The following is a 115,343-nucleotide window of genomic DNA, read 5'->3' as shown; positions in this document are numbered from 1 at the left end:
AACTGCAGGAACCTTTTCTGATTGTCCCTGACCACATCGCTCATGCGCTGTCCGGGGTTCGGCAGTTGCAGCTCGTTCCAGCTCTCGAAGGCGTGATCGCTGCGAAACACATTCATGCCCAGGTGCCGGAGATTGTTTTCCGCCGAGTGGCTGATGCACACGTATTCGTCCGGCAGCCCCAGCATGTGGCCAAACTCATGGCAGATGGTTATCTGTGCCGGGCAGGCCTTCGCGGGGGACGGCGCATCGGTGTCCAGCATGATTTGCCGAACATGTTGGGCGGGGGTCGTGCAGGTCGGATCGGCGGAGGCAATGCTTATTTTTATGTAGCGCTCCGCTGAGCCCATCGGGCCGAACAGGTGACGGATGTTGCGTCGGGCTATTTCCGTTTCCTGGGGGGCAAGCTCGCTGAACAGGTATTCCAGCAGGCTCCCGGTTCTGTTGATGGGGGCTTTGATCTCAACGAGGATCTTGAACCTCTTGTAGTCGGTGCCGGCGATGACCCTTCTGAATTCGGTGGCGAACTCGCGCAGCAGCTTTTTGCCGGCGCGCTCGTCCTGGTCAGCGCCGATGCCGGTGTGGTCGCTCGGGTGATGGGCCGATGAGGAGGAGGCGACCGGGAGGGCGGGCGAGGCTGTGCTGTAGTTCGGAAAGGGAATCTTGTAGCCGGCCACCAGGTTGCCGATGATCTGCTCGCGCTTGAAGCCTGAACCGCTGGGGCCGGACACATCGCTGGTGAACATGGCCCGATGATAGGACGTGCCGGGTGTGCTGCCGGTCTCCAGCACCGTCGCCTGGTTGGAGATGTGTTCGTTCGCATCGATGATCTCGACTTCGTAGTGCGAGCTTTGCAGGTCGGACGCCTCGAGAGCGAATTCGATCTTGATCGGCGGGCCGCTGAAGCGCTTGTGCACGATTTCGAACCGGTTGTTCCAGGTCAGCGGTATGGCTTTCTTGGCCGCTGCGGTGAACTCGCTGAGCACGCCTTTCTTGTGGGCGCTTGGCGCGGCGTCAGTGGTCGACTGAACCTTTCTGAGCAGCTTGCCGGTCAAGGACAGGTGGGTGTTCTGCTCCTCCTCGCTCAAGACCTTGTAGTAGCGGTCATCGTAGGTGGGATGAATCTTCACCGTGATGGAGATGAGGTGCCTTGCCGCGCTGTAGTGAATATCAAAGTTTCCCAGGTTCGTTGAGGGACGGTGAAAGTCTTTGTGCGCATCTCGGGTCACCACGCTGTTCAGATCGCCAGGGTCCTGGTCCACCAGGCTTTGATAGATGCTGTCGGAGTGGCAAACCGGGCAGGTCAGCGTCTGGTGATTGAACTCCGTTTCACAGCTTGCGCATTTGTAACGCATCTGGCTTTCTCCTTGTCCTGGTCAGCAGATCCACTGCAAAACGTGATTCGGCGCTCATTCCAGCGCCCATTCCGCCAACTTCCCCGTCACCTGCGTCATCAACACATTCTCGACATCCCGCGCACCCGCCGCGCTGCATTTGGCGAGCACCGCCTTGACGATTCCGGCATCAAATTCGAACGGTTTGCCGGTCGCGGCCTTATAGCGTCCGCGCAGTTTCTCAAGCTTGGCCAGCACGATCCCTTCCAGCGTCGCTTCGTCCAGCGGCCGGTAGGCGACCACCGTCATGCGCGCCAGGAACGCTGGGCGGAAGGCTTGCAGCAGCACCTTGTGCAGCGCTTCGTTGAAGGCTTCGGAGCCGATCTGCGCGGCGGGCGTGTCGAGCAGCAGCTCTGCGCCGACGTTGCTGGTGGCGAGCATCACGGTGTTCTTGAAGTCCACCACCAGCCCGGTGCCGTCTTCCATCAGGCCCTTGTCGAACACGTTGTAGAACGCCTCCAGCACGTCCGGATGGGCCTTCTCGATCTCATCCAGCAGCACCACCGAATACGGCTTGCGCCGCACGGCCTCGGTGAGCACGCCGCCGCTGCCGTAGCCGACGTAGCCGGGCGGGGCGCCCTTGAGCTGGCTGACGGTGTGGGCTTCCTGGTATTCGGAGAGGTTGATGCTGATCAGGTTGCGCTCGCCGCCGTACAGGGCGTCGGCCAGCGCGTAGGCGGTTTCGGTCTTGCCGACGCCGGTGGGGCCCACCAGCAGGAACACGCCCACCGGTTTCTGCGGATCGGTCAGGCCGGCGCGGTAGGCCTGCAGACGCTGGGCGATGGTGCCGAGCGCGGTGCTCTGGCCCATCACCCGCTGGCCCATGCGCTGACCGAGGGTGCGCACGGCATGGGCCTCGTCGGCGAGCATCTTGCCGACGGGGATGCCGGTCCAGCCGGCGATGACGGCGGCGACGGTCTTGCCGTCGACCTGTTCGGGCACCAGCGGATCGTCCTGGCGGATCGCGTCGAGCCCGGCCTCCAGGCGCAGCAGTTCGGCGGCCAGGTGATCGATGCGGCTGTCGGTGGCTTCGTCGGGCCTGTCGCTGTCGGCGCGTTCGCTCAGGTCGAGCAGTTCGCGGCGGGTGTCGAGCAGTTCGCGCACGGCCACGCGCTCTTCGCTCCAGCGGGTCTCCAGTTCGCGGATCGCCTGGACGTTGGCGGTCGATTCGCTCTCAAGCCCGGTGATGCGTTCGCGGTGGTCCAGGCCCGTGGCTTGCTCGCGGCGCAGGCGTTCGAGCTCTTCCTTGAGGCTTTGCTGACGGTGACGCAGGCTTTCCAGCGGCGGCGGCACGTCGTGCTGGCCGAGGGCGACCCGGGCGCACGCGGTGTCGAGCACGCTGATGGCCTTGTCGGGCAACTGGCGGCCGGAAATGTAGCGGTGCGACAGTTTCACCGCCTCATGGATCGCCGCGTCGAGCACCTGCACGCCGTGGTGCTGCTCCAGTTTGGCGGCCACGCCCCGGAGCATCTCCACGGCGGTGGTTTCGTCCGGCTCCTCCACTTGCACCAACTGGAAGCGGCGGGCGAGGGCCGGATCCTTCTCGAAGTATTTCTTGTATTCCATCCAGGTGGTGGCGGCGAGGGTGCGCAGTTCGCCCCGGGCCAGCGCCGGCTTCAGCAGGTTGGCGGCGTCGCTGCCGCCTTCGGAGCCACCGGCGCCGATCAGGGTGTGGGCTTCGTCGATGAACAGGATGATCGGCTTGTCGGCGCTGCGCACCGCGTCGATCACGCCTTTGAGCCGTTGTTCGAACTCGCCCTTGACCCCGGCCCCGGCCTGCAGCAGGCCGAGGTCGAGCACCCGCAGGCTGACCTCCTGCAAGGACGGCGGCACATCGCCGGCGGCGATGCGCAGGGCCAGGCCTTCGACCACGGCGGTCTTGCCCACGCCCGGCGCGCCCACCAGGATCGGGTTGTTCTGCCGGCGCCGCAGGAGGATGTCGATGCACTGGCGGATCTCGCCGTCGCGGCCGACGATCGGGTCGATGCGTCCGGCGTGGGCGTCGGCGGTCAGGTCCTGGGTGTACAGGTCCAGCACCGAATCCTGCCGGGGAACCGGGCCTGCGTTCGGGACGGTGCGCGGGCCGACGTGCTCGCGGGAGTTCTCTGTCCATTCCAGCAGGTTCGCCCGCAGTGCTTCCTTGGGGATGCGCAGCAAGGACGAGGCGCTGTTGAGCAGCAGGCTGCGGCGTTCGTCGCGGTCGATCAGCGCCAGCAGCAGGAGGCCTGAGCGGATGCTGTCGAGCCCCAGCACGCTGGCCTGCACCACGGCGTCCTCCAGCAGGCCTAGGGTGTGGTTCGACAGGGCCGGGGTGCGGGTGCTGCCGGACTTGAACAGGTCCAGCGCCTTGTTGATTTCCGCCGTCAGGGCGTCGCGCTCCAGGCCGAAGCGCGGCAGCAGGAACGCCAGGTCGCCGCCCTCGATGTCGAGCAGCTCCAGCAGCAGGTGTTCGATCTCGACGAAGTGGTGGCCCCGTTGCAGGCAGCGTTGGGCGGCCCGTTCGAGGGCGCGGCGGTTGTCGGGGTTGAGGCGCCCGATCAGGCTGGCCAGTTCCATCTCAGGTGATCTCCAACTGGCGAAGACGGGTTTCGATCCGCTGCACCGCCAGGCTGGCCTGACGTTGCAGGCCGCCGTTCCAGCTCAGCAGGGCTGGGGCCTGGCGCCCGAGCTTCAGCGGGCCGGCGCCGCGAATCAGCAGCACCAGGGTGACGTCCAGGTCCGGGCCGAAGTACAGCGCCGCGAGGCTGGCCAGCGCCGGGTGCGCTTCGCCGTCCGGCAGGAAGCGCGCGGCCGCAGCCTGAGGCAACGGGCCGAGGGTCAGGCGGATGCCGGCGTGCTCGTCCCACACGCGGGTGCCGGCCACGGCGCTGCGGCCGAGCTGCAGATTGCGTCCGCCGGCCTTCATGACGCTGCGGCTGGCGGGCGGGATCTCGCGCCAGGCGCCTTCATAGGCGTTGAGCTCCACGGGCACTTCGAACTGCTCCCGCACAATGGCGGCGAACCCGGCCAGGGAGCGGCGGCCGTCGGCGTACAGGGCCGTGCAGGCTAGCACCGCGCAGTCGGGTACGGCCTGACGCTCCTGCAAGGACTTGGGCAGCAGCCCGGTCAACGCCCGCAACTGCGCCTGCACCGGCGAGGCACCGGGCGTGGTGAAACCGAGGGCGATCCGGTGCTTGCGCATCACCTTGTACAGCAGGCTCAGCAAGCGGTGCTGGAACAGGTCGAGGAACTCGGCGGGCGCGTGGTCCTTGGCCCGGGCCCGTTGCTGCAGCCACTCCTGATAGGCATAGGGCAGGGGGCCGTCGGGGCCGCCGAGGCCGAACACCGGCGTCTCCAACGTCAGCGGCTGGCCCGGCTCTTCGCGCAGGCGCTCGATCTGGCTGGTGGGGAAGATCGGGGTCAGCGGCCCGCGCAGCTTCACGGCTTCGGCCTGGGGCGCGGTGCCGCTGCCCAGGGACTCGGCCTGGGGCTGCTCACGCTCCAGCAGCAACAGCGCCTGCAGCCATTCGAACGCCTGCGGATCGCGGCGCAGGCGCTGGCCCAGGCTCAGAGCGACAGGGGCATGCCGGCTTGGGGTTGCCATGCCTTGACCTCCCTGTCGGCCTGCATCAGCACCGTGCGCACGAAACGGTTGGCGGTCGCGTAGAGCGAGAAGAACTGCGCCAGCACGGCGGAAAACAGCACGGCGCTGCTGCCGACGAAATGGTGCGGGTCGAGCTGCAGTTGCACCTCAAGGCCATTGCGCCAGCCGCGCCAGGCATCGGCGCCGACATGGCCGATCACCCGCTCGCAGGCCAGGTGCGCCAGGCCTTCGATCTGGCGCAGCGCGCTGGCTTCGTCGCGCAGGTTGTGCAGATGGAGAATTTCCTTGAGCGCATCGAGCGCCTGCGGGCCTTCGACCAGCGACAGGTGATTGAGGGTCAGCTGCGACACCAGGCGCCAGCGCGACGCGCCGTCCAGGCGTGGCAGGCTCTGCGGGCTCGGCGGGTTGCGCAGGCGCGCCCAGGCCACCGGTCCCGGCCGCTCGAAACCCAGCGGCGTGCCGGCCGGCAGGCTCTGGGCCAGATGACGGTTGGTGCACAGCAGCTCCGCCGTGAGGCTGTAGTCGGGCAGGTCGGTCGACGGTTCGAAACGGGTGTCGACCACGCTCACCAACAGGTCGCTGCCGAGCCGGTTGGGCGTCATGCCGCTGACCCGCCGCGCATGCCAGTAACGCTGCTGGTCGCCGCCGCTGTGCTGGCTGCCGTAGTAGGCCGGCACCCGCTGCACGCCGGCGGCGGAGCTGGCGCGCATGGCGCGGATGCTGTGGATCTCCACGCTGTTTTCCCGGTGGCTGTCGGCGATCAGGCGGTATTCGCTGCGGGTGCCGTCCGGGCGCAGCGGCTCGGACGTGCGCGGGAACAGGTTGATCACCGGCGCGCAGCCCAGGGCGATGTCGCTGGCCTGCAACGACAGACGACTGGCCGGGGCCCGGTCGAACACGATGTACAGGTACAGGGTCTGGCTGTCGCTGGCGGCGCCGGCCAGCGGCAGGTCGAAGAAGTGGAATTTGTCCGGGAACGCGAAGTATTCGGCGAGCAGGCGCATGCCCGGATGCACGCCGTCCTCGTCCGGCAGCAGGGCCTCGTCATCGGCGAAACCGACCACCTGCGGCAACCCCTTGAACGCCTCGGGCACGCTGCCCGGCGGGCCGGCCAGCACCTGCACGGCATGGGCGCCGAGCAGGTCGCACAGGCAGGCGTTGATCACCGGCGAGGCGGTCAGGTGAATGCGCAGCGTCTCGATGCCCAGCTCGCGCCACTGGCTTTCGCCCAGGCATTGCAGGCTCAGGCGCAGGGCAGAGCGGGCGCTGGCGACGCCGGTCAGGGCCTGCGCTTCGTCGCTGCCCAGCAGCAACGCTTCGCTGACCTTCAGCGGCCATAGGCGCACTGCCGCGCTGGTGCGAAAGTGGATGCTGTCGCCCTTGTCGGTGGTGACGAACAGCGGCGTGTCCCGGGGCAGCGGGTAGCCGCCGTCGAGCTTGCCTTTGCTCGGGTCGGGTTCGAACTGCACGATGGCGCAGGACGGCATCGGCCGCATGGCCAGCGGGTACAGCTGCTCCAGCAGGGCATCGCTGAACTCGGCGTAGTCGTCGTCCAGCCGCCGTTGCAGGCGGGCGGCGAGCAGGGCGAAACCTTCCAGCAGCCGTTCCACATGCGGGTCGGGGCATTCGCCCGGCGACAGTTCGAGGCGCCGCGCGACCTTGGGATAACGCTCGGCGAACTGACTGCCGGCATGGCGCAGCCAGGTCAGTTCCCGTTGGTAGTAGTCGAGCAGTTGCGGGTCAATCGAGTCGCTCATGGCGCACCTCCAGCCCTTCGTCGCCGGGCTCGATGACGAACGCCACCGGCCAGTGCCGCTGGCCGCTGCGCAGTTCGCCGAGCAGGCGGATGCTCAGCCGCTGGGGATGTTCGGGCAGGGGATTGACCTGAACCTCGCCCAGGCGCAGGCGCGGTTCGAACCGGTCGATGGCTTCGCGGATGTCCCGCGAAAGGCGCCGGCGGTCATCGCTGCGCTGCTGTTGCAGGGCGCTCCAGTCGGCGATGCCGTAGTCGATGACGCTGGGCGGGCGGGTCAGGGTCTTGGGGCCCCGGCGAGTGTTGAACAGGCGCGACAGCTCGGTGTGCACCGAGTCGAGCAGCGCCTGGCGGTCGAACACCGGCGCGCCGTCGTGCTCGCCGGAGGCGAGCCGTTCGAACAGCGGCGCCAGGATGCCGGTGTCTGCCATGGCCGGGGCGTCCGCTTAACTGACCAGCTTGTTCGCGGCCATGTCCCAGGTCGAAGCGGCGGTGCCTTCCTTGGTGCCGTCGTCCTTCTGTGCGGTGAGCTCCCACTTGATCTTGGTGAAGTTCAGGGACAGGGTCTCGACCGGCTTGCCGCCCGTGCCGCCGCTGACGCTGACGTTGGAGATCACCACGTTGGTCAGGGTGTAGATGATGAAGGGCAGCAACTGGCCGCTGCCTTCGGCGGCGTTGCGGCCGATGGTGATCTTGGCTTCCGGGATCGGCTTGCCGGCGCAGCAGTATTCGTTGAGGGACGGGGTGGAGGTGTCGACGAACTTGGTCAGGGTGAACTCGCCGACGTGGGGCTTGCCGCTGGTGCGTTCCGAGTTGCTGACGTCGTTGGTCACTTGCATGGCCACGTTGTGGCTGTAGGACATGACTTCGATCTTGTCCGCGTAGCCCTCGAGCAGGCTGTCGCCTTTGATGTCGCCGCCGAGGTCGAGAATGATTGCATCCATCGCTTGGAACTCCTGAAGGTTGTCGCGCTAGGCAAACGGGAGAGGCCCGCCGGCGGTGCCGGCGGGCGAGGGCCGGTCAGGCCGCCACCGGCGGCGGCAAGGTCGCGACCAGGCGGATCGACGCGGTCAGTTCCTCAAGCTGGAAGTGCGGCCGCAGGAACACTGTGGCCCGATAGGCGCCGGGCTTGCCGGCGACTTCGGTGACGTCCACCCGCGCTTCGCGCAACGGGTACTGCGCCTTGATCTCCTGGGGCGCGTTGTCGTTGATCAGCACGTAGTCGGCGATCCAGTTGTTGAGGTAGCTCTGCACGTTGTCGCGGGTCATGAAGCTGCCGACCTTGTCGCGCATGATCACCTTCAGGTAATGGGCGAACCGCGACGCGGCGAGCACGTACGGCAGCATCGCCGAGATCCGCGCGTTGGCGTTGGCCTCGTTGGTGTTGTAGACCTTGGACTTGTTGGTGGTCTGGCCGCCGAAGAACACCGCGATGTCGCTGTTCTTCTTGTGGCACAGGGCGATGAAGCCGAGGTCGTTCAGCTCTTTTTCGCGGCGGTCGGTGATGGCCACCTCGGTCGGGCACTTGAGCGACAGGTCGCCGGAGCTGGTGCGGAAGGTGTGCGCCGGCAGGCCTTCGACCGCGCCGCCGCCCTCGGCCCCGCGGATCGCCGCGCACCAGCCGTACTTGGCGAAGGCCTCGGTGATGCGCTGCGACAGCGCCCAGGCGGCGTTGCCCCACAGGTACTTGCTGTGGTCGGTGCCGTTGACGTCCTCGACGTAGTTGATGCCTTCCACCGGCGAGGTGTCCGGCCCGTAGGGCAGACGCAGCAGGAAGTGCGGCAGCACCAGCGACACGTAGCGTGAGTCTTCGCTTTCGCGGAACGAGCGCCACTTGATCAGTTCCTGGCTCTCGAAGACTTTCGACAGGTCACGCGGCACCGCCAGTTCGGTGAAGCTGTTCATGTCGAACAGCCGTGGGCTGGCGGCGGCGATGAACGGGGCGTGGGCAGCGGCGGCGACGTTGGAGAGTTTCTCCAGCAGGCCGATGTCCTGCGGATGCCGGCCGAAGGTGTAGTCGCCCACCAGCAGGCTGAAGGGGTGGCCGCCGAAGGTGCCGTATTCCTCTTCGTAGATTTTCTTGAACAGGGCGCTCTGGTCGAACTCGACGGCTTTCTCCAGATCGTTCTGCAGCTCTTTCTGGGTGACGTTGAGCAGGCGCAGCTTCAGCCGGGTGCTGGTCTCGGTGTTCTGCACCAGCATGTGCAGGCCGCGCCAGGACGCTTCGAGCTTCTGCAGATCCGGGTGGTGCAGCACTTCGTTGAGCTGGGCGCTGATCAGCTCGTCGATCTGGCTGATGCGGTCGTTGATCATGGCCACGGTGTCCTTGTCGATGGCCATGCCTTCGTCAAGCACCTGGGTGGCGAACTCCGCGAGCATGTCGCGGGCGTAGTCCTGCTGGCTGTCGTCGTGGGCCATGCGGCCCTCGGCGATGATCTTGTCCAGCAGGGACAAGGTCTGGGTCGTGCCTTCACTGGCTTCGTTCTGGGCGGCGGCGGGCATGGTGGATTCTCCCTGGATTCAAGTGGACGGTCAGGCTTGCGGTTCGGCCGGCGCTTCGGCGTCAGCGGCCGGGACAGCGGTGTCCGGGCGAGCCGACTTGATCTCCTGCAAGCCTTCGGTGTTGGCGATGACATCGCGCAGCAGCTTGTCCAGGTCGTCGTTGCCGTCGAGCTTGGTCAACAGGTCGCGCAGGCGCTGACGGGCTTCGAACAGGCGGCGCAGCGGGGTGACTTGCTCCACCACCTTGACCGGGTCGAAATCGTCGATGTGCTTGAAGTTCAGTTCGATGTTGAGCTTGCTCTCGTCGCCGGTCAGCGTGTTGTTGACCTGGATCGTGGCGCGGGGAGCGATGGAGGCGAGCACTTCGTTGAAGTTGTCGCGGTCGATTTCGGTGAAGCGCCGTTCGGTCAGTTTCGGCAACGGCTCCAGGGGCTTGCCGGACAGGTCGGCGAGGATCCCGACCACCAGCGGCAATTCCTTTTTCTCGATGGCGTTGCCGATTTCGACGTCGTAGGTGATTTGCACTCGGGGCGGGCGAACCCGGTCGAGCTTGTGCTGGGTGCTTTCTGCCATGTCGGCGGACTCCGATGCGATGGGCGGGCGCAATGCATCGGGGAGGCCCGTTCATCGCTTTCCCTTGCTGGACCACAGGTTAGAAAGGGAGGCAGATGACCTGTCGTTCCTTTGACAAACCTTCCACATTCGGCCGTAGGAACCGAACTACCCAAGACGCTAGAACAGGACTATAAAAATGCAAGCGAAAAACTTTTTTGGACTGTTCTGCGAAAAGGAAAATTCATTTTGCGTGCACGACTTTTTCTAACGTTCGGTTTTGCGCTGCTCGCCGGCTGTTCGTTCTTCGGGCCGAAAGTGGATCTCGACAGCCTGACCCTCGACGTCGCGCCCAAGGCCAACGACGACACCCCCATCGCCGTGGATTTCATCGCGGTCAACGATCCGGACCTGCTCAAGCAACTGTCGGGCATCAGCGCCAGCCAGTGGTTCGCCGAGCGCGAGCAGTACCAGCGCGACTACCGTCAGCTGATGAGCGTGTGGGGACTGGAGCTGGTGCCGGGGCAATTCATCGACCGCCAACCCTTCCCGTTGGGGGGCAAGCGGGCGGCTGGACTTTTGGTCTTCGCCAGCTATAACACACCCGGAGCGCACCGCTTGCGGCTGGACGACCGGAGTGACGCCTGGCTCAAGTTCGACAGCCGCGAGATGAGCCTGGTCAGCAGGGAAAACTGAAAGCGCACCGTCCGCCGCCGGCCTGCGGCGCAGTCGAAGGGAATCACATGAGTCTGCTACCTGACGCGGTTTGCTGGCATGAAGGCATGCAGTTGCTGCCGCAGCATTTTCAGTTGCAGGGGTTGCGGGCCGAGGCGCTCGGCGCGCATTTGGCCCAGGCCTGCAACCCGTGGTTCTGGGGCGTGGCGCGCCTGGAGTTCGACCCCTCGGCGATGAGCGCCGGGGTGGTGCGCATACTGGCGCTGCAAGGGACGATGCCCGACGGCCTGCCGGTGGATGTGCAGGCCGGCGTCGGCCCGGCGCTGGAGCTGGACGTGAGCGCGGCGGTGGACGAGACCGACGACGCCACCGTCACCGTGTACCTGGCCGTCAGCCCGTTGTGGCGCGCCGGTCAGCTGTTGCCGCTCAAGGGGCGTCTGCAATCGGTGGTGGGCGAGGCGCTGCCGGACCTCACCAGCGGCGAGTTCCCCGAATCGATCACCGTATGGCGACCCAATCCGCGCCTGTGCACGCAACTGAACAAGGCCGATTCGATCTGCCTGCCGCTGCTGAAGATCCGCAAGGAGGGCGGCGGCTTCCTGCCGTTGCCGTACACGCCGCCGACGCCTTTGCTGCTGCCGGACTCGCCGCTGGGCCGCCGGGTGGCCGGGCTGTGCGCGCGGGCGCGGGAGAAGTGCCTGTTCCTCGGCGGTCGCCTGCGCCAGGCGCAGCAGGCCGGCAACCAGGACGATGCGCTGGAGATCCGCCGCCAGTTGACGGCCTTGTGGGCGCGCCTGCCGGAAGTCGAAGGCCTGCTCAACACGCGCATCGCCCATCCGCAGGCGCTGTATGTGCAGTTGCTGGGCCTGGCCGGCGCATGGGCGGCGCTGGATCCGCTGGCCGGCGTGCCGGCGTTCGCACCCTTGGACTTCCTTGAGCTGCAGCGCGGTTACGGGCAGGTGCTCGACTGGCTGGAGACCACCCTCGAACTGATCCGCGCCGGTTACCGCAGCATCGCCTTCGAACGGGGCGAGCACAGCTTTTCCATCCAGTTGCCTGAGGACCGGCCCGGCCAGCGCCTGGTCATCGGCCTGCGCATGCCCAACGGCGCCAGCGAACAGGCCGCCGGCGACTGGCTGCGGGGCGCGATCATCGCGTCGGCGCCGCACATCGCGCTGCTCAGCCGCCAGCGCATGAGCGGCCTGACGCACCAGGCCATGAGCCGCAGCGAGCAGGTGGCCTACAGCGTCGGCGACGACACCCGCCTGTTTGTGGTGAACGCCGAAGGCACCTGGTTCGACGCCCAACTGCCGCTGATGATCGCCGCCCCGGCGGCCAAGCTGACCAGCAGCCCCTGGCAGGTGGTGCTGTTTGTCCCGCAGACCGGTGAAAGTGCCTGATCACACAAGGAGCCGCTCATGTCGCAGGGGAATGCCGCAAGCCTGGGGTTGCAAGACGCGCCGCTGAGCAGCGCGTTCCGCCAGGCCTGGCAGCAGTGGTCGCAGGACTGGAGCCAGTTGCCCAAGGACGGCGAGGACGAACAGGCGTTGGTCGACACCGTGGTCGAGCTCTCGACCCAGGCCTCGCAGCGCCTGTGGCGCACCGCGTTTGCCCGGGTCGGCGACGCGGCCACCGAGCAGGTGCGGGCGCTGGTGTACGCGTTCGTCGCGCTGGTGGACGAAACCCTGTTGTTCACGCCCTGGCCGGGGCAGGCCGCCTGGCAGGACAAGCCCCTGGAGTCGCGCCTGTACGCCAGCCGCCAGGCCGGCGAGCAGGTGCCGGCGGCCATCGCGACACTGCTTGAAGAACAGCAACCCACCGCCCGCGACCTGGCCAACGTCTACCTGCAATGCCTGATCCTCGGCTTCCATGGTCGCCTGCGCGGCGAGCAGAGCCAGGCGCAACGGGAGAAGTGGCGCCTGGCGCTGTTCACCTTCGCCTGGCAGGACGACGCGGACTGGGCCGACGTCAGCCAACGGCTGGTGCAGCCCTCGCAGGCGGCGCCGCTGAACCTGCCGGTGCGCACTGCGCTGCCGGACGGCTTCCGGCTGGCCTTGGGCATTGCGGCGATGGTGCTGCTGCTCGCCGGTCTGGGGCACATGCTGTGGCGCGACATCGGCCAGGAACTGGAACCGGTGCTGCAGATGACAGAACTTGCGCCCGCGCCGGAGCAAGGCTCATGAGCACGCTGGCGATCGTGGCGTGGGTGGTCGGCATCGTCCTGCTGCTGGTGCTGCTGGCCGTCGCGGTGTGGTGGCTGCGCACCCAGAGCGGCGCGGCGATCCGCAGCTTCTACGGTGCGGTGCGGCACATGGAGCAGGAGCAGGGCAGCCGCGACCGCTATCAGTTGCCGTGGCTGCTGATGCTCGGCGACGAAGTCCAAGGCACGCAACTGGTGACCGAGTGGCGCCTGCAACCCACCGACAAACCGGCCTGGTTCGGCCGCTGGTGGTCCGACCCTGAAGGCGCGGTGCTGGTGGTGCCCCAGGCGCTGTTCTTGCCCGAAGACGGCATGCACCTGCAACGCGGCGGCTGGTGGCGGCTGCTGGGGCTGATCCTGCGCCTGCGCAGCAAACGTCCGCTGGACGGCGTGATCTGGACCGTGCCCGCCGCGCGCCTGGGCAACCTGGAGCAGGCGACCGGCCTCGGCCTGGCGGCCCGGCGACGCTTCATCGACCTGCTGCAGCGCTTCGGCCTGAGCTTGCCGGTGTACGTGGTGGTCACTGGGCTGGAGGAATTGCCGGGGTTCCAGGAGCTGATCAGCGCGTTGCCGGACGAGGCCCGCGAACGCACCTTGGGCTGGTCGTCGCCCTATGCCAGGGACGCAGTCTGGCAGGGGCAATGGAGCGACCAGGCGCTGGACCGCCTGCACCGGGCGGTGGCCGAAGCGGTGATCGAGATCGGCACGTTGTCCGGGCATCTGAGCGCCGACCTGTACGCCTTGCCGGAGCGTCTGGAAAGCCTGCGCCGCGGCTTGCAGAACGTGCTGGAGCCGGTGTTCCAGGGCAACGCCCAGGGTGAAGCACCGTGCTTTCGCGGGCTTTACCTGAGCGCCAACCAACCGGCGGAGGATGCGCAGGACGGGTTCTCGGCCGATGACAGCGGCTTGCAGCAAAGCGCCTTCGTGCGCCAGTTGTGGCGCCAGCGCATCGTCGGCGAGCGTGGCGTGGCCCAAGGCGTGCCGCGCCTGTTGCGCCTGCGCCAGCGCTGGCAACGGCTGACGGCCGGGGTGGCGGTGGTGGTCGCGGGGGTCTGGGCGGTGGCGATGCTGCTGGTCTGGCATGCCTCGGTCAAGGACGCCCATGAGCTGGCGCGGCTGCTGCAAGTCGCCCAGAAAGGCTATGTGGCGGTCACCGACGATGCGCACCGGGTCGAGCCGACCCGGCGCAACGTGCAGAGCCTGTGGCGGGTGATGGAGCGCTCGCCGCGCTGGGATTTCGCGTCGCTGGTGTTCCCGACGTCGTGGTTCTCGTCGCTCGACGCCACGCTTGAACAGCAACTGCGCCTGTCGGCCCGGCGGCACCTGCTCGAACCGCTGCATGATCTGCTGAACGCCGAGCTGACCAAGCTCAAGGGCATCCGCAGCACCGACCGGCGGGCCAGTGTCGAAAGCGAGGATCCTGCGCAGTGGCAGAACTACCAGAAGGCCACCGACCTGGTGGACCGCGCCGTGCGCCTGGAGCAGCAGAACCAGTGGTTCGGCCAGGCCCTGAACAATCCCCGGGCGCCGCTGGAGGATCTGGTGCAGTTGAGCAACAACGCCCTGTCGCTGAACCTCAACGCCGGCACGCTGCCCCACGCCGCGTTCTTCAACCGGGTGCTGCTGGCCGACGAGGACGGCAATCTGCAGGCGCTGGACCTGAGCGTCGACCGGCCGCTGATCGTGGGCAATTTCACCGGGCTGATGGAACGTTGGCTGGATCAGTATTTCCTGGCCGACAATTTCGTCAGCAAGGCCGGCTACCTCAAGCTGCACCTGGAACAACTGGAGGTCGGCAGCGGCAACAGCCTCGGCGAGCTGGAGGATCTGCGCGCGCTGGTCGACGACTTGCAGGTGGCGATCGCCCTGACCAACTCGACCTGGGGGCGCGGCAAGGGCCAGGACCTGGTGCCGGGCTACCGCGAAATGCTCGACAAGGTGCACAAGAGCGCGTTGCTGGGGCCGGCGGTGGAGCAGCAACTGGAGGCCCAGGCGGCCAAGCTGCAGCAGAGCTTTCGCGACCAGTGGATCGCCCAGGTCGGCTCCCGGGGCAATCTGCTGGTACAGCAGGGCAGCGGGCAACTGACGCTGCAAGAGCATGTGGTCAAGCTGGACAATGCCGTGCAGTCGCTGTTCAAGCGCGACTTCGTGTCGGTCGCCCTGCGCGCCAGCCAGGACAACATCGACCTGCGCGGCCAGACCGTGGACGGCGACGACCTCGACACTTCGTTGAGCTATTTCGCCAGCTACAAGAGTTACATCGCCGAAGAATTGCCCAGGATCCCGTCGGCCTACCGTGGCGCACTGCTGCAGGCAGCCGAAAGCGCAGCGGCCCAAGCGATGTGGCTGAGCCTCAAAGACCACAATGACCAGACCCAACCCTACGCGGTGTTCAACGTGCGGGCGGAGCAGGCGATGGAACTGCAGAAGGCGTTCGTCGAGGTGCACCGCACGGACCTGGCGGCGCGCCTGCAAAGCGCGTTGAACCGCCGGGCGATGGCGCAGATCGTCAGCGGCCTGGACGAGATCGTCGCCCAGCCGCTGTTCGGCGGACGGGCCGAAATCAGCCTGTGGGACGGCTCGAAGAACCTCGGCCTGCAACTCTACGGCGCCAGCGACGTGCAGGACCTGAAGCTCAGCCTCAAGCAGCAGTTCAATACCATGCTCGGCATCACCGAGCGGCGCACCTCGGCGTTGCAGTGGCTCAAGACCCAGCAGGCCAACCTGTCGGCGCTGGACTACGAGCGGGTGACCCAGTTCAGCGCACTCAACGACGAGCTGCTCAAGTACAAGGACGCCAACCCCGCCAGCTCGCCCGCGCAGATCGAACAGCTGGTCAGCCGTGACTTCATCGAGATGGACACCGGCTCTTGCGTGCAGGTGCTGCAGACCGCCAACGTCGCCGGCGGGCGCGGCACCCTGGCGATGCGGGCCGTGGAGCTGCAGCAGTCGGCCATGCAGCGTTGCCAGTTCCTGCAACAGCAACAGGCTGCCGCCGCGTGGAACGAACTGGCCAACTACTTCAATCAATACCTGGCCGACCGCTTCCCGTTCGCCAACGGCGTGCAGGCGCAGGATGCCGACCCGGCCCGGGTGCAGCACCTGCTGGAGCTGATCGACAAGCGCCTGCCGGTGGCGCTGGCGGGCCTGGCCACGAGCCAGGCACCGGAGCGCTTGGCGGCAGAGGATTTCCTCAACCGCCTGAAGCAGGCCGGCACCTGGCTGACGCCGCTGTTCGTGCGGGACAAGAGCGGCATCCTCGGCCTGGAGCTGGATGTGCGCTGGCGCACCGACCGCGAGGAAGAGAGGGGCGCCGATCAGGTGATCGCCTGGGGCCTGCTGGCCGGCAGCCAACAGATCAATTACCCCGGCGCCGAGCAGCCGAACCTGCGCTGGAGGGTGGGCCAGCCGGTGCGCCTGACCTTGCGCTGGGCGCGCAACGGCAACGAACGGCCGGTCAACGATCCGCTGCAGCCCAACCTGGTGGTGCGCGACCTTGAGGCGGGCTGGGAGTACGGCGGGCCGTGGTCGCTGCTGCGCCTGATGCGCGCGCATTTCTCCGTGCAGCGCCAGCCGAGCATGGACTACACCGACTTTCCGCTGAGCCTGCGCCTGCCGGTCACGGCGCAGAACGACAGCGTCACCACCGGCTTCACCCGGATGTTCGTGCGCCTGTCGCTGATGAGCCAGGGCTCGAAGCTGCCGATGTCCATCACGCCGCCGCCGACCCGGGCGCCGCGTTCGCCGTTTCAGATGACCGGCACCACCACCGCCGCCATCGACACCCAGAAGGAGGGGCTGTGAGCCTGCCATCCGCCGCGTTGCCTGACCTCATTGAACAGCTGCTGGCGCCGATCAGCGAAGACGCGCCGTGCGGCGTGGACCTGCGCTACGAACGCGAGTTCGACCAACTGCGCGACCTGCGCCGCGAAGACGACGCCAGCCTGCCGACCGGTGTATGGGAATCGACGCTCAAGCGGGCGGACTGGCCGAAGGTGGAAGCGATCACCACCCACCTGCTGCTGGAACGCAGCAAGGACTTGATGCTCAGCGCCTGGCTCGGCGAAGCGTGGCTCCATTTGCAGGGGCTGGACGGTCTGCCCGGGAGCCTGGCGCTGGTCGCGGGGCTGTGCGAGCGCTATCCCGATCAGGTGCACCCACAGGCCGAAGACGGCGACCAGTCCTGGCGGGTGACGCCGCTGGAATGGCTGGTGCGCCGCTACAGTGAAATCCTGCTGACCCGGGTGCCGCTGTTCGGCGCCCACAACCGTGATTTCGAGGGCTACAGCCTGAGTGCCTGGCGCCGTCTGCAGGTGCAGCAGGTGCAGGTCAACGACAGCAAGAACGCCAAGGCCCTGGCGGAAACCGCCCGCAGCGAACAGAAGACCCTCAGCGATCAGGTGCGCGCTACGCCCATGGCGTTCTGGCTGCGCCAGCAGGGCAACCTGCTGCTGGGGTTGCAGCACCTGCAAAGGCTCGACGCCTGGAGCGACACCTATCTGGGGGATCAGGGGCCGGGGCTCAAGCCCTTGCAGGAGACCCTCCAAGCGCTGCTGACGCTGGTCAAGGAGTTCATCGCCATGCACCCGCAACAACCCGCGCCGCCACCGGTTCAGGAACCGGTCGCCGAGGTCCCGTCCGCCGATGAGGCGGCTGCCGATGCGGTGAACGACGCGCCGTCGATCCAGGCGGCCCGCGAGCCGGCCAGCCGCGAGGAAGCCTACCGGCAACTGCTGCTGATCGCCGAATACCTGGCCCGCACCGAACCCCACAGCCCGGTGCCGTACCTGATCCGGCGCGCGGTGGAGTGGGGCAACAAGCCGTTGAGCGAGCTGTTGGGCGAACTGATTTCCGCCGACGCCGAGGCGCGGCGGATGTGGACGTTGCTCGGCGTGCTTTAGTGCACGCGCTGGTCGTTGAGGCGAGGGGGCAGGTCGAGGGGCGTCAGCACCGGTTGCCCGGAGAAGAACGCCACCAGGTTTTTCCCCACCAGCTCGACAGTGCCTTGGGTGGCCTCCGGTGACAGCCCGGCGACGTGCGGGGTCAGGATCACGTTGCTCAGGCCCTTCAGGGCATCCGGCACTTGCGGTTCGTGGTCGAACACATCCAGCGCGGCCCCGGCGATCCGCCGCTGCTCCAACGCGGCGATCAGATCGGCGGTGGCGATCACGCTGGCGCGGGCGATGTTGACGATGAAACCCTTGGGCCCCAGGGCGTCGAGCACCGGGCGGGTCACCAGGTGCTGGGTGCCGATGCCGCCGGGGGTGGCGACCACCAGGAAGTCCGAGGCCCGGGCCAGCTCCGTCGGGGTCGAGCAGAACGCGTAGGGCACGTCGTTGCGCACCTGGCGGCTGTGGTAGCTGATCTCCATGTCGAAACCGTTGCCGGCGCGTTTGGCGATGGCCATGCCCACCGCGCCCAGGCCGAGGATGCCCAGCCGTTTGCCGGCCAGGGACGGGCGCATGATCTTGGGCCACTCGCCCCGGCGCACGGCGGCGTCGCAGCGCGGAATGTCCCGCACCAGCGCCAGCAGCATGGCCATCGCGTGGTCGGCCACCGAAGAGGCGTTGACCCCGGCGCCGTTGGTCACGGTGAGGCCCCGGTCGCTGGCGGCCTGCAGGTCCACCTTTTCGTAGCCGGCGCCGATCACGCAGATGATCTTCAGCGCCGGCAACGCGGCGATCTCGTCGGCGAAGAGGCCCAGCGGGCCGCGGGTCAGCACGGCATCGATCCGCGGGCCGTGGGTGGCGATGGCCTGGGCGCGTTCGGCGGGGGTGGGGGCGAGGATCAGGTGAAAGCCCTGTCGTTCGAGGATCGGCAGGTAGTCATTGATGGTTTCAACCAGTACCAGAACGGTGGCGGGCATTGCTCGGCTCCTGTGATCGTCGTCGTGTCGGTCGCGAAAGTCGTGCCAGAGTGCGGATTGCGCAGCGGTTTGGCAACCGCAGACCCTGGGCTCGCACCAGCCAGTGTAGGAGCTGGTGCGGGGGCCCGGAGGGCGCTTGGTCAGGCGGTCGCGCCGCCGTGGGCGGGCACGGTTTCAGCTCACGTACTGGGCGATGCCGTGGCCGAACGACCAGTTCTCCTTTTTCACCTCCACCAGGTTGATGAACACGTCTTCCTGGCGCACCGCCAACTGGTTGTGCAGGTGATGGGCGATCGTCTGGTACAGCTGCTGCTTCTGCTCGACGCTGCGGCCTTCGCTGACCGTCAGCTGGATGAACACCATGCCGTCGCTGCGCGGAATGCCCAGGTACTGCGGGTCATAGATGAAATGCGGCCCGTCGTGTTCGGCCAGGATCTGGAAGTTGTCGTGCTCCGGCACGTTGAACGTGCTGCGCAGGGCGGCGTAGATCACCTCGCCGATGCGTTTGGCGAAAGTGGGGTCGGGGTTTTTCCTGATGTCGACGCGGACAAGGGGCATGGGGCGGCTCCAAGGGCGGAAGGCTGGGGAACACGGTCGGAATCTCGCCATTGGGTATAGCCGATAAACACCGGTCGGTGAGCTGCCCTGAGCGCCACTTCCGCCAGGCTTGCAGCGCTTGGGCTTGTCGGAAAACGACATTTTTGGTGTCTGTAAGCGACAGCTATTTTGCCGAAAACGACATACCTGGAATCTGATCCGTACAACCATTCCTCAGCTAAGTCTTTGCTTCTGCTCATTTATCCCGGAGAATCGCGACCCTGTTTCGGTTGCGACGTTTCTGTCGGTTTTTTCCGGCGCGTTTTGACCGAGTGGCAAGTGACCGGAATGCGGAGATCCGACCGGATGAATGATCAGGCCAATAGCGTCAACGAGCGCTTTGAATCGGCGGCACCAGCTGAACTGTCGAGCTGGAACCGTCAAGACACCACCTGGATGCTGGGACTGTTCGGGACGGCCATCGGCGCCGGTACCCTGTTCCTGCCGATCAACGCGGGGCTGGGCGGCTTCTGGCCGCTGCTGATCCTGGCGCTGCTGGCGTTCCCGATGACGTTCTACGCACACCGGGGCCTGACTCGCTTTGTGCTGTCCGGCCGCGAAGGCGCCGACATCACCGAGGTGGTCGAGCAGCACTTCGGCATCAAGGCCGGCGCCCTGATCACCTTGCTGTACTTCTTCGCCATCTTCCCGATCCTGCTGATCTACAGCGTCGGCCTGACCAACACGGTCGCCAGTTTCCTTGAGCACCAATTGCACATCACGCCGCCGCCGCGCGCGGTGCTGTCGTTCGCGCTGATCCTCGGCCTGCTGGCGGTGGTGCGCTGCGGCGAGCAGGTGATCGTCAAGGCCATGAGCCTGATGGTGTACCCGTTCATCGTCGCCCTGGCGTTCCTGGCGGTGTACCTGATCCCGCACTGGACCGGCGGCATCCTCACCACCGCCTCGCACGTGCCGGCGCCTTCGGCGTTCCTGCATACGCTGTGGCTGGCGATTCCGGTGATGGTGTTCTCGTTCAACCACTCGCCGATCATCTCGGCGTTCGCGGTGGACCAGAAGCGCCGTTATGGCGTCCACGCCGATGAGCGCAGCTCGCAGATCCTGTCCCGCGCCCACGCCCTGATGGTGCTGATGGTGCTGTTCTTCGTGTTCAGCTGCGTGCTGACCCTGTCGCCGGAGCAACTGGCCGAGGCCAAGGCGCAGAACCTGTCGATCCTGTCGTACCTGGCCAACCACTTCAGCAACCCGACCATCGCGTTCGCGGCGCCGCTGATCGCGTTCGTGGCCATCTCCAAGTCGTTCCTGGGCCACTACATCGGCGCCAGCGAAGGCCTCAAGGGCCTGATCGTCAAGAGCGGCAAGCGTCCGGGCGCCAAGGCCCTGGACCGCATCGTCGCGGCGTTCATGCTGGTGGTGTGCTGGATCGTGGCCACGCTCAACCCGAGCATCCTGGGCATGATCGAAACCATCGGCGGCCCGGTGATCGCAGCGATCCTGTTCCTGATGCCGATGTACGCCATCCGCAAGGTGCCGGCGATGGCCCGCTACCGCGGTCAGGCGTCCAACGTGTTCGTCACGGCCGTCGGCCTGGTGGCGATTTCCGCGTTGATCTATTCGCTGGCGGCATAACCGCGCAGGGCCTCGCGCCCCGGCAGATACACAGCTACAGTGGCCGCTGCGCACGATGTGCGCAGCGGCTTTTTTTTCGCCTGGAGACAGAGGATTGTCGAGCGTTCCCCCTTCCGTCGCACCTGCCAACCGCTGGCAAGACCTGTTGGCCGGGCTATCGATCGCCGGCCTGCTGCTGCCCGAAGCCGTGGCCTATTCGACCATCGCCGCGTTGGCGCCCCAGGCTGGGGTGATCGCGCTGTTCGCCGGCCTGCTGTGCTACGGACTGCTGGGCTCCAGCCGTTTCGCCATCGTCTCGGCGACCTCGTCGTCGGCGGCGGTGCTGGCGGCGGCCACGGCGACCCTGGCCAACGGCGACCCGCAATTGCGTTCGACCCTGGCGGTGGGGCTGGTGCTGGTCACCGGCGCGCTGTTTCTGCTGGCCGGGGCGTTCCGTTTCGGCAGCGTCACGTCCTTCATCGCCAAGCCGGTGCTGCGCGGGTTTGCCTTCGGACTGGCGCTGACCATCATTCTCAAGCAAGTGGCGAGCGTGGTCGGCGTGCACCTGACGGACGCCAACCTGGTGCGTTTCGCCCCGCAATTGCTGGAGCAGTTGCCGCAATGGAACTGGCCGTCCGCCGCTGTCGGCGCCGCGGCGCTGGTGCTGCTCGGGGTGCTTTCGCGCCATCCCCGGGTGCCCGGCGGTCTGCTGGTGGTGGTGATCGGCATTGCGGCCGGGCAATGGCTGAACCTGTCGGATCACGGCGTGAAGCTGATCGGCGCCATCGATCTGGGCCTGGAGGTGCCCAACCTGCCGGCGCTGCCGTTCGCCGACTGGCTGCGCCTGGGGGAGGTGGCGTTCGCCATGGTGATGATCCTGTACGCCGAATCCTACGGTTCGATCAGTGCGTATGCGCTCAAGCACGGCGACCGCGTGACCTCCAACCGCGACTTGCTGGCCTTGGGCGCCGGCAACTTGCTGTCCGGCCTGTTCCATGGCATGCCGGTGGGGGCCGGCTATTCGGCGACCTCGGCCAACGAAGCCGCCGGCGCCACGTCACGCTGGGCAGGCGGCATCGCGGCGCTGACGGTGCTGATCATCGTGCTGACCGTGCTGCCGTGGATTGCGCTGACGCCGGAGCCGGTGCTGGCGGCCATCGTCATGCACGCGCTGGGCAGGGGCTTGAGCCTGCAGCCGCTGGGGCGCTATTTCATCTGGCGGCGCGACCGGGTGCTGGTGGTCTGCGCGGTGACGTCCGTGCTGGTGCTGGGGGTGCTGGACGGCTTGCTGGTGTCGGTGGCCATCAGTGTGCTGCTGATGCTCAAGCAGCTGTCGGCGGCGGACATCCAGGTGCTCGGGCGGATCGACGGCGGCCATGACTTTGTCGACCTTCAGCGCCATCCGACGGCGGCCACCGAGCCGGGCGTGCTGATCGTGCGGCCCGGCGAGGCGCTGTTCTTCGCCAATGTCGAACGGATCCTGGGCGGCGCGTTGCGGCTGGTCCGCCACTCGCAGGTGCCCGTGCACACGGTGATCCTCAGCCTTGAGGAGTCTCCTGACCTGGACGGCACCAGCCTTGAGGCGATGCAGGAGTTCTTCGTGCGGGTGCATCAGGCGGGCAAGCGGCTGATTCTGGCCCGGCTCAAGCACGAGGCGCTGGCGGCGCTGGATGCGTTGCCGCAGACCCAGGCCAATGGCGTGATCCTGAGCGGGTTGAGCGTGGACGGCGCGGTGCAGAAGGCGCGCGATCTGGCGCCCTGAGCGATGATTCCCTGTGGGGGCGAGCCTGCTCGCGATGACGGGGTGCCTGCCTGAGAGATGCTGGATATGCCGACGCCATCGCCGGCAAGCCGGCTCCCACAGTTTGCTCTGGCGTACACGGAATCGGCGAACGCCTTCGATCCTGTGGGAGCGAGCCTGCTCGCGATGGCGGTGTGTCTGGCTGAGAGGATGCTGGATGTGCCGGCCCCATCGCCAGCAGGCTGGCTCCCACAGTTTCTTTGGCGCTCACGGAGGAACCTGTGGGAGCCGGCTTGCCGGCGATGGCGATGGGTCAGGCGCTGGCGATGTCGGCTGTGCCGGTGCATCGTCAGCAGGCTGGCTCCTGTACGGGGGATTGAAGGCATAAAAAACGCCGCCCGTCTCGCGACGGGCGGCGTTCTTCATTGCCTTGCAGCGTTAGGCTTGAACGACCGGAATTTTGGCGTTCGCAGCAGCCTCACGGAACTCGGCGATCTGGTCGAAGGACAGGTAGCGGTAAACGTCGGCCGCCATGCTGTCGATCTTGCCGGCGTATTCCATGTACTCCTCGACGGTCGGCAGGCGACCCAGGATCGAAGCCACGGACGCCAGCTCAGCCGAAGCCAGGTAGACGTTCGCGCCGTCGCCCAGACGGTTCGGGAAGTTACGGGTCGACGTCGACACCACGGTGCTGTTCGGCTCAACGCGTGCCTGGTTACCCATGCACAGCGAGCAGCCTGGCATTTCCATGCGGGCGCCGGCCTTGCCGTAGATGCCGTAGTAGCCTTCTTCGGTCAGTTGGTGAGCGTCCATCTTGGTCGGCGGCGACAGCCACAGACGGGTCGGCAGCTGGCCCTTGACCTGATCCAGCAGCTTGCCGGCGGCGCGGAAGTGACCGATGTTGGTCATGCACGAACCGATGAACACCTCGTTGATCTTCTCGCCGGCAACGCTGGAGAGCAGACGGGCGTCGTCCGGGTCGTTCGGCGCGCAGAGCACAGGCTCCTTGATGTCGGCCAGGTCGATCTCGATGACTTCGGCGTATTCCGCGTCCTTGTCGGCTTCCATCAGCTCAGGGTTGGCCAGCCAGGCTTCCATCGCCTGGGCACGGCGTTCCATGGTGCGGGCATCGCCGTAGCCTTCGCCGATCATCCAGCGCAGCAGGGTGATGTTGGACTGCAGGTACTCGGCGATGGCCTTTTCCGGCAGCTTGATGGTGCAGCCGGCGGCGGAACGCTCGGCGGAGGCGTCGGACAGTTCGAACGCTTGCTCGACGGTCAGCTCGTCCAGGCCTTCGATCTCCAGGATGCGGCCGGAGAAGGCGTTCTTCTTGCCTTTCTTCTCGACGGTCAGCAGGCCTTTCTGGATCGCGTAGTAAGGGATGGCATGAACCAGGTCACGCAGGGTGATGCCAGGCTGCAGCTTGCCCTTGAAGCGAACCAGGATCGACTCAGGCATGTCCAGCGGCATGACGCCGGTGGCGGCGGCGAACGCGACCAGACCGGAACCGGCCGGGAACGAGATGCCCATCGGGAAGCGGGTGTGCGAGTCACCGCCGGTGCCCACGGTGTCCGGCAGCAGCATGCGGTTCAGCCACGAGTGGATGATGCCGTCGCCCGGACGCAGCGAAACGCCGCCACGGGTCATGATGAAGTCAGGCAGGGTGTGGTGGGTGGTCACGTCGATCGGCTTCGGATACGCCGCGGTGTGGCAGAAGGACTGCATCACCAGGTCGGCGGAGAAGCCCAGGCACGCCAGGTCCTTCAGTTCGTCACGGGTCATGGGACCTGTGGTGTCCTGGGAACCGACGGTGGTCATCTTCGGTTCGCAGTAGGTGCCGGGACGCACGCCTTTGCCTTTCGGCAGGCCGCAGGCCTTGCCGACCATCTTCTGCGCCAGGGTGTAGCCCTTGCCGGTGTCGACAGGCGCTTCAGGCAGCTTGAACAGGTCGGTCGGGCCCAGGCCCAGCTCGGCGCGCGCCTTCTCGGTCAGGCCACGGCCGACGATCAGCGGGATACGGCCGCCGGCGCGGACTTCGTCCAGCAGCACCGGGGTCTTCAGTTCGAAGGTGGTGATGACGTCGTCGGTGCCGTGCTTGCACACTTTGCCGGCGTGCGGGTAGACGTCGATCACGTCGCCCATGTTCAGGTTCGACACGTCGAACTCGATCGGCAGGGCGCCGGCGTCTTCCATGGTGTTGTAGAAGATCGGAGCGATCTTGGAGCCGAAGCAGAAGCCGCCGGCGCGCTTGTTCGGCACGTAAGGGATGTCGTCGCCGAAGAACCACAGCACCGAGTTGGTGGCGGATTTACGGGAGGAACCGGTGCCGACCACGTCGCCGACGTAGGCGACCGGGAAGCCCTTGGCCTTGACTTCTTCGATCTGCTTGAGCGGGCCGATGGCGCCTTGCTGCTCAGGCACGATGCCGTCACGGGCCATTTTCAGCATGGCCAGGGCGTGCAGCGGGATGTCAGGGCGCGACCAGGCGTCCGGGGCAGGGGACAGGTCGTCGGTGTTGGTTTCGCCCGGGACCTTGAAGACGGTCAGGCTGTACTTGTCGGCGATGGCAGGCTTGTTGGTGAACCACTCGCCGGCGGCCCAGGATTCCAGCACGGCCTTGGCGTGGGCATTGCCCGCCTTGGCTTTTTCGGCCACGTCGTGGAAGGCGTCGAACATCAGCAGGGTGTGCTTGAGCTGTTCAGCGGCGACGGCAGCCAGTTCGGCGTCGTCCAGCAGTTCAACCATGGTGGCGATGTTGTAGCCGCCCTGCATGGTGCCCAGCAGCTCGACGGCGCGTTTCTTGTCGATCAGCGGGGATTTGGCTTCGCCCTTGGCGACGGCGGACAGGAAACCGGCCTTGACGTAGGCGGCTTCGTCCACTCCTGGCGGAACGCGGTTGGTGATCAGGTCAACGAGGAAGGCTTCTTCGCCAGCCGGGGGATTCTTCAGCAGCTCGACCAGGCCTGCAGTTTGTTCGGCGTTGAGCGGCTGGGGAACGATACCCAGTGCTGCACGCTCTTCGATATGTTTGCGGTAGGCTTCAAGCACAGTTATTACCCTCATCAGTGGTCCCAAATGGGTGTCCGGGACGCTCATCCCGAAATGGACGTATTCATGCGCTGCGTGGCGTTGTGAGCCGCTTAGCCAGAATTACCGACCATTCCTTACAGAAGCTGCTTTCAAAGTTTTACGCCTGCAGAACGGGAGCTGATGAGGGTTGGCGTCGGGCTTTTCCCCGCTGGAAAAACCGTTCGCCAACACCGCTCTGAAGGAACGACTGTGCTCGTGACGCTTTGAAAACAGCTTCTTGACGGACATTGGCGCCTAAAAAGGCTGGCTGATTCTACGGCAAAAAAAAATTAAAGGTAAGTCGGCCGGCATTGGACTTTGGTGGCGGGTCGGACGGCCCGTCCCAGGGCCCGCCGGCCGCTTGACCCTGCGAACGGAGGGGTGATCAACGGCGGACAAAGGGCTACCATACCGGCCTGTTCCGCGTTGCCGTGTTTTGCCCCCTTATGCCCAATCAGACCATCAAGACCCCCTGCGTCGGCCTTTGCTCCACCGTTTACGGTGACCTGGTGTGCCGCGGCTGCAAGCGTTTCCACCATGAGGTGATCCACTGGAACGGCTACGGCGAGGAGCAGAAGACCGCGGTGTGGCTGCGTCTTGAGCAGTTGCTGTCACAAGTGATGGCGAGCAAGGTCGAGGTGTTCGACCGGGCGCTGCTGCGCCAGCAGCTGGAGCAGCGCAAGATCCGCTTCGTGCCGCACCAGTCGGAATATTGCTGGGCCTACCAGCTGATCGCCCGGGGCGCGCGGGTGATCGTCAACCTGGAGGCGTACGGGATGGTGCTGATGCCGGAATTTCGCGACTGGAACCTGCCGGAGTTGCGCGACGCCATCGACCGGGAGTTCTTCCTGCTGTCGGAGGCGCACTACCAGCGGTACATCGCCCCCGGGTTCCTCAAGGATGCCTTGGGCGACTGAAGGCATCGCCAGCAGGCTGGCTCCCACAGAGATGGCGGGTGCCTGTCATTTCGGCGGTCACCACCGCAGCCCCCACAGGGTTTTGTGGTGTACCTACATCCTGCAAACACCCGGGATACCTGTGGGAGCTGGCTTGCCAGCGATGAGGCCGGCCCGGGCGCCGCAAGCCTCAGTGCTTGACCGCCAGCTCCACCAGATGATCCTCGACCTCCTGCGGCTTGAGCACCAGCACGTCGCTTTCCAGCGCATCGAGCACCACTTCGGCGGTGTTGCCGATCAGTGCGCCGGACAGCCCGGTGCGGGCCACGGTGCCGATCACGGTCACCGCCGCCTGCAGTTTGTGGGCCATGAACGGGATCAGCACGTCGGCCGGCCCTTCCTCGATGTGCAGGTGCGTTTCATCGATGTCGAACTCGGCCTGGAACGCCCGGCACTGCTCGCGGTAGCGCGCCTCGATGGTTTCCTTGAGCTGGAAGGTCGGGTCGGCCGCCGACAGCATCGGCGACGGATGGGCGCTGATCACGTGCAGGTGCCCCTTGGCCAGGCTGGCGATGTCGTAGCCGTGGTCGATGATGGTGGTGTGCAGGTGGCGGTGTTCGCCGTCGGCGTTGCCCACGTCGACGGCGGCCAGGATCACCTTGTCCTTCCAGGAACCGGCGGTCTTCACCAGCAGCACCGGGGTCGGGCAGTGACGCAGCAGTTTCCAGTCCGCCGGGGTCAGCAGGGCCTTTTTCAGCGAACTGTCGGGAAAGTGCTGCTTGATCACCAGCCCGCAGCCTTCGGCCTGCTGCACGTCGATGATGGTTTCGTGCAGGCTTTCGTTCCACGCCTGTTCGGTGGTGACGCTGTAGCCGTCCGCCAGCAGCGCGGCCTTGAGCACGCTGAGCATGCCGGCGTGGTCGTGCTTCTTGTCGCACACCAGCAGGTGGAGGTGGGCCTGGGTCACGCCGGCGATCAGCTTGGCGCGCTTGAGCGCCAGGCTTTCCGAGTGTTCGGGTTCGATGACCACCAGAATGCTGCGAATGGCTTGCATGAGCGGAGTCTCCAGCAATGAAAAGGCACGGCGTTGCACAACTATAGTTGCTGCGCCCGCGCCTGCGGCTTGATGCATATCAATGGCGGCCGCTGGTGGTCTGCGGACAGGCCGGTATAATCGCGCCCTTCGCTTGATACCCATTGCCCGTGAGCCCCATGAACCTTCCCGAAATCCACGAATTCCTTGGCTGCCGCACCCCGGACGCCTGGGTCCAGGCCGCGCTGGCCGATCAGGAGACGCTGCTGATCGACCACAAGAACTGCGAGTTCAAGGCCGCCAGCACCGCGTTGAGCCTGATCGCCAAGTACCATTCCCACGTCGATCTGATCAACATGATGTCGCGTCTGGCCCGGGAAGAGCTGGTGCACCACGAACAGGTGATGCGCATCATGAAGCGGCGCAAGGTCGAACTGCGCCAACTGCATGCCGGGCGCTACGCCTCGGGCCTGCGCAAGGTGGTGCGCAGCCACGAGCCGGTGAAGCTGGTCGACACCCTGGTGGTCGGCGCCTTCATCGAGGCGCGCAGCTGCGAGCGGTTCGAGGCGCTGGTGCCGCACCTGGACGAAGAGCTGGGCAAATTCTATTTCGGCCTGCTCAAGAGCGAGGCGCGGCACTTTCAGGGTTACCTGAAACTGGCCTACCAGTACGGCGACGCCAAGGACATCGCCCTGGTGATCGAGAAGGTGCGGGCCGTCGAGCAGGACCTGATCGAATCGCCGGACGTGGAGTTCCGCTTCCACAGCGGCGTGCCGAGCGCCGCGTGACGGTACTTGTAAAAAACTCTTAAGACGATGAAACATCACAGGAAACCGGCCCTTGCGGCCGGTTTTTGCTGCCCACGGTAACCGCCCGGACACCGATTGCCGCCATAATGTCGCCCACTTCACAGAGGTCGGCAGACAGTCGTTATGGATAACCTGGGTTTTGGCAAAGTCCTGCTGGTGGAAGACGATGAGCGCCTGGCCACACTGATCGCGCATTTTCTGCGACAGCACGGCTACGAGGTGCGCACGGTGCACCGCGGCGATCTGGCGGTGGCCGCGTTCGTCGAATTCAGGCCCAAGGTGGTGGTGCTCGACCTGATGCTGCCGGGGCAGAGCGGCCTGCACGTGTGCCGTGAGATCCGCAGCGTGTCGGACACGCCGATCGTCATCCTCACCGCCAAGGAAGACGACCTCGACCATATCCTGGGCCTGGAGTCCGGCGCCGACGATTACGTGATCAAACCGATCAAGCCGCCGGTGCTGCTGGCCCGCCTGCGGGCGCTGCAGCGGCGTCAGGTGCCGGACGCCGGCGTGTGCAACGCGCTGACGTTCGGCCACCTGGCCATCGACCGCAGCCGTCGCGAGGTGCGTCTGGGGGACGAGGCGGTCGAGCTCACCACCATGGAATTCGAGCTGCTGTGGCTGCTGGCCAGCGCCGCCGGCAAGATCCTGTCCCGCGACGAGATCCTCAACCGCATGCGCGGCATCGCGTTCGACGGCCTCAACCGCAGCGTCGACGTCTACATCAGCAAACTGCGCGGCAAGCTCAACGACAACCCCCGCGAGCCGGTGTGCATCAAGACCGTGTGGGGCAAGGGTTATCTGTTCAATCCGTTCGCGTGGGAGTTGTAGATGCTGCGGCTATTCCTCGGGCTATTCGTGGTGATGACCATCGGGCTGGTGCTGGCGCTGCAGACGGTGGAGCACACCTTCGATGCGCTGCTCGACTACCAGATGCAGGACTACAACCGCGAAGCCGTCCGCGGCCAGGCCTGGACCCTGGGCGAACAGTTGCGCGGGCTGGACGGCCCGGGCCGCGAGGCGCTGCTGCAATCCATCCGTCCGCACTACGGCCTGGAGCTGACGCTGGTCGAGGCCGGCGAGCTGGGCCTGACCGACAAGGAACAGGCCGAACTGGCCCAGGGCCTGCTGGTCATCCGCGACAAATACATGCGCTACATCGCGTCCATCGACGGCGGCACGCAGTTGCTCAGCATCCGCTTGCCCGGCGAGCCGAGCCTGATGCCGTTCTACATCGTCGGCGCCTACCTGATGGTGGCGGTGATGATCGGCATCGTCCTGTTCTTCTGGGTGCGCCCGCACTGGCGTGACCTGGAGAAGCTGCGCCTGGCGGCGGTGCGTTTCGGCGACAACGACCTGTCGGCGCGGATCCAGCTGTCGAAGCGTTCGAACATCCGCGACCTGGCCGGGCACTTCAACCTGATGGCCGCGCGGATCGAAACCTTGATCGCCAACCAGCGCGAACTGACCAATGCGGTGTCCCACGAGCTGCGCACGCCGATCGCGCGGCTGTCGTTCGAGCTCGACCAGCTCAAGCAGCAGCCTGAGGCGGGGCAGCGTCGAGAACTGATCGCCGACATGTACGCCGACCTGGGCGAACTGGAGGAGATGGTGTCCGAACTGCTCACCTACGCCAGCCTTGAGCGCGGCGCGACGGTGATCACCCGGGAGAACATTCAGGCCTTCAACTGGCTGGAGAGTGTGGTCGGCAGCGTGGCGCTGGAGGCCGAGGCGGCCGGGGTGCAACTGGTGATCCGCGATTGCGGGGTCGACGAAGTGCGGATCGAGCCGCGGTTCATGGCGCGGGCGGTGATCAACCTGCTGCGCAACGCCATTCGGTACGCCGAGTGGCGGGTGGAGGTGTCGCTGTCGCGCAGCGGCGATCAGTACGAGGTGCAGGTCAACGACGACGGACCGGGCGTGCCGCTGGCGGGCCGGGAAAAGATCTTCGAACCGTTCTCGCGCCTGGACGCCAGCCGCGACCGCCGCACCGGCGGCTTCGGCCTCGGCCTGGCGCTGGTGCGGCGGGTGTCGCAGTCCCATGGCGGGCAGGTCGAGGTCGGGGATTCGGCGTGGGGCGGGGCGTCGTTCCGCATGACCTGGGCGCACCAGGACTGACCGGCGCCGCCGTTCCCTGTGGGAGCCAGCCTGCTGGCGATGGCGGTGGGTCAGGCAACACAGATATCAGCAGTGCTGGCCTCATCGCTGGCAAGCCAGCTCCCACAGGAATTGCGGGTGGATGCGGAACCTGTGGGAGCCAGCCTGCTGGCGATGGCGGTGGGTCAGCCACTGCAGATGTCGGCAGCGCCGGCCTCATCGCTTGCAGGCAAGCTCCTACAGGTTTTTGCGGTGGGGCGCAGAATCTACGGCCGCTGCTGAGTCCTGTGGGAGCCGGCTTGCCGGCGATGAACGATGACGCGGTCTAGCGGGTCGGCACCCGCCACAGGTACCAGGCCGCCACGGTGCGGTGCGGGCTCCAGGCGGAGCCGATCTCGATCATCTGCTTGCGGGTCGGCTGCGCCTCCAGGCCCTTGAGCCGCCGGTAGCCTTCGCGCACGCCGAAATCGTCCGCCGGCAGAATGTCGGGCCGTTCCAGGCTGTAGATCAGCAGCATTTCGACCGTCCAGCGCCCGACCCCGCGCAGGCTGACCAGGCGTTCGATCAGCGCCTCGTCGTCCATCGCCAGCGCCGTGGCGTAGTCCGGCACCACGCCGTCGAGCGTGGCCTGGGCGATGCCCTGGATCGTCGCGATCTTGCCCGCCGAAAACCCGCAACTGCGCAGCCGGTCGAAATCGGTCGCGAGGATCTGCTCCGGGCGGGGAAACGCCTGATCCGCAAACAACCCCACCAATCGCCCGACGATCGCATCCCCGGCCTTGGCGTGCAGTTGCTGATAGGCGATCGCCCGCACCAGCGACTCGTAAGGGTCGCGGGCCGGGTGGGGCTGATGCAGGCAGGGGCCGACGGCGGCGATGTGGCGCTTCCAGTCTGCGTCTAGGCCGGCCAGGAAGGCGGTGGCGGGTTGATAGGCGTCAGGCATGGTCTATTTCCGTCGGCCTTTGGCTTGGCCACGGGCTAACGCCTTCTCGCGGCGGGTGTCGAGCGTTCTCATGGAAATCCTTGGCGGTGTGGCGGCCCGATCAGAAGGCCAATGGCTGCGTGAGTTGCACGGCGGCGTTTTCCAGCCTGAGCAGGAACGCCTTGCGCGGCTGTCCTCCACCATAGCCGGTCAGCGAGCCGTCCGCGCCGATCACCCGATGGCAGGGCACCACGATCGACAGCCGATTGTGCCCGTTGGCCAGGCCCACCGCACGGCTGGCGCCCGGCTTGCCCAGGCGGGCGGCGATGGCGCCGTAGGTGCTCGTGTGCCCGTAGGGGATCTGCAGCAGTTCGGCCCACACCTGACGGGCGAACTCGCTGCCGGGCAGGTGCAGCGCCACCGTGAACTCGTGGAGCTGCCCGGCGAAATACTGTGCCAGTTGCGCTTCGATCCGCCGCAGATGGTCGTTGTGCCCCGGTGCGACCACATAGCCGAAGCGGTTCTGCAGGTCTTCGACCTCCCGGGTCAGCGCCGGCCGGTCGAGGAACTCCAGCAGCACCAGCCCACGGCGCTCGGCCATGGCGATCATCGGCCCCAGCGGTGTGGTCAGGCGGGTGAACAGCAGCGGCTCGCTGGCCGCCGCACGCCCCGGCGTGATGTGGAACGATTTCTGGAACGCATCGCGAAAGCCGCTCAGGGATTCGTAGCCGGAATCGAACGCGGCATGGTCGATGGACGTCCCTTGGCGGATGCCGCCCAGGGCCATGCCGAGCCGGCGGGTGCGCAGCCAGGCGTGGAAGGTCATGCCGAAATGCTGCTTGAACCAGCGCCGCAGCTTCAGCGGCTCAATGCCCTCGGCGAGCAGTTGCGCATCGCTCCAGCGCAGCTCCGGGTCGGCGTCCACGGCCTTGAGCAACCGCTGCACCCAGTCCGGGGCGATGGCGGCGGCGTCCAGCGGTTTGCAGCGCAGGCAGGCGCGGTAACCGGCGGACAGGCAATCGTCGGCGTGGGCGAAGAACTCGACGTTCTCCGGTTTTGGCTTGCGCGCCGTGCAGCTGGGGCGGCAGAAGATCCCGGTGGTTTTCACGGCCGTGAAGAACACGCCTTCATAGGCGGTGTCGCGTTCGAGCATGGCGCGAACCATTTCGGCGTGGGGCGGCAGGACAGCGGTCTGTATATTCATGGGCCGAGGATAAATCCGCTTTTGCGATGGCTCCACCGAAAAATCGACAGTGAATTTTTTCCCGGTTGCACTAGAGTGGGCGGGTCGTTTCAGCCCAAGGATTGAATGCATGACGCCTTTTACGATTCAACGCATCGACCACATCGTGCTGCGGGTGGCGGATCTTCAGCGCAGCATCGAGTTCTACGACCGGGTCTTCGGCGCCGAGCTGGTCAAGCGCAACGAGAAGCTGGGCCTGGTGCACTTGCGCGCCGGCACCTCGATGATCGACCTGGTCGACCTCAACGGCGAGATCGGCCGCAAGGGCGGTGCCGCCGCCGGCGCCGAGCGGCGCAACGTCGACCATTTCTGCCTGCGCATCGAGCCGTTCGATGAGCAGGCGATCACCGAGCACCTGCAATCGGCCGGCCTCACGGTGGAGAAGGCCGCGACGCGCTTCGGCGCCGAGGGCAACGGCCTGTCGCTGTACTGCTTTGACCCGGACGGCAACCAGGTCGAACTCAAGGGGCCGTCGCAGGCCGAGTGAAGGGAGGGCGACCTCCGCTGTCGCCCCGGCCGGTTCAGCGGGCCAGTTCCTTGAGCAGCAGGTCCGCCACCGCGCCGCCCGACGCCGGGTTCTGGCCGGTGATCACGCGCCGGTCGGCCACCGCGTAGGCGGCCCACGGCTGGTCGGCCTTGACGTAGCGGGCGCCGCGCTTGACCAGTTCGTCTTCGGTGAGGAAGGGCACGTACTGGTCCAGTTCGGCCAGGCGCTCTTCCTCGTTGGAGAACCCGGTCACCTGCTTGTCCTTGACCAGCGCCTGGCCGTCGGACCGCGTGATGTTCAAAAGGCCCACCGCACCGTGGCAGACCGACGACACGTAGCCGCCGTTCTCATAGATTGCGGCGCTGAGCTTCTGCAGGTCGGGGTTGTCGGGGAAGTCCCAGATCACCCCGTGGCCGCCGGCGTAGTAGATCGCCACGTAGTCCGCGGCATTGACCTGGCTGGCCGGCAGGGTGGCGCCGAGCCGGTTCATGAAGGCCTTGTCGTGATACCACGCCCAGTCCACCGGCTCGGCCATGGCCAGGCTGTGGGGATCGATCGGGGTGTAGCCGCCCTGAGGGCTGGTGTAGTCCACGGTGTAGCCCGCCGCCTCGACCTTCTTGACGAAATGCACCGCTTCGCCCAGCCACAGGCCGGTGGCGCGGTTCAGGTTGGGGTACTTCTCGACGCTGGTCAGCACAACCAGAATTTTCCTGGACATCGCAAGACTCCTCTTGTGAATGAGCGACGGTCGTCGCACTGCCGGTGAAGTCTAGAAGCCGTCGGCGGGCGGCCCAATACACAAAATCCCAAATGGCTTGCCCAATCCTCCAGGCACACGGCGCCGGGCTCGCCCGCCGCGCGTTCGCTGGCCTACCATGGGACTTTCGTGGATATCGACGGGTGGCAAGGCACATGACGGACGGGGCGAACGTACGCCAGCTATTGATCGACCGGTTGCGCAGCCTGGCGGCCAACGACGGTTTCACCGCCGCGCCGCTGGACGGCATCACCTACATGCGCGCCGACACTTCGCAGCCCAAGGCACCGGTGCTGCAGGAGCCGAGCTTCGTCCTGCTGGCCCAAGGGATGAAGCGCGGTTACCTGGGCGCAGAGACCTACACCTACCACGCCGGCCAGTGCCTGGTGGTGACGGTGCCCATGCCGTTCGACTGCGACACGCAGGTGGGCCCCGACGGTGCGATGCTGGCGGTGGCGGTGCGGATCGACAGCAGCCTGGTCAGCGAATTGCTGCTGACCATGGACGCGCCGCCTCAGGCGTCGGCGAATCCGGGCGAGCGGGGGATGATGATCACCGACATGACGCCCGGCCTGCTGGATGCCTTGAATCGCTTGCTGGCGGCGCTGGCGTCGCCGATGGACACCCGGGTGCTCGGCGCTGCTCTGCTGCGCGAGTTGCACTACCAGATGCTGCTCGGCCCGGCCGGCGAATGCCTGCGCTCGCTGGTGTCCCGGCAGGGCCGGTTGGGGCGGGTGCGGCGGTCGATCGACAGCCTGTACCGCGACCCCGCCGCGCCGTTCTCCGTGGCGGCGCTGGCGGCAGAGGCCGGCATGAGCCAGTCGGGCTATCACCAGGCCTTTCGCGAGGTGACGGGCCACGCGCCCATGCAGTACCTCAAGAATCTGCGCCTGCACCGGGCCCGTCAGTTGATCGTGCAGCAAGGGTTCGGCAGCGCCCAGGCCGCCTACGAGGTGGGTTACGCCAGCGCGACGCAGTTCAGCCGGGAGTTCAAGCGGCTGTTCGGCTGCCCGCCGTCCGCCATCGCTCGGCAACCGTCCGAAGCTGCCGAGTGAGCCCTCAGGCGCGTTTGGCCATCAGCAGCACCGAAGCCGCCGCCGACAGCAGCCCCGCGCAGCAGCGGTTGAAGATCCTTTTGCCGCGCGGTTCGGCGAACCAGCGCCGCATGTGCAGGCCCATGTAGGCGTAGGCGCTGATGGCGATCCATTCCAGCGCCAGGAACAGCAGGCCCAGCACCATGAATTGCGGGGTGATCGCCCGGGCCGGATCGACGAACTGCGGCAGGAACGCGGTGAAGATCAGGATCGCCTTGGGGTTGCCCGCCGCCACCAGGAATTCCTGGCGGGCCAGGGCCAGGATCCCGCTGGGCGCCGCGTCGGCGCTGCTGTGTGCCGTCGGTTCGGCCCGCCACAATTGCCACGCCAGGTACAACAGGTAGCCGGCGCCGAGGATCTTGATCCCGTAGAACAGCAGCTCGGACGTCTGCAGCACCACCGCCAGGCCCGCCGCCGCGAGGGCGATCATCCCGGCGAACGCCAGCAGCCGGCCGATCCCGGCCACGCAGGCGCGGCGGTAGCCGTAGCGGGTGGCGTTGCTGACCGACAGCAGGTTGTTCGGGCCGGGCGCCATGTTCAGGGCGAAGCAGGCGGGCAGGAACAAGGTGAGGGTGGCGAGGTCCATGGCGGTGGCTCCGGTGGCGGGTGTGCCTTTTTACCACGGGGCGCGTGCGTTCGAACCCATACAGTCAGGCGCGGCCGTCGCGGTACAGGCCAGGGGTGTTTTGTTCAATACGGGTGTTGCGCAGGCGGTTAGGGTGACGACCGGTTCAACGGAAAGGGAACAGGTGTGCGATGAGTCTGATGGTGTCGATGGCGGCGTTCGCCCTGGTGGCGTCGATTACGCCGGGGCCGGTGAACATTGTGGCGTTGGGGGCGGGGGCGCGGTTCGGCTTTCTGGCCAGTCAGCGGCATGTGGCCGGGGCGACCCTGGGCTTCGTGCTGTTGCTGGTGCTGATGGGGCTGGGCCTGCACGAAGTGCTGAGGCTGTGGCCGGCGCTGACGCGGGGGGTGCAGGTGGCCGGGGTGGCGTTCCTGCTGTTCATGGCCTGGAAACTGTTCACCGATGACGGAAAACTGGGCGCGGGGGAGGCGCAGCGTGCGCCGTCGATGCTGTACGGCGCTGTCATGCAGTGGCTCAACCCCAAGGCCTGGCTGGCCTGCGTGGCCGGGATGGGCGCGTTCGTCGCCGATGGCGAGGCACGGCTGGTGTGGCAGTTCGCGGCGGTGTACCTGGTGATCTGCTACCTGTCGGTGGGGTGCTGGGCGTATGCCGGGACGTTCCTGCGCGGCTATCTGGAGAATCCCGCCGGGATGCGCCTGTTCAACCGGACGATGGCGTTGTTGCTGGCGGGGAGTGCGGTGTATCTGCTGATTCCGTAAGTTTCGCGCGCGGCCCTTGCCCGGTTCGACAGGGCAAGGGCCTCGCTGAGCTGGCGTTAGGCCAGGCCGCTCAATGCCCCCTCTGAGGCGGGCGCCAACGGGCTGAAGCGATTGGCGCGCAACTCGTGGATCGCGTACAGGGCCCGGGCGGTGCGACCGTTGCCGTCGGTGAAGGCATGGAAGCCCGTGACCGCACCGTACAGCTGTTTGCCGAAGTGTTCATGGCCAGCATCCAGCCTTGGCAGATGCCGGTCGAGCATGATGCTGCCGCTGATGGAAGACGGGTAGCCCGTCTCGGGTTTCGGTGTCCGCAGGGCCGGAACGGTGGGGACGAGGCGTTTGTGCAGTTCCCGCACCACCGCCGGATCGCTCAGCGCCAGGCCGTTGCCGCTGTACTCGAGCAGCAGCGCCTTGAGCGTTGCGAACTCATTGCCTTTGGAGCTGGAGGCATTGAGGATCCAGGCTGTCGCTCGGTCCGCATCATCGGTCAGGCCGGTGGGGTTGAATCGCCCTTCTTCGTACACCTGGTGATACTTGGCGTCGCTCAGGCCTTCCGACGTCAGCAACGTTCGATGGTGTTCGTTCAGGGCATTGATGTTTTTGACGTCGATGGTGACCAACGCTTCCATCGACTCGACCACGTTCGTGGTTTTTCGCGCGGTTTCGTAGTGCTTGAAGTAGGTCGACTTGATGCCGCCCAGCAGGTCCTGCAAGGGTTGCTTGCCGATCAAGGCCTTCAGTGCCTGGGCCGGTTGCAATTTCGCCGAGGCTTCGATCAGAGCCTTTTCGAACAAATGATCCAACTCCGACAGGGGAATGCCGTCGGGCGGCAGGGCCTTGTCGCCCAACCGCTTGAGCACATGCCCGGCGGTTTCCAGCGTTTCGTCCCTGAACAGCGCACGCCCATGCGCCACGGTCCCAAGGGTCATGCGGATCTGGGCGGCGGAGCCGGTCTTGTCCAAGGCCTTGATCAGGTCATAGGCGCCGCTGCCGCCGGTGAACAAGCGCAACTGGTCGGCGCCGGTGCGGGTCATGGCCTTGCCCAGGTGGTTGAGCTTCAGCGCGGTCTGGCCGACGAGTTTGGCGCCGCCGTGAATCAACTGCGGCACGCCGTCCAGTGGGTTGAACAGCGACAGCAACGAACGTGCGGCCACCTTGCTCAGGTTCAACAGTCTGGAACTGCTGGCCAGGGCTTTGGTGAACAGTCCGGCTCCGCCCGCAAAAACGGTGACGACGGCAGTGACGTCCATGATGCAGCTGAAGAGGGCACCGCTTCGCCGATCCGGGTCGCCGGACGCCAGGTCTTCGATGCAGCCTTTGAAAGGGATGACGGTGTTCAGGATGGTGTCGAACGTGTTGCTGATGGCCTCGTTCCGTTCTTCGATACCGGTCTTGTCGTAGGCGATGGCGTAGAAATGTTCGTAGGTCAGCGGAGAGCGGTGTTCGGCTATCAGTCGGCTGATCTGTTCGAACCGTGCCGAACGGAAACTGCTCATGGGGCTGAAGGAGAAGGGCTGCGGGCCGTCGTTGTAGTCGAGTTCGGCGAAGCGCTCCATTCCCATGTTCGTGACGTCGTATACCGGTGGGCCGTCTGGCGAGCCGCCCGCAAAGTAAGCCCGCGTGTCGAAGTCGGCGACTCTCATGTGGGTCAATGCTTTGAAATCATCGTTGTTGCCGTTCGGGCCTTTGGAGAACCAGCCCCCGCTTTCGTCCAGCACGTAGCCTTTGACATAAGCTTGGGCCAGTGCCGGATTGGCGCGGCACAGGCCTTGGTGGGGGAACACTTCAACGCAACGGATCTGGCTGTCGTGCCGGCAGAGAACAACAACGCCGAAACCCGCGATCTGGTTTTCACGCAGATCTGCTCCGCCGTCGAGGGTTCGGGACAGATTCTTGCGCACGTAATAGAGGCCGATTTTTCCACGCTCAAGCGCGATCCGGTCATCGTTCGGCAAGCGCGACATCGCCAGGCGCAGCATCGTCGCAATGGCGGCCTTGTAGCGTTCGGTATGTGCCTTCGTCCGCGCGGCGTACAGGTCGTTGATGGGCGGCAGCGTCAGGAGGTCGGGATTCTCTTTGTAAATGCTGGTGCCCAGCCTTCTGTCGTACCGTTTCTCTTTCAACACGCCTGCCAGATAGAGATCGATAAGCGACTCTGAGGAGTAGCTGTTCAGTGGCGCCCATACGGACAGCATTTCCATGGGGTCTTGCTTGTAAAGCGACAGTTGGTCTTTTGCCAGCAGGCGGCGATTGACGGGTCGAGCGCCCATTGCGTCATGGGCTTCTTCGAGCGTTCTGGCGTGTGCCGAGTATTGCGTCAGCGCATTCTTCACGAGGTCCTGTTCCGCATCGCTGTGCGCATCGTCCTCCAGGTCGTTGACCGTTGCCCAGTCCTTGATGCCCTGCAATGTCACCCAGTCGTGGAGGATCTGCTGTTGAGGGCTGGCGGGCGCAATCGCTCCCAGTTCCATCAACTGTGCATACGACAGGTTTCGGGACAGGCCTGGAGCAATGCTTTCCGTCAGCATGACCGATCTGCGCAGCGTGACCCACTCCAGTGAGCCGATCGTCACGGACACGGGGGCATCAACCAGAAACTCCGGCGCCAGTCCTGCGAGTATCAGTTCAATTGCCAAGGGGAGAGCGGCTTCGTCGACGCCGCTCAACCAGTCCTTTATTCCTTCCCGTACCTGGTAGACGTTGGCTTGCGCATTGGAGCGGGCATACAGCAGGGTGCGGCGAAAATCGGTGTTCTTGTCATGCGTGCCAAGGTCGAGGTCCTCGATGATGGCGGATACCAGTACCCGGCTGTACAGTTCAACCGGCAAGTCGGTTTCGGCTGACGATGCGTCAAGTCCCAGTGCCTCGATGTACGATTGGGCGATTTGCTTGATAAACGGGAGCTCCAACAGCAGTGCCCAACTTTCTCGTGGGTATTCGCGCAGAAACGTTGAGGTTCTCTTTTCGTAAAGCGCCTTGCTCAGGTAACTGATCAGTGGTTCCCGGGCAGACGTATTCCTCATTTTCGTCAGTCCGTAGGTGTGCTGATGAAGGATTGAATGCTGCTCTTCATCGATGAAAAGTGTCGGCTCGCCGGCCTGTTGGACGTCACCCCAGTAATTGCCGTGCAGCGGGGGCGTCGGCAGTTCAAGTGTCAGCAGTGCAATCAGGTTCTGTATGTCACCGACAGTCTTCGGCACGTTCAGTTGGTGAAACTGCAGCCAATTGACGAGCGGGACGACATTGGACGAGGAAATGACGCCGCCCGCGAGGGCAGCAGCCTTTGCGATGAGTTCGATGTTGCCCTTCTGGCTGGCGAAAGTTGCACGGTCAAGCGCTTCCAACTTCAGAGAGGGGGCCGGCGAGGTTGGAACGTTAATGGCCCGATGAACCTCACCTGCCGGGTTCACCATTATCCAGAAGTCATGGTCGGCTGCCTTGAATGTTTGCTGCGCAATTGTTCGCCTGAGCAATTGCCTCGCCGAGTGTTGGGCGATGTCGAAGCGGCTGCCCGTATTGATGAAAGTGCCTAATGCTCGAACATCGGGTTGCTGATGAGTTTCGAACTCAAGCGTAGGGCCGATGGCCTGGCTTGCTGCCTGGGCCGTCAGGGAAGTTGCGCTCTTGAGTGTCGCGGCAATGGCCCGGCTTTCAGCCTGATCGACAGATAATGTTTGCGGGTGCAGCAAATTGAACCAGTGTTTCATGTCGGCGTCCGTACCGAGTGTTTGATGTGGACGCAGACTACGTAAGTTTGAACTGCCTGACGGGTGAGTATCGTTTCGGCTTGTAAGTCTCAAGTGAAGTGTGGGGTTGCGGCGGCTGAATATGGGCGGGCAGTTGAGGGTCGCGGCAATGTTTAACCGGAAGTTATCGGCTGCGGATAACTAAGGCCATCATCCGCGATATTGCCCCGGCGTCGCCGCCAAGTGCTGTTTGAACACCCGCTGAAAGTGCGCCTGATCGGCAAATCCCGCCTCCAATGCGACGTCGGCGATCAACTGCCCGCTGCGCAGGCGCTCCCGGGCGAACTGAATGCGCTGATTGACCACATAGGCGTGGGGCGTCATGCCGTAATGCTGCTTGAAGGCGCGGATCAGGTACGAGGGCGACAATTGCGCCGCCGCGCAGATGTCGTCGAGGCTGAGCAGTCGCGTGCAGTGTGCCCGGATGAAGGCGGCCGCGTGTTCGAGCTTGCTGTTCGGCTCGCGCACGGGCGCCGCCGCAGGGTTCAGTCGGGTTTGCAGGTCGCTGAAGAACTCCACCGCCGCGCTCTCTTTGCGCAGCACGTCTTGCTGGTCGTCGACGAGGATGCGGTACAGCGCCTGAAGATCGCGGAACAGGCCGGGATCGTTTGAACGGGTGGCGCAGAAGCGCCGGAACTCAAGGTCGGCGCTGAACCCCAACTGGTGCTGCAGGTCGGTCAGCCAAGGGGTTTCCACGTACAGCATCAGGTACGACCAGGGCTGGTCGTCGATCGGGTTGCAGGCATGCACGTCGCCCGGGTTCATCAGCACCACGGTGCCGGCGGCGACCTCGTGCTGCGATTGCTCGTGCACATAGGTGCTGCGCCCGGCGGTGATGGCGCCGATGGAGAAGTGCGCATGGGAGTGCCGGGCGTAGCAGACGTCCCGGCCATCGGCGATGGCCCGCGCCTCGATGAAGGGCAGGGCGTCGTCGCGCCAGAAGCGCGGCGCTTTCTCAGGGTGCTTGGCGGCACTGTGTCTCATCGTCGTGGATCCCGGCAGGCCAGGGCTGGAGTGTATTAGCTCTGGCCCGCGAATGCCCGCTCAAGTTCAGCGATGTCGAGCTTTTTCATCCCGAGCATGGCCTGCATCGCCCGTTGGGTCTTGGCCGTGTCGGGGTCTTGCATCATGTGCATGAACGCCACCGGCACGATCTGCCACGACACCCCGAACTTGTCCTTGAGCCAGCCGCACTGCTGCGCCTGCGAAGGTCCCCCGGAAGACAGGTTGCCCCAGAAGTGGTCGATCTCGTCCTGGGTCTGGCAATTGACCTGGAACGACACCGCCTCGTTGAACGTGAACACCGGGCCGCCGTTGAGGCCGGTGAAGCTTTGGCCGTCGAGTTCGAAGCTGACGGTCATCACCGAGCCTTCCGGGCGCTTGTGGAATTCCTGGCCGGCCTTGCCGTAGTGGGTGACGGCGGTGATTTTCGAGTGATCGAAGATCGAGCAGTAAAACTTCGCCGCCGCTTCGGCCTGGTCGTCGAACCACAGGCAAGGCGTGAGTTTCTGGAAACGTTGCATGGCGGTTGTCCTCGGCAGGTTAGACACGCTGGATTAACAGCGTAGTCAGTCCGGGGGACGTGCGGGATGCCGCAGATCGGCCGCAAGGTCATGGTTTGGTCGTTATGACTCTATTGGTAGTCCTAATGACCATGTCGGATTCGAGTCATATCGACTCAGTCGCTGCCAAGGCCCTGATTTGACGGGGCCTTGAAACTGGCACGGGAGTTGTAACGTTCCAGGCACACATCCAGCCGCACGAGGATACGAAAAATGCTCGCTTTCTTCGAAAGTCCGCTGAACGTCCTGCGCCTGTCGAGCCGCGTGCTTGTCGCCGGCCTGGCCTTGCTGTCGGTCGGCCTCTACGGGGCCTATCTGCATCAAGGGCACTTGCCGCTCGGGTTGCTGGTGACGATGCATGCCTTGACCGTCATCGGGCCGACCCTGCTCAAGATCGGCTACGTGATGCGGCTGGTCTCGGAGCGTCGCTTGGGGCTTGTGCATGCGCCAGCGGAGGCTTGCCATGCGTAACCTGTCCGATGCGCCGCTGTTCAGTGTCGGCTTTCGGCCGCTGTTTCTCGCCGGGGCCGGGTTTGCCGTGCTGGCGGTGATGGTCTGGGGTCTGTGGCTGCACGGCCATTGGCTTGCCCTGCAACCGGCGGGCGGCATGCTGGCCTGGCACCGCCATGAGATGCCGTTCGGGTTCGCAGCGGCGATCGTCGGCGGCTTTTTGCTGACGGCGGTGCCGAACTGGACGGGCATTGCGCCCCTGCGCGGATGGCCGCTGATCGCGCTGGTGTCGGTCTGGCTGGCGGGGCGTCTGGCGTGGTGGGTGCCATTGCCCGTCGGTGCGGTGCTGCTGGTGCAAGGGGCATTTCTGCCCTTGCTGGCGGGGCTGCTGGGACGGGATCTGATCGCTGCGCGCAAGCGGGACAACTACCCGATCGTGCTGGTGCTGGCGTTGATGGCGGGCTGTCAGGCGCTGACCCTGTCCGGCCTTCACTTGGATGACGCCGGTCTGCAACGTCAGGGCGTGCTGGCCGCGCTGTGGCTGATCGCGGCGCTGATGACCGTGATCGGCGGGCGGGTGCTGCCGTTCTTCATCCAGCGCGGCTTGAACCGGCCGCCCGCGCCGCCGGCCGGTGCATGGCCGACGCGGCTGTTGCTGCCCGCCAGCCTGCTGATCGCCGTGACCTTCGCCGCCGGCCTCAACGATTCGCCGAGCCTGTGGCTGGCGGCGCTGTTCGTCCTTGTCGGCGGTTTGCAGGTGTGGCGCCTGATCCGCTGGCATGACCGCGGACTGTGGCGCGTGCCGCTGCTGTGGTCGCTGTACCTGGCCTATGGCTGGATGGCGCTGGCGACCCTGGCCATGGCGCTGTGGCACCTGGAACTGATCGGGCAGCAGAGCCTGGCCACCCATGCGTTGGCGGTCGGCGGGGTGGGCGGGCTGATTCTGGCGATGATCGCCAGGGTCTGCCTCGGGCACACCGGGCGTCTGTTGCAACCGCCCAAAGGCATGGTGTCCGGGTTTGCGCTGGTGCTGGCCGCGGCGGCCTGCCGGGTGTGGGTCGTGCCGTTCTCCAGCCTGGGCCTGGGCTTGTCGGTGTTGCTCTGGTGCGCCGCCTTCGGCTTGTTCCTGCTGCGCTATACCGGGATTCTGTTCAGGCCGAGGGTCTAGGGCCGCTGGGGCACTGCGCCGTCTCAGTCCCGCCGTTCGGCCACCAGCAGCAGCGACTGCGGCACGGGACTTTGCGGGTGCTGGGGTTCGCGCAGTTCGGCCAGCCGCCAACCGGCCATGTCCAGTGCGCAGGTCCAGCTCGACAGGGTGCGCATGTACCACGGCATCGGTTGCCAGTGCCCCTTGAACCCGGCGAACGACTCTACGCGCCAGCCGTCCTGATAATCGCCCGCCGCTGCGGCCCAAGGGTGCAGCGTCTGGATCACCAGCGCGCCGCCGGGGGCGAGCAGGGCGTTCAGGGCGGCGAGCAGCGGGATGATGTCCTGGTGCAGCAGGGAGAAGTTGGCGCAGATCAGGTCGTAGCCGTGACCGATGTCCACCCGGCCGTCCGCCAGTTCGTCATAGCTGGCCACATGCACCGGCGCAGAGCCCGCCGCCCGTGCGGCCTCCACCAGCGTGGCGTCGCCGTCCACGCCCACCGCCTCGATCCCTCTTTCGCTCAAGGCCCGCAGCAGCCAGCCTTCGCCGCAGCCCAGGTCGAGCACGCGTTCGGGCTGCCGGCCGAGGATCGCCAGCAGGATCGCCTGGTCGGTGACGGTGCGGCGGCTCTCGATGGCGCCGCTGCGCACCGCGCAGATCCAGGCCGCAGCGTTCTGGTGCCAGCTGTGCAGGAGGGCGGCTTCGGGGGTGGGCATCGCGGGCTCCTCTATCGTGGACTGCCGGCAAGCATAGGCCATCGGCCAAAGGCTAGCTGTGATCGGCCACCCGCAGGCTGTTGCGGCCGCCGCGTTTAGAGGCGTAGAGCGCGCTGTCGCCTTGCTCGATCAGCGCCGCCAGGCTGGCCGGCGGATGCTCGAAGATCTTGGCGCCGATGCTCAGGGTCACGGCCTGCGGGGTGGCGAAGTCCTGCGTGGCGGCGGCGTGGAACCGTTCGCGCAGGGTGCCGCCGAGCGCCATGATCCGCTCGTGGGACGCGTCGCCCGTCAGGATGACGAACTCGTCCCCGCCCAACCGCGCCGCCAGCGCGCCTTCGGGCAGCGCCGCGCGGATCAGCTCGCTGAGCGTTACCAGCAGACGGTCGCCGGCGACGTGGCCGTACAGGTCGTTGACCAGTTTGAAATGGTCGATGTCGATCAGCAGCAGCGCACCGGGCCGGGCGCTGGAGACGCCGTCCAGCAGGCGCGGCGCCTGCACTTCCAGGGCGCGGCGGTTGTAGAGGCCGGTCAACGGATCCTGCGCCGCCAGCCGCGCGATCTGGGTTTCCCGGCGGTGGCGTTCGGTGCCGGTCATCGACAGGGCGATCAGCATGATCGCCATCGCGCCCTCGACCAGGGAGATCTGAATGATCTCGCCGCGCAGGGCCGCGAGGTCGATCAGCGTGCCCGGCACCACCGCCGTCAGGGCCTTGGCCACATAGAACAGCCCGTGGATCAGCAGCACATAGCGCAGTTGCACGGCGCCGATGCTCAGCGACTTGCCGTGGGGGCGCAGCAGGAAACTCGCCCGCAGGGTGACCAGGGCCACCAGCAGCGAATTGCTCATCAGCATGACCTTCGACCACAAGGCGTCATCCGGCAGCCACAGCAGGCCGAGCCAGGCCGGGACGATCAAGTACCAGCCTCCCGACAGGCGCTGGCGGGTGAACCGCGCCACCCCCAGCAGGAACAGCCAGTGGGCGACCACCAGCAAGCCGTTGGCGAACCAGATGCCGATCAGCAGATAGCCGCCGCTGCGCAGCAGGGCGAGGGTCGAGCCCACGGTGATGGTGGCGAAGCCCGCGCTCCAGCACAGCAGCGAGGCTTCGCGGATGCTGCGCCATTCGACCGCCAGGTAAAGGGCCGCCGCCGCAGCCAGGGCGGTGGAAATGGTCAGCATCGTGAGGGGGTCGAGCGCCATGGACGGGCGGGCCTGCGTGGGAGGTGAAAAGGCGCACGATTGTAAGCGTTCGCCCCGGCGCCTGCTATTTTCACTCACCGGATATTCCATTTTGCGGAGGTGCAGCATGGATCGGTTCACGGGCGGTTGTCTGTGCGGCGAAGTCCGTATCGAAGCGACGGGCCGGCCTTACCGGGTGGGCATCTGTCACTGCCTCGATTGCCGCAAGTTCCATGGCGCGCTGTTCCATGCGTCGGCGATCTTTCCCGAGGGCGCAGTGACGGTCACCGGCCAGCCCGGCAGCTACGGCGGGCGATTCTTTTGCCCGCGCTGCGGCTCGTCGGTGTTCTCCCGCTCGGGCGACGAAATCGAAGTGAACCTGGGCTCGCTCGATGCGCCAGACCAGCTGCAGCCGACCTATGAGCTGTGGACGGTGCGGCGCGAATCGTGGCTGCCGGCGTTCGCGCTGGCCAGGCACTACCCGCGCGACCGCGAAGGGACGGGGCGCGAGGAAGGGTAGGTGAACCGGGGCCGTCCGGCCCCGGCCGCCGTTGCGTCAACTGCGGATGAACGCCAGCAGGTCGGCGTTGATCGTCTCGGCGTGGGTCGTCGGCATCCCGTGGGGGAAGCCCGGATAGATCTTCAGGGTGCTGTTCTTCAGCAATTTCGCCGACAGCACGCCCGAGTTCTCGTAGGGCACGATCTGGTCATCGTCGCCGTGCATCACCAGCACCGGGATCGTCACGCGCTTGAGGTCTTCGGTGAAGTCGGTCTGGGAGAAGGCCACAATGCCGTCGTAATGGGCCTTGGCGCCGCCCATCATGCCCTGGCGCCACCAGTTCAGCACCACCGCCTCCAGCGGCTTGGCGCCGGGCCGGTTGTAGCCGTAGAACGGCCCGGCGGGCACGTCGTGGTAGAACTGCGAACGGTTGGCCGCGAGCTGCGCCTGCAGGTCGTCGAACACCGATTTGGGCAGGCCGCCGGGGTTGGCGGCGGTCTTGACCATCAGCGGCGGCACCGCGCTGATGATCGCGGCCTTGGCCACCCGATCCTCGCCGTGCCGCGCGATGTAGTGGATGACCTCGCCGCCGCCGGTGGAGTGGCCGACGTGCACGGCCTTCTGCGTGCCCAGATGGTTGACCACCGCCGCCACGTCGTCGGCGTAGTGGTCCATGTCATGGCCGTCCCAGACCTGGCTCGACCGCCCGTGGCCGCGGCGGTCGTGGGCCACCACCCGAAAGCCTTGGGCGAGGAAGAACAGCATCTGCGCGTCCCAGTCGTCGGCGCTCAGCGGCCAGCCGTGGTGGAAGTGGATCACCGGGGCATCCTTGGGGCCCCAGTCCTTGTAGAAGATATCGACGCCGTCTTTCGTGGTGACATAGCCCATGTTCGCGACTCCTCAAAACAGGGTGGTTTGTTGACAAGCGTTATCAACTCTAGGATTGAAGCGGGCTTTAAGGTCAAGGAATTTACGAACGGTCGCGGCCCCTCGCCGATCAGTCCCGTGAATGACGGACGACAGGCGCCATCGGCTTGACCTTAAAGTTCGGTTGAATCTTAGAGTGAGGCGCACCGGCTCTCTGCCGGGCCACTCACCGAGAAAGGTCAGCCAACATGAGCAAGCGCTTTACAGAGGTCGAATTCGGGCCGCACACGGTCGAGGTGCTGGAGGGCGGCTACTACGACCGCTTCCGGATGAACCCCGACCTCGATCAGGTGGCCCGGGACAAGGCGGCCGGCAACATCGACTTCTTCCGGCGCATTCCCAAGCAGCAGGTGGCCTCCCGCGTAGGACCGACCTGGGCGCCGAACTTCTATTACCGCACCGGCAGCGTCCAGCTGCTGTTCCTGGCGCCCTTGGACCGGTTGCGCGCCACCTTGCCGGCGCCGCTCGAACCGCTGCGGGCCTTTCCCGGCTACGGGCTGGTGGCGCTGACGTTCTTCACCTATTCGGTGTGCGACAACGACCCCTATGACGAAGTGTCGGTGGCGGTCGTCGTGCGCCGTCCCGGGGCCCGTGGCTCCCACGCGCTGGAACTGATGGACGCCATGCGCCGGCGCAGTTTCACCGCCCATGTGCTGGCGCTTCCGGTGAACACCGAGATCGCCCGTGTGCGCGGTGTTCACGGCTATCAGCTGCCCAAGTGGCGTGCCGACATCGAAGTGAACATCGGCGCCGAGGTCAGCGCCCGCATCGCCGGGCCCAAGGGCTTGCCGGACCTGCAGCTCAAGGTGCCGCTGCCGCCGCTGAGCCACGTGCAGCCCCAGTCGCGCATGGGCACCGCCACCATGATCCATCAGGTCGACGGCCTGTGGCACCAGAGCGTGGTGCAGAGCAACACACTATCCTTTGCCCAACGCCTGTTCCCCCGAAACGTGCGGCTGGAGCGCACCGGCGGCCCGCTGAGCCAGTTGCTCGACGGCCTGGGGGCTTCGCGGATCCTGCGCCTGGACGTGATCAAGGATGCGCAGATCGTGCTGAACCTGCCGGTGCCGCTGAACGCGTTCGGCCAGACCGCCACCCACCGGAGCGAGTGATCGAAATGACCCGCCGGATCCTCCATGTCGTCACCAACGTCGCCCATTATGCCGACCCGTCCGAGCCGACCGGGCTTTGGCTGGGTGAGCTGACCCACGCCTGGCAGGTGTTCGCCGCCAAGGGCTTCGAGCAGCGGCTGGTCAGCCCGCTCGGCGGCGCCAGCCCCCTGGAGCCGCGCGCCCTGAAGTGGCCGATGCTCGACCGTTCGGCCAGCGCCTGGCTCAACGAACCGGCGAGCATGGCGCTGCTGGCCGAAACCGCCAGCCCTGACCAGGTCGACACGGCCGAATTCGATGCGATCTATTTCACCGGCGGGCACGCGGTGATGTGGGACTTTCCCGAGGACGCCGGCCTGCAGCGGCTGACCCGGGAGATCTACGAGCGGGGCGGCATCGTCTCGTCGGTCTGTCACGGCTATTGCGGGCTGCTCAACACGCGGCTGTCGGACGGCAGCCTGCTGGTGGCCGGGCGTAAGGTCACCGGTTATTCATGGTTCGAGGAAGTGCTGGCCGGCGTTGCGGGCAAGGTGCCGTACAACTCGGAACAGCAGATGAAGGCACGCGGCGCGCGCTACGAAAAGGCGCTGCTGCCGTTCACTTCCAAGGTCGTCACCGACGGCCGGCTGGTGACCGGGCAGAATCCTCAGTCGGCCAAAGCCACGGCGCAGCAGGTGGCGGCGATGCTGTGAACGGATGACCGGCGGTCGCGGCGGCTGGCCGTCGGGGCAAATTGCGCTTAGCTCAAAGGGATAACCGAGGCGCGCGCAGGCATCGACCGCCGCAGCGACGCCCCCTTCAGAACACCGTGAGTCTGAGGAAGTCCCCGATGCTGACCTTGAACATCAACGGCAAGGATCAGGAGCTCGATGTCCCGGCGGACATGCCGTTGCTCTGGGTCCTGCGCGACGTCGCGCACCTGACCGGCACCAAATTCGGCTGCGGCATGGCCCAGTGCGGCGCTTGCACCGTCCACGTCGACGGCGCGCCGATGCGCTCGTGCATCACGCCGGCCACCGCCGTGGCCCATGGCCAGAAAATCCTCACCATCGAAGGCCTGTCCAGCGACGGCTCGCACCCGGTGCAGCGGGCCTGGGCCGAGCTGGACGTGGTGCAGTGCGGCTACTGCCAGTCCGGGCAGATCATGTCCGCCGCCGCGCTGCTGGCGAAGATCCCCAAGCCCACCGACAGCGACATCGACCAGGCGCTCTCCGGCAACATCTGCCGCTGCGGCACCTATCCGAGAATCCGCGCGGCGGTCAAACGCGCGGCCGACATCGGATGAGTCCGGCCAAAGGAGGCGAGCGATGAACGGTTCCGTATCCCGTCGGGGATTTCTCAAGGGCAGCGCCGTGCTGGGCGGCGGGCTGGTGGTGGCGTTCAATGTGCCCGGCGGGCATCGTTTCGCCAGGGCGGCGGACAATGAAGGCAAGGTGTTTGCGCCCAACGCGTTCCTGCGCATCGGCGCCGACGACAGCGTCACCGTGCTGCTGGGCCATTCGGAAATGGGCCAGGGCATCTGGACCGGCCTGACCATGCTGATCGCCGAAGAGCTGGACGCCGACTGGTCGAAGATCCGCGTCGAGCATTCGCCGGCGTCGGCGGCCGACTACGGCATGCCGGCCTTCGGCGGGATGCAGATCACCGGCGGTTCGACCTCGACCTGGATGGAGTTCGACCGCTACCGCCTGGCCGGGGCCACGGCGCGGCAGATGCTGGTCGAGGCGGCGGCCAAGCGCTTCGGGGTGGCGCCTTCGGCGATTCGCACCGAGTCCGGCGTGGTGATCGCCGGCGACCAGCGCGCCACCTACGGCGAACTGGCGGACGCCGCCGGACAACTGCCGGCGCCGGATCCGAAAACCATCGTGTTCAAGCAGGCCAAGGACTGGAAAGTCATCGGCAAACCCACCAAGCGCCTCGACACCCCGGAGAAAATCACCGGCCGCGCCAAGTTCGGCATGGACGTGCAGTTCGACGGGCTGATGACCGCGATGGTCGCCCGGGCGCCGGTGTTCGGCGCCACCGTCAAATCCTTCGAAGGCGCCGAGGCGCTGGCGGTGCCCGGCGTGCACAAGGTGGTGCAGGTGCCCAGCGGGGTGGCGGTGATCGCCGAGCACTACTGGGCGGCCAAGTTGGGCCGAGATGCGCTGAAGGTCGATTGGGATCCGGGCCCCCACGCGGACCTGAGCAGCGAGAAGCTGCTGGACAGCTTCCGCAAACTGGCGGCCACCCCGGGCACCTCCGCCAGCCAGGCCGGGGACGCCAAGGGCAACTTCGCCAAGGCCGCGAAGAAGATCGAGGTCGAATACAGCGTGCCGTACCTGGCCCACGCGCCGATGGAGCCGCTCAACTGCACGGTGAAGATCAGCGCCGACAAGTGCGAGATCTGGACCGGCACCCAGTTCCAGACTTTGGATCAGATGATCGCCGGCAAGATCACCGGGCTGAAGCCTGAGCAGGTCGAGATCCACACCGAGTTCCTCGGCGGCGGCTTCGGCCGGCGGGCCAACCCGACGTCTGACTTCGTCGCCGAAGCGGTGCAGGTGGCGAAGGCGGCGGCCATGCCGGTGAAGACCGTGTGGTCGCGGGAGGACGACATCCGCGGCGGCTACTACCGCTCGATGTTCCTGCACCAGGCCCGGGTCGGGCTCGGCGCCGACGGCCTGCCGCAGGCCTGGCAGCATGTGCTGGTCGGGCAGTCGATCATGACCGGCACCTTGCTGGAAGCGACCATGGTCAAGAACGGCATCGACCCGACCTCGGTCGAAGGCGTGGCCGACAGCCCTTACCTCAAGGAACTGGCGCACCGGCAGGTCGAACTGCATTCGCCGCAGACCGGCATCAACGTGCTGTGGCTGCGCTCGGTGGGGCACACCCACACCGCGTTCGTCATGGAGTCGCTGATCGACGAGCTGGCCGCAGCGGCGGGCAAGGATCCGGTGGAGTACCGGCGCACCTTGCTCAAGGCCCATCCGCGCCACCTCGGGGTGCTCAACCTGGCGGTGGAGAAGGCAGGCTGGAAGGCGCCGCTGCCCGACGGCCACGCCCTCGGGGTGGCGGTGCACGAGTCGTTCGGCAGTTACGTGGCGCAGGTGGCCGAGGTGTCCCAGGACAACCTGGCGATCCGCGTGCACCGGGTGGTGTGCGCGGTGGACTGCGGGATTGCGGTCAACCCGCAGAGCATCGCCGCGCAGATGGAGTCGTGCATCACCTTCGGCCTGGGCATGGCGCTGCACAGCAAACTGACCGTCAAGGACGGGCGGGTGGTGCAGTCCAACTATCACGACTATCAGGTGCTGCGCCTGAACGAGATGCCGACGGTCGAGGTGCACATCGTGCCCAGCACCGACAAGCCCGGCGGCATCGGCGAGGCAGGGGTGCCGCCCACCGCGCCGGCGGTGGCCAACGCGCTGTACGCCCTGACCGGGCAACGCCTGCGGGAACTGCCGCTGCAACTGTCGGGGGTGTGAGATGAGACGCCATCTGCTGTTGGGCACGGTGATTCTGATCGGTCTGGGCGGCTACGCCTCGGATCTGTTCGCCGACGATCAGGAAGCCTTGAAGGCGTTCGGCACGGTGCAGAAGGTGTTCCAGAGCCCGCGCTGCCAGAACTGCCACATTCCCGGCGATTCGCCGTTGCAGTTCGACGCCGGCACGCCCCATGCGATGAACGTGGTGCGCGGGCTGGACGGCAAGGGCGCCGCCGGGCTGCCCTGCGCCACCTGCCACGCCGAAAGCAATCCGCCGGCCAGCTACGGCCCCCATGCGCCCCCGGGAGCGCCGCACTGGAGCCTGCCGCCGGCCGCGCACAAGATGGCCTGGATCGGCCTGCCGCCGGACAGGCTGTGCGCCATGATCAAGGACCGCGCCAGCAACGGCGACCGCGACTTCGCGGCGCTGATCAAGCATGTCAGCGAAGACAAGCTGGTGCTCTGGGGCTGGAACCCCGGCGCCGGGCGCCAACCCGTGCCGGTGCCGCACGATATTTTCGTCGAACAGTTCAAGCTGTGGGCCGGTGCCGGCGGGCCGTGTCCGGTGACGGGCGGCTGATGGTCTACGCTCAGGGGCAGACCCCTCAATGGAGTGAGCGATGTTGCCCCCCGGAAAACCCGTCAATGAGCAGGCCCGCGTAGCGACGCTGCACGGGCTCAATGTCCTCGACACCTTGCCTGAGGAACGCTTTGACCGCCTCACCCGCCTGGCGCGGCGGGTGTTCAACGTGCCGATCGCGCTGGTCAGCTTGGTGGATGCCGAGCGCCAGTGGTTCAAGTCGTGCGTGGGGCTCGACGCCACGGAGACCGGGCGTGACGTGTCGTTCTGCGGCCATGCGATCCTGGGCGATCAGATCCTGCAGGTCGACGATGCGGCGCAGGACGAGCGCTTCCACGACAACCCGCTGGTCACCGGCAATCCCGGCATCCGCTTCTATGCCGGTTGCCCGCTGACGGTCGGTGACGGCAGCAAGCTGGGCACGCTGTGCCTGATCGACACCAAACCCCGCCGGCTCGACGACGAAGAGCGCGAACTGCTGCGCGATCTCGCCCGGATGGCCGAGCAGGAGCTGATGGCGGTGCAGATGGCGACCCTGGACGAGCTGACGCTGCTGTCCAACCGCCGGGGCTTCAAGGCCTTGGCGCAGCATGGCCTGGACGCCTGCGTCCGGCTCGGCAAACCGGCGACGCTGCTGTTCTTCGACCTCAACGACTTCAAGCAGATCAACGACCTGTTCGGCCACGCCGAGGGCGACAGCGCCCTCAAGACTTTCGCCGACGTGCTGCGCATCGCCTTCCGGGAGAGCGACGTGGTGGGCCGGCTCGGCGGCGACGAGTTCGTGGCGCTGCTGACCGGCTCCAGCCATGTCGAGACCACGTCGATCATGGCCCGGCTCAAGGACATCCTCGACGAGCGCAACGCCACCCTGCAACGCGGCTACGACATCCGCTTCAGCGTCGGCCAGATCGAATATGACCCGCAGCGGCACGACACGGTGGATCGGCTGCTGGCCGACGCCGACGGGGCGATGTATGCGCACAAACAGGCGCTGAAGCGCCGCTGACCGCAGGGGCTCGCGATGGCGGTGGGTCAGGCAACAGAGATGTCAGCAGTGCCGGCCCCATCGCCAGCAGGCTGGCTCCCACAGGGTTCGGTGGTGTGCAACCCATCTTGCAGACACCTGCGGTTCCTGTGGGGGCGGGCTTGCCCGCGATGGCGGTGGGTCAGGCAACAGAGATGCCGGCAGTGCTGGCCTCATCGCTGGCAAGCCAGCTCCCACAGGTTTCGGTGATGTTTGCCGATTCTGCAGACACCTGCGGTTCCTGTGGGAGCGGGCTTGCCCGCGATGGCGGTGGGTCAGGCAGCAGAGATGTCGGCAGTGCTGGCCTCATCGCTTGCAGGCAAGCTCCCATAGGGTTCAGCGGTGTGCAACCAATCTTGCAGACACCTGCGGTTCCTGTGGGAGCGGGCTTGCCCGCGATGGCGGTGGGTCAGGCAGCAGAGATGCCGGCAGTGCTGGCCTCATCGCTAGCAAGCCAGCTCCCACAGGTTTCGGTGATGTTTGCCGATTCTGCAGACACCTGCGGTTCCTGTGGGAGCGGGCTTGCCCGCGATGGCGGTGGGTCAGGCAACAGAGATGTCAGCAGTGCCGGCCCCATCGCCAGCAGGCTGGCTCCCACAGGGTTCGGTGGTGTGCAACCCATCTTGCAGACACCTGCGGTTCCTGTGGGGGCGGGCTTGCCCGCGATGGCGGTGGGTCAGGCAACAGAGATGCCGGCAGTGCTGGCCCCATCGCCAGCAGGCTGGCTCCCACAGGGTTCGGTGGTGTGCAACCCATCTTGCAGACACCTGCGGTTCCTGTGGGAGCGGGCTTGCCCGCGATGGCGGTGGGTCAGGCAACAGAGATGCCGGCAGTGCTGGCCTCATCGCTTGCAGGCAAGCTCCCATAGGGTTCAGCGGTGTGCAGAGATCCTGCGGGCAGGTGGGATCCACTGTGGGAGCCAGCCTGCTGGCGATGAGGCCGGGACAGTTGATACCTTCATGCCTGACACGCCGCCATCGCATGCAGATGCTGCATTCCCACGGGGACCCCGGGGAATGCAGGATCCACAGGCACAAAAAACCCGCCGGATGGCGGGTTTTTCGTCGGCTAACCGAAGATCACTCTTCGATGTTGCCCATGGCGGTGGTGTTGAAGCCGCCGTCCACGTACATGATTTCACCGCTGATGCCCGACGCCAGGTCGGAGCACAGGAAGGCGCCGGCGTTGCCGACTTCTTCGATGGTGACGTTGCGGCGCAGCGGGGTCTGCGCTTCGTTGGCGGCCAGCATCTTGCGGAAGTTCTTGATGCCGGAAGCGGCCAGGGTGCGGATCGGGCCGGCCGATACGCAGTTGACGCGGGTGCCGTCCGGGCCCAGGGAGCCGGCCAGGTAACGCACGCCGGCTTCCAGCGAAGCCTTGGCCATGCCCATCACGTTGTAGTTCGGCATGGTGCGCTCGGCGCCCAGGTAGGACAGGGTCAGCAGGCTGCCGTTGCGGCCTTTCATCATCTCGCGGCCGGCCTTGGCCAGGGCCACGAAGCTGTAGGCGCTGATGTCGTGGGCGATGCGGAAACCTTCGCGGGTGGTGGCTTCGGTGAAGTCGCCGTCCAGTTGGTCGCCCGGGGCGAAGCCGACGGAGTGCACGATGCAGTCCAGGCCGTCCCACTTCTTGCTCAGCGCTTCGAAGACCTTGGCGATCTCTTCGTCGCTGGCCACGTCGCAAGGGAAGCACAGATCCGCGCTCGAACCCCAGCCTGCGGCGAACTCTTCGACACGACCTTTCAATTTGTCGTTCTGATAAGTGAAGGCAAGCTCAGCGCCCTCGCGATGCATGGCGGCAGCGATGCCGGATGCGATGGACAGCTTGCTGGCGACACCGACGATCAGTACGCGCTTACCGGCGAGAAAACCCATGTGTTGCTCCTCTTTCAGGTTATTGCGCAGAGGCTGGCGCCAAAAAAGCGGCTTCCAGCAACTGCTGTGTATACGGATGTCGGGGGGCGGCAAAGATGTCTTGCGCGTCCCCCTGTTCGACCACTTGGCCATGCTTGACCACCATCAGCTGGTGGCTCAGCGCTTTGACGACAGCCAGGTCATGGCTGATGAACAAATACGTCAGGTTGTACTTGGCTTGCAGTGAACGCAACAGCTCCACCACTTGCCGCTGCACCGTCCGGTCGAGCGCCGAAGTGGGCTCGTCCAGCAGGATCAGCGCCGGCTTGAGCACCAGGGCCCGGGCAATGGCGATACGCTGCCGTTGCCCACCGGAAAATTCATGGGGGTAGCGGTGCCGGGTCTCCGGATCCAGGCCTACCTCCTTCAACGCGGCGATGATCGCCGCCTCTTGCTCCGCTTCGGTGCCGATCCCGTGGATCCGCAGGCCTTCGCCGACGATCTGGCTCACGCACATGCGCGGGCTCAGGCTGCCGAACGGATCCTGGAACACCACCTGCATCTCCCGGCGCAGCGGGCGGACTTCGTTCTGCGTCAGGCAGTCTAGCTGCTTGCCCTCGAAACGGATGCCGCCGCGGCTGCCGATCAGCCGCAGGATCGCCAGACCCAGCGTCGACTTGCCGGAACCGCTTTCGCCCACGATCCCCAACGTCTGCCCCTGAGGCAGGCTGAAGCGGATGCCGTCCACGGCCTTGACGTGGTCCACCGTGCGCTTGAACAGGCCTTTCTTGATCGGGAACCAGACCTTCAGATCCTCGACCTCCAGCAGCGGCGCCCCGGCCTTGTTGCCCGCCGGGCCTCCGCTGGGCTCCGCCGCCAGCAGCTCCCGAGTGTACGGATGCTGCGGAGAACGGAACAACTCGGCGCACGATGCCTGTTCGACGATGCAACCGCGCTGCATGACACATACGCGGTGCGCAATTCTTCGCACCAGGTTCAAATCGTGGCTGATCAGCAGCAGCGCCATGCCCAGCCGGGCCTGCAGTTCCTTGAGCAGATCGAGGATTTTCAGCTGCACGGTCACGTCCAGCGCGGTGGTCGGCTCATCGGCGATCAGCAGCTCCGGCTCGTTGGCCAGGGCCATGGCGATCATCACCCGCTGGCGCTGGCCGCCGGAGAGTTCGTGGGGCAGGGCCTTGAGCCGCTTGGCGGGTTCGGGGATGCCGACCATCTCCAGCAGCTCCAGGGTGCGCCGGGTGGCGACCTTGCCGGTCAGGCCCTTGTGGATGCCCAGCACCTCGTTGATCTGCTTCTCGATGGAGTGCAGCGGGTTGAGCGAGGTCATCGGCTCCTGGAAGATCATCGCGATGCGGTTGCCGCGGATGTGGCGGATGGTCTTTTCCTTCAGGTCCAGCAGGTTCTGCCCGGCGTAGTTGATGCTGCCGGCCGGATGGCGGGCGAGCGGGTAGGGCAGCAGGCGCAGGATCGAGTGCGCCGTCACCGACTTGCCGGAGCCGCTTTCGCCGACCAGGGCCAGGGTCTCGCCGCGCTTGATGTCGAAGCTCACGCCCTCCACCACCCGCTGGATGCGGTCGCCCAGGCCGAACTCGACGGCGAGGTCGCGCACTTCGATCAGATTTTCCTGATTCATTTCACTTCCTCGGGTCGAAGGCGTCGCGGGCGGATTCGCCGATGAACACCAGAAGGCTCAGCATCAGGGCCAGCACGGCGAACGCGCTCATGCCCAGCCACGGCGCCTGCAGGTTGGATTTGCCCTGGGCCACCAGCTCGCCCAGCGACGGGCTGCCCGCCGGCAAACCGAAGCCGAGGAAGTCCAGGGCCGTGAGGGTGCCGATGGCGCCGGTCAGGATGAACGGCATGAAAGTCATGGTCGAGACCATGGCGTTGGGCAGGATGTGGCGGAACATGATCGCGCCGTTGCGCATCCCCAGCGCCCGGGCCGCCCGCACGTATTCCAGGTTGCGCCCGCGCAGGAACTCGGCGCGCACCACGTCCACCAGGCTCATCCAGGAGAACAGCAGCATGATCCCCAGCAGCCACCAGAAGTTCGGCTGCACGAAACTGGCCAGGATGATCAGCAGGTACAGCACCGGCAGCCCCGACCAGATCTCCAGGAAGCGCTGGCCGGCCAGGTCGACCCAGCCGCCGTAGAAGCCTTGCAGTGCGCCGGCGATCACGCCGATCAGCGAACTGAGCACCGTCAGGGTGAGGGCGAACAGCACCGAGATGCGAAAGCCATAGATCACCCGCGCCAGCACGTCGCGGCCCTGATCGTCGGTGCCCAGCAGGTTGACCGCCGAGGGCGGGGCGGGGGCGGGGACCTTCAGGTCGTAGTTGATGCTCTGGTAGCTGAACGGAATCGGCGCCCACAGCACCCAGGCGTCCTTGCTCTGGAGCAGTTCGCGGATGTACGGGCTCTTGTAGTTGGCCTCCAGCGGGAATTCGCCGCCGAACGCGGTTTCCGGGTAGCGCTTGAGCGCCGGGAAATACCATTGGTCGTCGTAGTGGATCGCCAGCGGCTTGTCGTTGGCGATCAGTTCGGCGCCAAGGCTCAAGCCGAACAGGATCAGGAACAGCCACAGCGACCACCAGCCGCGCTTGTTGGCCTTGAACAGTTCGAAGCGGCGGCGGTTGAGAGGGGACAGGTTCATCTCAATGCTCCCGGCTTTCGAAGTCGATGCGCGGATCGACCAGGGTGTAGGTGAGGTCGCCGATCAGTTTCACCACCAGCCCCAGCAGGGTGAAGATGAACAGGGTGCCGAACACCACCGGGTAGTCGCGGTTGATCGCCGCCTCGAAACTCATCAGGCCGAGGCCGTCGAGGGAGAAGATCACTTCCACCAGCAGGGAACCGGTGAAGAAGATGCCGATGAACGCCGACGGGAACCCGGCGATCACCAGCAGCATCGCGTTGCGGAACACATGGCCGTACAGCACGCGGCGGCGGGTCAGGCCCTTGGCCTTGGCGGTGACCACGTACTGCTTGTTGATCTCGTCGAGGAAGCTGTTCTTGGTCAGCAGGGTCATGGTCGCGAAGTTGCCGATCACCAGGGCGGTCACCGGCAGCGCCAGGTGCCAGAAGTAGTCGAGGACCTTGCCGCCCAGGCTCAGTTCGTCGAAGTTGTTCGAGGTCAGGCCCCGCAGCGGGAACCAGTCCAGGTAACTGCCGCCGGCGAACACCACGATCAGCAGGATCGCGAACAGGAACGCCGGGATCGCGTAGCCGACGATGATCGCCGAGCTGGTCCAGACGTCGAAGTGGCTGCCGTGCCGGGTGGCCTTGGCGATCCCCAGCGGGATCGACACCAGGTACATGATCAGCGTGCTCCACAGGCCCAGGGAGATCGACACCGGCATCTTTTCCTTGATCAGGTCGATCACCTTGGCGTCGCGGAAGAAGCTGTCGCCGAAATCCAGCCGGGCGTAGTTCTTGACCATGATCCACAGGCGTTCCGGGGCCGACTTGTCGAACCCGTACATGTGCTCGATTTCCTTGATCAGCGCCGGATCCAGGCCCTGGGCGCCGCGGTAGGACGAACCGGCCACCGACACCTCGGCGCCGCCGCCGGCGATGCGGCTGGTGGCGCCTTCGAAGCCTTCGAGCTTGGCGATCATCTGCTCCACCGGCCCGCCGGGGGCGGCCTGGATGATCACGAAATTGATCAGCAGGATGCCGAACAGGGTCGGGATGATCAGCAGCAGTCGCCGAAAAATGTACGCCAGCATCTGATTACTCCGTGTCCGCTGGGGCGGCCTGCAGTTGGGTCTGGACTTCTATCGCCGGTTTGGCGTCGGGCTTGATCCACCAGGTATCAATGCCGATGTCGTACTTGGGGGAGACTTTCGGATGGCCGATGTGGTTCCAGTACGCTACGCGCCAGGTCTTGATGTGCCAGTTGGGGATCACGTAGTAGCCCCATTGCAGCACGCGGTCGAGGGCCCGGGCGTGGGCCACCAGGCTCTTGCGCGAATCGGCGTTGATCAGTTGCTCCACCAGCCGGTCGACCACCGGATCCTTCAGGCCCATCGAGTTGCGGCTGCTGGGCTTGTCGGCGGCGGCGCTCATCCAGAACTCGCGCTGCTCGTTGCCCGGCGAGTTGGACTGCGGGAAGCTGCCGACGATCATGTCGAAGTCCCGCGAACGCACGCGGTTGACGTACTGCGAGACGTCCACGCGACGGATCACCAGGTCGATGCCCAGGTCGCTCAGGTTGCGCTTGAACGGCAGCAGCACCCGCTCGAAATCGGTCTGGGCCAGCAGGAACTCGATGACCACCGGTTTGCCGTCGGCGTCGACCATCTTGTCGTCGACGATCTTCCAGCCGGCCTCTTGCAGCAGCTGGTAGGCCTCGCGCTGCTGCGGGCGGATCATGCCGCTGCCGTCGGTCTTGGGGTTTTCGAACGCCTCGCTGAACACCTGGGCCGGCAACTGGCTGCGGAACGGGTCGAGGATCGCCAGTTGGTCGGCGTCCGGCAGGCCGGTGGCGGCCATTTCCGAGTTCTCGAAATAGCTGCGGGTGCGCGCATAGGCGCTGTTGAACAATTGCTTGTTGGTCCACTCGAAGTCCAGCAGCAGGCTCAGGGCCTGACGCACCCGCACGTCGTGGAACACCGGACGGCGCAGGTTGTAGACGAAGCCCTGCATGCCGGTGGGGTTGCCGTTGGGGATCTGCTCCTTGATCAGCCGCCCCTCGGTGACGGCGGGGACGTTGTAGGCATTGGCCCAGTTCTTGGCGGTCATCTCCAGCCAATAGTCGAACTGCCCGGCCTTGAGGGCTTCCAGCGCCACGGTGTTGTCGCGGTAGTAGTCGGTGGTCATCACGTCGAAGTTGTAGAAGCCTCGGTTGACCGGCAGGTCCTTGCCCCAGTAGTCCTTGACCCGCTCGTAGCGCACGGAGCGTCCGGCCTTCACTTCAGCCACACGGTACGGGCCGCTGCCCAGCGGGATCTCCAGGTTGCCCTTGTTGAAGTCGCGGCTGGCCCACCAGTGTTTCGGCAGCACCGGCAACTGGCCGAGGATCAGCGGCAGTTCGCGATTGTTGGTGTGCTTGAACTTGAACAGCACCTTGAGCGGGTCTTCGGCGATGACGTCGTCGACGTCATTGTAGTAGCCGCGGTACAGGGGCGAGCCGTCCTTGGTGAGGGTCTGGAAGCTGAACACCACGTCCTCGGCGCGCACCGGATGGCCGTCGTGGAAGCGCGCCTCCGGGCGCAGGTAGAAGCGCACCCAGCTGTTGTCCGGGGCCTTTTCGATCTTGCCGGCGATCAGGCCGTATTCGGTGAAGGGCTCGTCCAGGCTGTGGCGGGTGAGGGTGTCGTAGATCTGCCCGATGTTGTCCGCCGGCACGCCTTTGCTGATGAACGGGTTGAGGCTGTCGAAGCCGCCGAACCCGGCCTGGCGGAAGATCCCGCCCTTGGGTGCGTCGGGGTTCACGTAGTCGAACTGCTTGAAGTCGGCCGGGTATTTGGGCGGCTCGTTGTACAGGGTCACGGCGTGCTGCGGGGCGGCGCAGGCCAGCCCGGCGAACAGCAGGCCGCTGGCCTGCAGGAGCAGGGCGCGGAAGGGTTTCATCGATCTTTCTCCGAAGACTTCAGCCACCACGCGCTCAGGCCCAGGGTGTAGGGGGGCGTGGTGACGAAGGCGAACCGGTTGCGGTAGGCCAGGCGGTGATAATTGAGGTACCAGTTGGGAATGCTGTAGTGCTGCCACAGCAGCACGCGATCCAGTGCCTTGCCGGCGGCCACCTGCTCGTCCCGGGTGCGGGCGGCGAGCAATTGCTCGAGCAGGTGGTCGACCACGGGGTCGGCGATGCCAGCGTAGTTCTTGCTGCCCTTGACGGCGGCTTGGCTTGAGTGGAAGTACTGCCATTGCTCAAGCCCCGGGCTCAGGGTCTGGTTGAGCGTCATCAGAATCATGTCGAAATCGAACTGATCCAGGCGTTGCTTGTACTGGGCGCGGTCCACGGTGCGCAGCCGGGCGTCGATGCCGATGCCGTTGAGGTTCTCGACATAGGGCTGGAGGATCCGCTCAAGGTTCGGGTTGACCAGCAGGATCTCGAAGCGCAAGGGTTGCCCGGCGGCGTTCTGCAAGCGTTGGCCGTTGAGCGTCCAGCCCGCTTCGGCCAGCAGCCCCAGGGCCTTGCGCAGGGTGTCCCGGGGGATGCCGCGGCCGTCGGTCTGCGGCAGCCTGAAGGGTTCGGTGAACAGGCGGGCCGGGAGCTGATCCTTGTACGGCTTGAGCATCAGCCATTCATGGCCCACCGGCAGGCCTTCGGCGCTGAATTCGCTGTTGGGGTAGTAACTGACGCTGCGCCGGTAGGCATCGCTGAACAGGGCGCGGTTGGTCCATTCGAAATCGAACATCAGGCCCAGGGCTTCGCGCACCTTGATCTGGGCGAAGACCGGACGCCGGGTGTTCATGAACAGGCCCTGGCTCTGGGTCGGGATCCGGTGCGGGATCTGCGCCTTGATCACCTCGCCGCGGCGCAGGGCCGGGAAGTTGTAGCCATTGGCCCAGTTCTTGGCCTGGTGCTCGATGTAGATGTCGAACTCGTCGGCCTTGAACGCTTCGAAGGCCACGTCGCTGTCGCGGTAGAACTCGACCTCCATGCGGTCGACGTTGTACTTGCCGCGGTTGACCGGCAGATCCTTGCCCCAATAGTCCTTGACCCGTTCGAAGACCAACTGGCGCCCGGGCGTCACCGAGGTGATGCGGTAAGGGCCGCTGCCCAGCGGCGGTTCGAAGGTGGTGGCCTTGAAGTCGCGGCCTTTCCAGTAATGCTGGGGCAGCACCGGCAGTTCGCCCAGGCGCAGGATCAGCAAGGGATTGCCCGAACGCTTGAGCACGAAGCGGATGCGCTGCGGGCTGAGGATGTCGACCCGCGACACCTCCTGAAGGCTGGTGCGGTACAGCGGATGGCCTTCCTTGAGCAGCAGGCGGTAGGAAAAAGCGACGTCGTAGGCGGTGATCGGCGTGCCGTCATGGAAGCGCGCCTGCGGACGCAGGTTGAACACCACCCAACTGCGGTCTTCGCTGTATTCCACCGATTGCGCGATCAGGCCGTAGCTGGAGGCAGGCTCGTCCCCGGAGGGCGCGTACTGGCCGGTGCCGACCATCAGCGGTTCGTTCAGCTCGTTGATGCCGTACTGCAGGAAATTCGGCGTGGTGACCGGGCTGGTGCCCTTGAAGGTGTAGGGGTTGAGCGTATCGAAGGTGCCGAACGCCATCACCCGCAACGTGCCGCCCTTGGGCGCCTGCGGGTTGACCCAGTCGAAGTGGGTGAAGCTGGCCGGGTACTTGAGCGTGCCGAACTGCGCGTAACCGTGGCTTTCGGTGATGGTCGCGCTTGCGGGAGAGCTCAAGGCCAGGCTGATCAGGAACAGGAGGAAGGGACGCTTCAAGTCGGATCCGGTCCAGGCGGCTTGGGCTATGTGGCCCGTACAGTAACAGCTTGTCCGGACAGGAAAAAGACAGCGCTTAATGCGCCGTTAATTGTGCGGGCCCCACAGGGTTGGGCAATGAACATGAATCCGCCGTGCGAACGTCAATCACTGTGGGAGCCAGCCTGCTGGCGATAGCGTCAGTTGAGCCGCCGCCGAACACGATCAAGACAGTTGTTCCCACAAAAAAGCCCTGCAAGCGTAACGCTGCAGGGCTTATCGGTCAGGCTGTCAGTGCGGCTGGTAGACCGTGAGCATCTGCCCAGGCTTGAGGGCCTTGCCCGCGCCCGGATTCCAGCGCTTGAGGTGCTGCATCTCGACGTTGAAGCGCTTGGCCACCACGTACAGGGTGTCGCCTTGCTTGACCTTGTACTGGGTCTGCTTCTGGGCGTCGGCCTTGGCGCCGCCCTTGCTGTTGGCCGCGACCACGGTGTTGATGCGGCCGCCGGCATTGCGGGCCGGGGTGCGTTTGGTGGTGTCGCGCATCACCAGGGTCTGGCCGACCTTGAGGTTCTTGCCGGACAGCTTGTTCCAGCGCTGCAGGTCCTTGACCTCGACCTTGTTGGCCTTGGCGATGGAGGCGAGGTTGTCGCCGCGCTTGACCCGGTAGGCGCGCTTGAGCTGTGCGACTTCGGCAGGGTCGGCCCCTTCGAACACCGGTTTGAGCGAGCGCGGGCTGATCAGCTCTTCAGGCCGCATGGTCTGCAGGCTGGCGGTCAGCAGCTGCGCCTTGGACGTCGGCACCAGCAGGTGCTGCGGGCCGTCGATGGTGGTGCGCTGCTTGAACGCCGGGTTGAGCTGGAACAGCTCGTCTTCGTCGATGTTGGCCACCGCCGCGACCTTGGACAGATCCATGCGCTGGTTGATCTCGACGACCTGGAAATACGGTTCGTTGGCGATCGGGTTGAGGTTCACGCCGTAGGCTTCCGGCGCCAGGACCACCTGGGACAGGGCCAGCAGCTTCGGCACGTAGGCCTGGGTCTCGGCCGGCAGCGGCAGGTTCCAGTAGTCGGTCGGCAGGCCGAGGCGCTCGTTGCGCTCGATGGCGCGGCTCACCGTGCCTTCGCCGGCGTTGTAGGCCGCCAGGGCCAGCAGCCAGTCGCCGTTGAACATGTCGTGCAGGCGGGTCAGGTAGTCCATTGCCGCGGTGGTGGAGGCGGTGATGTCCCGGCGGCCGTCGTAGAAGCGGGTCTGGCGCAGGTTGAAGGAGCGCCCGGTGGACGGGATGAACTGCCAGAGGCCCACCGCGTCGGCCCGGGAGTAGGCCATCGGGTTGTAGGCGCTTTCGATCACCGGCAGCAGCGCCAGCTCCAGCGGCATGTTGCGCTCTTCGAGGCGCTCGACGATGTAATGGATGTAGAGGCTGCCGCGTTCGCCGGCGTTCTCGAGGAACGACGGGTTGCTGGCGAACCAAAGGCGTTGCTGCTCGATGCGCGGGTTGACCCCCAGGCCCTCTTGCAGCTGGAAGCCTTCGCGCATCCGCGCCCAGATGTCCTGGGGCACCTGCGGGCTGGGCTTCTCGTTCAGCCAGATCGGCTTCTGTTTGGCCCGGGCAGCGATGTTCGGCGCGTGGGTCGCGTCAGTCTGCGGCGCATGGCTGGAGCAGCCCGCCAGGGTGGCGGACACAGCCACCGCGATGGCTTGCGCCAGGCGGGTCAGTGCGTCTGAGTTGACGGACTTGCGTATGGATGACGACATTGGCTGGAAGTAAGTTCCGGGCAAAAATGTCGGGCGATTCTAGAAAGCGCACCCCCAACGGTCAACCGTTCAGAACTTTTGTACCGTTTGGGGAATGCCTCAAAACGTGTCTTTCCAGGCCCGCAGTGCCGCAAAAACCTCACTCGGCGCCCGGTTTTGAGGGCCGCTCCGTTCGTCCACTTTTTGTTTAACTAATGTTTCACCCGTCCGCAGAAAGGGGTTCGTGAGCTTTTCCAGGGCCAAGGTCGAGGGCAGGGTCATCACGCCGTTTTCCCGCTGCTGGCGGACTTTTTCCAGACGGGCGGCGATGTCCGGGTTGGCCGGTTCGACCGCGGCGGCGAACTTCAGGTTGCTCAACGTGTATTCGTGGGTGCAGTAGACCAGCGTGTCTTCCGGCAGCGCGGCCAGGCGGCTCAGGGAATGGTGCATCTGCTGCGGCGTGCCTTCGAACAGGCGGCCGCAGCCGGCGGCGAACAGGGTGTCGCCGCAGAACAGCAGGCCATGGCGGTAGTAGGCGATGTGGCCCAGGGTGTGGCCGGGCACGGCGTAGACGTCGAAGTCCCAGCCCAGCACGCGGGCCTTGTCGCCGTCCTTGAGCGCGATGTCGCGGCCGGGGATCTTCTCGCTGGCCGGGCCGTGGACGGTGGCGCCCGTGGCCGCCTTCAGCGCCTCGACGCCGCCGACGTGGTCATGGTGGTGATGGGTGATCAGGATGTCGCCCAGCACCCAGCCCGGATGGGCGTCGAGCCAGTCCTGCACCGGCGCGGCATCCCCCGGATCGACCACCGCGCAGCGGTGGGTCGCATGATCCTGCAACAACCAGATGTAGTTGTCGGTGAACGCGGGGAGGGCACTGATCTGTATCATCTTCGGATTCGCCAAACGGGTAACATTGGCGCATCTTAGAGCTTCGTGGCGCTTTGGAGAACGACATGACCGATAAAGCGTTCGCTCAGGCCGATCCTGACTGGCTGGCCCTGATCAGTTCGGCCCGGGAGTGGCTGTCCGGGCCCCTGGGCCAATTCCTGCTGGACGAGGAGCGGCGCATGCTCGAAGACGAGCTGGGCCGTTTCTTCGGCGGCTACCTGGTGCATTACGGCCCGTCCGCCGAGACGCCGCCGTCGGCGCCCCAGGTGCAGCGCAACGTGCGCCTGGGCGCGCCGTTGCCGGGGGTGGAGATCGTCTGCGAAGAGCAGGCCTGGCCGTTGAGCGAGCACGCGGCCGACGTGGTGGTCATGCAGCACGGGCTGGATTTCTGCCTGTCGCCCCACGGCCTGCTGCGCGAGGCGGCCAGCAGCGTGCGCCCCGGCGGGCACCTGCTGATCATCGGCATCAACCCCTGGAGCGCCTGGGGCCTGCGCCATGTGTTCGCCCATGACGGCCTGCGCAAGGCGCGCTGCATCTCGCCCTCGCGGGTCGCCGACTGGCTCAACCTGCTGGGCTTCGCGCTGGAGAAACGCCGCTTCGGGTGCTATCGTCCGCCGCTTGCGTCGTCCGCGTGGCAGGCGCGCCTGGCCGGCTGGGAACGCCGCGCCGGCGCCTGGCAACTGGCCGGCGGCGGCTTCTACCTGCTGGTGGCGCGCAAGATTGTGGTCGGCCTGCGCCCGGTGCGCCAGGAGCGCCGCGAACCGATGGGCAAGCTGATCCCGCTGCCGATGGCCAAGGTCAACCGCCGCCGCATCGAACCGTAGACACCTTCTTTATATTCCGGCCGGGCCTGTCCCGGCCTCGGCCATCGTCGGCCGCTGTCCGGCGAGGCACGGCAATTTCTGGATGACTGGCATGACCGATAACGTAGAACTGTTCACTGACGGCGCCTGCAAGGGCAACCCCGGCCCCGGCGGCTGGGGCGCCTTGCTGGTGTGCAAGGGCGTCGAGAAGGAACTGTGGGGCGGCGAAGCCAACACCACCAATAACCGCATGGAGCTGCTCGGCGCGATCCGCGGCCTGGAAGCCCTCAAGCGCCCGTGCGAAGTGCTGCTGGTGACCGACTCGCAATACGTGATGAAAGGCATCAACGAGTGGATGGCCAACTGGAAGAAGCGCGGCTGGAAAACCGCCGCGAAGGAGCCGGTGAAGAACGCCGACCTGTGGAAGCAGCTGGACGAGCAGGTCAACCGCCACAAAGTCACCTGGAAATGGGTGCGCGGCCACATCGGCCATCACGGCAACGAACGGGCCGACCAATTGGCCAACCGTGGCGTCGACGAAGTGCGTGGCTACAAGCAGGATTGATTCCGGCCGTGCACCGTGATGCGGCCGATCGCCAGCAGGCTGGCTCCCACAGGGTACTGATGCATTGTGCAGATCCAATGTGGGAGCCGGCCTGCCGGCGACGGGCACGACGCGGTCCACCTGAAACCCCGCGGCGAGCGTGATACCATCGCCGCCTTTGTCCGATTGCACCCGTTGAGAGCTGAACACTGATGGCCACCAGATCCGTTGTACTCGATACCGAAACCACCGGCATGCCGGTGACCGACGGCCACCGGATCATCGAGATCGGCTGCGTCGAACTGATGGGTCGGCGCCTGACGGGCCGGCACTTTCACGTGTACCTGCAACCGGATCGGGAAAGCGACGAGGGCGCGATCGGCGTTCACGGCATCACCAACGAGTTTCTGGTCGGCAAGCCCCGCTTCGCCGAAGTGGCCGACGAGTTCTTCGAGTTCATCAACGGCGCGCAGCTGATCATCCACAACGCGGCGTTCGACGTCGGCTTCATCAACAACGAATTCGCCTTGCTGGGCCAGCAGGACCGGGCCGACATCACCCGCCACTGCTCGATCCTCGACACCCTGATGATGGCGCGGGAGCGCCACCCCGGCCAGCGCAACAGCCTCGATGCGCTGTGCAAGCGTTATGGCGTGGACAACTCCGGCCGTGAGCTGCACGGCGCGTTGCTCGACTCGGAGATCCTCGCCGACGTCTACCTGACCATGACCGGCGGCCAGACCAGCCTGTCCCTGGCCGGCAACGCCTCCGACGGCTCCGGCGAAAGCAGCGGGCGCGCGTCCGAGATCCGGCGCCTGCCGGCCGACCGCCAACCGGGCCGGATCATCCGTGCCAGCGAAGACGAACTGGCGCAGCACGCGGCGCGCCTGGAAATCATCGCCAAGTCCGCCGGCGGACCGGCGCTGTGGACGCAACTGATCGAATCCCAGGCCTGATCCGGTCCCTCGTCACAGGATCGGCGCAAGCACCGCTTCCCCGGACATGAAGCCAACTGGCCACCCTCGCAACAACGGCGTTGACCCTCTACCCTGAGGACATTGGCACGCTGCGCGCTGCCGCCTCAGGACTCTGGGCCCCATGTACAAAGATTTGAAGTTTCCGGTGTTGATCGTCCACCGCGACATCAAGGCCGACACGGTTGCCGGCGAGCGTATCCGGGGCATCGCCCGGGAGCTGGAGCAGGAAGGATTCAAGGTCGTTTCAGCCACGGACTACACCGAAGGCAGGCTGGTGGCGTCCACCCATCATGGCTTGGCGTGCATGCTGATCGCCGCCGAAGACGCCAGCACCAACTCGCATTTGCTGCACAACATGGCCGAACTGATCGGGCTGGCCCGGGTGCGGGCGCCGGAGCTGCCGATCTTCGCCTTGGGCGAGCAGGTGACCCTGGAAAACGCCCCGGCCGACGCCATGGCCGAGCTCAACCAGTTGCGCGGCATTCTCTACCTGTTCGAAGACACCGTGCCGTTCCTGGCTCGGCAAGTGGCGCGGGCGGCGCGCAAGTACCTGGACGGGCTGCTGCCGCCGTTCTTCAAGGCGCTGGTGCAGCACACCGCCGACTCCAACTATTCCTGGCACACCCCCGGCCACGGCGGTGGCGTGGCGTACCACAAGAGCCCGGTGGGGCAGGCGTTCCATCAGTTCTTCGGCGAAAACACCCTGCGCTCGGACCTGTCGGTGTCGGTGCCCGAGCTCGGTTCGCTGCTCGACCACACCGGTCCCCTGGCCGAAGCCGAAGCGCGGGCGGCGCGCAACTTCGGCGCCGACCACACCTTTTTCGTGATCAACGGCACCTCGACCGCCAACAAGATCGTCTGGCATTCGATGGTCGGGCGCGATGACCTGGTGCTGGTGGATCGCAACTGCCACAAGTCGGTGCTGCACGCGATCATCATGACCGGTGCGATTCCGCTGTACCTGTGCCCGGAGCGCAATGACCTGGGGATCATCGGCCCCATTCCCCTGAGCGAGTTCAGCCGCGAGTCGATCCAGGCCAAGATCGACGCCAGCCCGCTGACCCAGGGGCGCGAGCCGAAGGTCAAGCTGGCGGTGGTCACCAACTCCACCTACGACGGCTTGTGCTACAACGCCGAGCTGATCAAGCAAAGCCTGGGCAACAGCGTGCAGGTGCTGCATTTCGACGAGGCCTGGTATGCGTACGCCGCGTTTCACGAGTTCTTCGCCGGCCGCTATGGCATGGCCACCTCCCGCAGCGCCGACAGTCCGCTGGTGTTCACCACCCATTCCACCCATAAACTGCTCGCGGCGTTCAGCCAGGCGTCGATGATCCATGTCCAGGACGGCGGGGCGCGGCAGTTGGACCGCGACCGTTTCAACGAAGCGTTCATGATGCACATCTCGACGTCGCCGCAGTACAGCATCATCGCGTCGCTGGATGTGGCGTCGGCGATGATGGAAGGGCCGGCCGGGCGTTCGCTGCTGCAGGAAACCTTCGACGAGGCCTTGAGTTTCCGCCGGGCGCTGGCCAACCTGCGCCAGCACATCGCGGCCGATGACTGGTGGTTCTCGATCTGGCAACCGCCGGGCGTCGAGGGTACCGACCGGGTGAAGACCGAGGACTGGCTGCTGCGGCCCGAGGCCGACTGGCACGGGTTCGGCGAGGTCGGCGACGATTACGTGCTGCTCGACCCGATCAAGGTGACGTTGGTGATGCCCGGCCTGAACGCCGGCGGCGCCTTGAGCGAAAGGGGCATTCCGGCGGCGGTGGTCAGCCGGTTCCTGTGGGAGCGCGGTCTGGTGGTGGAGAAGACCGGCCTGTATTCGTTCTTGGTGCTGTTTTCCATGGGCATCACCAAGGGCAAGTGGAGCACGTTGCTGACCGAGCTGCTGGAGTTCAAGCGCAGCTATGACGCCAACGTCGGCCTCGCCACCTGCCTGCCGTGCGTCGCCCAGGAAGATGCGGTGCGCTACCGCGGCATGGGCCTGCGCGACCTGTGCGATCAATTGCATGGCTGCTACCGCACCAACGCCACGGCCCGGCACCTCAAGCGCATGTACACCGTGCTGCCGGAGATCGCCATGAAGCCGGCCCACGCCTACGACCAACTGGTGCGCGGCGAGGTCGAGGCCGTGCCCATCGATGAGCTGGAAGGGCGGGTGGCGGCGGTGATGCTGGTGCCTTACCCGCCGGGCATCCCGTTGATCATGCCGGGCGAGCGCTTCACCGAGGCCACCCGTTCGATCATCGAATACCTGAAGTTTGCCCGCACGTTCGATGCAAGCTTCCCCGGTTTCGTGGCTGATGTGCATGGACTGCAACATGACGACCATGGCAACGGACGGTCGTACACCGTCGATTGCGTCAAGGAATGAGGACGTACAACCCTATGCAAGCGCTTATGAACCCGAAACATCCCGGCCTGTCGGTGCGGGTCGCCGACGACGGCTTTGCCGCGTACATCTGGGGCAGCGACTTCAGCTTCGAGGTCAGCGCCTACGGCGCCGCCGAGATCGGCCGGCCTGTGGCGGCGTGGGCCGTGACGCCGATCGTGCCGTACCGCAAGTGCTACGGCATCGACCCTGAAGAATTCAGCAGCTACCGCGACGCCGCCGACAGCGAAATCTTCATGGCCTACCTGGGCGACGAGCCGGTCGGTCATCTGGTGGTCAGCACCAACTGGAACGGCTTCGCCCATATCGACGAATTGGCGGTGCATGCCCCGGCGCGGCGCCACGGCGTGGCCAAGGCATTGCTGGATGTGGCGCAGTTCTGGAGCCGCAAGAAGAAACTCCCGGGCATCATGCTCGAAACCCAGAACAACAACCTCGGCGCCTGCCGGCTGTACGAGCGTTGCGGCTATGTGATCGGCGGCATCGATCACCTGCGCTACCGCGGCATCGACCCGAACACCGCCGAAGTGGCGCTGTTCTGGTATCGATTGTTCGATAACCCGCTGGAAGGGCCGGTCAGCCCGCCAACATCGCCGCGGCTTGTTCCGTGACGAGGGCGAGCAGCGTCTGGATGGCCGCCGGCGACGGGGCGTGCCGGTAGGTCAGGGCGTAAAGGCTGACCGGCACCGCCGGCGACAGCGGGCAGGCATCGAGGCCGGCGGCACGGGCGCCGAGGGCGGTGAACGGGTCGACGATGGCCAGGCCTTCGCCGGCCTCGACCATGCTGCGCATCATCTGGTGGGTCTGCACCCGGGTGCGGATGCTCGGCGCCGGACGCAGCGCCTGGAGCTTGTGCTCCAGCGCGGGGCTCAGCGGATCCTGGCCCTCCAGGCCGACCATCGCCTGGCCGGCCAGATCCGGCAGGGAAACGTACTTCTGCTTCGGCTGCAGCCAGCCGTGGGGCGCCAGCAACTGAAGCTTGCCTTGGGCCAGCGCCTGGCAATGGATGTCGGGGTGTTCGGGATCGTGCAGGCTCAGGCCCAGGTCGCATTCGCGCAGCAGCAGGCGGCGGACGATGTCGCGGGTCGGTTCGCTGAACAGGGTGCAGGGGGCGTCCGGCAGGCGTCGGCGCAGGGCGGCGAGGCTTTGCGGCAGCAGTTGCTGGGCCAGCGGCGGTGTGCCGGTGATCCGCAGGGGCGGGGCGAGGTATTGGCGCAGGCTGTCGGCCAGACGCTGCACCGGCTCCAGCGCTTCGTAGATGTGGCCGATCTCGACTTGCAGCGCCTTGGCTTCCGGGGTGGCCTGGAGCCGTCCGCGAACGCTGGCGAACAGCATGAACCCCAACTCGCTCTCGGCCTCGCGCAACCGCGCTTCGACCTCGGCCGTCGACAATTGCAGCCACTCGGCCGCGGTGCCTGCATGGCCGGTCTGCAGCAGCGCCTGAATCACTTCGATATGACGTAAACGCATGCGGCAAGTCCATGTCCGGCGGTTGGGGTCAGTGGCTGAATCCTACCCCAACTCGGCACGGAAGACTTCTGCTCATAACGACCGGTTATGAAGCGATGACGGAGTCGGGTTCGCGGATCAGGGTGATGCCGGACTGCACCAGCAGGAATTCGTTTTCGTCGATCTTGTTGATGCGATCGCCGATCGCCAGCTTGTAGGTGGTGACGGGCTCCGTGCCGGTGAGTCCGTCTGCCGACGGGTTGGATTCCTGGTACTCATGCACGGAATAAACGCGGCCTTCCGCATCTCTTGCATGGAACTGACCGACGAGTACTGCTGCCATCTGTTTAGAACCTCTGGAGATAAAACGCTGGATTGACGGCTGGGTAGACCGTCATCGGGCGCGGTAAGTTTTCCTACAGGAAAAAAATAATGCGAGCACCGGGATTTCCCGGCCGTCTGGTGAAAACGCCGACGGATCATCTATAACTACAGGCTCCTCCCACGGACAGTCGAGAGTCTTCCCATGAGCAATGTCTACAACGTCGCAGTAGTGGTCGGCAGCCTCCGCAAAGCGTCGCTCAACCGCAAGGTGGCCCTGGCCCTGGCGGAGCTGGCGCCGGCGAACCTCAAACTGAACATTGTCGAAATCGGCGATCTGCCGCTTTACAACGAAGACATCGACGGTGATTCGCCGCCGGCAGCCTACAGGACTTTCCGTCAGCAAGTGGCTTCATCCGACGCAGTGCTGTTTGTCACCCCGGAATACAACCGTTCGGTGCCGGCGCCGCTGAAGAACGCCATCGACGTCGGTTCCCGGCCTTACGGCAAAAGCGTCTGGAGCGGCAAGCCCGGGGCGGTGATCAGTGTTTCGCCCGGCGCCATCGGCGGTTTCGGCGCCAACCAGCATCTGCGCCAGTCTTTCGTGTTTCTCAATGTGCCGTGCATGCAACAGCCTGAAGCCTACCTGGGCGGCGCCGGCTCGGCGTTCGACGAGGCGGGCAAGCTGAATGAGTCGGTGCGGCCGTTCCTGCAGGGGTTCATCGATGCCTACGGGCAGTGGGTGGAGCAGCACAAGAAGTGATTTGGCGGCCGGACTGACGGGGTAGCCTTGATGTCTTGCGGCGCCCCGGCTGACGCCATCGCCAGCAGGCTGGCTCCCACAATGTTCTGCGATGAATGCAAACGCTGCGTCCAACGGAGATACCTGTGGGAGCCAGCCTGCTGGCGATGGCGTCTTGTCATTCACAACCGATGTGAATGACCGACCGCTCCCGCAGGCTTTTTTCCTGTCCCACATTCGGGCATTGTCCGCGTTTCCATTTCATGAAGGCTTTCGCGGATGCTGGCTGCGTCATTGATATTCCTGCTGACCATCACACTGGTGATCTGGCAGCCCAAAGGCCTCGGCGTCGGCTGGAGCGCGACGTTCGGTGCGGTGCTGGCGCTGCTGTTCGGCGTGGTGCACCTGTCTGACATACCGCTGGTGTGGCAGATCATCTGGAACGCCACCGGCACGTTTGTCGCGCTGATCATCATCAGTCTGTTGCTCGACGAAGCCGGGTTCTTCGCCTGGGCCGCGTTGCACGTGGCGCGCTGGGGGCGGGGCAGCGGGCGCAAGCTGTTCGCGTTCATGGTGCTGCTCGGCGCGCTGGTGTCGGCGCTGTTCGCCAACGACGGCGCGGCGCTGATCCTCACGCCCATCGTGATCTCGATGCTGCTGGCGCTGCGGTTTTCCCCTGCCGCGACCCTGGCGTTCGTGATGGGGGCGGGCTTCATCGCCGACACCGCGAGCCTGCCGCTGGTGGTGTCGAACCTGGTCAACATCGTTTCCGCCGACTTCTTTCACATCGGCTTCAACCGCTATGCGGCGGTGATGGTGCCGGTCAACGTCGTGAGCGTGGCCGCGACGCTGGGCATGCTGCTGTGGTTCTTCCGGCGCGACATCCCCAAGGCCTACGACCCCGAGCAACTGGAACGCCCGGAAACGGCGATCCACGATAAACCCACGTTCTACGCCGGATGGGCGGTGCTGCTGATCCTGCTGGCGGGCTGCTTCGCCCTCGAACCGCTGGGCATTCCGATCAGTTTCATTTCCGCCGCGTGCGCCGCGCTGCTGCTGGCCATCGCCGCCCGCGGGCATCGGATCTCCACGCGCAAGGTGATGAAAGAGGCGCCCTGGCAGATCGTGATCTTCTCCCTGGGCATGTACCTGGTGGTCTACGGCCTGCGCAACGCCGGGCTCACCGGCTACCTGGCGGGCTGGCTCGACGTCTTCGCCGGGCACGGCGTATGGGGCGCGGCGCTGGGCACCGGGGTGCTGACGGCGTTGCTGTCGTCGATCATGAACAACCTGCCGACGGTGCTGATCGGCCTGCTGTCCATCGACGCCAGCCAAGCCACAGGCGTGGTGAAGGAGGCGATGGTCTACGCCAACGTGATCGGCAGCGACCTGGGGCCGAAGATCACCCCGATCGGCAGCCTGGCGACCTTGCTCTGGCTGCATGTGCTGGCGCGCAAGGACATCCGCATCGGCTGGGGGTACTACTTCAAGGTCGGCATTGTGCTGACGGTGCCGGTGCTGCTGGTGACGTTGGCGGCGCTGGCCGTTCGGCTGTCGCTGTAACCGCGTCGGCCCCATCGTCAGCAGGCTGGCTCCCACATAGGGATGTCTGTGGGAGCCAGCCTGCTGGCGATGGGTACGCCGCCGACCTCAAGCCTGGCCCGGCACGTTCGGCCACAGGTCGGACACCAGGAACAGCCGCTCGGCCTCTTCCCATTCGCCGCGGGCGTTTTCGGTCAGGCGCACCATCAGCTGCGCCGGGGCCAGCGGTTCCAGCGCATCGAGCCAGGCTTGGAGATGGCCGTTGCTCCAGGTCTGGTCCGCCGGATAGTGGGCCGGCGCCAGCCAGGCGTGGCGGGGCAGGGGTTGCCAGCGTCCGGCGGGCCGCTGTGCGACGAACGCCGGCCAGTCCTTCTGGTGCAGCCAACTGCCGCGCAAGTGCTGCGGATGGGCACCGTTGGGCGGTTGGGATTCTCCGGGCCACGGATACAGCAGATAACCGCCAAGCCACAATTGCGCGCTGAACGGCCCGACATCCAGCGCCGCCAGCGCTTCGCGGCTTTCCGGCCGGGCGGAGATCGGCAGCTGATGCTCGCTCAGGTGCGCCAGCTTGCGGTCCAGCCGGTCATGGCAGCCGGGCCCCAGCCACTGCGCCGGATCCTGGCCGCCTCCGTTCTGCGGGCCGAGGTAGAGCTTGATCGCCAGTTCCAGGTGATGCACGCCGTCACGGTCGCGCAGCAGCATGTCCAGTTCGCCCAGGGTGTGGCCGTCGCGGCGGATCGGCAGGTTGGCGGCGATCAGTTCGATGCCCGGCGCGTGCTCCACGGCAAACTGCCACAGCCGTTCGTAATACAGGCCCAGCCGCCGGGTGCGGGCCTGGGACAGCCAGTGCAGCAGGCCGTAGCTGTCGCGGTCGAGCCGGCGCAGCCAGTGCTCCAGCCGTTCAGGATCGCTCACCCAGTCGCTGGCGGCCAGCGGATGGCGCTGCGGCCACGGCGTGGCGGCCAGCATCGGCGGGGCGAGGATCACCCACGCCAGATCGCGCACCTCAGGGTGGCGCAGGCGGTGGGGCAACTGGAGCAAATCGGGAAATAGGATCATCTTGCGAGCATAGCCCCAAACGCGGGTACGCCCTTGTGGCTGAAAGGATTTTGTCTATGCGCCGCTTTCGCCCATAATCGTGCTTTTCGCCGCATCCGCCCCGCAGGAGTCCCATGGAGCAATTTCGCAATATCGGCATCATCGGTCGCCTGGGCAGCTCCCAGGTGCTGGATACCGTCCGCCGACTGAAACGCTTTCTGCTCGATCGCCACCTGCACGTGATCCTCGAAGACACCATCGCCGAAGTCCTGCCGGGCCACGGCCTGCAGACGTCCTCGCGCAAGATGCTCGGCGAGGTCTGCGACATGGTCATCGTCGTCGGCGGCGACGGCAGCCTGCTCGGCGCCGCCCGGGCGCTGGCCCGGCACAACATACCGGTGCTGGGGATCAACCGCGGCAGCCTCGGCTTCCTCACCGACATCCGCCCCGACGAGCTGGAGGTCAAGGTCGCCGAAGTGCTCGACGGCCATTACCTGGTGGAGAACCGCTTCCTGCTCCAGGCCGAAGTGCGCCGCCACGCCGAAGCCATCGGCCAGGGCGATGCGCTGAACGACGTGGTGCTGCACCCCGGCAAGTCGACGCGGATGATCGAGTTCGAGCTGTACATCGACGGCCAGTTCGTCTGCAGCCAGAAGGCCGACGGCCTGATCGTCTCCACGCCCACCGGTTCCACGGCCTACGCGCTGTCCGCCGGCGGCCCGATCATGCATCCCAAGCTCGACGCCATTGTGATTGTGCCGATGTACCCCCATACCTTGTCCGGGCGGCCCATCGTGGTCGATGGCAACAGTGAGCTGAAAATCGTCGTGTCCAAAGATATGCAGATCTACCCGCAAGTGTCCTGCGACGGGCAGAACCACTTCACCTGCGCGCCGGGCGACACCATCACCGTCAGCAAGAAGGCGCAGAAGCTGCGCCTGATCCATCCGCTGGACCACAACTACTACGAAGTCTGCCGCACCAAGCTCGGCTGGGGCAGCAGGCTGGGTGGCGGAGGCGAGTGATGCTCGATCCTGCGCGAAGTTACGACCTGATCGGTGACGTGCACGGCTGCGCCCTGACGCTGGAGCATCTGCTGGACCGGCTCGGCTACCACAAGCAGGGCGGCGTCTGGCGGCATCCGTCGCGCATGGCGGTGTTCGTCGGCGACATCATCGACCGCGGCCCGCGGATCCGCGAGGCGCTGCACATCGTCCACGACATGGTCGAGGCCGGCCAAGCGCTGTGCATCATGGGCAACCACGAATTCAACGCCTTGGGCTGGAGCACGCCGGCGCTGCCCGGCAGCGGCAAGCAGTTCGTGCGCGAGCACACGCCGCGCCACGCGCGCCTGCTGCACGAGACCCTGACCCAATTCGAGCAGCACCCGCACGACTGGCACGACTTCCTGCAATGGTTCTACGAACTGCCGCTGGTGGCGGACGCCGGGCGTTTCCGCGTGGTGCACGCCTGCTGGGACGCCGGCATGATCGAACCGTTGCGCGGCCTGTTCCCCGATGCGCGCATTGACGAACACTTCCTCCAGGCCTCGGCCGTGCCGGGCAGCTTCGCCTGCACCGTGTTCGACCGCCTGCTGCGCGGCACCGACATGCGCCTGCCGGACGGCCTGACGATGACCAGCGGCGACGGCCTGGTGCGTTCGTTCTTCCGCACCAAGTTCTGGGAGGACGATCCGCAGACCTACGGCGACATTGTGTTCCAGCCCGACGCGTTGCCGGAGCCGGTGGCGCAGAAGCCTTTGACCTCGAGCGAGAAAAACAGCCTGCTGCGCTACGGCATCGATGAGCCTTTGCTGTTCGTCGGCCACTACTGGCGCAGCGGCAAGCCGGCGCCGATCCGGCCGAACCTCGCCTGCCTGGACTACAGCGCGGTGCTCTACGGCAAGCTGGTGGCCTATCGCCTGGATCAGGAAACCCGCCTCGATCCGCACAAGTTCGTTTGGGTCGACGTCGAGCGGCCGGAGGTGCTGCGATGAGCGCGGTGGCGGTATTGCGTCTGCCCTTGGCGGCGGACCTGAGCGGCTTCGTCAAACTGCTGCAGCGCATGCAGGTGCCCCACCGCGTCAGCGAAGAGGCGGGCGAGCAGGTGCTGTGGGTGCCGGCGGAGATCAGCGACGACGTGCGCTCGCTGTACGAGCGCTTCCCGGCCGGCGACCCCGACCTGCAACTGGACATCCCGGCGGGGCAGCCCCTCAGCCGTCCGGGCTTCGTCGAACAGCTGAAGTACGCCAAGGCCACGGCGTCCGTCCTGCTGCTGACGTTGATCGTCGCCGCGCTGACCCTGCTGGGCGACAACCTCGACACGATGCGCTGGCTGACCTTCCTCGAATTCCGCGTGGTCGGCGAGTACATCCAGTTCACGCCGCTGGCGGACAGCCTCGCGGCGGGGCAGTGGTGGCGGCTGGTCACGCCGATGCTGATCCACTTCGGCATCCTGCACCTGGCCATGAACGGCATGTGGTACTGGGAGCTGGGGCGGCGCATCGAGTCGCGCCAGGGCGGCGTCAACCTGATCGGCCTGACGCTGCTGTTCAGCCTGGTGTCGAACTTCGCCCAATACCTGTTCAGCGGCCCGACCCTGTTCGGCGGCCTGTCCGGCGTGCTCTACGGCCTGCTCGGGCACTGCTGGATCTTCCAGCTGCTGGCGCCGAACCCGGCCTACCGCCTGCCGCGCGGCGTGCTGGTGATGATGCTGGTGTGGCTGCTGGTGTGCCTGTCCGGGCTGGTCTCGGCCATCGGCTTCGGCCAGATCGCCAACGCCGCCCACGTCGGCGGGCTGTTCATCGGATGCTTCACCGGCCTGTTGGGCGGTTTGTACAACCGCCGTAAACTGGCCGCCTGAACCGTTTACTGGAAAAAGAGACCGGAGACCCTGATGTCCTCTTTCAACGAAATGATCAAAAACATCACCCCGGACATCTACCGCAGCCTGAAGCTGGCGGTGGAGATCGGCAAGTGGTCGGACGGCAACAAGCTCACTGCCGAGCAGCGCGAACTGTCGCTGCAGGCGATGATCGCCTGGGAGATCCAGAACCTGCCCGAGGAAGAGCGCACCGGTTACATGGGCCCGCAAGAGTGCTCGTCGAAGTCGATCGAAGTGCCGAACATCCTGTTCAAGTCGGACGCCATCCATTGATCGAGATCGGCCGCGGTTCCATCAGCAAGATGTCGGCGCGCCTGGACGGGGCCGACGTGCAGTACGCGTTTCGTCTGGACGGCGTCGAGGTGCCGGTCAACCCGTTGATCGGCAGCACGCTGCGTCTGGAGTACCTGGGGGCGATCCACTGCACCCATTGCGGACGCAAGACCAAGACCAGCTTCAGTCAGGGCTACTGCTACCCGTGCATGACCAAGCTGGCCCAGTGCGACGTGTGCATCATGAGCCCGGAGCGGTGCCACTACGATGCCGGCACCTGTCGGGAGCCCGAGTGGGGCGAAAAATTCTGCATGACCGACCACGTCGTGTACCTGGCCAACTCCTCCGGGATCAAGGTCGGCATCACCCGCGCCACCCAGCTGCCGACCCGCTGGCTCGACCAGGGCGCCAGCCAGGCGCTGCCGATCCTGCGTGTCGCCACCCGCCAGCAGTCGGGGTTCGTCGAGGATCTGCTGCGCACCCAGGTGGCGGACAAGACCAACTGGCGCGCCTTGCTCAAGGGCGATGCCGAGGCGGTGGACCTGGTGCAGGTGCGCGACCGGTTGTTCGACAGCTGTGCCGAAGGCCTGCTGGGCCTGCAGCAGCGATTCGGCCTACAAGCGATTCAGAAAGTTACCGACGTACAACCGCTGGAGATCCGCTATCCGGTGGAGCAATACCCGGCCAAAATCGTCAGCTTCAACCTGGACAAGAACCCGATTGCCGAAGGCACCCTGTTGGGGATCAAGGGCCAGTACCTGATCTTCGACACCGGCGTGATCAACATTCGCAAGTACACGGCCTACCAGCTCGCCGTGCATCAATAAGGACGCCAGCATGCGCACCGAACAACCGAAGATGATCTACCTGAAGGACTATCAGGCGCCCGAGTACCTGATCGACGAAACGCACCTGACCTTCGAGTTGTTCGAGGATCACAGCCTGGTGCACGCGCAACTGGTGATGCGCCGCAACCCGGCCCGCGGCCCGGGCCTGCCGCCGCTGGTGCTCGACGGCCAGCAGCTGGAGCTGCTGTCGGTGACCCTGGCCGACCAGGAACTGGGCGCCGCCGACTACCAACTGACCGACAGCCACCTGACCCTGCACCCGGCCAGCGAGACCTTCACGGTCGACACCAGCGTGCGCATCCACCCGGAGAGCAACACCGCGCTGGAAGGCCTGTACAAGTCCGGCCGCATGTTCTGCACCCAGTGCGAGGCCGAAGGGTTCCGCAAGATCACCTATTACCTCGACCGCCCGGACGTGATGAGCAAGTTCACCACCACCGTGGTGGCCGAGCAGCACAGCTACCCGGTGCTGCTGTCCAACGGCAACCCGGTCGCCTCGGGCCCCGGCGAAGACGGCCGGCATTGGGCGACCTGGGAAGACCCGTTCATGAAGCCGGCCTACCTGTTCGCGCTGGTGGCCGGTGACCTGTGGTGCGTCGAGGACAGCTTCACCACCATGAGCCAGCGCACCGTGGCGCTGCGCATCTATGTCGAGCCGGAAAACATCGACAAGTGCCAGCACGCCATGAACAGCCTGAAGAAGTCCATGCGCTGGGACGAAGAGGTCTACGGCCGCGAGTACGACCTGGACATCTTCATGATCGTCGCCGTGAACGACTTCAACATGGGCGCCATGGAGAACAAGGGCCTCAACATCTTCAACTCCAGCGCCGTGCTGGCCCGCGCCGAGACCGCCACCGACGCCGCGCACCAGCGGGTCGAGGCCATCGTCGCCCACGAGTACTTCCACAACTGGTCGGGCAACCGCGTGACCTGCCGCGACTGGTTCCAGCTGTCGCTCAAGGAAGGCTTCACCGTGTTCCGCGACGCCGGTTTCTCCTCGGACATGAACTCGGCCACGGTCAAGCGCATCCAGGACGTGGCGTACCTGCGCACCCACCAGTTCGCCGAAGACGCCGGCCCCATGGCCCACGCCGTGCGCCCGGACAGCTTCATCGAGATCTCCAACTTCTACACCCTCACCGTTTACGAGAAGGGCTCGGAAGTGGTCGGCATGATCCACACGCTGCTGGGTGCCGAGGGCTTCCGCAAGGGCAGCGACCTGTACTTCCAGCGCCACGACGGCCAGGCCGTGACCTGCGACGATTTCGTCAAGGCCATGGAGGACGCCAACGGCGTCGACCTGACCCAGTTCAAGCGCTGGTACAGCCAGGCCGGCACGCCGCGCCTGGCGGTGAGCGAGTCCTACGACGCCGCTGCGAAGACCTACAGCCTGACGTTCCGCCAGAGCTGCCCGGCGACCCCGGACAAGGTCGAGAAGCTACCGTTCGTGATCCCGGTCGAGCTGGGCCTGCTGGACAGCCAGGGCAACGCCGTCGCGCTGCGCCTGGCGGGCGAAGCCTCGGCGCAGGGCACCTCCCGGGTGATCTCGGTGACCGAGGCCGAGCAGACCTTCACCTTCGTCGACGTCGCCGAGCAGCCGCTGCCTTCGCTGCTGCGCGGCTTCTCCGCGCCGGTGAAGCTCAGCTTCCCGTACAGCCGCGACCAGCTGATGTTCCTGATGCAGCATGACAGCGACGGCTTCAACCGTTGGGATGCCGGTCAGCAACTGTCGGTGCTGGTGCTGCAGGAACTGATCGCCCAACAGCAGAAGGGTGAGCCCCTGGTGCTGGATCCGCGCCTGGTGTCGGCCCTGCGCACCGTGCTGGCCGACGAGTCGCTGGACCAGGCCATGGTCGCGGAGATGCTGTCGCTGCCGAGCGAAGCCTACCTGACCGAGATCAGCGAGACGGCCGACGTCGACGCGATCCACACCGCCCGGGAGTTCGCCCGCCGGCAACTGGCGGACAACCTGTTCGAAGCGCTGTGGCTGCGTTACCAGGCCAACCGCGACCTGTCGAAGAAGACGCCGTACGTGGCCGAAGCCGAGCACTTCGCCCGCCGTGCGCTGCAGAACATCGCGCTGTCGTACCTGATGCTCAGCGGCAAGCCTGAGGTGCTCGCCGCCACGCTTGAGCAGTTCGACACCTGCGACAACATGACCGAACGCCTGACGGCGCTGGCCGTGCTGGTCAACTCGCCGTTCGAGGAGCAGAAGGCCAAGGCCCTGGCCACGTTCGCCGAGCACTTCAAGGACAATCCGCTGGTCATGGACCAGTGGTTCAGCGTGCAGGCCGGCAGCACCTTGCCGGGCGGTCTGGCCCGGGTGAAGGCGCTGATGCAGCACCCGGCGTTCAGCATCAAGAACCCGAACAAGGTACGTGCGCTGATCGGCGCGTTCGCCGGGCAGAACCTGATCAACTTCCACGCGGCGGACGGTTCGGGCTATCGCTTCCTGGCGGACCTTGTGATCGAACTGAACGCGCTCAACCCGCAGATCGCTTCGCGGCAACTGGCGCCGCTGACCCGCTGGCGCAAATACGACAGCGCCCGTCAGGCGCTGATGAAGGGCGAACTGGAGCGGATCCTCGCGTCCGGCCAGCTGTCCAGCGATGTGTATGAAGTGGTGAGCAAGAGCCTGGCCTGAGGTAGATGTGGGGCTGGCCAAGAGCCGGCAACCCCACAAAACCCTGTGGGAGCCCGGCCTGATGTGGATGTGGGGTTGATCCAGGTGCCGGTCACTCCACAGAACCCTGTGGGAGCTGGCTTGCCAGCGATGACGTCTGACCAGGCAATGCGTCAGTGTCTGTCATCGCGGGCAGGCCCGCTCCCACCGGTTTTGGCTTGACGCTATTTCAGGTCAAACCGGTCCAGCTCCATCACCTTGCTCCACGCTGCCACGAAGTCCTTCACAAACTGATCCTTCGCATCGGCACTGGCGTACACCTCGGCCAGCGCACGCAGCTGCGCGTTGGAGCCGAACACCAGATCCACCCGGGTCGCGGTCCATTTCACGTTGCCGGTCTTGCGGTCCTTGCCTTCGAACTCATCGGCGGCTTTCGACGTCGGCGCCCATTCGACGCCCATGTCCAGCAGGTTGCGGAAGAAGTCGTTGGTCAAGGTGCCGGGACGGTCGGTGAACACGCCATGCTTGGTTTGGCCGGCGTTGGTGTCCAGCACCCGCAGGCCGCCGAGCAGCACGGTCATCTCCGGCGCCGACAGGGTGAGCAGTTGCGCCTTGTCGATCAGCAGCGCTTCGGCCGATACCCGGTACGTGGCCTTGGCGTAGTTGCGGAAGCCGTCGGTGTGCGGTTCAAGGAAACCGAAGGAGTCCACGTCCGTCTGGTCTTGCGTGGCGTCGGTGCGGCCGGGCGAGAAGGGCACGGTGACCGAATGCCCGGCATTTTTCGCCGCTTGTTCGACGCCGGCATTGCCGGCCAGCACGATCAGGTCGGCGAAGGAGATTTTCGTGCCGCCATGGCTGTCGTTGAACTGATTGCGGATGCCGTCGAGTGTCGCCAGCACCTTGGCCAGTTGCTCGGGCTGGTTCGCCGCCCAGAACACCTGAGGCGCCAGGCGCAGACGCCCGCCGTTGGCGCCGCCGCGTTTGTCAGAGCCGCGGAAGGTGGATGCGGCGGCCCAAGCGGTGGAGACCAACTGCGACACCGTGAGCCCTGAGGCGAGCACTTTGCTCTTGAGCTCGGCGATTTCGCTGTCGCCCACCAGCGGGTGATCGACCGCCGGGATCGGATCCTGCCAGAGCAGTTCCTCGTTGGGATTTTCCGGACCGAGGTAACGGGACAGCGGGCCCATGTCGCGGTGGATCAGCTTGTACCAGGCCCGGGCGAAGGCGTCGGCCAGTTGATCGGGGTTGGCCAGGAAGCGCCGCGAAATCTGCTCGTAGGCCGGGTCGAAGCGCAGGGCCAGGTCGGAGGTCAGCATGGTCGGGTCGCGGCGTTTGCCGGGGTCGTGGGCATCGGGAATGGTGCCGGCGCCGGCGCCGTTCTTCGGTTTCCACTGATGGGCGCCGGCGGGGCTCTTGGTCAGTTCCCATTCGTAGCCGAACAGGTTCTCCAGGTAGTTGTTGCTCCATTTCGTCGGCGTGGTGGTCCAAGTCACTTCCAGGCCGCTGGTGATGGCGTCGCCGCCCTTGCCGGTGCCGAAGGTGCTTTTCCAGCCCAGGCCCTGCTGCTCAAGGCCTGCCGCTTCCGGTTCCGGGCCGACATGGTCGGCGGGGCCGGCGCCGTGGGTCTTGCCGAACGCGTGGCCGCCGGCGATCAGGGCCACGGTCTCTTCGTCGTTCATGGCCATGCGGCCGAAGGTTTCGCGGATGTCCTTGGCCGATGCCACCGGGTCGGGATTGCCTTCAGGGCCTTCCGGGTTGACGTAGATCAGGCCCATCTGCACGGCGGCCAGCGGGTTTTCCAGATTGCGCTCGCCCTGGTTGGTGCGGCTTTCCTCGCTGCCGTGGATGGCCGGTTCGGCCACCAGGGTGCCGTCGCCCGGCGGCTGCACGTCCGGGCCTTTGCCGTAGCGGTTGTCGCCGCCGAGCCAGGTGGTTTCCGAACCCCAGTAGACGTCTTCATCGGGTTCCCAGACGTCCGGGCGGCCGCCAGAGAAGCCGAAGGTCTTGAAGCCCATGGACTCCAGCGCGACGTTACCGGTCAGCACGATCAGATCGGCCCAGGAGATGTTGCGGCCGTACTTTTGCTTGATCGGCCACAGCAGGCGCCGGGCCTTGTCGAGGCTGACGTTGTCCGGCCAGCTGTTGAGCGGTGCGAAGCGCTGCTGGCCGGAGCCGGCGCCGCCGCGGCCGTCGGCGGTGCGGTAGGTGCCGGCGCTGTGCCAGGCCATGCGGATGAACAGCGGGCCGTAGTGGCCGAAGTCGGCCGGCCACCAGTCCTGGGAGTCGGTCATCAGCGCCGTCAGGTCGCGTTTGAGGGCCTGGAAGTCCAGGCTCTTGAAGGCCTTGGCGTAGTCGAAGTCCTTGCCCAGCGGATCGGACTTGGGCGAATGCTGGCTGAGGATCTTCAGGTTCAGTTGATTGGGCCACCAGTCGCGGTTCGTCGTGCCACCGCCGGCGGCGTGATTGAACGGGCATTTCGATTCGTTTGCCATGTCCGGGTCCTTATCAGGTCTTCTGCGGCCGGCTCGTGCCGACTTCGGACTAGTAAGGCTAGTCCCGACTCCGGCAGTCGGCTAATAGGCCGACTATTGGAGGCCGATAGGGGAAAGCTTTCAGGTCTTTACGGGGTGATGCGCCGTGTTGATACGTGGGATGCACCCGCGAGAACCGCGTGGTTGAGCGGTTGCCGCATCTCGGCTGGCAGAACAGTGATGGCAAATAGAAATGTTATTGTATAACATTAATTTTGTTTCATCCTGTCTCGGTGTGTCGTCCATGACTGCCGGCGACGTTCACTCTTCTGTCTATGGAATCCAGAAATGTCTGCCCGTCCTCTCCCTTGGCGCCTGACGCCCCTGGCCGCTGCGCTGCTGTTCGCATCGCCCCTGGTCGCCGCCGAACCCCTCGAACTGCAACCGCAGGTCATCACCGCCAACCCGCTGGGCAGCCAGACCCTCGCAGCGCCGTCGACGGTGCTGTCCGGCGATGACCTGACGTTTCAGCAGAAGGGCAGCCTCGGCGAAACCCTGAACAAGCAACCGGGCGTTTCATCGTCGTACTTCGGCCCCGGCGCGAGCCGGCCGATCATCCGGGGCCAGGACGGCGACCGCATCCGCATCCTGCGCAACGGCGTCGGCGCGTTGGACGCCTCGTCGCTGTCCTATGACCATGCGGTGCCGCTGGATCCGGTCAACGTCGAGCGCGTCGAGATCGTCCGTGGCCCGGCGGCGCTGCTGTACGGCGGCAGCGCCATCGGCGGGGTGGTCAACACCTTCGACAACCGCATTCCCACCGAAGCCATCGACGGCATTCACGGTGCCGGCGAGTTGCGCTATGGCGGCGCCGACACCACCCGCAGCAGCGCCGGCAAGCTGGAGGCGGGCAATGGGCAATTTGCGTTGCACGTAGACGCCAGCGCCCGGGAGTTCAACGACCTGAAGATCCCCGGCTACGCCAAGACCGGCCGTGAACGCGCCGACGATGACGGTGATGCGAAAAAGCACCGTCTGGCCAACAGCGACGGTCGCCAGGACGGCGGCGCGGTGGGGAGTTCCTACACCTGGGACGACGGTTATGCCGGTCTTTCCTACAGCCATTACGATTCGAACTACGGCTCGCCCGCCGAAGACGACGTGCGCATCCGCATGCAACAGGACCACTACGCCTTTGCCTCGGAAATCCGCAACCTGGACGGCCCCTTCAGTTCGGTGAAGTTCGACGCCGGCTACACCGATTACGAACACCGGGAAATCGAAGGCGGCGAAACCGGCACCTCCTTCAAGAACAAAGGATACGAAGCGCGGGTCGAGGCCCGGCACCAGCCGCTGGGGCCGCTCAATGGTGTGATCGGCGCCCAGGTCAGCCGCAATGAATTCTCTGCTCTGGGCGAAGAAGCGTTCGTGCCGCAGACCGACACCAACGCCGGCGCGCTGTTCCTCCTGGAGGAACTGCAAGCCACGGACCGGTTGCTGCTGACCCTGGGCGGACGCCTGGAACACACCACCGTCGACCCCGACGCCAAAGGCAAGGAGCGTTTCGCCGAGGCCGGCCGCTCCAGCAACTTCACCGCCGGCAGCCTGTCGTCCGGTGCGGTGTACACCCTGACGCCTGTCTGGTCGGTCGCCGCGACCCTGGGCTACACCGAACGGGCGCCGACGTTCTACGAGCTGTATGCCAACGGCGCCCACGTGGCTACCGGCACCTACGAGGTCGGCGATGCCGGCCTGTCGAAAGAGAAGGCGGTGTCCAGCGACCTGGCGCTGCGTTTCGACAACGGCACCCACAAGGGCAGCGTCGGTGTGTTCTACAGCCACTTCTCCAACTACATCGGCCTGTTGAGTACCGGTCGCACGCTCAATGATGAAGGCGAACAAGACGCCGACGGCATGCCGGAGTACGCCTATTCGGGCGTGCGTGCGCGCTTCAGCGGAATCGAGGCGCAGGATCGCTGGGAGCTCGGCGAAAACGCCTACGGCAAATTCGCCCTGGAGTTGTCCGGCGACTACACCCGGGCGAAAAACCTCGACACCGGCCAAGACCTGCCGCGCATCGCGCCGCTGCGCCTGAACAGCGGGCTGGTCTGGAGCCTGGACCGTTGGCAGGCGCGGCTCGATGTCGAGCACGCCAGCTCGCAGCACCGCGTGCCGGACAACGAAAGCCGAACTGACGGCTACACCACGCTGGGGGCCAATGTGGGTTACAACTTCGATGTCGGCCGGAGCAAATGGCTGGCCTTCGTCAATGCCGAGAACCTGACTGACCAGACCGTACGCTACGCCAGTTCGATCCTGCGCGACATTGCGCCGGCGCAGGGGCGCAGCATCCAGGTGGGGTTGCGCACCACGTTCTGATCCACGGATCCGCCGACGTCCCACGCTAGGCGGGACGTCGGCGCCGGCCTCAGCTCGACTGCGCCGTGTCGTCCGCCGGCACTTCGTCCAGCAGGTCATCCTGGCCGGGCAGTTCGGTGATCACGCTGAAGTCACTGACCTCGACCGCGCCCGCCCCGTAACCCAGCAGGTGGAAGGAGAACGCCTTGCGCGCCATCGGGTTGTCGAAGCTGAAGTCCATCTCCAGCGGCTGATCGGCGGTGGCGACCATTTCCGTCGGCAGGCCCAGTTGCACGTCCTGCTCCATTTCCTTGGCCTTGAGCTGGATGAAGGCGGCCTGCGCCGGATCGACCGAGCGCACGGTCAGGCGCACGCGGGTGTGGGAACCCTTGGGCATCTCCAGGTACTGCGCGCCGATCAGGTTGTCGGCCCAGTCGTCCTTGATCTGCGCCTGCAGCGGGATCACGTTGGAGCTGCCGAACTGGTAGCGCTGATTCAGCGGCGAACGCAGCAGCGACAGGTCCAGCGCCGTGGCGCGGGCGGCGATCTGCCGTGCGCTCTGGCCGCTGGCGTTGCCCTTGAACGTGGCGCTGTCGGCGATGAAGCCGGCGCTGGCGTAATCCCGGCAGCGGCGCGGCATGTCGCACTCGGTCAGCACGCCCTGGCCGTTGTGGTAGCGCAGCTTACCGTTGGTGAAGGACATGATCTCGCGGCCCGTGTCGTAGTCGCGAAACAGCGAACGGCCGCTCAGGGCGGTGGGCACCGGCAGGTCGAAGTAGTCGAGGATCGATGCGCTGAGGTCGACATGGCCGTAGACGCCTGCGTTCAGCCGCGGCAATTGCGCGTGCTCCGGGGCCAGGGTCAGGTTGAAGCCCCAGGACGAGGCCAGGCGCACGCCGTCGATGCCGTGGGACTCGTCGGAGGTGATCACCACCAGCGTGTCCTTGAGCACGCCCTGGCGTTCGAGGCCGGTCAGGAACACTTCCAGCGCATCGTCCAGATACCCGACGGCGGCCTGTTTCGGCGTGTCGTAGCGTTGCAGGTACTCGTCCGGCGCGGAGTAGGGCTGGTGGGTGCCGACGGTCAGCAGGGTGAGCATCCACGGCTGCTTCTGCTTCTTCAGTTGGGCGACGTAGTCCAGCGCGCCTTCGAAGAACGCCTTGTCGTCCTTGCCCCACGGGAATTCCAGGTAGTTGGCGCGGGTGAACCATTCAAGGCCGTGGGTCGCATCGAAACCGATGTGCGGCATGATCTTGTCTTTGGCCATGAACCGCAGGCCGGCGCCTTGCAGGTAGTGGGTGGCGAAACCGTGCTGGCGCAGTTGGGACGGCAGACAGGCCTGGTTGCGTTCGTTCTGGGTGAGCATCTCGACGCCCTTGGGCGTGCCGTTGTCGAGCTTGTCGTAATCGCCGCAGAGCATGGCGTACAGGCCGCGGATGGTCTGGTGGGTGTGCAGCACGTAGTCCGGGGTGTTCATGCCGCGCTCGGCCCAGCGGCTGAGGTTGGGCATGAGGTTTTCCCGGTAATGGCTGCCGATGGCCTCACGGTTGGCGCCGATGTAGGCGCCGGGGATGCCTTCCAGGGCGACGATCAGGACGTTGCGGGCCTGCCCCGGGGCGCTCAGCAGCTTGTGGCCGTTCAGGTCCAGGTCGGTGAGCCCGGCCATGGGCGGGGCGGTGTGTTCGACGTCGCCCGCCAGCCATTCTTCGGCCTGCATCTGCGCGTCGGCGACCTGGGCGGCGAGCAATTGATGGGGCAGGTTGTACAGGCGCCACGGGTCGGCGTCGCTGGGGGCGACATGCTGCGCGGCCCAATGGGCGCCGAACAGCAGCAGCGGTGCCGCCCAGGCGGCGCGGGGCAATGCCTTGGCTTCGGTGGTGCGGCCGGCCCAACGGGTCAGCAGCCACAGCGCCAGGGCCAGCAGCAGGGCAACGGCCACGCCGGGATGGGCGAAGCCGCCGCCGGTGGAGTTTTCCACGAACTGCGGGTCGATCAGGTAATGCAGGTCCGCCGGGTTCGGCAGGCGGCCGACGGCGCTGACAAGCTCCGCGGTCGCCACCGCCAGCAGTCCCCAGAACAGCAGCAGCGGCAGCGCCAGCCACCACGGCCGGCGGTGCAGCAGCACCACCAGCAGGCTGCCGATGGCCAGGTCCGACAGGTAACCGAACGTGGACGACCATCCCAGCGCCGCACGCAGGCACACGGGCACGATCAGCGCCAGGGTGATCAGGGAGAAGAGGCGGGCGTGAGGATGCCGCAACCGGTGAAAGAGAGCGTTCACGAAAAAAGACCTTCCAGCCATCAAACCGTCATAAAAGTGTGCGCGATGATACCAAGGGCAGGCATTCGGATCGCGCGATTAAACGCAGGCCAAGATCGGCCCCGGACACATCCGGCGGGCACGGGCCGGCGAATCGCGGGCGCGGGCGGTTGGGACAGGGGACGCTTTTTTGTATCAACCTATTTAAAAAGTATTAATGCCTTTGATCCGGCCCGGCTGCATTTGCGAAACATTGCGATTTACAATGCGCCACCTCTGATGGAGTCCGATCCTCGTGGATGTGTTCGCGCAACTCTCGACAGGCCTCAACCATTTCGTGATAGCTCCGGTCACCGGGCAGTTCCTTGGCCTGTTCGATCTGAACGGGCGCCTCGGCGTGGTGTTTCTGCTGGCCTCCTACGCCGTGGCCTACGGGCTGTTCCGTCACCGCAAACGGCGTGGCCTGACCGGGGCGGGTTCGTTCTGGCAGTTCATCGGTGGCGGCCGGATCCACGGCCACCGCTCGGCGTGGCTGGATTACCGCTACTACTTCATCAAGGCCATCCTGCGGGTCGCGCTGGTGCTGCCGGTCGTCGGCCTGGTCGATCCGTACATCCTGCGCTCCGGCGACTACCAGCGGTTTTTCACGCAACTGTGGGGCGCCCGGGAACAACTTCCCGATCATCCGTTGCTCGCCGTGTCCTACGGGCTGGGCGTGTTCCTGTTCAGGGATTTCCTGCATTACTGGATCCACCGGGCCTTTCATTCCCGCTGGCTGTGGGAATTCCACAAGGTCCACCATTCGGCGCCGGTGCTGGTGCCGGCCACGGCCAGCCGGATCCACATCGTCGAGTCGCTGGTCGAGCGGCTCGTCATCACTGCCGGCCTCGGCGCCTTCGCCGGTGCGGTCTGGTATGCCTGCGGCGGGGAGGTCAGCCGCTACACCCTGTTCGGCGTGACCTGGCTGGTGCTGATTGTCAACAGCCTGGGGGCCAACCTGCGCCACAGCCATGTCTGGCTGTCGTTCGGGCCTGCGCTCGAGCATGTGCTCAACAGCCCGGCCCAGCACCAGATCCACCACAGCGACGCCCCGCGCCATTTCAACAAGAACTTCGCCATCAACCTGTCGCTGTGGGACTGGCTGTTCGGCACGCTATACGTGACTACACCGAAGCCTGAGGCCTTGCGCTTCGGCACGGGGGAGCAGGATCGCGAGCGTTACCTGACGCTGTACGGGCTGGTCATCACGCCGTTCGTGGAGACGGCGCGCAAGCTGTTCCCAGAATCCGTGTGGGGGCGAGGGTGGTGGGTCAGGCACCGGTGATGTCGCCTGTGCCGGCCTCATCGCTTGCAGGCAAGCGCCTACAGTTTTGGTGGTGTGCATGAATCTTGCGAACGCCCGGCATTCCGTGAACGCCCGTCTATAGTGAGAAGGCTGTGCGAAATGGGTGGTGCGCCTGTCGGTGATCGGCGGGGCGCCGAGACGACAGGCTGTGCCTCTGAATCAGGAGATCGCCATGAGCCAGATCGATAAAGTGCTGTACACCGCAAAGACCCACACCACCGGCGGACGTGACGGCGCTTCGCGCAGTTCCGACGGCATCCTTGACGTGAAACTGTCCTCGCCCGGCAGCAACGGCGGCGGCACCAACCCGGAACAGCTGTTCGCCGCCGGCTGGTCGGCGTGCTTCATCGGCGCGATGAAGGCGGTGGGCGCGCAACAGAAGATCAGCATTCCGGCGGACGTGGCCGTGGACGCCGAAGTGGACCTGGGCACCAATGCCGGAGGGTATCTGCTGCAGGCGCGGCTCAACGTGAGCCTGCCGGGGATGGAGCGCGCCGCCGCGCAGAAGCTGGTGGAGGATGCGCATCAGGTGTGCCCTTATTCCAAGGCCACGCGCAACAACATCCAGGTCGAGGTGAAACTGGTCTGAGCCCAGGCGGCCCGCCCGCGTTGCGCGGGCAGGCCGGTTCAGCCGGGGATCAATGCATCTTGCTGTGATCGTGGCCTTGCATGTGGGTCAGCGAACGCACGGCGGCCTTCACTTCAACCGTTTCCTGCTCGCCCTTGGCGTTCTCGACGGTCAGGGTCAGCGGCACGCTGTCGCCTTCCTTCACCTGGCCGGTCAGGCCCATCAGCATCACGTGGTAGCCGCTCGGGTCGAAGGTCACGGCCTTGCCGGCCGGCAGGTCGACGGAGGCCACCGGGCCCATCTTCATCACGTCGTCCTTCATGCTCATTTCGTGGATCTGCACGTCCTTGGCCACCGGCGACGCCACCTTGACCAGTTTGCTGTCGCTGTCGGCGGTGACGGTCATGAACGCGCCGGTCGCCGGCTGGCTGGCGACGGTCGCGCGCACCCAGGCGTCATCGACCTTGGTCTGCGCCGACGCCTGGAAAGCCAGGCCCAGCAGGGACAGGGCGCAAGCGGCACGTTTGAGGGTGTTCAGAACGGGGTGCATCAGCAGACCTCCATAACGGTAAGCAAATCTTCCGTGCACTCTTGTGCCGAAAGCGATTGGGACAGGCCCAGGCGCAGTTCGCCCCGGGAGTCGTAGACGTAGCTGGTGGCGGTGTGGGAGATCGTGTAGGTGTCGCCGGCCGGCACCTTCTCGAAGAACACGTCGAATTCCTTGGCCGTGGCCTTGGTCTCTTCCAGGGTGCCGTACAGCGCGACGAAACTCGGGTCGAAGGCCTTGACGTAGGTGTCGAGGATCTGCGGCGTGTCGCGCTCAGGGTCCAGGGTGATGAAGATCACCTGCAGGCGGTCGCCGTCCTTGCCCATCAGCTTCTTGATCTTCGCCGCGCGGGCCAGCGTGGTGGGGCAGATGGCCGGGCATTGGGTGAAGCCGAAGAAGACCATCGGCATCATGCCGCGAAAGCTCGACAGCGTCAGGGTGTTGCCTTCGGTGTCCTTGAGCTTGAAGGTGCGTCCCAGGATCTTGTTGCTCAGATCCTTGCCGTACTTGTACGACAGTTCGCCACGGGTGTCGCAGCCGGCGAGCAGGCCCAGGCCCAGCACCCCCATGCCGGCCAGCACCTGGCGGCGGGTCAACGAAGCGGTCATCGATTTAGCGCCCTTTGCGAGCCCGTCGGCGTGCAGCCGTCCGGGCGGGGTTACCGTAAAAGCGGCGCATGATAGCAAAGCGGGGAGCGCTCCCGGCTGCCGAACGGCGGTCTAGACACATGGTGCGACAAATGGCCGCGATCAGTGGGCGGCGTCCGGCAGCGCCTTCCAGCCCCCGCCCAGGGCGGTGTACAGGTTCACTTCGGCGACCAGTTGCGCCAGCCGGTCGTTGATCAGGCCTTGCTGGGAACTGAACAGCGAGCGCTGGGCGTCGAGGAACGTCAGGCTGCTGTCGACGCCGCTCAGATAGCGGTGCTGCGCCATGTCGTAGTAGTCCTGGGTGGCCTGCACGAGGTCGTGCTGGGCCTGAAGCTGATCCCGGTAGGTCTTGCGCGCCGCCAGGCCGTCGGCCACTTCCTGAAACGCGGTCTGGATCGACTTTTCGTACTCGGCCACCGTGATGTCCTTCTGCAGCTTGGCGTAGTCCAGGCTGGCGCGCAGGCTGCCGGCATTGAACACCGGCAGGTTGAGCTGCGGCTGGAACGTCCAGGCGCCGGAACCGCCCTTGAACAGCCCGGCCAGGTCGGTGCTGGACGTTCCCGCATTGGCGGTCAGGCTGACGCTGGGAAAGAACGCCGCCCGCGCCGCGCCGATGTTGGCGTTGGCGGCCTTGAGCTTGTACTCGGCCTGAAGGATGTCCGGGCGGCGCTGCAGCAGGTCCGACGGCAATCCCGCCGGCAGCTGCGCCACCAGGTCGTTGGCCAGCGGCAGCGCCGGCAGGTGTTCCGGGATCGGCGCCCCCACCAGCAGCGTCAGGCTGTTCAGGTCCTGAGCCACCTGCCGCTGATAGCGCGCCAGGCTGGCGCGGGTGCTGTCGACGCTGGTCTGCGCCTGGATCTGCTCCAGCGCCGACGATTTGCCGGCCTCGCGGCTGCGGGTGGTCAGGCGCAGGCTCTGTTCGTCGGCGGCCAGGGTTTCCTGGGTCAGGGCCAGCAGTTCCTGGTCGGCGCGCCAGGTCAGGTAGGCGCTGGCGACGTTGGCCACCAGGCTCAGCTGTGCGCTGCGCCGGGCCTCTTCGGTGGACAGCCAGGTCATCAGCGCCTGCTCGCTGAGGCTGCGCACCCGGCCGAAGAAGTCCAGCTCGTAGGCGCTGACCCCGAGGTTCACCGCATAGGTCGAGGTGATCATCGCCTTGGTCCGGGTGACGCTGGGCGGCATGCGCCGGCGCAGTTCGTTGCCGTTGGCCGACACCGCCGGAAAGAGGTCGGCGCGTTGGATCCGGTACTGCGCCTGGAAGGCCTCGACGTTGAGCGCCGCCACCCGCAGGTCGCGGTTGTTGGCCAACGCGCTTTCGATCAACTGTTCCAGGGCCGGATCGTTGAACAGCCCCCGCCAGTCGTCGACGCCGACCGCAGGCTGCGTGTTCGCCGCGTAGGCCGGGCCTTGCGGATACTGCGCGGCATTGGGCGACTCGGGGCGGCGATACTCGGGAATCAACGAACAGCCGCTCAAAAGCAGGGCGGCGCACAGCAGGGAAAAGGGCAACCTGGACATCAAACAGCCTCATGCACGCAAAGAACGGGCGCCGCTGTGCAGGGGCCCGAAGTGAACCGACCGCCGGATCAGGCGCCGGCCATCCATTTCGCCAGACCGTGCCGCCCGCTGACGCCCAGCTTGGCCGTCGCGCGTTTGAGGTAGGTCTCGACGGAGCTGTTCTTCACCCGAAGCCGCTCGGCCAGTTGCGGCACGGTGCCGCCGGTCAGCAGGCCCAGGCAGACTTCCTTTTCCCGCACCGACAGGTTGATTTCGCTGAGGGTCAGGCGCTCCTCGAACACCTGGTGCAACGGCGCCTGGTCCTGGTCGGCCACGGGCGGTCGCAGGTGTCGGGCGGTGGTCTGCCGGCTGAGGTGGGCGTGGCGCTCGATCAACGGCAGCAGGGTGTCGGACAGGCTCTTGAGGAACGACAGCTCCGGCAGGGAAAACACCCGGTGCGTTTGCGGGCGGTAGAACGAAATGACGCAGCGGCGATTGGAGTTGCGCGACACCAGATTGCATTGATGGACACCCAAATGCGGGTGGCGGTGCTGGAGCGAGGCCTTGAGCTGGATCAGCAGCGAGTCGTTCATCTCGATCATTTTCTGCAGCAACGGATGGTCGTCCGGCCGCTGCAGGGGATCCGGGGGCGGGAACGTCTGCGGCTGGCCGGCGCTGCCCAGTGCCTTGACCTCGACCACGCTGGCCTGGCGCTCGTCCAGCGTCCATTCGCTCAGGTCGACCCGGTTGACCGGCACCAGGGTATCGACCAACTGGAACAGGTTGGTGGCGAACCGTTCGTCGCCGGTGCTGGCGATCAATTCGCCCAGTTGCCAGTAGAAGTGCGGGTTTTCCGTGTTGCGGATACTGCCGGTCAGATTCATGTCTTTGTCATCCTTGTCTTCACGCCTTTACCGAATCGTCTGCCGTGCACACGCCCCTGCAAGTCCCGTTTCTCCTTGAGCAGGGATTTAAGCCTATGGGTTTGTCTTGCGTCTGTAAGGGAAAGCGGGGACACAAATTGCCATCTTTTCTGAATTGATGCGCCCACGATTCCTACGCGGAATGGGCTGCGAAAATCGCCCCGGTGATTGAACGGTTAATCACAGGGGCACTAAATCGGGAGGATCGGCGAGATTGGCCGGCAAAACCGGATCTAGAGCGGGCTGCAGGTATGGCAATTGTCCTACAAGACTTTCAGCTATTCCTTTCGGGACGTAAGGGGCGGTTGCCGAGCGCCCGTCGTGGCCCCGCGCAAAAGGCAGGCGCGGCGCCCGGCACGGGTGTCCGGGTTTCACGTGTCATGCCGCTTCCGGGGCCGGTGCTTGAATACCGGCACAATCACATGAGAAGGATCTTATGAACTCATTTGCTGCCGATGCGGCGGACGGACTGTCCGCGACCGCCGAAACCTTTGCGCTGACCGCCGCCCAGAGTGACATCTGGCTCGATCAACTGCGTCAGGGCGATTCGCCGCTGTACAACATCGGCGGCTATGTCGACCTGAGCGGCCCGCTGGAGCCTGAGCTGATGCAGGCGGCGCTCGAACGCCTGGTGGCCCGCCACGACGCCGTGCGCACGGTGCTGCTGCCGGGGGCGGGCGAGCAGGGCATGCCGCTGCAGCGCTTTGCGCGGTCGCTGCCGGCGCCGATGCCGCTGCATGACTTCTCCAGCCATCCCGACCCTGAAGCGGCGGCGCGGGCGTTGATCCAGGAGCGCATCGAACAGCCCTTCACGCTGGACGGCGGGCCGCTGTTCCGCTTTCTGCTGATACGGCTGGACCGTCAGCGGCACTGGCTGTCGATCCTGGCCCACCACCTGATCACCGACGGCTGGGGGTTCGGCGAGATGCTCAAGTCGCTGGACGAGATCTACAACGCGCTGGCCAGCGGCGACCAGCCACCCGAAGAGGCGCCGTCCTACGTCGACTTCATCCTCGACGATGCGCGTTACCACGGCAGTGCGCGGTACGAACAAGACCGTGCCTACTGGCTGGACAAGTACCGCCACGTGCCCGAGCGCCTGCTGCTGCCCCGTCATCAGGAACGCCACGGGCCGGCTGCGGCACCGAGCCGGATCTTTTCCCAGCCGTTCCCGGTCAGCCTGCACGAGCGCATGAAGCAGGTGGCGCGGGAGTTCGGCGCCTCGGCGTTCCATGTGCTGCTGGCGGCGATGCACGTCTATTTCAGCCGCTCCGCCCAGCGCGACGAATGGGTGGTGGGGATGCCGCTGCTCAACCGCTCCGGGGCCCGTTTCAAGTCCACCCTCGGTCTCTTCACCCAAGTCAGCGCCGTGCGCATGGGGTTTGGCCGCGAGCTGTCGTTCAGCCAATTGATCGTGGCGATCCGCGATGAGCTGAAACAGGACTTCCGCCATCAGCGCTTTCCCCTCAGCGAAATGAACCGGGCGCTGGGCCTGCTGCGCGAGGACCGCTCGCAGCTGTTCGAACTGACGGTGTCCTACGAGCAGGACATCCACGAGTACCGCTACGGCGAGGCCCGAGGGGAGGTGGTCAAGGTCTCGAACCACGAGGAAGGCACGCCGCTGTCGGTGCATCTGCTCAGCAACCGCAGCAACGAAAAGGACAGCCTGTACCTGGTCTACAACGAAGCCTATTTTGACGCCGACGACATCAAGGCCCTGGCCGAGCGCCTGCTGTGGGTGCTGGAGCAAGGGCTGGAGGACGCCGGCCTGGCGGTGGCCGACTTCAGCCTGGCCACCCCGGCGGAGGCGGCGTTGCTGCAGCGCTGGAACAATACGCGCACCGACTTCCGCCAGGGCCAGCCCGTGCACCGGCGTTTCGAGGCGCAGGCGGCGGAGCGTCCCCAGGCCCTGGCGGCCATCCATGAAGGCAGGCCGTTGACCTACGCCGATCTCGACGGGCAGGCCAATGGCTTGGCGCACCACTTGATCGGCCTCGGCGTGCGCCCCGACGACCGGGTGGCGGTGGTCGCCCGGCGCGGGCTGGACACCCTGGTCGGCCTGCTGGCCATCCTCAAGGCGGGCGCCGGGTATGTGCCGGTGGATCCGGCGCACCCGGCCGAACGGCTGCGCTATCTGCTGGAGGACAGCGCCCCCGTGGCGGTGCTGACCCAGAGCGATCTGCGCGAACGCCTGCCGAACTCCGCCGTGCCGGTGGTTGAGCTGGACCGGCGCCGCTGGCCGATCAACCCGGCCAGGCCCGATGTGCCGGCGCTCACCCACCGGCACCTGGCCTACGTGATCTACACCTCCGGCTCCACCGGCCTGCCCAAGGGCGTGATGGTCGAGCACCGCACCCTGTCGAACCTGATCGACTGGCATTGCGAGGCCTTCGGCCTGCGCGCCGGCAGCCATGCGTCGAGCCTGGCCGGGTTCGGCTTCGACGCCATGGCCTGGGAAATCTGGCCGGCGCTGTGCGTGGGCGCGACCCTGCACCTGGCCCCGGTGCAGGCCCCGCTTGAGGAGGGCGGCGAAGACATCGATGCGCTGCTGGCCTGGTGGCGCGCGCAACCTTTGGACGTGAGCTTCCTGCCGACGCCGGTGGCCGAATACGCCTTCAGCCGTCAGCTCGGCCACCCGACCTTGCGCACGCTGCTGATCGGCGGCGATCGCCTGCGCCGGTTCGACCGCGAACAGACGTTCGAGGTGATCAACAACTACGGCCCGACCGAAGCCACGGTGGTCGCCACGTCCGGGCGGGTCGTGGCGGGGAAGGCGCTGCACATCGGCAAGCCGATCGCCAACGGCACCGTGCACCTGCTCGACGACCGGCAGCGTCCGGTGCCGGTCGGCGTGGCCGGGGAGTTGTATGTCGGCGGCGCGGGGGTGGCGCGGGGTTACCTGAACCGGCCCGAACTCACCGCCGAACGCTTCCTCGACAACCCGTTCGCCGAAGGGCGGATGTACCGCACCGGCGACCTCGCCCGCTGGCGCAACGACGGCACCCTCGAATACCTGGGGCGCAACGACGATCAGGTCAAGCTGCGCGGCGTGCGCATCGAGCCCGGCGAGATCGAGGCCGCGCTGCTCAGCCACGACGCCGTGCGCGAGGCCGTGGTGCAGGTGCGCGACGGCCAGCTGCTGGCCTGGTTCACCGAGGGCCGGGCGCTGGACATCCGCGAGCTGCACGAGCACCTCAAGGCCCGTCTGCCGGGCACGCTGCTGCCGGGGGCCTACGTGCGCCTGGAGACGCTGCCGCTGACCGCCAACGGCAAGCTGGACCGCAAGGCCTTGCCGGATCCGGGGCCGGAGGCCCAGGTTCGCCGTGAATACGAAGCGCCGTCGGGCGATGTGGAAACCGTGCTCGCGCAGCTGTGGGCCGAGGTGCTGCAAGTGGAGCGGGTGGGGCGTCACGACCACTTCTTCGAACTGGGCGGGCACTCGCTGCTGGCGGTGGGGCTGATCGAACGCATGCGCCAGGCCGGCCTGAGCAGCGACGTGCGTGTGCTGTTCGGCCAGCCGACCCTGGCGGCCCAGGCTGCGGCGGTGGGCAGCGGCCGCGAGGTCGAAGTGCCGCCCAACCGCATTGCGCCCGGCTGCACGCACCTCACGCCGGACCTGCTGACGCTGGTGCGCCTGGACCAGGCGGCCCTCGACAGGATCGTCGCCACGGTGCCGGGCGGCGCGGCCAACGTGCAGGACATCTACCCGCTGGCGCCGTTGCAGGAAGGCATCCTCTATCACCACATCACCGCGCAGCAGGGCGATCCGTATCTGCTGCAATCGTGGCTGGCGTTCGATGACGCCGAACGTCTCGACGCCTTCGCGCAGGCACTGCGCCGGGTCATGGCGCGCCACGACATCCTGCGCACGGCGGTGCTCTGGGAAGGGCTGGACGCAGCGGTGCAGGTGGTGTGGCGCACAGCCGAACTGCCGATGGAGGAAGTCGTTACCGACCCGGCACAGGGGGACGTCCTGGCGCAGTTGCACGAGCGCTTCGACGCCCGCCGTTACCGTCTCGACATCAGCCAGGCGCCCTTGATCCGCTTGGTCTACGCACGGGATCCGGCCCATGGGCGGATCGTCGCGACCCTGCTGTTCCATCACCTGGCCATGGACCATATCGCGCTGGAGGTGATGCGCGAAGAAATGCAGGCCAGCCTGCTGGGCCTGAGCGAGCCGTCGGCGCCGGCGGTGCCGTACCGCAACTATGTGGCCCAGACCCGGCTCGGCGTCAGCGAACAGGAACACGAGGCGTTCTTTCGCGGGATGCTCGGCGACATCGACGAGCCGACGCTGCCCTTCGGCCTGCAGAACGTGCAGGGCGACGGCCGCGGCATCGAAGAGGCGCAGCGGTCGCTGCCGGCGGACTTGGACCTTCGCCTGCGCGCGCAGGCCCGGCAACTGGGCGTGAGCGTGGCGAGCCTGCTGCACCTGACGTGGGCGCGGGTGCTGGCGGCGACCTCCGGACAGGAGCGGGTGGTGTTCGGCACCGTGCTGATGGGGCGGATGCAGGGCGGCGAGGGCGCCGACCGGGCGTTGGGGGTGTTCATCAACTCACTGCCGTTGCGGGTGGACGTGAACCTGGGCGTGCGCGCCGCCGTGCAGGCGACCCACGCCCGGCTGACGGCGCTGCTGGGGCATGAGCATGCGTCGCTGGCGCTGGCCCAGCGCTGCAGCGGGGTGGCGTCGCCGTCGCCGCTGTTCAGTGCGCTGCTCAACTACCGGCACACGGACGAGCGCACCCAGGACGCATCTGCCGTTCAGGCGTGGCAGGGCATCGAGACCCTGGCCAACGAAGAGCGCACCAACTACCCGATGACCCTCAGCGTCGATGACCTGGGCGACGGTATGCGCTTGACCACCCGGGCCGTGGCGGGCATCGGCGCGCAGCGGATCGGCAGTTACGTGCAGACCGCATTGCAGGCGCTGGTCGAGGCCTTGGAGCAGAGCCCGCACCAGCCTGTGAACCGACTGTCGGTGTTGCCGCCGCAGGAACTTGAGCAACTGCTGGTCGGGCTCAATGCCACCGAAGTGGATTGTCCGCTCGAACAGCCCGCCCATGTGCTGTTCGAGGCGCAGGTGCGGCGCAAGCCGGACGCCGTCGCATTGCAGTTCGAAGGGCAGTCCCTCACGTACCGCGAGCTCAACGAACGGGCCAACCGCCTCGCCCATCACCTGCGCGGGCAGGGCGTGCAGCCGGACGCGCGGGTGGCGATCTGCGTCGAGCGCAGCCTGGAACTGGTGATCGGCCTGCTCGCCATTCTCAAGGCCGGCGGCGCCTACGTGCCGCTGGATCCGGACTACCCGCTGGAACGCCTGCACTACATGCTGCAGGACAGCGAACCGGTGGCGCTGCTGATGCACGGGGCGACCCGGCGACTGCTCGGCGAGCCCGGCGTGCCGCTGATCGAGATCGACCGCGGCGACTGGCAGGACGCGCCGGCCGGCGACCTGACGGTGCCGGGCCTCGGCGCTTCGAACCTGGCGTACATGATCTACACCTCCGGCTCCACCGGCACGCCGAAGGGGGTGATGGTCGAGCACCGCAGCCTGTGCAACATGGTGCACTGGGGCTCGCAGATCAGCCCGCCGACCGAGCACGGCGCGCTGTTGCAGAAGGCGCCGTTCAGCTTCGACAGTTCGGTGTGGGAGATCTTCTGGCCGCTGTGCGCAGGGCTGCGCCTGGTGCTGGCGCGCCCGGACGGCAACCGCGATTCGGCCTATGTGACGCAAGCGATCCGCGAGCAGGGCGTCACCGTGGTCAAGTTCGTGCCGGCGCTGCTGCAGCAGTTCATCGAGCAGGACGACGTCAGCCAGTGCACCGGCCTCACCGACGTGCTCAACGGCGGCGGCGAGCTGACCGTCGCGTTGGCCCGTGCCGTGCGCCGGCGCCTGCCGTGGGTGCGCCTGCACAACGTGTACGGCCCGACCGAAACCACGGTGGACAGCACCGGCTGGACACTGGAGCCCCACGAGCCGGTGCCGGAGGGCGCGATCCCCATCGGCAAGGCCTTGAGCAACACCCGTCTGTACGTCCTCGATGCCCACGACCAACCGGTGCCGATGGGCGTCAGCGGCCAGCTGCACATCGGCGGCGTCGGCGTTGCGCGGGGCTACCTGGGGCTTGCGCCGATGCAGGCTGAGCGCTTCATCGACAGCCCGTTCGTGCCGGGGGACCGGCTCTACCGCACCGGCGACCTGGTGCGCTACCGCCCGGACGGCCACCTTGAGTTCCTCGGGCGCAACGATTTCCAGATCAAGCTGCGCGGCCTGCGTCTGGAGCCGGGCGAGATCGAGGCGCGGCTGACCGAACACCCGGCGGTGCGCGAAGCGGTGGTGACGGTGCGCGACGAGCGCCTGGTGGCGTACTTCACCGTGCGCGAGGGGTTCGCGGCGCCGGCCATCGAGGCCTTGCGCGCCCATGTGCTGGAGCGTCTGCCCGAGTTCATGGCGCCGGGGGCCTATGTGAGGCTGGACGCGTTGCCCCTGACCCCCAACGACAAGGTCGACCGCAAGGCCTTGCCCGCACCGGGGGCGGAGGCGGTGCTCAGCCGCCGCTACGAAGCGCCGCAGGGCGATGTGGAGATCCGCCTGGCGCAGATCTGGGCCGAAGTGCTGGGGCTTGAGCAAGTCGGGCGCGACGACCACTTCTTCGAGCTCGGCGGCCACTCGCTGCTGGCGGTAAGCCTGGTGGCGCGCATGCGCCAGGCCGGGCTGCACGTGGATGCGCGCACGCTGTTCAGCCAGCCGACGCTGGCGGCCCTGGCGGCGCACACCCAAGGCCAGGCCCGGCAGGTGGACATCCCGCAGACCACCATCCCGGTGCTCGACCGCAAGCGGCGGCTCTGACCGGCCCCTGTGGCAAGGGAGCCCTCGCCACAGGGGATTGTCCCCGCTTCCCATGTCAGCCCCACGGGGCTTGATGTTTTAGCTTTTCCAGGCTGTGCGCAGCGGGCACGGACTCGATGCTGCGCGCTTCTTTTTTCGAAATTACAGCAGGTTACCTCATGCAATTCAGTGAACTGATGGCTGTTATCTCCACCCATGCGATCCGCCTTCAACAGGACGATGAAGATCTGGTCATTCTGGGCAACGACGACGCGCTGGACGATGCGTTGTGGGACAGCCTCGCCGAACACAAGGCGCAATTGCTGGAACTGGTGGCCCGCCACGGCGGCGACTGGCAGAGCCCGGCGCTGCGCATCACCCCGGACATGCTGCCGCTGGCGAAACTGGATCAGGACACCCTCGACCGCCTCGTCGCCGCCGTGCCGGGCGGGGCGGCCAACGTGCAGGACATCTACCCGCTGGCGCCTTTGCAGCAGGGCCTGCTGTATCTGCACCTCTCGGCGGCCGAGGGCGATCCCTACGTGTCCCAGGCACGGTTCACCTTCGACGGCCGCGAGCGGCTGGAAGCGTTCGCCGACGCGCTGCGTTGGGTGATCGGCCGCCACGACATCCTGCGCACATCTTTCGTCTGGGAGCGCCTGGACGAACCGCTGCAAGTGGTGTGGCGCGAGGCGCCGCTGGTCTGCGAAGAAATGCCGCTGGACGGGCGCGGGGACGTGCTGACGCAACTGCTGGCGCGGCACGACCCGCGGCATTTCCGCCTCGACCTGCAACAGGCGCCGCTGCTGCGGCTGGCGTTCGCCGAAGATCCGGCCAACGGCCGGGTGGTGGCCCTGCTGCTGTTTCACCACATGATCATGGATCACGTCGCCCTCGACGTGGTGCGCCGGGAAATCCAGGCACACCTGCTCGGCCGCGGCGAAGAGGTTGCGGCGGCCGTGCCGTTTCGCAATCACCTGGCCAAGGCCCGTCTGGAGGCGGACGAGGCGGCGCAGGAGGCCTTCTTCCGCGACATGCTCGCCGACATCGACGAGCCGACGCTGCCCGGCGGCCTGCACGACGTGCAGGGCGACGGCCAAGGCATCGAAGAGGCCTGGCGCATGCTCGATAGCGACCTGAGCCTGCGCCTGCGCGGGCAGGCCCGGCAGTTGGGGGTGAGCGTGGCGAGCCTGATGCACCTGGCGCTGGCGCGGGTGCTGGGGCAGTTGTCCGGGCGCACGGCGGTGGTGTTCGGCACCGTGCTGCTGGGGCGGATGGAGGCGGGCGACGGCGTCGAGCAGGCCCTGGGCATGTTCATCAACACCCTGCCGCTGCGGGTGGATGTCGGCGACGGCAGCGTGCGCGACGGCGTGCTGGCGACCCATCGGCGCCTGACCGCGCTGCTCGCCCATGAGCAGGCCCCGCTGGCGCTGGCCCAGCGCTGCAGCGCCGTGGCGGTGCCGACGCCGCTGTTCAGCGCCATGCTCAACTACCGCCACAGCAGCGCCGAAGAGGTGGCCGAGGTGATCGACCTGGCGCCGGGCGTGCAGGTGCTGGGCGCCCGCGAACGCACCAACTACCCATTGACCGTCAACATCGACGATCTGGGCGAAGACCTGCGCATCACCGCGCTGGCCGACGAAGCCCTGGGCGCCGAGCGTATCGCCGGCTACCTGCACACGGCGCTGGAGAGCCTGGCCGATGCCTTGCAGGAGCGCCCGCAGGCGCCGCTGCACAGCCTGAACATCCTGCCGGCCGCCGAGCGCGAATACCTGCTGCATGGCGTCAACGCGCCGTTGCGCACGTTCCCCGACACGCCGCTGATCCATCAGCAGTTCGAAGCCCACGCACAGGGCCGGCCCCAGGCCGTGGCGCTGCTGTTCGAAGGCAAGACCTACAGCTACGGCGGGCTCAACCGCCAGGCCAACCGGGTGGCCCACCGCCTGCTGGCCATGGGCATCCGCCCGGATGACCGGGTGGCGATCTGCGTCGAACGCGGTCCGCAGATGATCGTCGGCCTGCTGGCGGTGCTCAAGGCCGGCGCCGGTTATGTCCCCATCGATCCCGCCTATCCGCTGGAGCGGATCGCCTTCACCCTCAAAGACAGCGCGCCTGTGGCGGTGCTGATGCAGGCCGGCACACGGAACCGGCTGGGGGCAACCACGGCGCCGGCGGTGGACCTCGACGACCACGACCTGCAGGCCGAACCGGACTTCGACCCGCAGGTCCCGGAGCTGACACCGGCGCACCTGGCCTACGTGATCTACACCTCCGGCTCCACCGGCCAGCCCAAAGGGGTGATGGTCGAGCACCGCAACGTGGCCCGGCTGTTTTCGGCGACGCACGACTGGTTCCAGTTCAACCCGAAGGACGTCTGGGCGCTGTTCCATTCCTTTGCCTTCGACTTTTCGGTCTGGGAGATCTGGGGCGCGCTGGCGTTCGGCGGGCAGTTGCTGGTGGTGCCGCAGCGCATCAGCCGTTCGCCGGACGAGTGCTACGCGCTGCTGTGCCGCGCCGGCGTCACGGTGCTCAACCAGACGCCCAGCGCGTTCCGCCAGCTGATCGCAGCCCAGGGCCGCAGCCCGTTGCAGCATTCCCTGCGCGAGGTGATCTTCGGCGGTGAGGCGCTGGAGCCCGGTTCGCTCAAGCCCTGGTACGCGCGGGTCGGCAACGCCGGCACCCGGCTGGTGAACATGTACGGCATCACCGAGACCACGGTGCACGTGACCTATCGGCCGCTGGAGGCGGCGGACGCCCAATCGGTCGGCGCCAGCCCCATCGGCGTGCGCATCCCCGACCTGCAACTGTATGTGCTCGACGCCCGCGGCGAACCGTTGCCGGTGGGTGTGGCCGGTGAACTGTACGTCGGCGGCGCTGGGGTGGCCCGCGGCTACCTGAACCGAGAGACCCTCACGGCCGAACGCTTCATCGCCGACCCGTTCAGCCACCGCGCCGAGGCCCGCCTGTACAAGACCGGCGACCTGGCGCGCCGGGCGGCGGACGGCAGCCTCGAATACCTGGGGCGCAACGACGATCAGGTGAAGATCCGCGGTTTCCGCATCGAGCTGGGTGAGATCGAAGCGCGCCTGGCCGAGTGCGACGGGGTGCGCGAAGCGGTGGTGATCGCCCGCGAGGACAGCCCCGGCGAGCCACGCCTGGTGGCGTACTGGCTGGCCGACGAGGGCTTTGAGCCGAGCGCGGCGCACCTGCGCGACCGCCTGCTGCTGTCGCTGGCCGACTACATGGTGCCGAGCGCGTTCGTGCGGCTCGACGCCTTCCCGCTGACCGCCAACGGCAAACTGGACCGCAAGGCGTTGCCGCAGCCTGACGGCGAGGCCTTCGCCCGTCGTGGCTTCGAAGCGCCGGTCGGCGAAACGGAGACCCGCATCGCCGCGATCTGGCAGGCGGTGCTGGGGCTGGACTCGGTCGGCCGGCATGACAACTTCTTCGAACTGGGCGGCCATTCATTGCTGGCGGTCAAGCTGATCGAACGCATGCGCCAGCAGGACATGCACTGCGACGTGCGCGTGCTGTTCGGCCAGCCGAGCGTGGCTGCGCTGGCGGCGACCCTGGGCGCGGCGCAGACGGTCAGCGTGCCGGCCAACCGCATCGAGCCTGGCTGCACCCGCATCACCCCGGACCTGCTGCCGCTGGCCACGCTGGACCAGGCGGCCATCGACCGCATCGTCGAGACCGTGCCCGGCGGCGTCGCCAACGTGCAGGACATCTATGCCCTGGCCCCGCTGCAGGCCGGGATTCTCTACCACCACCTGGCCACCGCCGACGGCGATCCGTACGTGCTCCAGGCGCAGTTCGCCTTCGATACGCTGACGCAGGTCAAGGCGTTCGTGCGGGCCTTGAACAGCGTCATCGCCCGTCACGACATCCTGCGCACCAGCGTGGTCGGCGAAGGCCTTGAGGAGCCGGTGCAAGTGGTCTGGCGCGAGGCGCCGCTGGCGCTGGAACGGGTCGATGTCGATCCGCTGGACGGCGATGTCCTGCGCCAGATGCAGGCACGCTTCGATCCGCGCCGCTATCGCCTGGATCTCGAGCGCGCGCCGCTGATGCGGTTCGCCTACACCCAGGATCCGCAACGCAACCGCTGGGTCGGCATCCTGTTGCTGCATCACATCGTGCTCGACCACACCGCCCTGGAGGTGCTGGTGGCGGAGATGGGCGATGCCCTCAACGACCGCGCCGCTCAAGGGCCGGCGGCGGTGCAGTACCGCAACTACGTGGCGCAGGCGCGGCTCGGCGCGGCGGCCGAGGCCCACGAGGCGTTCTTTCGCGAGATGCTCGGCGACATCGAGGAGCCGACCGTGGCGTTCGGTCTGCACGACGTGCACGGCGACGGCAGCACCGTCATCGAAAGCGAGATGGCCCTGGACGACAGCCTCGTCGAACGCCTGCGCGAGCAGGCCCGACGGCTCGGCATCAGCCTGGCGAGCCTGGTGCACCAAGGCTGGGGCCAGGTGCTGGCGCAGATGTCCGGCCGCGACGACGTAGTGTTCGGCACCGTGCTGCTCGGGCGGATGCAGGGCGGCGAGGGCGCCGACCGGGCGCTGGGCATGTTCATCAACACGTTGCCGCTGCGGGTCGGCGCCGGATCGGCGCCGGTGGAAGAGGGCGTGCGTGCCACCCATCAACGGCTGGCGCAACTGCTCGGCCATGAACAGGCGTCACTGGCCCAGGCCCTGCGTTGCAGCGGCGTGCCGGGCGCGTTGCCGCTGTTCAGCACCTTGCTCAACTACCGCCACAGCGCGCCGCAGGCGCCGGCGCTGGACTGGGACGGCATCCACGTCCTCAGCTCCCGCGAGCGCAGCAACTACCCGCTGGCGGTCAACGTCGACGACTTCGGCCAAGGGCTGCGCCTGACGGTGCAGGCCGTGCCGGACGTGGACGGGGCGCGGGTCTGCCACCTGCTGCAGACGGCCCTGCTGGGGCTGGCCGACGCACTGGAGCACGACCCGGCCAAGCCGCTGCATCAGGTGTCGGTGCTGTCGCCGGGCGAGCGCCAGCGGCTGCTGATCGGCTTCAACCTGACCGGCCGCGAATACCCGTGCAAGCAGACCGTCCACCGCCTGTTCGAAGCCCAGGCCGCGCTGCGTCAGGATGCGCTGGCGGCGGTGCAGGGCGAGGCGCAGTTGAGCTACCGCGAACTCAACCAGCGCGCCAACCGGCTCGCCCACTACCTGATCGAACTGGGCGTGCAGCCGGGCCACAGCGTGGCGACGCTGCTGCCCCGGTCGCTGGACCTGTTGGTGGCGCAACTGGCGATCGGCAAATGCGCGGCGGTGTACGTGCCGCTGGACATCAACGCCCCGGCCGAGCACCAGGCGTTCATGGCGCAGGACAGCCGGGCGGTCATGCTGCTGACCCGCACCGACGAGGCCGCCGAATATGCCCCGTGGCGCCTCGACCTCGACACCCTGACGCTGGACCATCACCCGGTGCACAACCCGGAGCTGCGCCAGTCGTCCGAATCGGTGGCGTACATCATGTACACCTCCGGCTCCACCGGCACCCCCAAAGGCGTGCTGGTGCCGCACCGCGCCGTCGCGCGGCTGGTGATCAACAACGGCTATGCCGACTTCAATGCCGAAGACCGGGTGGCGTTCGCCTCCAACCCGGCATTCGACGCCAGCACCATGGACGTCTGGGGTGCGCTGCTCAACGGCGGCCAGGTGGTGGTGATCGACCACCGCACCTTGCTCGATCCGCAGGCGTTCGGCCGGGCGCTGACGGCGTCCGGGGTGACGGTGCTGTTCGTCACCACCGCGCTGTTCAACCAGTACGTGCAACTGATCCCGCAGGCGCTCAAAGGCTTGCGCATCCTGCTGTGCGGCGGCGAGCGCGGCGATCCGGCGGCGTTCCGCCGTCTGCGGGCCGAGGCGCCGGACCTGCGCATCGTGCATTGCTACGGACCGACCGAAACCACCACTTACGCGACCACCTTCGAGGTGCGCGACGTGGCGGCGGACGCCGAGAGCGTGTCCATCGGCGGGCCGATCTCCAACACCCAGGTGTACGTGCTCGACGCCCGGCAGCAGCCGGTGCCGTGCGGCGCGACCGGTGAGCTGTACATCGGTGGGGACGGCGTGGCGCTGGGTTACCTGAACCGGCCGGACCTGACCGCCGAGAAATTCCTCAAGGATCCGTTCAGCGACCGGCCCGGTGCCTTGCTCTACCGCACCGGCGACCTTGCACGCTGGATGGCGCCGGGCCAACTGGAGTGCCTGGGGCGCAACGACGATCAGGTGAAGCTGCGCGGTTTCCGCATCGAACTCGGCGAGATCGAGACCCGCCTCGCCGCCTGCGCCGGCGTCAGCGAAGCCGTGGTGCTGGTGCGTGAGGCCGAACCGGGCGACAAGCGCCTGGTGGCGTGGTTCATCGCGGGCAACAACGCTTCGGCGCCGACCGCCGCCGAACTGCACGCGGCCCTGCAAGGCCAACTGCCGGACTACATGATCCCGTCCGCCTTCGTGCGCGTGGACGCCTGGCCGCTGACCGCCAACGGCAAGCTGGACCGCAAGGCCTTGCCGGCGCCGGACCGGGAGGCGCTGATCAGCCGTGGTTTCGAAGCCCCGCAGGGCGAGGTCGAAACCGCCCTGGCGCAGATCTGGGCGAGTTTGCTCAAGGTCGAGCGCGTCGGTCGGCACGACCATTTCTTTGAGCTGGGCGGCCACTCGCTGCTGGCGGTCAGCCTGATCGAACGCATGCGCCGGATCGGCCTGAGTACCGACGTGCGCGCCCTGTTCAGCCAGCCGACCCTGGCGGCGCTGGCCGCTGCGGTGGGCAGCGGGCGTGAGATCGACGTGCCGGCCAACCGAATTCCCGAGGGCTGCACGCACATCACCCCGGACATGCTCACCCTGACCGAGCTGGATCAGGCCGCCATCGACCGCATCGTCGCCACGGTGCCGTTCGGTGCCGCCAACGTGCAGGACATCTACCCGCTGGCGCCGCTGCAAGAGGGCATCCTTTATCACCACCTCAGCGCCGAAGAGGGCGACCCGTACCTGCTGCAGTCGCGCATGGCCTTCGACAGCGTCGAGCGCCTGCATGCCTTCGCCGCGACGTTGCAGAAGGTCATCGCCCGCCACGACATCCTGCGCACCAGCGTGGTCTGGGAAGGCTTGCCGAGCCCGCAGCAAGTGGTCTGGCGCCATGCCGACCTGGCGTTGCAGCACGTGGCGCTGGCGCCTGCGGACGGCGACATCCTCGAACAGCTGCACCAACGCTTCGACGCCCGCCATCACCGCTTCGACCTGAGCCGCGCACCGCTGCTGCGCATGGTCTACGCCGAGGATCCGGCGCAGCGGCGGGTGGTGGCGATCGTGCTGTTCCATCACTTGATCCTCGACCACACCGCCATGGAGGTGGTGGGCCAGGAAATGCGCGCGTTCATGTTCGACCGCACCGACACGCTGGCCGCGCCGACGCCGTACCGCAACTATGTGGCCCAGGCCCGGTTGGGCGCGGGCCAGCAGGAACATGAGGCGTTCTTCCGCGACATGCTCGGCGACATCGACGAGCCGACGCTGCCTTTCGGTTTGCACGATGTGCAAGGTGACGGACGCGACATCGAGGAAGCCCAGCAACCGCTGGACGACGGCCTGAGCCTTCGCCTGCGCGGCCAGGCGCGGCAACTGGGCGTCAGCGCCGCGAGCCTGATGCACCTGGCCTGGGCGCAGGTCGTGGGCGTGCTGGCCAACCGGCGCGACGTGGTGTTCGGCACCGTGCTGATGGGCCGGATGCAGGGCGGCGAGGGCGCCGACCGGACGCTGGGGGTGTTCATCAACACCTTGCCGTTGCGGGTCGACGTCGGCCAAGGCGTGCGCGACGGGGTCAGGGCCGTGCATGGCCGGCTCACCGCGCTGCTGGGCCATGAGCATGCCTCGCTGGCGTTGGCCCAGCGTTGCAGCGGCGTGCCGGGCTCGTCGCCGCTGTTCAGCGCGCTGCTCAACTACCGCTACAGCGCGGCCGAACACCAGGCCCGCGACGGCGAAGGGATCTGGGAGGGCGTGCAGCTGCTGGGCGGCGAAGAGCGCAGCAACTACCCGCTGACCCTCAGCGTCGATGACCAGGGCGAAGGGTTCGCCCTGACGGTGCTGGCGGCGGGCGGGATCGGCGCGCAGCGCATCTGCGCCTACATGCACACGGCGCTGGAGCGCTTGGTCGACGCGCTGGAGCAGTCGCCGGAGGTGGCGCTGAACTGTCTGCCGATCCTCTCGACCGAAGAGCAGGCACAATTGCTGGAAGGCTTCAACCCGCCGGTGACGGCCTATCCCCGGGGCGCGACGATCCATGCCCTGGTGGAGGCCCAGGCCGAGCGCGACCCGCAGGCGCCTGCGGTCATCCAAGGCGCGGAACAACTGACCTACGCTCAGCTCAACCGCCGCGCCAACCGCCTGGCCCATCATTTGCTCGGTCTCGGCGTGCGGCCGGACGATCGCATCGCGATCTGCGTGAACCGCGGCCCGGACATGCTGGTGGGGCTGCTGGCGATCCTCAAGGCCGGCGCCGGCTATGTGCCGGTGGATCCGGCGTACCCGGCCGAGCGCATCGCTTACCTGTTGCAGGACAGCGCCCCGGTGGCGGTGCTCGCGCAGGCTGCGACCCTGCACCTGACCGGCCCACTGCCGGCGGTGAACCTGGACGCCGGCGACTGGCAGGCGCAGCCGGACAGCAACCCGCAACTGCCGACCCTGACCCCGGCGCACCTGGCCTACGTGATCTACACCTCCGGCTCCACCGGCCAGCCCAAGGGCGTGATGGTCGAGCACGCGACCCTGGAGAACCTCGTGCACTGGCACGCCGAAGCCTTCGACCTGCACGCCGGCAGCCACACCGCCAGCGTCGCCGGGTTCGGCTTCGACGCCATGGCCTGGGAAGTCTGGCCGGCGCTGTGCATGGGCGCGACCCTGCACCTGCCGCCGGCCGCGATCGGCAATGAGCACCTGGACGAACTGCTCGACTGGTGGCGGGCGCAGCCGTTGCAGGTGAGCTTCTTGCCGACGCCGGTGGCCGAGTACGCGTTCAGCCGCGAACTGCAGCACCCGACCTTGCGCACCTTGCTGATCGGCGGCGACCGCCTGCGCCAGTTCAACCGCGGACAGACCTTCGCGGTGGTCAACAACTACGGCCCGACCGAGGCCACGGTGGTCGCCACCTCCGGGCCGGTGGAGGCGGGCGGCGCGCTGCACATCGGCAAGCCGATGGCCAACGCCCGGGTCTACCTGCTGGACGAGCAGCAGCGTCCGGTGCCGGTCGGCGTAGCCGGCGAGCTGTACGTGGCCGGCGCCGGGGTAGCGCGGGGTTACCTGAACCGGGCGCCGCTGACGGCCGAACGGTTCCTCGACGACCCGTTCAGCGATGAGCCCCAGGCGCGCATGTACCGCACCGGCGACCTGGCGCGCTGGCGGCCCGACGGCAACATCGAGTACCTGGGCCGCAACGACGATCAGGTGAAGCTGCGCGGCGTGCGGGTCGAGCTGGGGGAAATCGAAGCGGCGCTGACCCGCCATCCGGCGGTGCAGGAGGCCGTGGCGCTGGTGCGCGACGGGCAACTGCTGGCGTGGTTCACCGCCCAGGCAGCGGTCGGCATCGACGAACTGCGCAGCCATCTGCACAGCCTGTTGCCGCAGGCGCTGGTGCCGGCGGCCTATGTGCGGCTCGACGCCTTGCCGCTGACCGCCAACGGCAAGCTGGACCGCAAGGCCTTGCCCGAGCCGGGGCCGGACGCCTGGCTGAGCCGTGGCTACGAAGCGCCGCAGGGCCCGGTCGAAACCGCGCTGGCGCAGATCTGGGCGGACGTGCTGAAGGTGGAGCAGGTCGGCCGCCACGATCATTTCTTCGAACTGGGCGGGCATTCGCTGCTGGCGGTGAGCCTGATCGAGCGCATGCGCCAGATCGGCCTGAGCACCGACGTGCGCGTGCTGTTCAGCCAGCCGACCTTGGCGGCGCTGGCCGCGGCGGTGGGCAGCGGGCGCGAAGTGGCCGTGCCGCCCAACCGTATCCCGGACGGCTGCACCCGCATCACCCCGGACCTGCTGACCCTGATCGAGCTGGATCAAGACAGCATCGACCGGGTGATCGCCACGGTGCCCGGCGGTGCGGCCAACGTGCAGGACATCTACCCGCTGGCGCCGTTGCAGGAGGGGATTCTCTATCACCACCTCAGCGCCGTGGAGGGCGACCCGTACCTGCTGCAATCGCAGATGGCGTTCGACAGCCCGGCGCGGCTGGCGACCTTCGCCGCAGCGCTCGATCAAGTCATCGCTCGGCACGACATCCTGCGCACCGGCGTGGTCTGGCAGGGGTTGGCGACGCCGGTGCAGGTGGTCTGGCGCCATGCCGCGCTGTCGCTCGAAGAGGTGACGGCGGATCCGGCGCAGGGCGACGTGGCCGGGCAGTTGCAGGCGCGGTTCGATGCGCGGCAGGTGCGCCTGGACATCAGCCAGGCGCCGATCATCCGGCTGGTGCATGCGCAGGATCCGGCCAATGGCCGGATCGCCGCGATGCTGCTGTTCCATCACCTGACGATGGATCACACGGCGCTGGACGTGGTAGGCCATGAAATGCAGGCCATCATGCGGGGCGAAGACCGCGTGCCTGTGGCCTCGGTGCCTTACCGCAACTACGTGGCCCAGACCCGTCTGGGCGTCAGCGAGCAGGAGCACGAAGCGTTCTTTTGCGACATGCTCGGCGACATCGACGAACCTACGTTGCCGTTCGGCTTGCAGGATGTGCGCGGTGACGGCAATCGCATCGAAGAGGCCAGCCGGGCGCTGCCTGAAGCGCTGGCCCTGCGCCTGCGCAGCCAGGCGCGGCTCGCCGGGGTGAGCGCCGCCAGCCTGTTCCATCTGGCCTGGGCGCGGGTGCTGGGGGCAGCGTCCGGCCAGGAGCGGGTGGTGTTCGGCACCGTGCTGCTGGGCCGGATGCAGGGCGGCAGCGGCGCCGACCGGGCAATGGGCATGTTCATCAACACCTTGCCGCTGCGGGTGGACCTGGGCGAGACCGGCGTGCGGGCCGGGGTCAAGGCGACCCATGACCGGCTCACGGCCCTGCTGGGGCATGAGCACGCTTCGCTGGCGCTGGCCCAGCGTTGCAGCGGGGTGGCCGCGACGTTGCCGCTGTTCAGCGCAATGCTCAACTATCGCCATGGCGAAAGCGAAGCGCGACAACAGGCCATCCGCGAGGCCTGGCAGGGCGTCGAGGTCCTGGCCAGCGAGGAACGCACCAACTATCCGTTGAGCCTGAGTGTCGACGATCTGGGCAGCGGGTTCACGCTCACGGCGATGACACCGGCCCGCATCGGCGCCGCGAAGGTGTGCGGCTACATGCAGCAGGCGCTGACGGCGCTGGTCGACGCCTTGGAGCAGTCACCGCAGCAACCGTTGAACCGGTTGGCGGTGCTGCCGGACGAGGAGCGCCGCCAGGTGCTGTCCGGCCTCAACGCCGCCGAGATCGGCCACGACCTGGAGCGGACCGTCCACGCGCTGTTCGAGGCCCGGGCGCAACGTTCGCCGCTGGCCGTGGCGGTGCAGTGCGGCGGGCAGCGCCTGAGCTACGCCGAGCTGGACGGGCAGGCCAACCGCCTGGCCCATCACCTGCAAAACCTGGGCGTCGGGCCGGACTCGCGTGTGGCGATCTGCGTCGAGCGCGGGCCGGACATGGTGGTCGGCCTGCTGGCGATCCTCAAGGCCGGCGGTGCCTACGTGCCGCTGGATCCGGGCTACCCGGCGGACCGCTTGGCCTACATGCTCAAGGACAGCGCAGCGGTGGCCGTGCTGATGCACGGCGCCACCCGCGCCTTGCTGGAGGGCACCGGGGTGGCGCAGGTCGACCTCGAACGCTGCACCTGGCAGGCCAACCCGGACACGGCCCCGCCGGTGCCGGGCCTGAGCCCGTCGAACCTGGCCTACGTGATCTACACCTCCGGCACCACCGGGCGGCCGAAGGGCGTGATGGTCGAGCACCGCAGCCTGGTCAACCTGGTGCACTGGAGCGCCCGGCACTGCCCGCAGGCGGTGGATGGCGCCCTGTTGCAGAAGACGCCGTACAGTTTCGACGCGTCGGTGTGGGAGCTTTTCTGGCCGCTGACCGCCGGTCTGCGGTTGGTGCTGGCCGGCCCGGACGACCACCGCGACCCGGCCGAGCTCGTGCGTTTGGTCATCGAGCAGCGCATCAGCGTGATCCAGTTCGTGCCGGTGCTGCTGCAGCAGTTCATCGAACTTGAGCAGGCCGGCCAGTGCACCTGCCTCACCGATGTGTTCTGCGGCGGCGGCGAGCTGAGCGCCGCGCTGGCGCGCAAGGTGCGCGAGCGTCTGCCGCAGGTGCGTTTGCACAACGTCTACGGCCCGACCGAAACCACGGTGGATGCGACGGTGTGGACGCTGGACCCGTCCGCTCCCGCTCCGCAGCACGCGCCGCCCATCGGCCGTGCCGTGGACAACACCCTGCTGTACGTCCTGGACTCCGGGCAACAACCGGTGCCGCAAGGGGTGCCGGGCGAGCTGTGCATCGGCGGGGTGCAGGTGGCCCGGGGGTACATGAACCGACCGGAGCTGACCGGCGAGCGTTTCCTCAAGGATCCGTTCAGCGCCCGGCCGGGCGCCCGGATGTACCGCACCGGCGACATCGTCCGGTACGGGGCCGACGGCCAGCTTGAGTACCTGGGGCGCAACGACGACCAAGTGAAACTGCGCGGGCTGCGTATCGAACCGGGCGAGATCCAGGCGTGCCTGGAGCAGGTCGACGGCGTGCGCGAGGCAGCGGTGCTGATCCGCGAAGAGGCGTCCGGAGGCAAGCGGCTGGTGGCCTACTGCACCGGCGAGCGGCAAGACGCCGCGAGCCTGCGCAGCCATCTGCTGGCGCGCTTGCCGGACTACATGGTGCCGACCGCGTTCGTGCACCTGGAGGCGTTGCCGCTGAGCCCCAACGGCAAGCTTGACCGCCGGGCGCTACCGGCGCCGGATGAGACCTCGGTCATCACCCGCGAATACGAAGCCCCGCAGGGGGAGACGGAAATCATCCTCGCGCGGCTGTGGGCCGAACTGCTCAAGGTGGAGCGGATCGGCCGGCACGACCATTTCTTTGAATTGGGCGGGCACTCGCTGCTGGCGGTCAGTCTGATCGGCCGGTTGCGACAAGAAGGCATGGAAGCCGACGTCAGGGCGCTGTTCGAACACCCGACCCTGGCCGGTTACGCGGCAATTACGGAAAGAATGGAGATCGTTCTGTGAACCTGATCGAACTGTTGGCGACACTCAAAGCGAAAGACATCCAATTGGCGGTCACGGACGACCAACTGCGGGTGCAAGGCAACAAGCAGGCCCTGAGCGATCCGGCGGTGCTGGCGCTGCTGCGCGAGCACAAGGCCGCGCTGATCGAGCTGATCAAGGCCGGCGGGTATGCCGCCGCCAAACACGGCCAGGTGGAGGTGCCGGCCAACGGCATCGTCCCCGGCACCACCCGCATCACCCCGGCGATGGTCACCCTGGCGGAGCTGAGCCAGGACACCCTCGACCACCTCGTCGCCGACGTACCGGGCGGCGCCGAAAACGTGCAGGACATCTACCCGCTGGCGCCGCTGCAGGAGGGCATCCTGTTTCACCACGCCAGCGGCGGCGAAGGCGATCCCTACGTGATGCAGGCGCAGTTCGCGTTCACCGACATGCAGCGTTTCCAGGCGTTCGCCCAGGCCTTGCAGACCGTGATCAACCGCCACGACATCCTGCGCACGGCCGTGGTCTGGGAAGGTTTGGACGCGCCGCTGCAAGTGGTCTGGCGCCGGGCGCACCTGCCGCTGGAAGAATTCGTGCCGCAGGACGGCGAAGCCGATGCGCTGGCGCAATTGAATGAACATTTTGACCCACGGCATTTCCGCCTGGACGTCAGCCGGGCGCCGATGGTGCGTCTGGCGTATGCCCAAGACACCGCCGGGCAACGCATCATCGCCACGCTGCTGTTCCACCACATGGCGATGGACCACTCGGCGCTGGAGGTGGTGAGCCACGAGATGCGCGAGTGCCTGTCGGGGCAGGGCGCACGGCTGGGGCGGCCGGTGCCGTTCCGCAACTACGTGGCCCAGGCGCGGCTGGGCATCAGCGAAGCGGAACATGAGGCGTTCTTTCGCGACATGCTCGGCGACATCGACGAACCGACGCTGCCGTTCGGCTTGCAGGACGTGCAGGGTGACGGTCAAGGCATCGCCGAGCTGGGCATGCCGGTGGAGGCGGAGCTGGGGCAGCGCCTGCGCACGCAGGCGCGGCAACTCGGCGTGAGTGCGGCGAGCCTGTTCCACCTGGCCTGGGCACAGGTGCTGGCCACGCTCACCGGCAAGCCGTCGGTGGTGTTCGGCACGGTGCTGATGGGGCGCCTGCAAGGCGCCGAAGCCATTGACCGGGCCCTGGGCATCTTCATCAACACGCTGCCGGTGCGGCTGGACATCGACGGGCAGGGGGTACGCGCCGCCGTCCAGGCGACCCACGCGCGCCTCACCACCCTGATGCGCCACGAACATGCGCCGCTGGCGCTGGCCCAGCGGTGCAGCCAGGTGGCCGCGCCGACGCCGTTGTTCAGCGCGTTGTTCAACTACCGCCACAGCCATGGCGCGGCGGCTGCGCACGCTCAGGCGCAGACGGCCTGGGAAGGCATCACCAACCTGCATGCCGAGGAACGCAGCAACTATCCGCTGACGCTCAGCGTCGACGATTTCGGCGACGCCTTCCGCCTGATGCTGCTGGCCTCCACGCAACTTGATCCGCAGCGGGTCTGCGGTTACATGCATAGCGCCGTGGAAGGCCTTGTCCAGGCGCTGGAGCAGACGCCGGATCTGCCCGTCCATGAACTGTCGGTGTTGCCAACGGCCGAGCGTGAGCAAGTGCTGTTCGGCTTCAACGCCACCGCCGCCGACTACCCGCAAGGCCTCACCACCCAGCAACGCTTCGAGGCCCAGGCCGCGCAACGGCCCGACGCCGTGGCCGCCGC

The 115,343-nt window shown here is 66.5% G+C and carries 81 protein-coding genes (1 of these 81 running past the window's edge); 42 read left to right on the top strand and 39 right to left on the bottom strand.

Annotated elements, in window-relative coordinates:
- From CAG41_RS19420 to tssB, 8 genes are all read right to left on the bottom strand, one after another.
- Positions 1–1,352, bottom strand: partial view of a hypothetical protein gene (locus CAG41_RS19420; protein WP_085583461.1) — the 5' portion only. Its footprint begins 169 nt before the window's first position; the window shows 1,352 of its 1,521 coding nt (coding positions 1–1,352); it begins with the start codon at positions 1,350–1,352; its stop codon lies beyond the left edge, outside the window.
- A 54-nt stretch (positions 1,353–1,406) separates the two neighbouring features.
- The gene (tssH, locus tag CAG41_RS19415) at positions 1,407–3,947 is read right to left on the bottom strand and encodes a type VI secretion system ATPase TssH (protein ID WP_085639890.1); all 2,541 of its coding nucleotides are present in this window, start codon (positions 3,945–3,947) and stop codon (positions 1,407–1,409) included.
- Between the two features lies 1 nt (position 3,948).
- Positions 3,949–4,974, bottom strand: coding sequence for a type VI secretion system baseplate subunit TssG (gene tssG / locus CAG41_RS19410; protein ID WP_085583465.1), 1,026 nt, complete (start codon positions 4,972–4,974; stop codon positions 3,949–3,951).
- Positions 4,938–6,731: a type VI secretion system baseplate subunit TssF gene (tssF, locus tag CAG41_RS19405; protein WP_085707347.1), complete on the bottom strand. Its 1,794-nt coding sequence runs from the start codon at positions 6,729–6,731 to the stop codon at positions 4,938–4,940. The genes tssG and tssF overlap by 37 nt, the downstream gene beginning before the upstream one ends.
- The gene (gene tssE / locus CAG41_RS19400) at positions 6,715–7,158 is read right to left on the bottom strand and encodes a type VI secretion system baseplate subunit TssE (protein ID WP_085583469.1); all 444 of its coding nucleotides are present in this window, start codon (positions 7,156–7,158) and stop codon (positions 6,715–6,717) included. The genes tssF and tssE overlap by 17 nt, the downstream gene beginning before the upstream one ends.
- Positions 7,159–7,173: 15 nt before the next feature.
- Positions 7,174–7,671, bottom strand: a complete 498-nt coding sequence (locus tag CAG41_RS19395) for an Hcp family type VI secretion system effector (protein ID WP_007958866.1) — start codon at positions 7,669–7,671, stop codon at positions 7,174–7,176.
- A gap of 76 nt (positions 7,672–7,747) precedes the next feature.
- Positions 7,748–9,229 carry a type VI secretion system contractile sheath large subunit gene (gene tssC / locus CAG41_RS19390; protein ID WP_085583471.1) on the bottom strand — a complete coding sequence of 494 codons (1,482 nt, stop codon included), beginning with the start codon at positions 9,227–9,229 and terminating at the stop codon, positions 7,748–7,750.
- Positions 9,230–9,259: 30 nt separating this feature from the next.
- Positions 9,260–9,802 (bottom strand): type VI secretion system contractile sheath small subunit, encoded by a 543-nt coding sequence (tssB, locus tag CAG41_RS19385; protein WP_085583473.1) that lies wholly within the window; start codon positions 9,800–9,802, stop codon positions 9,260–9,262.
- 228 nt (positions 9,803–10,030) lie between these two features.
- Here tssB and CAG41_RS19380 point away from each other — a divergent pair, with 228 nt between their 5' ends.
- The 5 genes from CAG41_RS19380 to tssA are packed head-to-tail and all read left to right on the top strand — an operon-like array spanning position 10,031 to position 17,557.
- On the top strand, positions 10,031–10,477 hold the full coding sequence (locus tag CAG41_RS19380) for a type VI secretion protein (RefSeq protein ID WP_085583618.1): 447 nt from the start codon (positions 10,031–10,033) through the stop codon (positions 10,475–10,477).
- Positions 10,478–10,524: 47 nt separating this feature from the next.
- Entirely contained in the window at positions 10,525–11,856 is a 1,332-nt protein-coding gene (tssK, locus tag CAG41_RS19375) for a type VI secretion system baseplate subunit TssK (protein WP_085707346.1), read from the top strand.
- Positions 11,857–11,874: 18 nt separating this feature from the next.
- Positions 11,875–12,639, top strand: a complete 765-nt coding sequence (locus tag CAG41_RS19370; RefSeq protein ID WP_085583477.1) for a DotU/TssL family secretion system protein — start codon at positions 11,875–11,877, stop codon at positions 12,637–12,639.
- Complete coding sequence (locus CAG41_RS19365) at positions 12,636–16,460, top strand: type VI secretion protein IcmF/TssM N-terminal domain-containing protein (RefSeq protein WP_085707345.1); 3,825 nt, start codon at positions 12,636–12,638, stop codon at positions 16,458–16,460. The genes CAG41_RS19370 and CAG41_RS19365 overlap by 4 nt, the downstream gene beginning before the upstream one ends.
- On the top strand, positions 16,457–17,557 hold the full coding sequence (gene tssA / locus CAG41_RS19360; protein WP_085639875.1) for a type VI secretion system protein TssA: 1,101 nt from the start codon (positions 16,457–16,459) through the stop codon (positions 17,555–17,557). Before CAG41_RS19365 ends, tssA begins: the two co-directional genes overlap by 4 nt.
- Here the strand turns inward: tssA and CAG41_RS19355 are convergent.
- Together CAG41_RS19355 and CAG41_RS19350 are read right to left on the bottom strand one after the other, a co-directional pair.
- Positions 17,554–18,522, bottom strand: a complete 969-nt coding sequence (locus CAG41_RS19355; RefSeq protein ID WP_085707344.1) for a 2-hydroxyacid dehydrogenase — start codon at positions 18,520–18,522, stop codon at positions 17,554–17,556. The genes tssA and CAG41_RS19355 overlap by 4 nt on opposite strands.
- A gap of 174 nt (positions 18,523–18,696) precedes the next feature.
- The gene (locus CAG41_RS19350) at positions 18,697–19,080 is read right to left on the bottom strand and encodes a tautomerase family protein (protein WP_085583484.1); all 384 of its coding nucleotides are present in this window, start codon (positions 19,078–19,080) and stop codon (positions 18,697–18,699) included.
- Positions 19,081–19,425: 345 nt separating this feature from the next.
- On the opposite strand from CAG41_RS19350, the gene CAG41_RS19345 reads away from it, so the two are divergent.
- The gene (locus CAG41_RS19345) at positions 19,426–20,706 is read left to right on the top strand and encodes an HAAAP family serine/threonine permease (RefSeq protein ID WP_085583486.1); all 1,281 of its coding nucleotides are present in this window, start codon (positions 19,426–19,428) and stop codon (positions 20,704–20,706) included.
- A 94-nt stretch (positions 20,707–20,800) separates the two neighbouring features.
- Positions 20,801–22,447: a SulP family inorganic anion transporter gene (locus CAG41_RS19340; RefSeq protein WP_085583488.1), complete on the top strand. Its 1,647-nt coding sequence runs from the start codon at positions 20,801–20,803 to the stop codon at positions 22,445–22,447.
- 417 nt (positions 22,448–22,864) lie between these two features.
- Here CAG41_RS19340 and acnB read toward each other — a convergent pair whose 3' ends face one another.
- Complete coding sequence (gene acnB, locus CAG41_RS19335; RefSeq protein ID WP_085583490.1) at positions 22,865–25,474, bottom strand: bifunctional aconitate hydratase 2/2-methylisocitrate dehydratase; 2,610 nt, start codon at positions 25,472–25,474, stop codon at positions 22,865–22,867.
- 467 nt (positions 25,475–25,941) lie between these two features.
- On the opposite strand from acnB, the gene CAG41_RS19330 reads away from it, so the two are divergent.
- A complete protein-coding gene (locus CAG41_RS19330) occupies positions 25,942–26,412 on the top strand; it encodes a DUF1289 domain-containing protein (RefSeq protein WP_085583492.1) in 471 nt (156 codons plus the stop codon).
- A gap of 169 nt (positions 26,413–26,581) precedes the next feature.
- On the opposite strand, the gene CAG41_RS19325 is transcribed toward CAG41_RS19330, so the two are convergent.
- Positions 26,582–27,445, bottom strand: a complete 864-nt coding sequence (locus CAG41_RS19325) for a universal stress protein (protein ID WP_085707343.1) — start codon at positions 27,443–27,445, stop codon at positions 26,582–26,584.
- Positions 27,446–27,603: 158 nt separating this feature from the next.
- Between CAG41_RS19325 and CAG41_RS19320 the strand changes: the two genes are divergently transcribed.
- From CAG41_RS19320 to CAG41_RS19310, 3 genes are all read left to right on the top strand, one after another.
- Positions 27,604–28,212: a tRNA-(ms[2]io[6]A)-hydroxylase gene (locus CAG41_RS19320; protein ID WP_085639872.1), complete on the top strand. Its 609-nt coding sequence runs from the start codon at positions 27,604–27,606 to the stop codon at positions 28,210–28,212.
- A gap of 144 nt (positions 28,213–28,356) precedes the next feature.
- Positions 28,357–29,064 carry a winged helix-turn-helix domain-containing protein gene (locus CAG41_RS19315; RefSeq protein ID WP_085583498.1) on the top strand — a complete coding sequence of 236 codons (708 nt, stop codon included), beginning with the start codon at positions 28,357–28,359 and terminating at the stop codon, positions 29,062–29,064.
- Complete coding sequence (locus tag CAG41_RS19310; protein WP_085707342.1) at positions 29,065–30,351, top strand: ATP-binding protein; 1,287 nt, start codon at positions 29,065–29,067, stop codon at positions 30,349–30,351. It begins immediately after the preceding gene.
- A gap of 304 nt (positions 30,352–30,655) precedes the next feature.
- On the opposite strand, the gene CAG41_RS19305 is transcribed toward CAG41_RS19310, so the two are convergent.
- Together CAG41_RS19305 and CAG41_RS19300 are read right to left on the bottom strand one after the other, a co-directional pair.
- Positions 30,656–31,273, bottom strand: coding sequence for a DNA-3-methyladenine glycosylase (locus CAG41_RS19305; protein ID WP_085707341.1), 618 nt, complete (start codon positions 31,271–31,273; stop codon positions 30,656–30,658).
- Between the two features lie 100 nt (positions 31,274–31,373).
- Complete coding sequence (locus CAG41_RS19300) at positions 31,374–32,456, bottom strand: bifunctional transcriptional activator/DNA repair enzyme AdaA (protein WP_085639867.1); 1,083 nt, start codon at positions 32,454–32,456, stop codon at positions 31,374–31,376.
- A gap of 109 nt (positions 32,457–32,565) precedes the next feature.
- Here CAG41_RS19300 and CAG41_RS19295 point away from each other — a divergent pair, with 109 nt between their 5' ends.
- Entirely contained in the window at positions 32,566–32,982 is a 417-nt protein-coding gene (locus CAG41_RS19295) for a VOC family protein (RefSeq protein WP_085583505.1), read from the top strand.
- A 34-nt stretch (positions 32,983–33,016) separates the two neighbouring features.
- Here the strand turns inward: CAG41_RS19295 and CAG41_RS19290 are convergent, their stop codons facing one another.
- Positions 33,017–33,700, bottom strand: a complete 684-nt coding sequence (locus tag CAG41_RS19290) for a type 1 glutamine amidotransferase domain-containing protein (protein WP_085707340.1) — start codon at positions 33,698–33,700, stop codon at positions 33,017–33,019.
- A gap of 194 nt (positions 33,701–33,894) precedes the next feature.
- Between CAG41_RS19290 and CAG41_RS19285 the strand changes: the two genes are divergently transcribed.
- Positions 33,895–34,794, top strand: coding sequence for an AraC family transcriptional regulator (locus tag CAG41_RS19285; RefSeq protein WP_170930024.1), 900 nt, complete (start codon positions 33,895–33,897; stop codon positions 34,792–34,794).
- Positions 34,795–34,798: 4 nt separating this feature from the next.
- Here the strand turns inward: CAG41_RS19285 and CAG41_RS19280 are convergent, their stop codons facing one another.
- Positions 34,799–35,419, bottom strand: coding sequence for a LysE family translocator (locus CAG41_RS19280; protein WP_085639860.1), 621 nt, complete (start codon positions 35,417–35,419; stop codon positions 34,799–34,801).
- 170 nt (positions 35,420–35,589) lie between these two features.
- Here CAG41_RS19280 and CAG41_RS19275 point away from each other — a divergent pair, with 170 nt between their 5' ends.
- On the top strand, positions 35,590–36,177 hold the full coding sequence (locus tag CAG41_RS19275; RefSeq protein WP_085632637.1) for a LysE family translocator: 588 nt from the start codon (positions 35,590–35,592) through the stop codon (positions 36,175–36,177).
- Positions 36,178–36,233: 56 nt separating this feature from the next.
- Here CAG41_RS19275 and CAG41_RS19270 read toward each other — a convergent pair whose 3' ends face one another.
- The 3 genes from CAG41_RS19270 to CAG41_RS19255 all read right to left on the bottom strand — a co-directional run bounded on the left by CAG41_RS19270 (position 36,234) and on the right by CAG41_RS19255 (position 41,446).
- On the bottom strand, positions 36,234–39,884 hold the full coding sequence (locus CAG41_RS19270) for a hypothetical protein (protein WP_139834984.1): 3,651 nt from the start codon (positions 39,882–39,884) through the stop codon (positions 36,234–36,236).
- A gap of 189 nt (positions 39,885–40,073) precedes the next feature.
- Positions 40,074–40,907 carry an AraC family transcriptional regulator gene (locus CAG41_RS19260; RefSeq protein WP_085639848.1) on the bottom strand — a complete coding sequence of 278 codons (834 nt, stop codon included), beginning with the start codon at positions 40,905–40,907 and terminating at the stop codon, positions 40,074–40,076.
- Between the two features lie 35 nt (positions 40,908–40,942).
- Entirely contained in the window at positions 40,943–41,446 is a 504-nt protein-coding gene (locus CAG41_RS19255; protein WP_085632643.1) for a VOC family protein, read from the bottom strand.
- A gap of 252 nt (positions 41,447–41,698) precedes the next feature.
- On the opposite strand from CAG41_RS19255, the gene CAG41_RS19250 reads away from it, so the two are divergent.
- Positions 41,699–41,956, top strand: a complete 258-nt coding sequence (locus tag CAG41_RS19250) for a transmembrane sensor/regulator PpyR (RefSeq protein WP_085583521.1) — start codon at positions 41,699–41,701, stop codon at positions 41,954–41,956.
- A complete protein-coding gene (locus CAG41_RS19245; protein WP_085707338.1) occupies positions 41,949–43,103 on the top strand; it encodes an NnrS family protein in 1,155 nt (384 codons plus the stop codon). The genes CAG41_RS19250 and CAG41_RS19245 overlap by 8 nt, the downstream gene beginning before the upstream one ends.
- A gap of 23 nt (positions 43,104–43,126) precedes the next feature.
- Here the strand turns inward: CAG41_RS19245 and CAG41_RS19240 are convergent, their stop codons facing one another.
- Together CAG41_RS19240 and CAG41_RS19235 are read right to left on the bottom strand one after the other, a co-directional pair.
- The gene (locus tag CAG41_RS19240; protein ID WP_085707337.1) at positions 43,127–43,798 is read right to left on the bottom strand and encodes a bifunctional 2-polyprenyl-6-hydroxyphenol methylase/3-demethylubiquinol 3-O-methyltransferase UbiG; all 672 of its coding nucleotides are present in this window, start codon (positions 43,796–43,798) and stop codon (positions 43,127–43,129) included.
- Positions 43,799–43,850: 52 nt separating this feature from the next.
- Positions 43,851–44,999, bottom strand: coding sequence for a GGDEF domain-containing protein (locus tag CAG41_RS19235; RefSeq protein WP_085583527.1), 1,149 nt, complete (start codon positions 44,997–44,999; stop codon positions 43,851–43,853).
- A 106-nt stretch (positions 45,000–45,105) separates the two neighbouring features.
- Between CAG41_RS19235 and CAG41_RS19230 the strand changes: the two genes are divergently transcribed.
- Complete coding sequence (locus CAG41_RS19230) at positions 45,106–45,498, top strand: GFA family protein (RefSeq protein WP_085707336.1); 393 nt, start codon at positions 45,106–45,108, stop codon at positions 45,496–45,498.
- Between the two features lie 36 nt (positions 45,499–45,534).
- Here the strand turns inward: CAG41_RS19230 and CAG41_RS19225 are convergent, their stop codons facing one another.
- Positions 45,535–46,365, bottom strand: coding sequence for an alpha/beta fold hydrolase (locus CAG41_RS19225; RefSeq protein ID WP_085632655.1), 831 nt, complete (start codon positions 46,363–46,365; stop codon positions 45,535–45,537).
- A 227-nt stretch (positions 46,366–46,592) separates the two neighbouring features.
- Here CAG41_RS19225 and CAG41_RS19220 point away from each other — a divergent pair, with 227 nt between their 5' ends.
- The 6 genes from CAG41_RS19220 to CAG41_RS19195 all read left to right on the top strand — a co-directional run bounded on the left by CAG41_RS19220 (position 46,593) and on the right by CAG41_RS19195 (position 52,569).
- A complete protein-coding gene (locus tag CAG41_RS19220; RefSeq protein WP_085583533.1) occupies positions 46,593–47,516 on the top strand; it encodes an acetoacetate decarboxylase family protein in 924 nt (307 codons plus the stop codon).
- Between the two features lie 5 nt (positions 47,517–47,521).
- A complete protein-coding gene (locus CAG41_RS19215; RefSeq protein WP_085639958.1) occupies positions 47,522–48,205 on the top strand; it encodes a type 1 glutamine amidotransferase domain-containing protein in 684 nt (227 codons plus the stop codon).
- 137 nt (positions 48,206–48,342) lie between these two features.
- Positions 48,343–48,798, top strand: a complete 456-nt coding sequence (locus tag CAG41_RS19210; RefSeq protein WP_085583535.1) for a (2Fe-2S)-binding protein — start codon at positions 48,343–48,345, stop codon at positions 48,796–48,798.
- A gap of 22 nt (positions 48,799–48,820) precedes the next feature.
- Complete coding sequence (locus CAG41_RS19205; protein WP_085639830.1) at positions 48,821–50,983, top strand: xanthine dehydrogenase family protein molybdopterin-binding subunit; 2,163 nt, start codon at positions 48,821–48,823, stop codon at positions 50,981–50,983.
- A gap of 1 nt (position 50,984) precedes the next feature.
- Positions 50,985–51,563, top strand: coding sequence for a hypothetical protein (locus CAG41_RS19200; RefSeq protein ID WP_085583540.1), 579 nt, complete (start codon positions 50,985–50,987; stop codon positions 51,561–51,563).
- 40 nt (positions 51,564–51,603) lie between these two features.
- On the top strand, positions 51,604–52,569 hold the full coding sequence (locus CAG41_RS19195) for a diguanylate cyclase (RefSeq protein ID WP_085639824.1): 966 nt from the start codon (positions 51,604–51,606) through the stop codon (positions 52,567–52,569).
- A 1,097-nt stretch (positions 52,570–53,666) separates the two neighbouring features.
- On the opposite strand, the gene fabI is transcribed toward CAG41_RS19195, so the two are convergent.
- From fabI to gloB, 8 genes are all read right to left on the bottom strand, one after another.
- A complete protein-coding gene (gene fabI / locus CAG41_RS19190) occupies positions 53,667–54,461 on the bottom strand; it encodes an enoyl-ACP reductase FabI (protein ID WP_085707335.1) in 795 nt (264 codons plus the stop codon).
- Between the two features lie 19 nt (positions 54,462–54,480).
- Positions 54,481–56,091 (bottom strand): ABC transporter ATP-binding protein, encoded by a 1,611-nt coding sequence (locus CAG41_RS19185; protein WP_085707334.1) that lies wholly within the window; start codon positions 56,089–56,091, stop codon positions 54,481–54,483.
- A gap of 1 nt (position 56,092) precedes the next feature.
- On the bottom strand, positions 56,093–57,112 hold the full coding sequence (locus CAG41_RS19180; RefSeq protein ID WP_085583548.1) for an ABC transporter permease: 1,020 nt from the start codon (positions 57,110–57,112) through the stop codon (positions 56,093–56,095).
- 1 nt (position 57,113) lies between these two features.
- Positions 57,114–58,187, bottom strand: coding sequence for a microcin C ABC transporter permease YejB (locus CAG41_RS19175; protein ID WP_085583550.1), 1,074 nt, complete (start codon positions 58,185–58,187; stop codon positions 57,114–57,116).
- A gap of 4 nt (positions 58,188–58,191) precedes the next feature.
- Positions 58,192–60,033: an extracellular solute-binding protein gene (locus CAG41_RS19170; protein ID WP_085583552.1), complete on the bottom strand. Its 1,842-nt coding sequence runs from the start codon at positions 60,031–60,033 to the stop codon at positions 58,192–58,194.
- Positions 60,030–61,862: an extracellular solute-binding protein gene (locus tag CAG41_RS19165; protein ID WP_085707333.1), complete on the bottom strand. Its 1,833-nt coding sequence runs from the start codon at positions 61,860–61,862 to the stop codon at positions 60,030–60,032. Before CAG41_RS19165 ends, CAG41_RS19170 begins: the two co-directional genes overlap by 4 nt.
- Positions 61,863–62,132: 270 nt before the next feature.
- Entirely contained in the window at positions 62,133–63,599 is a 1,467-nt protein-coding gene (locus CAG41_RS19160) for a transglycosylase SLT domain-containing protein (protein WP_085583556.1), read from the bottom strand.
- A gap of 99 nt (positions 63,600–63,698) precedes the next feature.
- On the bottom strand, positions 63,699–64,466 hold the full coding sequence (gene gloB / locus CAG41_RS19155) for a hydroxyacylglutathione hydrolase (RefSeq protein ID WP_085632700.1): 768 nt from the start codon (positions 64,464–64,466) through the stop codon (positions 63,699–63,701).
- A 65-nt stretch (positions 64,467–64,531) separates the two neighbouring features.
- Between gloB and CAG41_RS19150 the strand changes: the two genes are divergently transcribed.
- The 5 genes from CAG41_RS19150 (at position 64,532) to CAG41_RS19130 (ending at position 69,796) form a co-directional block, all read left to right on the top strand.
- Positions 64,532–65,290, top strand: a complete 759-nt coding sequence (locus tag CAG41_RS19150; protein ID WP_085583558.1) for a class I SAM-dependent methyltransferase — start codon at positions 64,532–64,534, stop codon at positions 65,288–65,290.
- Positions 65,291–65,381: 91 nt separating this feature from the next.
- A complete protein-coding gene (gene rnhA / locus CAG41_RS19145) occupies positions 65,382–65,834 on the top strand; it encodes a ribonuclease HI (protein WP_085583560.1) in 453 nt (150 codons plus the stop codon).
- Between the two features lie 191 nt (positions 65,835–66,025).
- Positions 66,026–66,769, top strand: coding sequence for a DNA polymerase III subunit epsilon (gene dnaQ, locus CAG41_RS19140; protein WP_085583562.1), 744 nt, complete (start codon positions 66,026–66,028; stop codon positions 66,767–66,769).
- Positions 66,770–66,911: 142 nt separating this feature from the next.
- On the top strand, positions 66,912–69,167 hold the full coding sequence (locus CAG41_RS19135) for an Orn/Lys/Arg decarboxylase N-terminal domain-containing protein (protein ID WP_085707332.1): 2,256 nt from the start codon (positions 66,912–66,914) through the stop codon (positions 69,165–69,167).
- A 14-nt stretch (positions 69,168–69,181) separates the two neighbouring features.
- On the top strand, positions 69,182–69,796 hold the full coding sequence (locus tag CAG41_RS19130; RefSeq protein ID WP_085583566.1) for a GNAT family N-acetyltransferase: 615 nt from the start codon (positions 69,182–69,184) through the stop codon (positions 69,794–69,796).
- Here CAG41_RS19130 and CAG41_RS19125 read toward each other — a convergent pair.
- Together CAG41_RS19125 and CAG41_RS19120 are read right to left on the bottom strand one after the other, a co-directional pair.
- Positions 69,762–70,655 carry a LysR family transcriptional regulator gene (locus CAG41_RS19125; RefSeq protein ID WP_085583568.1) on the bottom strand — a complete coding sequence of 298 codons (894 nt, stop codon included), beginning with the start codon at positions 70,653–70,655 and terminating at the stop codon, positions 69,762–69,764. The two genes, CAG41_RS19130 and CAG41_RS19125, sit on opposite strands and share 35 nt — an antisense overlap.
- An 85-nt stretch (positions 70,656–70,740) precedes the next feature.
- On the bottom strand, positions 70,741–70,977 hold the full coding sequence (locus CAG41_RS19120; protein WP_085583570.1) for a hypothetical protein: 237 nt from the start codon (positions 70,975–70,977) through the stop codon (positions 70,741–70,743).
- A gap of 183 nt (positions 70,978–71,160) precedes the next feature.
- Between CAG41_RS19120 and CAG41_RS19115 the strand changes: the two genes are divergently transcribed.
- Positions 71,161–71,718 (top strand): NADPH-dependent FMN reductase, encoded by a 558-nt coding sequence (locus tag CAG41_RS19115; protein WP_085583572.1) that lies wholly within the window; start codon positions 71,161–71,163, stop codon positions 71,716–71,718.
- Between the two features lie 258 nt (positions 71,719–71,976).
- Positions 71,977–73,260, top strand: coding sequence for an arsenic transporter (locus CAG41_RS19110; protein WP_085583574.1), 1,284 nt, complete (start codon positions 71,977–71,979; stop codon positions 73,258–73,260).
- An 87-nt stretch (positions 73,261–73,347) separates the two neighbouring features.
- Here CAG41_RS19110 and CAG41_RS19105 read toward each other — a convergent pair whose 3' ends face one another.
- Positions 73,348–74,298 carry a DUF1853 family protein gene (locus tag CAG41_RS19105; protein WP_085707331.1) on the bottom strand — a complete coding sequence of 317 codons (951 nt, stop codon included), beginning with the start codon at positions 74,296–74,298 and terminating at the stop codon, positions 73,348–73,350.
- 113 nt (positions 74,299–74,411) lie between these two features.
- On the opposite strand from CAG41_RS19105, the gene CAG41_RS19100 reads away from it, so the two are divergent.
- The 6 genes from CAG41_RS19100 to pepN are packed head-to-tail and all read left to right on the top strand — an operon-like array spanning position 74,412 to position 80,928.
- Positions 74,412–75,302: an NAD(+) kinase gene (locus tag CAG41_RS19100; protein WP_085583578.1), complete on the top strand. Its 891-nt coding sequence runs from the start codon at positions 74,412–74,414 to the stop codon at positions 75,300–75,302.
- Positions 75,299–76,273 (top strand): metallophosphoesterase, encoded by a 975-nt coding sequence (locus tag CAG41_RS19095; RefSeq protein WP_371857687.1) that lies wholly within the window; start codon positions 75,299–75,301, stop codon positions 76,271–76,273. The genes CAG41_RS19100 and CAG41_RS19095 overlap by 4 nt, the downstream gene beginning before the upstream one ends.
- The gene (locus CAG41_RS19090) at positions 76,270–77,139 is read left to right on the top strand and encodes a rhomboid family intramembrane serine protease (RefSeq protein ID WP_085583582.1); all 870 of its coding nucleotides are present in this window, start codon (positions 76,270–76,272) and stop codon (positions 77,137–77,139) included. Before CAG41_RS19095 ends, CAG41_RS19090 begins: the two co-directional genes overlap by 4 nt.
- Positions 77,140–77,172: 33 nt before the next feature.
- Positions 77,173–77,433, top strand: a complete 261-nt coding sequence (locus tag CAG41_RS19085) for a YeaC family protein (RefSeq protein ID WP_085583584.1) — start codon at positions 77,173–77,175, stop codon at positions 77,431–77,433.
- Positions 77,430–78,260 carry a DUF2797 domain-containing protein gene (locus CAG41_RS19080; RefSeq protein WP_085583586.1) on the top strand — a complete coding sequence of 277 codons (831 nt, stop codon included), beginning with the start codon at positions 77,430–77,432 and terminating at the stop codon, positions 78,258–78,260. The genes CAG41_RS19085 and CAG41_RS19080 overlap by 4 nt, the downstream gene beginning before the upstream one ends.
- A 10-nt stretch (positions 78,261–78,270) precedes the next feature.
- Positions 78,271–80,928, top strand: a complete 2,658-nt coding sequence (pepN, locus tag CAG41_RS19075; protein WP_085583589.1) for an aminopeptidase N — start codon at positions 78,271–78,273, stop codon at positions 80,926–80,928.
- 203 nt (positions 80,929–81,131) lie between these two features.
- Here the strand turns inward: pepN and katG are convergent, their stop codons facing one another.
- On the bottom strand, positions 81,132–83,399 hold the full coding sequence (katG, locus tag CAG41_RS19070) for a catalase/peroxidase HPI (protein ID WP_085583591.1): 2,268 nt from the start codon (positions 83,397–83,399) through the stop codon (positions 81,132–81,134).
- A 327-nt stretch (positions 83,400–83,726) separates the two neighbouring features.
- Between katG and CAG41_RS19065 the strand changes: the two genes are divergently transcribed.
- The gene (locus CAG41_RS19065; protein ID WP_085707330.1) at positions 83,727–85,757 is read left to right on the top strand and encodes a TonB-dependent receptor; all 2,031 of its coding nucleotides are present in this window, start codon (positions 83,727–83,729) and stop codon (positions 85,755–85,757) included.
- 49 nt (positions 85,758–85,806) lie between these two features.
- Here CAG41_RS19065 and CAG41_RS19060 read toward each other — a convergent pair whose 3' ends face one another.
- On the bottom strand, positions 85,807–88,017 hold the full coding sequence (locus tag CAG41_RS19060) for an LTA synthase family protein (RefSeq protein ID WP_085707329.1): 2,211 nt from the start codon (positions 88,015–88,017) through the stop codon (positions 85,807–85,809).
- A gap of 274 nt (positions 88,018–88,291) precedes the next feature.
- Here CAG41_RS19060 and CAG41_RS19055 point away from each other — a divergent pair, with 274 nt between their 5' ends.
- Together CAG41_RS19055 and CAG41_RS19050 are read left to right on the top strand one after the other, a co-directional pair.
- Positions 88,292–89,320, top strand: coding sequence for a sterol desaturase family protein (locus CAG41_RS19055; protein ID WP_085583597.1), 1,029 nt, complete (start codon positions 88,292–88,294; stop codon positions 89,318–89,320).
- Positions 89,321–89,513: 193 nt separating this feature from the next.
- Positions 89,514–89,930: an organic hydroperoxide resistance protein gene (locus CAG41_RS19050; RefSeq protein ID WP_085583599.1), complete on the top strand. Its 417-nt coding sequence runs from the start codon at positions 89,514–89,516 to the stop codon at positions 89,928–89,930.
- A gap of 49 nt (positions 89,931–89,979) precedes the next feature.
- Here CAG41_RS19050 and CAG41_RS19045 read toward each other — a convergent pair whose 3' ends face one another.
- From CAG41_RS19045 to CAG41_RS19030, 4 genes are all read right to left on the bottom strand, one after another.
- Positions 89,980–90,459, bottom strand: a complete 480-nt coding sequence (locus CAG41_RS19045) for a copper chaperone PCu(A)C (protein ID WP_085583601.1) — start codon at positions 90,457–90,459, stop codon at positions 89,980–89,982.
- The gene (locus tag CAG41_RS19040) at positions 90,459–91,064 is read right to left on the bottom strand and encodes an SCO family protein (protein WP_085583603.1); all 606 of its coding nucleotides are present in this window, start codon (positions 91,062–91,064) and stop codon (positions 90,459–90,461) included. The genes CAG41_RS19045 and CAG41_RS19040 overlap by 1 nt, the downstream gene beginning before the upstream one ends.
- Positions 91,065–91,205: 141 nt before the next feature.
- Entirely contained in the window at positions 91,206–92,618 is a 1,413-nt protein-coding gene (locus tag CAG41_RS19035) for an efflux transporter outer membrane subunit (RefSeq protein ID WP_085632687.1), read from the bottom strand.
- 68 nt (positions 92,619–92,686) lie between these two features.
- Positions 92,687–93,481 (bottom strand): helix-turn-helix transcriptional regulator, encoded by a 795-nt coding sequence (locus tag CAG41_RS19030; protein ID WP_085583607.1) that lies wholly within the window; start codon positions 93,479–93,481, stop codon positions 92,687–92,689.
- Between the two features lie 475 nt (positions 93,482–93,956).
- Between CAG41_RS19030 and CAG41_RS19025 the strand changes: the two genes are divergently transcribed.
- The 3 genes from CAG41_RS19025 to CAG41_RS19015 all read left to right on the top strand — a co-directional run.
- A complete protein-coding gene (locus CAG41_RS19025) occupies positions 93,957–100,370 on the top strand; it encodes a non-ribosomal peptide synthetase (protein ID WP_085707328.1) in 6,414 nt (2,137 codons plus the stop codon).
- A 158-nt stretch (positions 100,371–100,528) separates the two neighbouring features.
- Positions 100,529–113,596 carry a non-ribosomal peptide synthetase gene (locus CAG41_RS19020; protein ID WP_085707327.1) on the top strand — a complete coding sequence of 4,356 codons (13,068 nt, stop codon included), beginning with the start codon at positions 100,529–100,531 and terminating at the stop codon, positions 113,594–113,596.
- A partial coding sequence (locus CAG41_RS19015; protein WP_256582618.1) for a condensation domain-containing protein occupies positions 113,593–115,343 on the top strand: 1,751 nt, incomplete at its 3' end. The genes CAG41_RS19020 and CAG41_RS19015, both read left to right, overlap by 4 nt.

The sequence above is a fragment of the Pseudomonas sp. B35(2017) genome (assembly GCF_002113645.1).
GTDB lineage: Bacteria > Pseudomonadota > Gammaproteobacteria > Pseudomonadales > Pseudomonadaceae > Aquipseudomonas > Aquipseudomonas ekonensis.
Note: the sequence above shows the minus strand (reverse complement) of the source record. Positions and strands in the feature narration are given on the sequence as shown.

Coding starts and splice junctions, on each gene's coding strand:
- CAG41_RS19285 (WP_170930024.1), top strand. CDS start 33,895: ATGACGGACGGGGCGAACGTACGCCAGCTATTGATCGACCGGTTGCGC.
- CAG41_RS19305 (WP_085707341.1), bottom strand. CDS start 31,273: ATGCCTGACGCCTATCAACCCGCCACCGCCTTCCTGGCCGGCCTAGAC.
- CAG41_RS19270 (WP_139834984.1), bottom strand. CDS start 39,884: ATGAAACACTGGTTCAATTTGCTGCACCCGCAAACATTATCTGTCGAT.
- tssF (WP_085707347.1), bottom strand. CDS start 6,731: ATGAGCGACTCGATTGACCCGCAACTGCTCGACTACTACCAACGGGAA.
- rnhA (WP_085583560.1), top strand. CDS start 65,382: ATGACCGATAACGTAGAACTGTTCACTGACGGCGCCTGCAAGGGCAAC.
- CAG41_RS19290 (WP_085707340.1), bottom strand. CDS start 33,700: ATGTCCAGGAAAATTCTGGTTGTGCTGACCAGCGTCGAGAAGTACCCC.
- CAG41_RS19245 (WP_085707338.1), top strand. CDS start 41,949: ATGCGTAACCTGTCCGATGCGCCGCTGTTCAGTGTCGGCTTTCGGCCG.
- CAG41_RS19350 (WP_085583484.1), bottom strand. CDS start 19,080: ATGCCCCTTGTCCGCGTCGACATCAGGAAAAACCCCGACCCCACTTTC.
- katG (WP_085583591.1), bottom strand. CDS start 83,399: ATGGCAAACGAATCGAAATGCCCGTTCAATCACGCCGCCGGCGGTGGC.
- CAG41_RS19300 (WP_085639867.1), bottom strand. CDS start 32,456: ATGAATATACAGACCGCTGTCCTGCCGCCCCACGCCGAAATGGTTCGC.
- CAG41_RS19230 (WP_085707336.1), top strand. CDS start 45,106: ATGGATCGGTTCACGGGCGGTTGTCTGTGCGGCGAAGTCCGTATCGAA.
- CAG41_RS19115 (WP_085583572.1), top strand. CDS start 71,161: ATGAGCAATGTCTACAACGTCGCAGTAGTGGTCGGCAGCCTCCGCAAA.
- CAG41_RS19110 (WP_085583574.1), top strand. CDS start 71,977: ATGCTGGCTGCGTCATTGATATTCCTGCTGACCATCACACTGGTGATC.
- CAG41_RS19320 (WP_085639872.1), top strand. CDS start 27,604: ATGAACCTTCCCGAAATCCACGAATTCCTTGGCTGCCGCACCCCGGAC.
- CAG41_RS19030 (WP_085583607.1), bottom strand. CDS start 93,481: ATGAATCTGACCGGCAGTATCCGCAACACGGAAAACCCGCACTTCTAC.
- CAG41_RS19365 (WP_085707345.1), top strand. CDS start 12,636: ATGAGCACGCTGGCGATCGTGGCGTGGGTGGTCGGCATCGTCCTGCTG.
- CAG41_RS19240 (WP_085707337.1), bottom strand. CDS start 43,798: ATGCCCACCCCCGAAGCCGCCCTCCTGCACAGCTGGCACCAGAACGCT.
- CAG41_RS19310 (WP_085707342.1), top strand. CDS start 29,065: ATGCTGCGGCTATTCCTCGGGCTATTCGTGGTGATGACCATCGGGCTG.
- CAG41_RS19325 (WP_085707343.1), bottom strand. CDS start 27,445: ATGCAAGCCATTCGCAGCATTCTGGTGGTCATCGAACCCGAACACTCG.
- tssH (WP_085639890.1), bottom strand. CDS start 3,947: ATGGAACTGGCCAGCCTGATCGGGCGCCTCAACCCCGACAACCGCCGC.
- CAG41_RS19020 (WP_085707327.1), top strand. CDS start 100,529: ATGCAATTCAGTGAACTGATGGCTGTTATCTCCACCCATGCGATCCGC.
- CAG41_RS19275 (WP_085632637.1), top strand. CDS start 35,590: ATGAGTCTGATGGTGTCGATGGCGGCGTTCGCCCTGGTGGCGTCGATT.
- CAG41_RS19045 (WP_085583601.1), bottom strand. CDS start 90,459: ATGCACCCCGTTCTGAACACCCTCAAACGTGCCGCTTGCGCCCTGTCC.
- CAG41_RS19185 (WP_085707334.1), bottom strand. CDS start 56,091: ATGAATCAGGAAAATCTGATCGAAGTGCGCGACCTCGCCGTCGAGTTC.
- dnaQ (WP_085583562.1), top strand. CDS start 66,026: ATGGCCACCAGATCCGTTGTACTCGATACCGAAACCACCGGCATGCCG.
- gloB (WP_085632700.1), bottom strand. CDS start 64,466: ATGATACAGATCAGTGCCCTCCCCGCGTTCACCGACAACTACATCTGG.
- CAG41_RS19220 (WP_085583533.1), top strand. CDS start 46,593: ATGAGCAAGCGCTTTACAGAGGTCGAATTCGGGCCGCACACGGTCGAG.
- CAG41_RS19215 (WP_085639958.1), top strand. CDS start 47,522: ATGACCCGCCGGATCCTCCATGTCGTCACCAACGTCGCCCATTATGCC.
- CAG41_RS19370 (WP_085583477.1), top strand. CDS start 11,875: ATGTCGCAGGGGAATGCCGCAAGCCTGGGGTTGCAAGACGCGCCGCTG.
- CAG41_RS19085 (WP_085583584.1), top strand. CDS start 77,173: ATGTCCTCTTTCAACGAAATGATCAAAAACATCACCCCGGACATCTAC.
- CAG41_RS19255 (WP_085632643.1), bottom strand. CDS start 41,446: ATGCAACGTTTCCAGAAACTCACGCCTTGCCTGTGGTTCGACGACCAG.
- CAG41_RS19315 (WP_085583498.1), top strand. CDS start 28,357: ATGGATAACCTGGGTTTTGGCAAAGTCCTGCTGGTGGAAGACGATGAG.
- CAG41_RS19120 (WP_085583570.1), bottom strand. CDS start 70,977: ATGGCAGCAGTACTCGTCGGTCAGTTCCATGCAAGAGATGCGGAAGGC.
- CAG41_RS19395 (WP_007958866.1), bottom strand. CDS start 7,671: ATGGATGCAATCATTCTCGACCTCGGCGGCGACATCAAAGGCGACAGC.
- CAG41_RS19235 (WP_085583527.1), bottom strand. CDS start 44,999: ATGGCGCTCGACCCCCTCACGATGCTGACCATTTCCACCGCCCTGGCT.
- CAG41_RS19200 (WP_085583540.1), top strand. CDS start 50,985: ATGAGACGCCATCTGCTGTTGGGCACGGTGATTCTGATCGGTCTGGGC.
- CAG41_RS19205 (WP_085639830.1), top strand. CDS start 48,821: ATGAACGGTTCCGTATCCCGTCGGGGATTTCTCAAGGGCAGCGCCGTG.
- CAG41_RS19160 (WP_085583556.1), bottom strand. CDS start 63,599: ATGTCGTCATCCATACGCAAGTCCGTCAACTCAGACGCACTGACCCGC.
- CAG41_RS19050 (WP_085583599.1), top strand. CDS start 89,514: ATGAGCCAGATCGATAAAGTGCTGTACACCGCAAAGACCCACACCACC.
- CAG41_RS19175 (WP_085583550.1), bottom strand. CDS start 58,187: ATGCTGGCGTACATTTTTCGGCGACTGCTGCTGATCATCCCGACCCTG.
- tssB (WP_085583473.1), bottom strand. CDS start 9,802: ATGGCAGAAAGCACCCAGCACAAGCTCGACCGGGTTCGCCCGCCCCGA.
- CAG41_RS19260 (WP_085639848.1), bottom strand. CDS start 40,907: ATGAGACACAGTGCCGCCAAGCACCCTGAGAAAGCGCCGCGCTTCTGG.
- CAG41_RS19130 (WP_085583566.1), top strand. CDS start 69,182: ATGCAAGCGCTTATGAACCCGAAACATCCCGGCCTGTCGGTGCGGGTC.
- CAG41_RS19025 (WP_085707328.1), top strand. CDS start 93,957: ATGAACTCATTTGCTGCCGATGCGGCGGACGGACTGTCCGCGACCGCC.
- CAG41_RS19355 (WP_085707344.1), bottom strand. CDS start 18,522: ATGCCCGCCACCGTTCTGGTACTGGTTGAAACCATCAATGACTACCTG.
- pepN (WP_085583589.1), top strand. CDS start 78,271: ATGCGCACCGAACAACCGAAGATGATCTACCTGAAGGACTATCAGGCG.
- CAG41_RS19195 (WP_085639824.1), top strand. CDS start 51,604: ATGTTGCCCCCCGGAAAACCCGTCAATGAGCAGGCCCGCGTAGCGACG.
- CAG41_RS19170 (WP_085583552.1), bottom strand. CDS start 60,033: ATGAAACCCTTCCGCGCCCTGCTCCTGCAGGCCAGCGGCCTGCTGTTC.
- CAG41_RS19100 (WP_085583578.1), top strand. CDS start 74,412: ATGGAGCAATTTCGCAATATCGGCATCATCGGTCGCCTGGGCAGCTCC.
- CAG41_RS19150 (WP_085583558.1), top strand. CDS start 64,532: ATGACCGATAAAGCGTTCGCTCAGGCCGATCCTGACTGGCTGGCCCTG.
- CAG41_RS19280 (WP_085639860.1), bottom strand. CDS start 35,419: ATGGACCTCGCCACCCTCACCTTGTTCCTGCCCGCCTGCTTCGCCCTG.
- CAG41_RS19295 (WP_085583505.1), top strand. CDS start 32,566: ATGACGCCTTTTACGATTCAACGCATCGACCACATCGTGCTGCGGGTG.
- CAG41_RS19035 (WP_085632687.1), bottom strand. CDS start 92,618: ATGTCCAGGTTGCCCTTTTCCCTGCTGTGCGCCGCCCTGCTTTTGAGC.
- CAG41_RS19210 (WP_085583535.1), top strand. CDS start 48,343: ATGCTGACCTTGAACATCAACGGCAAGGATCAGGAGCTCGATGTCCCG.
- tssC (WP_085583471.1), bottom strand. CDS start 9,229: ATGCCCGCCGCCGCCCAGAACGAAGCCAGTGAAGGCACGACCCAGACC.
- CAG41_RS19105 (WP_085707331.1), bottom strand. CDS start 74,298: ATGATCCTATTTCCCGATTTGCTCCAGTTGCCCCACCGCCTGCGCCAC.
- CAG41_RS19225 (WP_085632655.1), bottom strand. CDS start 46,365: ATGGGCTATGTCACCACGAAAGACGGCGTCGATATCTTCTACAAGGAC.
- tssE (WP_085583469.1), bottom strand. CDS start 7,158: ATGGCAGACACCGGCATCCTGGCGCCGCTGTTCGAACGGCTCGCCTCC.
- tssK (WP_085707346.1), top strand. CDS start 10,525: ATGAGTCTGCTACCTGACGCGGTTTGCTGGCATGAAGGCATGCAGTTG.
- CAG41_RS19180 (WP_085583548.1), bottom strand. CDS start 57,112: ATGAACCTGTCCCCTCTCAACCGCCGCCGCTTCGAACTGTTCAAGGCC.
- fabI (WP_085707335.1), bottom strand. CDS start 54,461: ATGGGTTTTCTCGCCGGTAAGCGCGTACTGATCGTCGGTGTCGCCAGC.
- tssG (WP_085583465.1), bottom strand. CDS start 4,974: ATGGCAACCCCAAGCCGGCATGCCCCTGTCGCTCTGAGCCTGGGCCAG.
- CAG41_RS19125 (WP_085583568.1), bottom strand. CDS start 70,655: ATGCGTTTACGTCATATCGAAGTGATTCAGGCGCTGCTGCAGACCGGC.
- CAG41_RS19090 (WP_085583582.1), top strand. CDS start 76,270: ATGAGCGCGGTGGCGGTATTGCGTCTGCCCTTGGCGGCGGACCTGAGC.
- CAG41_RS19135 (WP_085707332.1), top strand. CDS start 66,912: ATGTACAAAGATTTGAAGTTTCCGGTGTTGATCGTCCACCGCGACATC.
- CAG41_RS19250 (WP_085583521.1), top strand. CDS start 41,699: ATGCTCGCTTTCTTCGAAAGTCCGCTGAACGTCCTGCGCCTGTCGAGC.
- CAG41_RS19040 (WP_085583603.1), bottom strand. CDS start 91,064: ATGACCGCTTCGTTGACCCGCCGCCAGGTGCTGGCCGGCATGGGGGTG.
- CAG41_RS19330 (WP_085583492.1), top strand. CDS start 25,942: ATGCCCAATCAGACCATCAAGACCCCCTGCGTCGGCCTTTGCTCCACC.
- CAG41_RS19065 (WP_085707330.1), top strand. CDS start 83,727: ATGTCTGCCCGTCCTCTCCCTTGGCGCCTGACGCCCCTGGCCGCTGCG.
- CAG41_RS19345 (WP_085583486.1), top strand. CDS start 19,426: ATGAATGATCAGGCCAATAGCGTCAACGAGCGCTTTGAATCGGCGGCA.